79 protein-coding genes and 4 pseudogenes (1 of these 83 running past the window's edge) are annotated in these 99,020 nt (G+C 71.7%); 57 read left to right on the forward strand and 26 right to left on the reverse strand.

Going from position 1 to position 99,020, the window contains the following annotated elements:
* From ACGF2Y_RS22405 to ACGF2Y_RS22440, 8 genes are all read left to right on the forward strand, one after another.
* Positions 1-259: the end of a carbohydrate ABC transporter permease gene (locus tag ACGF2Y_RS22405; protein WP_392950189.1), read on the forward strand. The gene continues 653 nt to the left of window position 1, outside the view; 259 of the gene's 912 nt are visible here — the last part of the coding sequence; its start codon lies off the left edge, out of view; the stop codon is at positions 257-259.
* Positions 256-1,536, forward strand: coding sequence for a Gfo/Idh/MocA family protein (locus ACGF2Y_RS22410; RefSeq protein WP_392950192.1), 1,281 nt, complete (start codon positions 256-258; stop codon positions 1,534-1,536). Before ACGF2Y_RS22405 ends, ACGF2Y_RS22410 begins: the two co-directional genes overlap by 4 nt.
* On the forward strand, positions 1,533-2,396 hold the full coding sequence (locus ACGF2Y_RS22415; RefSeq protein WP_392950193.1) for a PmoA family protein: 864 nt from the start codon (positions 1,533-1,535) through the stop codon (positions 2,394-2,396). The genes ACGF2Y_RS22410 and ACGF2Y_RS22415 overlap by 4 nt, the downstream gene beginning before the upstream one ends.
* Entirely contained in the window at positions 2,393-4,006 is a 1,614-nt protein-coding gene (locus ACGF2Y_RS22420) for a family 43 glycosylhydrolase (RefSeq protein ID WP_392950196.1), read from the forward strand. Before ACGF2Y_RS22415 ends, ACGF2Y_RS22420 begins: the two co-directional genes overlap by 4 nt.
* Positions 4,003-5,337, forward strand: a complete 1,335-nt coding sequence (locus ACGF2Y_RS22425) for an ABC transporter substrate-binding protein (RefSeq protein ID WP_392950198.1) — start codon at positions 4,003-4,005, stop codon at positions 5,335-5,337. Before ACGF2Y_RS22420 ends, ACGF2Y_RS22425 begins: the two co-directional genes overlap by 4 nt.
* A gap of 107 nt (positions 5,338-5,444) precedes the next feature.
* Positions 5,445-6,281, forward strand: coding sequence for a rhamnogalacturonan acetylesterase (locus tag ACGF2Y_RS22430; protein ID WP_392950201.1), 837 nt, complete (start codon positions 5,445-5,447; stop codon positions 6,279-6,281).
* A 133-nt stretch (positions 6,282-6,414) separates the two neighbouring features.
* Complete coding sequence (locus tag ACGF2Y_RS22435; protein ID WP_392950204.1) at positions 6,415-7,755, forward strand: polysaccharide lyase family 1 protein; 1,341 nt, start codon at positions 6,415-6,417, stop codon at positions 7,753-7,755.
* A 176-nt stretch (positions 7,756-7,931) separates the two neighbouring features.
* The gene (locus ACGF2Y_RS22440; protein WP_392950207.1) at positions 7,932-9,035 is read left to right on the forward strand and encodes a pectinesterase family protein; all 1,104 of its coding nucleotides are present in this window, start codon (positions 7,932-7,934) and stop codon (positions 9,033-9,035) included.
* Between the two features lie 129 nt (positions 9,036-9,164).
* Here the strand turns inward: ACGF2Y_RS22440 and ACGF2Y_RS22445 are convergent, their stop codons facing one another.
* The 3 genes from ACGF2Y_RS22445 to ACGF2Y_RS22455 form a co-directional block, all read right to left on the reverse strand.
* On the reverse strand, positions 9,165-10,709 hold the full coding sequence (locus ACGF2Y_RS22445; protein ID WP_392950210.1) for a polysaccharide lyase family 1 protein: 1,545 nt from the start codon (positions 10,707-10,709) through the stop codon (positions 9,165-9,167).
* A gap of 351 nt (positions 10,710-11,060) precedes the next feature.
* On the reverse strand, positions 11,061-12,149 hold the full coding sequence (locus tag ACGF2Y_RS22450; RefSeq protein ID WP_392950213.1) for an NAD(P)H-dependent flavin oxidoreductase: 1,089 nt from the start codon (positions 12,147-12,149) through the stop codon (positions 11,061-11,063).
* Positions 12,146-12,829, reverse strand: a complete 684-nt coding sequence (locus tag ACGF2Y_RS22455) for a flavodoxin family protein (RefSeq protein ID WP_392950216.1) — start codon at positions 12,827-12,829, stop codon at positions 12,146-12,148. The genes ACGF2Y_RS22450 and ACGF2Y_RS22455 overlap by 4 nt, the downstream gene beginning before the upstream one ends.
* A 121-nt stretch (positions 12,830-12,950) precedes the next feature.
* Here ACGF2Y_RS22455 and ACGF2Y_RS22460 point away from each other — a divergent pair, with 121 nt between their 5' ends.
* From ACGF2Y_RS22460 to ACGF2Y_RS22490, 7 genes are all read left to right on the forward strand, one after another.
* Complete coding sequence (locus ACGF2Y_RS22460) at positions 12,951-13,556, forward strand: TetR/AcrR family transcriptional regulator (RefSeq protein ID WP_392950218.1); 606 nt, start codon at positions 12,951-12,953, stop codon at positions 13,554-13,556.
* 458 nt (positions 13,557-14,014) lie between these two features.
* Positions 14,015-14,959, forward strand: a complete 945-nt coding sequence (locus ACGF2Y_RS22465; protein WP_392950221.1) for a TIGR03619 family F420-dependent LLM class oxidoreductase — start codon at positions 14,015-14,017, stop codon at positions 14,957-14,959.
* Between the two features lie 11 nt (positions 14,960-14,970).
* A complete protein-coding gene (locus ACGF2Y_RS22470; protein ID WP_392950223.1) occupies positions 14,971-15,768 on the forward strand; it encodes an SDR family NAD(P)-dependent oxidoreductase in 798 nt (265 codons plus the stop codon).
* A 142-nt stretch (positions 15,769-15,910) separates the two neighbouring features.
* A complete protein-coding gene (locus ACGF2Y_RS22475; protein ID WP_392950226.1) occupies positions 15,911-17,035 on the forward strand; it encodes an LLM class flavin-dependent oxidoreductase in 1,125 nt (374 codons plus the stop codon).
* 206 nt (positions 17,036-17,241) lie between these two features.
* Positions 17,242-18,981, forward strand: a complete 1,740-nt coding sequence (locus tag ACGF2Y_RS22480; RefSeq protein WP_392950229.1) for an amidohydrolase family protein — start codon at positions 17,242-17,244, stop codon at positions 18,979-18,981.
* A complete protein-coding gene (locus ACGF2Y_RS22485; protein ID WP_392950232.1) occupies positions 18,978-20,441 on the forward strand; it encodes an aldehyde dehydrogenase family protein in 1,464 nt (487 codons plus the stop codon). The genes ACGF2Y_RS22480 and ACGF2Y_RS22485 overlap by 4 nt, the downstream gene beginning before the upstream one ends.
* 227 nt (positions 20,442-20,668) lie before the next feature.
* A complete protein-coding gene (locus tag ACGF2Y_RS22490; protein ID WP_392950235.1) occupies positions 20,669-22,255 on the forward strand; it encodes an APC family permease in 1,587 nt (528 codons plus the stop codon).
* 28 nt (positions 22,256-22,283) lie between these two features.
* Here the strand turns inward: ACGF2Y_RS22490 and ACGF2Y_RS22495 are convergent, their stop codons facing one another.
* Positions 22,284-23,012 carry a siderophore-interacting protein gene (locus tag ACGF2Y_RS22495; RefSeq protein ID WP_392950238.1) on the reverse strand — a complete coding sequence of 243 codons (729 nt, stop codon included), beginning with the start codon at positions 23,010-23,012 and terminating at the stop codon, positions 22,284-22,286.
* Between the two features lie 122 nt (positions 23,013-23,134).
* Between ACGF2Y_RS22495 and ACGF2Y_RS22500 the strand changes: the two genes are divergently transcribed.
* On the forward strand, positions 23,135-26,110 hold the full coding sequence (locus ACGF2Y_RS22500) for a GNAT family N-acetyltransferase (protein WP_392950241.1): 2,976 nt from the start codon (positions 23,135-23,137) through the stop codon (positions 26,108-26,110).
* A gap of 69 nt (positions 26,111-26,179) precedes the next feature.
* Here the strand turns inward: ACGF2Y_RS22500 and ACGF2Y_RS22505 are convergent, their stop codons facing one another.
* Positions 26,180-26,680, reverse strand: coding sequence for a tetratricopeptide repeat protein (locus tag ACGF2Y_RS22505; protein WP_392950242.1), 501 nt, complete (start codon positions 26,678-26,680; stop codon positions 26,180-26,182).
* 102 nt (positions 26,681-26,782) lie between these two features.
* Here ACGF2Y_RS22505 and ACGF2Y_RS22510 point away from each other — a divergent pair, with 102 nt between their 5' ends.
* The gene (locus ACGF2Y_RS22510) at positions 26,783-26,917 is read left to right on the forward strand and encodes a hypothetical protein (RefSeq protein WP_392950245.1); all 135 of its coding nucleotides are present in this window, start codon (positions 26,783-26,785) and stop codon (positions 26,915-26,917) included.
* A gap of 10 nt (positions 26,918-26,927) precedes the next feature.
* Here ACGF2Y_RS22510 and ACGF2Y_RS22515 read toward each other — a convergent pair whose 3' ends face one another.
* Together ACGF2Y_RS22515 and ACGF2Y_RS22520 are read right to left on the reverse strand one after the other, a co-directional pair.
* Positions 26,928-27,152: a tautomerase family protein gene (locus ACGF2Y_RS22515; RefSeq protein WP_392950248.1), complete on the reverse strand. Its 225-nt coding sequence runs from the start codon at positions 27,150-27,152 to the stop codon at positions 26,928-26,930.
* Between the two features lies 1 nt (position 27,153).
* Positions 27,154-30,996 (reverse strand): amino acid adenylation domain-containing protein, encoded by a 3,843-nt coding sequence (locus ACGF2Y_RS22520; protein ID WP_392950251.1) that lies wholly within the window; start codon positions 30,994-30,996, stop codon positions 27,154-27,156.
* Positions 30,997-31,302: 306 nt separating this feature from the next.
* Between ACGF2Y_RS22520 and ACGF2Y_RS22525 the strand changes: the two genes are divergently transcribed.
* The 14 genes from ACGF2Y_RS22525 (at position 31,303) to ACGF2Y_RS22590 (ending at position 48,246) form a co-directional block, all read left to right on the forward strand.
* On the forward strand, positions 31,303-31,608 hold the full coding sequence (locus ACGF2Y_RS22525; RefSeq protein WP_392950254.1) for a chorismate mutase family protein: 306 nt from the start codon (positions 31,303-31,305) through the stop codon (positions 31,606-31,608).
* On the forward strand, positions 31,605-33,686 hold the full coding sequence (gene pabB / locus ACGF2Y_RS22530) for an aminodeoxychorismate synthase component I (RefSeq protein WP_392950257.1): 2,082 nt from the start codon (positions 31,605-31,607) through the stop codon (positions 33,684-33,686). Before ACGF2Y_RS22525 ends, pabB begins: the two co-directional genes overlap by 4 nt.
* Positions 33,683-34,558 (forward strand): prephenate dehydrogenase/arogenate dehydrogenase family protein, encoded by an 876-nt coding sequence (locus ACGF2Y_RS22535; protein ID WP_392950259.1) that lies wholly within the window; start codon positions 33,683-33,685, stop codon positions 34,556-34,558. Before pabB ends, ACGF2Y_RS22535 begins: the two co-directional genes overlap by 4 nt.
* A gap of 51 nt (positions 34,559-34,609) precedes the next feature.
* On the forward strand, positions 34,610-36,286 hold the full coding sequence (locus ACGF2Y_RS22540) for an AMP-binding protein (protein WP_392950261.1): 1,677 nt from the start codon (positions 34,610-34,612) through the stop codon (positions 36,284-36,286).
* Complete coding sequence (locus ACGF2Y_RS22545) at positions 36,283-36,903, forward strand: DsbA family protein (protein WP_392950265.1); 621 nt, start codon at positions 36,283-36,285, stop codon at positions 36,901-36,903. Before ACGF2Y_RS22540 ends, ACGF2Y_RS22545 begins: the two co-directional genes overlap by 4 nt.
* A 117-nt stretch (positions 36,904-37,020) precedes the next feature.
* Entirely contained in the window at positions 37,021-39,636 is a 2,616-nt protein-coding gene (locus ACGF2Y_RS22550; protein WP_392950268.1) for an ATP-grasp domain-containing protein, read from the forward strand.
* Positions 39,636-40,877 (forward strand): MFS transporter, encoded by a 1,242-nt coding sequence (locus tag ACGF2Y_RS22555; protein ID WP_392950271.1) that lies wholly within the window; start codon positions 39,636-39,638, stop codon positions 40,875-40,877. The genes ACGF2Y_RS22550 and ACGF2Y_RS22555 overlap by 1 nt, the downstream gene beginning before the upstream one ends.
* A complete protein-coding gene (locus ACGF2Y_RS22560) occupies positions 40,874-42,076 on the forward strand; it encodes an ATP-grasp domain-containing protein (RefSeq protein ID WP_392950274.1) in 1,203 nt (400 codons plus the stop codon). Before ACGF2Y_RS22555 ends, ACGF2Y_RS22560 begins: the two co-directional genes overlap by 4 nt.
* A gap of 14 nt (positions 42,077-42,090) precedes the next feature.
* A complete protein-coding gene (locus tag ACGF2Y_RS22565) occupies positions 42,091-43,044 on the forward strand; it encodes a PLP-dependent cysteine synthase family protein (RefSeq protein WP_392950276.1) in 954 nt (317 codons plus the stop codon).
* A complete protein-coding gene (gene epsC / locus ACGF2Y_RS22570) occupies positions 43,041-43,640 on the forward strand; it encodes a serine O-acetyltransferase EpsC (RefSeq protein WP_392950279.1) in 600 nt (199 codons plus the stop codon). The genes ACGF2Y_RS22565 and epsC overlap by 4 nt, the downstream gene beginning before the upstream one ends.
* A complete protein-coding gene (locus ACGF2Y_RS22575) occupies positions 43,637-44,935 on the forward strand; it encodes an ATP-grasp domain-containing protein (protein ID WP_392950281.1) in 1,299 nt (432 codons plus the stop codon). Before epsC ends, ACGF2Y_RS22575 begins: the two co-directional genes overlap by 4 nt.
* Positions 44,932-46,200 carry an acetyl-CoA carboxylase biotin carboxylase subunit family protein gene (locus tag ACGF2Y_RS22580; RefSeq protein WP_392950283.1) on the forward strand — a complete coding sequence of 423 codons (1,269 nt, stop codon included), beginning with the start codon at positions 44,932-44,934 and terminating at the stop codon, positions 46,198-46,200. The genes ACGF2Y_RS22575 and ACGF2Y_RS22580 overlap by 4 nt, the downstream gene beginning before the upstream one ends.
* Positions 46,201-46,226: 26 nt before the next feature.
* The gene (locus ACGF2Y_RS22585; protein ID WP_392950286.1) at positions 46,227-47,447 is read left to right on the forward strand and encodes an MFS transporter; all 1,221 of its coding nucleotides are present in this window, start codon (positions 46,227-46,229) and stop codon (positions 47,445-47,447) included.
* A gap of 121 nt (positions 47,448-47,568) precedes the next feature.
* Complete coding sequence (locus tag ACGF2Y_RS22590) at positions 47,569-48,246, forward strand: TRM11 family SAM-dependent methyltransferase (RefSeq protein WP_392950289.1); 678 nt, start codon at positions 47,569-47,571, stop codon at positions 48,244-48,246.
* Positions 48,247-48,333: 87 nt separating this feature from the next.
* Here ACGF2Y_RS22590 and ACGF2Y_RS22595 read toward each other — a convergent pair whose 3' ends face one another.
* Positions 48,334-49,470, reverse strand: coding sequence for a histidinol-phosphate transaminase (locus ACGF2Y_RS22595; protein ID WP_392950291.1), 1,137 nt, complete (start codon positions 49,468-49,470; stop codon positions 48,334-48,336).
* An 81-nt stretch (positions 49,471-49,551) separates the two neighbouring features.
* The gene (locus tag ACGF2Y_RS22600; protein WP_392950294.1) at positions 49,552-50,463 is read right to left on the reverse strand and encodes a LuxR family transcriptional regulator; all 912 of its coding nucleotides are present in this window, start codon (positions 50,461-50,463) and stop codon (positions 49,552-49,554) included.
* A 332-nt stretch (positions 50,464-50,795) separates the two neighbouring features.
* Between ACGF2Y_RS22600 and ACGF2Y_RS22605 the strand changes: the two genes are divergently transcribed.
* The 7 genes and pseudogenes from ACGF2Y_RS22605 (at position 50,796) to ACGF2Y_RS22635 (ending at position 58,602) form a co-directional block, all read left to right on the forward strand.
* Positions 50,796-50,936 (forward strand): hypothetical protein, encoded by a 141-nt coding sequence (locus ACGF2Y_RS22605; protein ID WP_392950296.1) that lies wholly within the window; start codon positions 50,796-50,798, stop codon positions 50,934-50,936.
* A 367-nt stretch (positions 50,937-51,303) separates the two neighbouring features.
* Positions 51,304-53,217, forward strand: a pseudogene (locus tag ACGF2Y_RS22610) (FAD/NAD(P)-binding protein); the annotation flags it as partial.
* A gap of 309 nt (positions 53,218-53,526) precedes the next feature.
* Positions 53,527-54,360, forward strand: a pseudogene (locus tag ACGF2Y_RS22615) (lyase family protein); the annotation flags it as partial.
* A 228-nt stretch (positions 54,361-54,588) separates the two neighbouring features.
* Positions 54,589-54,873, forward strand: a complete 285-nt coding sequence (locus ACGF2Y_RS22620) for a hypothetical protein (protein WP_392950405.1) — start codon at positions 54,589-54,591, stop codon at positions 54,871-54,873.
* On the forward strand, positions 54,870-56,147 hold the full coding sequence (locus ACGF2Y_RS22625) for a 3-deoxy-7-phosphoheptulonate synthase (RefSeq protein WP_392950299.1): 1,278 nt from the start codon (positions 54,870-54,872) through the stop codon (positions 56,145-56,147). The genes ACGF2Y_RS22620 and ACGF2Y_RS22625 overlap by 4 nt, the downstream gene beginning before the upstream one ends.
* Positions 56,148-56,150: 3 nt before the next feature.
* Positions 56,151-56,876: an isocitrate lyase/phosphoenolpyruvate mutase family protein gene (locus ACGF2Y_RS22630; RefSeq protein WP_392950302.1), complete on the forward strand. Its 726-nt coding sequence runs from the start codon at positions 56,151-56,153 to the stop codon at positions 56,874-56,876.
* Between the two features lie 241 nt (positions 56,877-57,117).
* Entirely contained in the window at positions 57,118-58,602 is a 1,485-nt protein-coding gene (locus tag ACGF2Y_RS22635) for a peptidoglycan D,D-transpeptidase FtsI family protein (protein ID WP_392950304.1), read from the forward strand.
* A gap of 111 nt (positions 58,603-58,713) precedes the next feature.
* On the opposite strand, the gene ACGF2Y_RS22640 is transcribed toward ACGF2Y_RS22635, so the two are convergent.
* Positions 58,714-59,466, reverse strand: a complete 753-nt coding sequence (locus ACGF2Y_RS22640) for an HAD family hydrolase (RefSeq protein WP_392950408.1) — start codon at positions 59,464-59,466, stop codon at positions 58,714-58,716.
* A gap of 161 nt (positions 59,467-59,627) precedes the next feature.
* Between ACGF2Y_RS22640 and ACGF2Y_RS22645 the strand changes: the two genes are divergently transcribed.
* On the forward strand, positions 59,628-62,222 hold the full coding sequence (locus ACGF2Y_RS22645; protein WP_392950307.1) for a bifunctional FO biosynthesis protein CofGH: 2,595 nt from the start codon (positions 59,628-59,630) through the stop codon (positions 62,220-62,222).
* A gap of 87 nt (positions 62,223-62,309) precedes the next feature.
* Here ACGF2Y_RS22645 and ACGF2Y_RS22650 read toward each other — a convergent pair whose 3' ends face one another.
* Genes ACGF2Y_RS22650 through ACGF2Y_RS22660 form a run of 3 tightly spaced genes read right to left on the reverse strand, consistent with a single transcriptional unit; the run spans position 62,310 to position 65,527 of the window.
* A complete protein-coding gene (locus ACGF2Y_RS22650; protein ID WP_392950310.1) occupies positions 62,310-62,846 on the reverse strand; it encodes a hypothetical protein in 537 nt (178 codons plus the stop codon).
* 8 nt (positions 62,847-62,854) lie between these two features.
* Positions 62,855-65,041, reverse strand: coding sequence for a DUF6571 family protein (locus tag ACGF2Y_RS22655; protein ID WP_392950313.1), 2,187 nt, complete (start codon positions 65,039-65,041; stop codon positions 62,855-62,857).
* A gap of 39 nt (positions 65,042-65,080) precedes the next feature.
* Entirely contained in the window at positions 65,081-65,527 is a 447-nt protein-coding gene (locus ACGF2Y_RS22660) for a hypothetical protein (RefSeq protein WP_392950316.1), read from the reverse strand.
* Positions 65,528-65,771: 244 nt separating this feature from the next.
* Between ACGF2Y_RS22660 and ACGF2Y_RS22665 the strand changes: the two genes are divergently transcribed.
* The 3 genes from ACGF2Y_RS22665 to ACGF2Y_RS22675 all read left to right on the forward strand — a co-directional run bounded on the left by ACGF2Y_RS22665 (position 65,772) and on the right by ACGF2Y_RS22675 (position 70,374).
* Entirely contained in the window at positions 65,772-66,623 is an 852-nt protein-coding gene (locus ACGF2Y_RS22665; RefSeq protein ID WP_392950319.1) for an NPP1 family protein, read from the forward strand.
* A gap of 191 nt (positions 66,624-66,814) precedes the next feature.
* Positions 66,815-68,329 carry an ABC transporter substrate-binding protein gene (locus ACGF2Y_RS22670; protein ID WP_392950322.1) on the forward strand — a complete coding sequence of 505 codons (1,515 nt, stop codon included), beginning with the start codon at positions 66,815-66,817 and terminating at the stop codon, positions 68,327-68,329.
* Positions 68,330-68,472: 143 nt separating this feature from the next.
* Positions 68,473-70,374, forward strand: coding sequence for an ABC transporter permease subunit (locus ACGF2Y_RS22675; protein ID WP_392950410.1), 1,902 nt, complete (start codon positions 68,473-68,475; stop codon positions 70,372-70,374).
* Here the strand turns inward: ACGF2Y_RS22675 and tnpA are convergent.
* Entirely contained in the window at positions 70,337-70,765 is a 429-nt protein-coding gene (gene tnpA / locus ACGF2Y_RS22680; protein WP_392950325.1) for an IS200/IS605 family transposase, read from the reverse strand. The two genes, ACGF2Y_RS22675 and tnpA, sit on opposite strands and share 38 nt — an antisense overlap.
* A 51-nt stretch (positions 70,766-70,816) precedes the next feature.
* On the opposite strand from tnpA, the gene ACGF2Y_RS22685 reads away from it, so the two are divergent.
* A complete protein-coding gene (locus tag ACGF2Y_RS22685) occupies positions 70,817-72,031 on the forward strand; it encodes an RNA-guided endonuclease InsQ/TnpB family protein (RefSeq protein WP_392950413.1) in 1,215 nt (404 codons plus the stop codon).
* A 45-nt stretch (positions 72,032-72,076) separates the two neighbouring features.
* Complete coding sequence (locus ACGF2Y_RS22690) at positions 72,077-73,369, forward strand: MDR family MFS transporter (protein WP_392950328.1); 1,293 nt, start codon at positions 72,077-72,079, stop codon at positions 73,367-73,369.
* A 157-nt stretch (positions 73,370-73,526) separates the two neighbouring features.
* Here the strand turns inward: ACGF2Y_RS22690 and ACGF2Y_RS22695 are convergent, their stop codons facing one another.
* From ACGF2Y_RS22695 to ACGF2Y_RS22705, 3 genes are read right to left on the reverse strand one after another with little or no spacing between them, the layout of a single operon-like run.
* Entirely contained in the window at positions 73,527-73,733 is a 207-nt protein-coding gene (locus ACGF2Y_RS22695) for a DUF397 domain-containing protein (RefSeq protein WP_392950331.1), read from the reverse strand.
* The gene (locus tag ACGF2Y_RS22700; protein ID WP_392950334.1) at positions 73,730-73,936 is read right to left on the reverse strand and encodes a DUF397 domain-containing protein; all 207 of its coding nucleotides are present in this window, start codon (positions 73,934-73,936) and stop codon (positions 73,730-73,732) included. Before ACGF2Y_RS22700 ends, ACGF2Y_RS22695 begins: the two co-directional genes overlap by 4 nt.
* Positions 73,933-74,760, reverse strand: coding sequence for a helix-turn-helix domain-containing protein (locus tag ACGF2Y_RS22705; RefSeq protein ID WP_392950337.1), 828 nt, complete (start codon positions 74,758-74,760; stop codon positions 73,933-73,935). Before ACGF2Y_RS22705 ends, ACGF2Y_RS22700 begins: the two co-directional genes overlap by 4 nt.
* A 147-nt stretch (positions 74,761-74,907) precedes the next feature.
* Between ACGF2Y_RS22705 and ACGF2Y_RS22710 the strand changes: the two genes are divergently transcribed.
* The 8 genes from ACGF2Y_RS22710 to ACGF2Y_RS22745 all read left to right on the forward strand — a co-directional run bounded on the left by ACGF2Y_RS22710 (position 74,908) and on the right by ACGF2Y_RS22745 (position 84,018).
* Complete coding sequence (locus ACGF2Y_RS22710) at positions 74,908-75,204, forward strand: sulfatase (protein ID WP_392950340.1); 297 nt, start codon at positions 74,908-74,910, stop codon at positions 75,202-75,204.
* A gap of 12 nt (positions 75,205-75,216) precedes the next feature.
* A complete protein-coding gene (locus tag ACGF2Y_RS22715; protein WP_392950342.1) occupies positions 75,217-77,619 on the forward strand; it encodes a tetratricopeptide repeat protein in 2,403 nt (800 codons plus the stop codon).
* Between the two features lie 201 nt (positions 77,620-77,820).
* A complete protein-coding gene (locus tag ACGF2Y_RS22720) occupies positions 77,821-79,083 on the forward strand; it encodes a hypothetical protein (RefSeq protein WP_392950345.1) in 1,263 nt (420 codons plus the stop codon).
* 70 nt (positions 79,084-79,153) lie between these two features.
* Positions 79,154-80,419 carry a DUF4145 domain-containing protein gene (locus ACGF2Y_RS22725; RefSeq protein WP_392950347.1) on the forward strand — a complete coding sequence of 422 codons (1,266 nt, stop codon included), beginning with the start codon at positions 79,154-79,156 and terminating at the stop codon, positions 80,417-80,419.
* Between the two features lie 2 nt (positions 80,420-80,421).
* Positions 80,422-81,279 (forward strand): carbohydrate kinase family protein, encoded by an 858-nt coding sequence (locus tag ACGF2Y_RS22730; RefSeq protein ID WP_392950350.1) that lies wholly within the window; start codon positions 80,422-80,424, stop codon positions 81,277-81,279.
* The gene (locus ACGF2Y_RS22735) at positions 81,276-81,902 is read left to right on the forward strand and encodes a hypothetical protein (RefSeq protein ID WP_392950353.1); all 627 of its coding nucleotides are present in this window, start codon (positions 81,276-81,278) and stop codon (positions 81,900-81,902) included. Before ACGF2Y_RS22730 ends, ACGF2Y_RS22735 begins: the two co-directional genes overlap by 4 nt.
* Positions 81,899-82,687 carry an inositol monophosphatase family protein gene (locus ACGF2Y_RS22740; RefSeq protein WP_392950356.1) on the forward strand — a complete coding sequence of 263 codons (789 nt, stop codon included), beginning with the start codon at positions 81,899-81,901 and terminating at the stop codon, positions 82,685-82,687. Before ACGF2Y_RS22735 ends, ACGF2Y_RS22740 begins: the two co-directional genes overlap by 4 nt.
* Before the next feature lie 215 nt (positions 82,688-82,902).
* Entirely contained in the window at positions 82,903-84,018 is a 1,116-nt protein-coding gene (locus ACGF2Y_RS22745) for an ADP-ribosylglycohydrolase family protein (protein ID WP_392950359.1), read from the forward strand.
* A gap of 118 nt (positions 84,019-84,136) precedes the next feature.
* Here the strand turns inward: ACGF2Y_RS22745 and ACGF2Y_RS22750 are convergent, their stop codons facing one another.
* Positions 84,137-84,919: an SDR family oxidoreductase gene (locus tag ACGF2Y_RS22750; RefSeq protein WP_392950416.1), complete on the reverse strand. Its 783-nt coding sequence runs from the start codon at positions 84,917-84,919 to the stop codon at positions 84,137-84,139.
* A 112-nt stretch (positions 84,920-85,031) separates the two neighbouring features.
* On the opposite strand from ACGF2Y_RS22750, the gene ACGF2Y_RS22755 reads away from it, so the two are divergent.
* Positions 85,032-85,973 carry a hypothetical protein gene (locus ACGF2Y_RS22755; RefSeq protein ID WP_392950361.1) on the forward strand — a complete coding sequence of 314 codons (942 nt, stop codon included), beginning with the start codon at positions 85,032-85,034 and terminating at the stop codon, positions 85,971-85,973.
* Positions 85,974-86,114: 141 nt separating this feature from the next.
* Here ACGF2Y_RS22755 and ACGF2Y_RS22760 read toward each other — a convergent pair whose 3' ends face one another.
* The 3 genes from ACGF2Y_RS22760 to ACGF2Y_RS22770 form a co-directional block, all read right to left on the reverse strand.
* On the reverse strand, positions 86,115-86,321 hold the full coding sequence (locus tag ACGF2Y_RS22760) for a DUF397 domain-containing protein (protein ID WP_392950364.1): 207 nt from the start codon (positions 86,319-86,321) through the stop codon (positions 86,115-86,117).
* 231 nt (positions 86,322-86,552) lie between these two features.
* Entirely contained in the window at positions 86,553-87,410 is an 858-nt protein-coding gene (locus ACGF2Y_RS22765) for a helix-turn-helix domain-containing protein (RefSeq protein ID WP_392950367.1), read from the reverse strand.
* 288 nt (positions 87,411-87,698) lie between these two features.
* Positions 87,699-88,418, reverse strand: a complete 720-nt coding sequence (locus tag ACGF2Y_RS22770) for a GPP34 family phosphoprotein (protein WP_392950368.1) — start codon at positions 88,416-88,418, stop codon at positions 87,699-87,701.
* A 192-nt stretch (positions 88,419-88,610) separates the two neighbouring features.
* Between ACGF2Y_RS22770 and ACGF2Y_RS22775 the strand changes: the two genes are divergently transcribed.
* A complete protein-coding gene (locus ACGF2Y_RS22775; protein ID WP_392950371.1) occupies positions 88,611-91,016 on the forward strand; it encodes a serine hydrolase in 2,406 nt (801 codons plus the stop codon).
* A gap of 208 nt (positions 91,017-91,224) precedes the next feature.
* A complete protein-coding gene (locus tag ACGF2Y_RS22780; RefSeq protein ID WP_392950373.1) occupies positions 91,225-93,168 on the forward strand; it encodes an MFS transporter in 1,944 nt (647 codons plus the stop codon).
* Between the two features lie 286 nt (positions 93,169-93,454).
* Here ACGF2Y_RS22780 and ACGF2Y_RS22785 read toward each other — a convergent pair whose 3' ends face one another.
* Positions 93,455-94,351, reverse strand: a complete 897-nt coding sequence (locus ACGF2Y_RS22785; protein WP_392950376.1) for an ATP-grasp domain-containing protein — start codon at positions 94,349-94,351, stop codon at positions 93,455-93,457.
* Between the two features lie 184 nt (positions 94,352-94,535).
* Here ACGF2Y_RS22785 and ACGF2Y_RS22790 point away from each other — a divergent pair, with 184 nt between their 5' ends.
* Positions 94,536-95,414, forward strand: coding sequence for an aminoglycoside phosphotransferase family protein (locus ACGF2Y_RS22790; RefSeq protein WP_392950378.1), 879 nt, complete (start codon positions 94,536-94,538; stop codon positions 95,412-95,414).
* A 132-nt stretch (positions 95,415-95,546) separates the two neighbouring features.
* The gene (locus ACGF2Y_RS22795) at positions 95,547-96,200 is read left to right on the forward strand and encodes a DUF4333 domain-containing protein (RefSeq protein WP_392950381.1); all 654 of its coding nucleotides are present in this window, start codon (positions 95,547-95,549) and stop codon (positions 96,198-96,200) included.
* A gap of 687 nt (positions 96,201-96,887) precedes the next feature.
* Here ACGF2Y_RS22795 and ACGF2Y_RS22800 read toward each other — a convergent pair.
* The 4 genes and pseudogenes from ACGF2Y_RS22800 to ACGF2Y_RS22815 form a co-directional block, all read right to left on the reverse strand.
* Positions 96,888-97,166 (reverse strand): annotated as a pseudogene (locus ACGF2Y_RS22800) (transposase); the annotation flags it as partial.
* Positions 97,167-97,174: 8 nt separating this feature from the next.
* Complete coding sequence (locus tag ACGF2Y_RS22805; protein ID WP_392950384.1) at positions 97,175-98,251, reverse strand: IS110 family transposase; 1,077 nt, start codon at positions 98,249-98,251, stop codon at positions 97,175-97,177.
* Positions 98,252-98,472: 221 nt separating this feature from the next.
* Positions 98,473-98,751 (reverse strand): annotated as a pseudogene (locus tag ACGF2Y_RS22810) (IS630 family transposase); the annotation flags it as partial.
* A gap of 50 nt (positions 98,752-98,801) precedes the next feature.
* A complete protein-coding gene (locus ACGF2Y_RS22815) occupies positions 98,802-98,942 on the reverse strand; it encodes a winged helix-turn-helix domain-containing protein (protein ID WP_392950387.1) in 141 nt (46 codons plus the stop codon).
* Positions 98,943-99,020 lie beyond the last annotated feature (78 nt).

The following is a 99,020-nucleotide window of genomic DNA, read 5'->3' on the forward strand; positions in this document are numbered from 1 at the left end:
GCGCCCCGGCCTGATCGCCGTCGGCTCCTTCGCCTTCGTCCACAGCTGGAACCACTTCCTGTTCGCGCTGATGTTCCTCAGCGAACAGGACAAGCAGACGATCCCGGTCGGCCTCAACACCCTGATCGGCGCGGACAGCGTCGACCTCGGCGCGCTCGCGGCGGGCGGGGTCATCGCCGCGGTGCCCGTCGTGATCGTCTTCGCGTTCATCCAGAAGTGGCTCGTCACGGGCTTCAGCGCGGGGGCGGTGAAGGGATGACCGAGCCGACCGCCTCCGCTGCCGACGCCTTGACCGCCGCCTCCGCCGCCGACGCGCCTCTCCCCGCCACCGCCACCGCCGCCGCCTCGACCGCCCCCGCCGCCCCCGCGCCCCTCCCCGTCGTGCTGGCCGGTGCCCGGGGTCACGGCCGCTGGCACCTGGCCAACCTCCGCCGGCTCCAGGACCAGGGCCGGGTGCGGCTGGCCGGGATCTGCGAGCTGGAGCCGCTGACCGCGGACGAACTGGCGGCCTTCGGCCTCCTGGGCGGCGACACACCCGAACAGTCCGCCGACTTCGGGGCGCTCCTGGACTCCACCGGAGCCCGTGCCGCCGTCGTCTGCACCCCCATCCCGACCCACCCCGGCCTGGCCCTGACCGCCGCGTCCCGGGGCGTCCACCTGCTGCTGGAGAAGCCGCCCGCCGCGAGCTGGGCCGACTACGCGCGGATGGCCGACGGCGTCCGGCGGGCGGGCATCGCCTGTCAGGTGGGCTTCCAGTCGTTCGGCTCGCACGCCGTGCCCGCCATCCAGGACCTGGTCCGCTCCGGGGCGATCGGGAAGCTCACGGGGATCGGCGCCGCCGGGGCCTGGGTCCGCGACGACGCCTACTTCCGCCGGGCTCCCTGGTCCGGCCGGCGCAGGCTCGGCGCCACCGACGTGGTGGACGGCGTGCTCACCAATCCGCTGGCGCACGCCGTGGCCACCGCGCTCGAACTCGCGGACCGGGGCACGGCCGAGGACGTCCTGTCCGTCGAGACCGAGTTGTTCCGGGCCCACGACATCGAGGCGGACGACACCAGCTGCGTCCGCGTCACCACCACCGGCGGCCTGCCCGTCACCGTCGCCGCCACCCTCTGCGCGGCGCGCGCGGGGGAGCCCTATGTGATCGTCCACGGCGACCGGGGCCGGATCACCTTCTGGTACAAGCAGGACCGCGTCCTGCTCCAGCGCGCCGGTCACGGCCCCGAGGAGAACGTCCACGGCCGGACCGACCTCCTGGAGAGCCTGGTCGACCATCTGGAGCACGGTTCGGCGCTCCTGGTGCCGCCGGAGCGCACGGGAGCGTTCATGCGGGTCGTCGAGGCCGTACGGACGGCCCCCGAACCCGTCGCCCTGCCCGCCGACGCCTGGGAGACCCGCTACGACGCCCCCGGCGGGGGTGCGCGGCGTACGGTGCACGGCATCGACGACCTGGTCGCCGCCGGGGCCGAATCCCTCGCCCTCTTCTCGGAACTGGGCGCGCTCTGGGCCCGGAGCAGCGAGGCGGCGACCTCATGAACCGACCCGTCGCGGCCCCGTCCGCCACCCCGCCCGCGCTCCCCGGACTCCTCGACTGCGCCGGACGCACGGTCGCCCACTACGGCTACGGGTCCGCCGCGGACGGCCGGCCCCGCCTGCACCCCGTCACCACGCTCGCCGGCCGCACCGTCACCGAGGAGCGCCCCGCCGACCACCCGCACCACCTGGGCGTCTCCATCGCCGTGCCCGACGTGGCCGGCCGTAACTTCTGGGGCGGGCGTACCTATGTCCGGGGGCAGGGGCCCACCGCGCTCGACAACCACGGCGTCCAGCGCTGCCTCGGCCGGGAGCGGCACGGCCCCGGCGGGTTCACGCAGTCGCTTGCCTGGGAGGCGGACGGCGTCGAGCTGCTGCGGGAGCACCGCACGGTCAACGCCGTCGAACTCTCCGGTACCGCATGGGTGTTGGACCTCTCCTTCGCGCTCACCAACCACTCGGCCGACGGCCTGTCCATCGGCAGCCCCGCGACCAACGGCCGCCCCGGAGCCGGTTACGGCGGTTTCTTCTGGCGTGCCCCCAAGGAGGCCGCACCGCCGGACGTGTTCACCGCCGACCGTGAGGGCGAGGAGGCGGTGCACGGCCGGCCCGCCGACTGGCTCGCCCTCGCCGGGGACGGCTGGACCCTCGTCTTCGCCGGGGCGGACGAGGAGACCCGGCGCGACCCGTGGTTCGTGCGGACAGCCGAGTACCCGGGCGTCGGCTCCTCCCTCGCGGCGGACGTACGGCTGGCCGTGCCCGCCGGAGCCACCGTCGTACGCCGGATCGTCACCGTCGTCGCGGACGGCAGGCCGGACCGGGAGACCGCCGCCGGGTACGTCCGACGGGCGGTGACCGCGTGAACCGGCCCTGGACCGCCGACCTCGGCAACGGCACCTACCGCAACCCGGTGCTGAACGCCGACTGGTCCGACCCGGACGTCGTCCGCGTCGGCGAGGACCACTACCTCACCGCGTCCAGCTTCGGCCGGTCCCCGGGGCTGCCGCTCCTGCACTCCCGCGACCTGGTCAACTGGACGCTCATCGGGCACGCCCTGGACCGCGTCGGACCCGCCGACGACCTCGCCCGGCCCTGCCACGACGCCGGAGTGTGGGCGCCCTCCCTGCGGCACCACGCGGGCCGGTTCTGGATCTTCTGGGGCGACCCCGACCACGGCGTCCAGCAGGTCAACGCCGAGCACATCGAAGGACCCTGGAGCGCCCCGCACCTGCTCAAGCCCGGCCGGGGGCTCATCGACGCGTGCCCCCTGTGGGACGAGGAGACCGGCGAGGCCTACCTCGTCCACGCCTGGGCCAAGTCCCGCTCCGGGATCAAGAACCGCCTCACCGGCCACCGCATGAGCGCCGACGGACGCGCACTCCTCGACGAGGGCCGGACCCTGGTCGACGCCGACCGGATACCCGGCTGGTTCACCCTGGAGGGCCCCAAGCTCCACCGCCACGACGGGTACTTCTGGATCTTCGCCCCGGCCGGCGGGGTGGAGACCGGCTGGCAGGGCGCGTTCCGGTCGCGGGACTTCTCCGGACCGTACGAGGAACGCGTCGTGCTGTCCCAGGGGCGCACCGACGTCAACGGCCCACACCAGGGCGGCTGGGTGCGGACCGCCGCCGGCGAGGACTGGTTCCTGCACTTCCAGGCACGCGGGGCGTACGGGCGGGTCGTCCACCTCCAGCCCATGTGCTGGGACGCGGAGGGCTGGCCCGTCATCGGCGACGCGGGCGAACCCGTCTCCACGCACTCCAAACCGGCCGCCCCCGAACAGCCCGTGACAGCGCCCGCCGTCGACGACGACTTCCCCGGCGGCGCCCACGGCAAGCAGTGGCAGTGGACGGCCGGCCCCCGCCCCGACGCGTGGACCGGGCACTCCGAGCACGCCGCCGACGGACTGCGGCTCACTTGCGTACGTACGACGGACGCGCATGACCTGCGGCTGCTGCCCAACGTTCTGGTCCAGCGACTGCCCGCCGAGGAGTTCACCGTCGAGGTGGACCTCGTGCTGCACAGCGCCGAGCCGGGCGCCAAGGCGGGCCTGGCGGTGCTCGGGGGTGCGTTCTGCTGGATCGGCCTGGAGGCCGGGGAGGACGGGACGCCCCGGCTCGTGCACCGGTACGCCGAGGGCGTCGCGGAAAGCGAACGCGACGCGGCCGGGGCCCGCGCCTCGCCCGACGGCCGGGCCCGGCTGCGCATCGAGGTCACGGCCGGGGCCCGCTGCCGCTTCTCCGCCGACACGGGCGACGGGTTCCGGCCATCGGGGCAGGTCTTCGCCGCCACCCCGTGGCGCTGGGTCGCCGCTCTCCTCGGCCTCTTCGCCACCGCCCCGCCGGCCGGACCGGGCACCGGGACGGGCCCCGCAGGCACCGCGCTGTTCACCGCCTTCCGCGCCACCCACCGACCCCCGCAGCAGCAGTACGCAGCCACCCCGACCGATCCGACAGGAAAGAGCCGACCATGAACACCTCGAAGACCCGGCGGGGGCGTACCGCATCCGCCGTCTCCCTCGTAGCAGCCCTCGCGCTGACGGCCGCCGCGTGCGGCGACGACGGCAGCGGAGCCGGCACGGAAGGAAGCGGCACGGGCGAGATCACCTTCTGGGACAACAACGGCGGGCCGCGCACCGCCATCTGGACCGAGATCATCAAGGACTTCGAGAAGCAGCACCCGGACATCAAGGTGAAGTACGTCCCGATCCCCATCGCCGACGTCCAGTCCAAGTACGACACCGCGATCGCCGGCGGCGGACTGCCCGACGTGGGCGGGGTCGGCACCGCCTACCTCGCCAACATGGTCTCGCAGGAGGCCCTGGAGCCGGTCAACAAGCGGCTGAAGGGCTCCGCCCTGGAGGGAAAGCTCGTCGACTCCATGGTCGAGAGCGTCAGGTCGGCCGCCGGCCGGGGCGAGGACATCTACTCCGTCCCGACCTCCGCGAACAACGGCGTGCTCTGGTACCGCACCGACCTGTTCGAGCAGGCGGGGCTGAACGCCCCCGACACCTGGGCCGACTTCTACACCGCGGCCGAGAAGCTCACCGACGCCGAGAACAACGAGTTCGGCTACACCATCCGCGGCGGCGCCGGCTCCATCGCCCAGGCACTGGACGCCACCTACGGCCAGTCCGGCATCACCGAGTTCTGGGACGGTGACAGGACGACGCTCAACGACCCGAGGAACGTCGTCGCGCTGGAGAAGTACGCGGGCCTCTTCAAGAGGACCACCCCCGCGGCCGACGTCAACAACGACTTCACCAAGATGGTCGCGCAGTGGGACACCGGCACCATCGGCATGCTGAGCCACAACCTCGGCTCCTACCAGGACCACGCGAAGGCCCTGGGCGACGGCAAGTTCGCCGGCATCCCGGCCCCCATCGGGGACAGCGGCACCCGTGTGCAGGTCTCCAACCCCGTCGACGGACTCGGCCTCTTCCGGTCGAGCGACAACAAGACCGCGGCGTGGAAGTTCATCGAGTTCGCCGCCTCCCACGCGTCCAACAGCAAGTGGAACGAGTCGGCGGGCGCCATCCCGGCCAACGCCGAAGCGGCGAAGGACCCGTGGATCAACGAGACCGAGCCGACCGCGCTGGCCGCGAAGGCGCTGACGGACGGCTCCACCAAGGTCGTCGACCTGCCCTACTACCTGCCCGACTGGAACAACATCAGCAAGGCGGACAACGAGCCGGAGTTCCAGAAGCTGCTCCTCGGCAAGATCACGGCCAAGCAGTTCCTGGACACGATGGCCGAGGAGCTGAACGCCGCCAACAAGGAGTGGGCGGAGCTGGGCAACGGCTGAGCCCGAGCCGCCTTTCGAGCTCCCTTCCCCCCTCCCCCCTCCTCCCTTCCCCTCTTCCCTCCTTTCCCCCGTAAGCGAGTACGCCCTTCGAGAGAGGCAGCCCTCCCGTGTCACTCACCCGCAGACAGACGGTCACCGCACTGCTCACCCTTCCTCTTCCCCTCGCCCTCACCGCCACGCCGGCGTCCGCCCACGGCAGCGGACCCGGCAGAGCCCGCCCCCGTACGCTCCACATCGCCGGTGACTCCACGGCCGCCGCGAAATCCGCCGAAGCCGCGCCCGAGACGGGCTGGGGCATGGCGCTCCCCTTCTTCCTCTCCCGCCACTTCCGGGTCGCCAACCACGCGGTGAACGGCCGCAGTTCCAAGAGCTTCATCGACGAGGGCCGCCTCGACGCACTCCTGGGCGGCGTCCGCCCCGGCGATCTGCTCCTCGTCCAGTTCGGGCACAACGACGAGAAGACCGGGGACCCGGACCGCGGCACCGACCCCTACACCACCTACCAGGAACACCTGCGCCAGTACGTGCGGGGAGCCCGCGCACGACAGGCCCGGCCCGTGCTCCTCACCTCCGTCGAGCGGCGCCGGTTCGCCCCCGACGGCACCGCCCGGCCCACCCACGGCGAGTATCCGGCCGCGATGCGCGCCCTGGCGGCCGAGGAGGGCGTCCCGCTGCTCGACCTCCAGGCGCTGTCGCTCGCCCGCTGGCAGCAGCTGGGTCCGGACGGCACCCTGCCGCTCTTCCTGTGGCTGAAGCCGGGGGAGTCGCCCAACCACCCGGACGGCAAGGAGGACAACACGCACTTCAGGCCGCCGGGCGCGGTCGACGTGGCCCGGATGACGGCACGCGCGCTGCTGGACGAAGGCGTACTCGCGGCCCGCGACCTCCGCCGCCTCAAGGACCCGATCCCGGACGAGTGGATCACCTGGGGCCGGCCGGACTGACCGGCGGAGCCCCTCTCGCTTCTCCGCCACCCGGCTCCCTGAGCCACCCCGCTCCCTTCGCCACTCCCTCTTCTCCACCCCCCCCGTCTTCACTCCCTTTCTCCGCTCCTCCGACGACAGAGAAGGTTTCGCCATGCCCGCACGCACGCGTCACACCCGGGCCGTAGCCGTCACCCTGGGCTGCGCCTCGCTGGCCCTCGTGCTGAGCGTTCCCGCCCAGGCAACCCCCCGGCCGGGCCCCCACGGCACGGGCATCGAGCGCGCCGTACTGCCCGCCGGGGACGGCTGGGCCGCCGCCGATGGCTCCACCACGGGAGGTGCGGCCGCCGCACCCGAGCACGTCTACACGGTGACCGACCGGGCCGAACTCATCGCCGCCTTCGAGGAGGCGGGCGACGCGCCGAAGATCGTCAGGGTCGCCGGCACCATCCACGGAAACTCCGACGCCGACGGCACCCCGATCGGCTGCGAGCAGTACGAGACCGACGGATACACCCTGGAGAAGTACCTCGCCGCCTACGACCCGGAGGTCTGGGGCACCGACCGGTCGCCCGAGGGCCCGCTGGAGGACGCCCGCGCGGCCTCCGCGAAGCTCCAGCGGGCCGCCGTCAACGTCCGGGTCCCGTCCAACACCACCCTGGTCGGAGTCGGCGAGAACCCCGGGATCATCGGCGCCAGTCTCCAGGTCCGGGACGTCTCCAACGTCATCGTCCGCAACATCTCCTTCGAGGACACCTACGACTGCTTTCCCCAGTGGGACCCCACGGACGGCGAGGCGGGCGCCTGGAACTCGGAGTACGACAACCTCGTCGTGTACGGCTCCCGGCACGTCTGGGTCGACCACAACACCTTCAGCGACGGCGACCGCCCCGACTCCGAGCAGCCCCACTACTTCGGCCAGGTGTACCAGCAGCACGACGGTCTCTTCGACATCGTGCGCGGCGCCGACCTGGTCACCGTGTCGTGGAACGTCCTCAAGGACCACGACAAGACGATGCTCATCGGCAACAGCGACGGCGCCGGCGCGACCGACCGGGGCAAGCTCCGCGTGACGCTGCACCACAACCTGTTCAAGGACGTCAAGGAGCGCGCGCCCCGCGTCCGCTTCGGCAAGGTCGACTCGTACAACAACCACTTCGTCGCCACGCACGGCGGTTCCTACGGATACACCTACGGCATCGGCGCAGAGTCCCGCCTGGTCGCCGAGCACAACGCGTTCACCCTGGCCGGCGGGGTGGACAGGGCCACTGTCCTGAAGAAGTGGTCCGAGGCCCCGCTCACCGCTGAGAACAACTACGTCAACGGGCGCAGGACCGACCTGATCGCCGTGCACAACGCGGGCGTTCCCGACGAGCAGCTCGCCGAGGGCGCCGGCTGGACCCCCGAACTGCGCACGACGGTCCACCACCCCTGGGCCGTCCCCGTGCTGGTCGGCCTCAAGGCCGGGGCGGGCAAGGCGTCCGGCCGCCGATGACCGGCGCGTACCCCCCGACCCCCGGCCACCCCCGTTCCCGAAGCGGCTCGCGCCCCACCGCGCGTTCCGCCTGCCCGCGTCCCTGAGAAAGAACCGGCCGGAGCGGCACCGCATGCTTTCCACCACCCCGGAGAGCGCCGCTCCGGCCCCCGCCGTCAGCCCGGAGGAGTACCGCCATGCCCACCCGACGCACCGCCCTCTCCCTGATCGCCGGCGCGGGCGCCACGCTCGCCCTCGGCACACCGGCCGCCCACGCCCGGCCCGCGCACCCCCGCCCCTTCGGCCGCTACGGCTCTCCGGCCCGTCGCCGCGACCCCCGCACGCTGTACGTCGACGCGCACGGCCGGGGCGACCACACCGACGTCCAGTCCGCCGTCGACGCGGCCACCGGAACCGGCCGCACCATCGTGATCGCCGCCGGCGTCCACCGGGCCACGCTCGTCGTCGGCGCCGGACACCGCGACCTCACGCTGATCGGCGCGAGCCCCGACGCCCGCGACACGGTCCTGGTGTACGGCAACGCGGCGGGCACGCCCAAGTCCGACGGCTCCGGCACCCTGGGCACCAGCGGCTCGGCCTCCGTCACGGTCAAGGCCGCGGGCTTCACCGCCCGCGACCTGACCTTCGCCAACGACTGGCTGCGCTCCGACAACCCCGAGTACACCGGCACCCAGGCGGTGGCGATCAAGGTCCAGGGCGACCGGTCGGCGTTCCACGGCTGCCGGTTCCTCGGCCACCAGGACACGCTGTACGCCGACTCGCCCTCCCTCGCCGTGTTCGCCCGGCAGTACTACCGCGACTGCTATGTGGAGGGTGACGTGGACTTCGTCTTCGGCCGCGCCTCCGCCGTCTTCGACAGCTGCCACTTCCGCACCCTCACCCGTACCGACCGGGCGTCCGCCCCCTACGGCTTCGTCTTCGCGCCCAGCACCGCCGGGGCCAACCCGCACGGCTACCTGGTCGTGCGCTCCTGTGTGACCAGCACGGCCCCCGACGGCTACTACAAGCTGGCACGCCCCTGGGTGCCGTCCTCCGACCCCACCGCGCACCCGATGCTCACCGTCCGCGAGAGCCTCCTGGGTGCGGGCATCGACGCGCCGGAGCCGTACGGCACCATGTCCTCCGGCTTTCCGTGGCAGGACCAGCGCTTCGCCGAGCACCGCAACACCGGGCCCGGCGCCCGGATCACCGTCCCGGCGAACCGGCCCCAGCTCAGCGCCTTTGAGGCCCGCGCCCACCTCCCGGCCCACTGGCTGGGCGACTGGCGTCCGCGTGGGTGATCCCGGGCGGCACGGGGCGGACAGGGCCCGCACCTCCCTTCGTACGGAGGTGCGGGCCCTGTCCGGATCGCGGGGCGGGTGCCGCTCGTGCGGCGGCCGGGCGAAGCCCGACAGGAGGCAGGAGGAGCGTCAGCTCGCGTAGGTCTCGTACTCGGCGATCCTCGGGGTGCCGGTCGAGCTGACGATCTCGAAGGTGATCTTGCGCAGCGTGGTCCGGGGGAAGGAGATGGTCCCCGCCCCGTCGCCGGAGTTCAGGACGGCCCCGGTGTCGGCGTCCAGGAGCCGCCAGGCCCCGATGGCGCCGGCGGAGCCCGCCGCCTCCCGGATGACGACCGCGGACACGGCGGTGGGGGAGTCCCACTTGATCGAGGCGTGACCGGTCGGACCGGCGGGCGACCAGTAGGTGCTCAGGTCACCGTCGCGCAGGTTGCCGTAGCTCGTCCCGGAGGCCTTGCTCGACCCGTCGGAACCGGCGCCGATGCTGAGGTTGGTCCCGCTCGGCGGCGTGGGGTCGGTCGGGCCGGGCGTCGGATCGGTCGGGCCGGGTGTCGGTTCGGTCGGCGGCTGCGCCGAGCAGTTGCCGTCCGACACCTTCAGCCCCTTGCCCGCGCCCGCTGTCCGGCTCACGACGTCCGGCACGCAGCCGGCCGCGTCGGCGGCGTAGGAGTAGGGGATGCCGACCGTGGTGGTGGACTTCATGTCCGGCCCGGCGGGCTGGTTGTCGCCGCCGGGGCTCGACCAGGTCACGCTGTCCAGCGTGTTGCCGCTGACCTGCCAGTAGCCGGCCGCGTCGGTGTAGAAGGTGCCCAGGACGTCCTTGGAGTCCTCGAAGTAGTTGTTCTCCACCTTGGCGCGGGCGCCGGCGCGGGAGTTGATGCCGGAGCTGTTGAGCCTCACGTAGTGGTTGTTGTACATGTGGGCGATGCCGCCCCGCAGCAGAGGTGCGCGGGAGTCGATGTTCTCGTACAGATTGTGGTGGTACGTGACGAACCCGTTGGAGACGTCGCTCTCGCTGGACCCCACCAGGCCGCCGCGCCCCGAGTCGCGCAGGACGCTGTAGGAGAGGGTCACGTACCGGGTGTCGGCCTTCATGTCGAAGAGGCCGTCGTACCCTTCGGACTCGCCGCCCGACGCCTCCAGTGTCGTGTGATCGACCCAGACGTTGCGGACGCCGGACTCCATGCCGATGGCGTCACCGCCGTTGGAGGTGGGGGAACCCGACTTCTTGACGTTCCGGACGGTCACGTTCTGGATGACGATGTTGCTGGACTCGCGGATGTGGATGCCGATCTGGTCGAAGACGGCGCCACCGCCGACGCCCACGATCGTGACGTTGCTGATCTGCTTCAGCTCGATCACGCCGTCGGCCGTGTTGCAGCTGTCGCCGGACACCTTGCTGGTGTTGCCGTGGTTGATGGTGCCTTCGACCTCGATGACGATCGGAGTGCTGTCGGCGGCGCGGCCGCACAGGGCCGCGTGGATCGCGGTGCCGGTGGTGGCCCGCACGGTCCGTCCGCCGGCGCCGCCGGTGGTTCCGCCGTTCTGGGTGGCGTAGCCGGTGGCGCTGCCGGTCGCCGCCGACGCCTCGGGCGCCGACAGCACCACGCCGGTGGCGGCCGCGAGGGCCAGGGTGGCCACGGCGGCCTGCAGCCGCCGTGCGAGTGGTCGTCTCATGTTCGTCTCCCCATGCGTCTTCGGATGGTGGGTGATGGAGATGGGAGGGCGGGCTGTGCTCGACATGTCAGGTCCATGACATATAGGAGCGCTCCAACGCGCGGTCGCGCGACGGGGGCCGGGGATGGGGCCGTGGGGTAGAAAGCGCTTTCTCGCGTGAAGATAGAAGAGGGCGGGCGGCTCTGGCAAGGTGCGTGCAGTGTCTGGACCCGTTCGGCCACTCGATGCGCCCCTTGAGGCAAGTCCTGCTGCGAGCCGCTTGGTTGAGATGTCGGCGGCGGGATGCGCGCCGGTCGCAGCTGTGGCCCCGGGCCGGTAGGCGCGGGGCCACAGCACATCCGCAGGAGCGGCTCAGTCCGCGACCGGCTGGGGCGGCGTCCCCGTCAGTGCGGCCAGGTACGCCTGGGCCGACAGTGCGGGCCGGGTGAGCGGAGCGGCCTGGCCGGCCCAGAGGGCGGCGAGGTCCGGGCGGCCCTGGGCGGCCGCCGCGACCCGGACCGGCTGCATGAGGAGGCTCTGGAGCGGGTACGCCGGCACCGCCCCCTCGTGCGCGGCCATCTCCCGTACGAACCTGTTCGGGATGCCCCGGGCCGGGCGGCCCGAGTAGAGCCGGGTGAGCACCGTCGAACGTGCCTCGGCGCTGTGCAGCGCCCGCTTGTGGACGGCCGGTGCGCCGGACTCCTCGGTGGCGAGGAACCCCGTACCCACCTGTACGGCGTCGGCCCCCAGCGCCAGCGCGGCGGCCACACCCCTGGCGTCGGCGATGCCGCCCGCCGCGACCACCGGCACCGAAACCGCGTCGGTGACCTGTGGAACCAGCGAGAACGTCCCCACCAGCGACTCCGCCACCGGCCGCAGGAACGCCCCGCGGTGCCCGCCCGCGTCGCTGCCCGAGGCGACGACCACATCGACGCCCGCTCGCTCCAGCGCCACGGCCTCGTCCACTGTGGTCGCCGTACCGATCAGCACGATGCCGCGTCGCCGCGCCTCCTCGATCACGCGTGCGGGCGGTACGCCCATCACGAAGCTGATCACCGGTGGCGCCGCCGCGAGCAGGGCATCGGCCTGGTCGTCGAAGGCGGGGTGTTCCACCGTGCCCACGGCGTCGGAGTGCGACGGTGGCAGAGGGAGACCCAGTTCATCGGCGTACGGGCGCAGCCGCTCGCCGTGAGCCGCCAGCTCGGCCGTTCGGAAGGAGGACCGCTCTCCCTCCTGCGGGACCCAGAGGTTCACTGCGAACGGCCGCTCCGTCGCGGCCCGTAGCTTCCCGACCACCTCTGTGATCGCGGCGGGGGCCATGATGTGCGCCCCGTACGAGCCGAGACCGCCCGCCTCGCTGACCGCCGCCGCCAGCGCTACGGTCGACAGCCCGCCGCCGAACGGCCCCTGGATGACCGGCTGCTGGAGCCCCAGCAGCTCTCCGAGCCGCCCGGCGCTCATGCCGAGGCCAGATGCGAGGCGGCGGGATGTGCGGTGGCCTCCCGGCCGTGGGCGAAATGGAGTGCGGTGCGCGCCACCCGGCTGCCGAGGTGATGGGCCGTACGGAGGTCGGAGTCGCCGGGTGCCTCGTCGGGGCCGAGGTCGGAGGGGGACTGGGCCATGGCGCCGAGGAAACCTCCCAGGCGGTTGAGTTCGTCCGGGGTGCCGGTCGAGGTGTAGGCCCAGCCGGGCAGCAGTCCGAGGGAGATCCAGTGCATGCCGTGCTGCCCGGCCAGGACGGCCATGGAGAGCAGCGCGTTGTCCTTGTTCCCGTTGAGGCCGGCGGAGTTGGTGAAGCCGGCCGCGAGCTTGTCCTGCCAGCCGCGAGCCGCCCAGACCGTACTGCTGGCTTCGGCGAACTGCTGGAAGGCGGCGGAGGTGGCGCCCATGTAGGTCGGTGAGCCGAAGACGATCGCGTCGGCCGCCTCCAGGGCCGCCCAGAGGTCAGGGTCGAGCGTGGTCACGTCCCGTAGATCGGCCGCCGCCCCGGCCACCGAGTCGACGCCCGCCGCGACCGCCGCCGCCTGGCGGGCCGTGTGCCCGTAGCCGCTGTGGAAGGCGATGGCGACGGAGGCGGTGGGCGGCCGGATGTCATCGGGGGCGGCGGTGTCCGTGGACGCGGGCGCGGGGTGTCCGGGCATGAGGTCTCCAAGATCGACGGCGGGCTGGTCCCGCCACCGTGAATGACTCTAGACGACCGGTCAACTAAAAGCATCCGCAGATGCCTGACCCCTTTAGTTGACCGGACGTATACTCGCCACCATGGGACGTACCAGCACCGCGAAGGAACGACTGGTCGGCGCGGCGGAGGAGCTGATGCGCGGCCGTGGCTACGGCAGCCTCGGCGTCGCCGAGATCTGCGCCAGGGCGGATGTCAGGAAGGGCAGCTTCTACCATTTCTTCGCGTCCAAGCAGGCTCTGACGGTGGCAGTGGTCGACGGCTACTGGGAGTCTCAACGCGCCTGCTGGCGTGGGGAGTTGGGCGGAGAAGGTCCCGCTCTGGAGCGGCTGGAGCGGTTGCTGGCCGCTATGACAGGGGTCCAGTGGCGGACGAAGGAGCAGTCGGGGGCCGTCGAGGGCTGCATGCTGGGCAACCTCGCCCTGGAGCTGAGCACCCAGGAACCGGACGTACGGGCCCGGCTGGAGGAGGTCTTCGACGAGCAGATCCGCCTCGTGGAGGGCGCGCTCGCCGACGCGGCGGCCGAGGGGGCCATTCCCGGCGGCCGCGCCACCACGCAGACGGCCCAGGCGGTCATCTCCCAGCTGGAGGGACTGGTCCTCCTCGCCAAGCTCAAGAACGACCCGGCGGTCCTGGACGGGCTGTGGCCGCACACGTTGCTGCTGCTTCAGGCGGCGGCCCCGGCGTAGGGCTCTGAACGCGGGGCCGGCCGGGTCCGGTGCACCGGGCCGGTCTCGGCGTCGGTGTCGAGGCGCGGCTTGATGTCCGCGTGCCGCAGCGGCGGCCGTCTCGGCGTCGGAGAGGATCTCCTTCGCGGCGGTCCTCGCCTCCTCGGAGGCGTCCTCGGGCAGGGCGTCGAGCGCGGTCTGAGCGTCGGCGTCGTCGTACGCCTTCTGTGCCTCTACCGCCGCCTTTTCGAGCTCCTTGACGGCCGGTTTGGCCTGCGTTCTGCGCGGCGGGCTTGGTGTCGGCGAACGCGGGGGTGCCGGAGAGCGTGACGGAAGGCGTCGTCACGGCGACGGCGACGGCCGTTGGCCAATGCCGTGGGAAGCCTTCCCCGCCTCTTGTCTGATGGGTCGTCAGGTACGACGATGGCGGCCGTCACCCGGAGCGGCACCGCCCCGGGCCGGAGGGGAAGGAGGCCGCCGTGCCGATATCGCCCAGCGGGCCGCTGTCGTACGGGATGCAGCTGCCGGTCCAGTCGCAGAGCGCCATCTACGCGGAACCCTGGGAGGCGGCGGCGACCCCCGCCGATCTCGTCCGCGTCGCCCGCGCCGCCGATCACGGCGGCTTCGCCTACATCGCCTGCTGCGACCATGTCGCCATCCCCCGGCGGCTCGCCGAGGGCATGAGCACCGTCTGGTACGACCCCGTCGCCACGCTCTCGTTCCTCGCCGGGGTCACCGGGCGGGTCCTCCTGATGAGCCATGTCGCCGTCATCGGCCTGCGCCACCCGCTCGTCACCGCCAAGCAGTACGCCACCCTCGACCACCTCAGCGGCGGGCGGCTGATCCTCGGGGTCGGGGCCGGGCACGTACGGGAGGAGTTCGAGGCGGTCGGGGCGGACTTCGACGGGCGCGGGGGTGTCCTCGACGAGAGCATCGACGCGCTGCGCGCCGCGCTCGGGCCGGAGGAGTACCCGGAGTTCGCGGGCGAGCGGTTCTCGTTCGGCGGGCTCGGCCAGCTGCCCCGGCCGGCCCAGGAGCGGGTGCCGGTCTGGGTGGGCGGCTCCTCGCCCGCCGCCACGCGCCGGGCCGCCGTGCGCGGGGACGGGTGGCTGCCGCAGGGCGACCCCCGGGAGCGGCTGCCCGAGCGGATCGCCCGGGTGCACGCCCTGCGGGCCCAGGCGGGCGTCGAGGAGCCGATCGTCATCGGCGCGATCACCGAACCGCTGTACGTGGGTGAGCCGGCGTGGCCCGTCGGGCGGCGGACGCTCAGAGGGGAGCCCGAAGCGCTCGCGGAGTCGCTGCGGGAGTACGCGGCGATCGGCGTGCACCAGATCCAGGTGCGCTTCCGCAGCCGGAGTGTGGACGAACTGACCGATCAGATGGCGGCGTTCGGTGCGGACGTGGCCCCTCATCTCGACAGCTAGGGGAAAGCGTCATGGGCAAGCTGGACGGGCGGGTCGTCCTCGTCACCGGGGCGGCGCGCGGGCAGGGCGAGCAGGAGGCGCGGCTCTTCGCGTCCGAGGGCGCGCGGGTCGTCGTCGCCGATGTGCTGGTCGAGCAAGGGGAGGCGCTGGTCGAGGAGTTGGGCGAGGAGTTCGGCGGGGGCACCGCTCGGTTCGTCCGGCTGGACGTCGGGCGCGAGGAGGACTGGGCCGCCGCCGTCGCCGTGGCCAAGGACGCCTTCGGGAAGATCGACGGGCTCGTCAACAACGCGGGCATCCTGCGCTTCAACGAGCTGGTCGACACCCCGCTGGCGGAGTTCCAGCAGGTGGTCCAGGTCAACCTCACGGGCGCGTTCCTCGGGATCCGGGCCGTCGCGCCGGAGATCGGGGCCGCGGGCGGCGGGACGATCGTCAACACGTCCTCGTACACCGGTCTGACCGGCATGCCCCTGGTCGGCGCGTACGCCGCGACCAAGCACGCGGTGCTCGGGCTGACCAAGGTCGCCGCCATGGAGCTGGCGGCGAAGGGGATCCGGGTCAACGCCGTCTGCCCGGGGGCCGTCGACACCGCGATGAGCAACCCGGCCCTGCTGGACGCGGGCGCCGACCCGACGGCGTCGAGCGCCGCCCTGGACGCGTACTACCGCAAGCTCGTGCCGCTGGGGCGGATCGGCCGGCCCGCGGAGGTCGCCGCGCTGGTCCTGTTCCTGACCTCGGAGGACTCCTCGTACATCACCGGGCAGCCGTTCGTCATCGACGGGGGATGGCTGGCCGGGGTCAGCCCCTTCTGAAGTGCTCCGAAGCTCTCTGGAGGCACCTCGCCTGACGTCGCGTCAGGTATTGACGGGCCGCGGTGGCGGTGGAACAGTCGGTCGCATCGCAATCTGACGATGCGTCAGAAAACTCAGGAGAACTTGAGGACGGTGAACCTCCGTGGAATTCGGGCTCTTTGTCCAGGGGTACGTGCCCGCCGCGCGTGCCAAGGTGGACCCCGAGGCAGAGCACAAGGCGCTGATCGAGGAGACCGAGTACGTCATCCAGGCGGACAGGTCCGGCTTCAAGTACGCCTGGGCCTCCGAGCACCACTTCCTGGAGGAGTACTCGCACCTCTCCGCCAACGACGTGTACCTCGGCTATCTGGCACACGCCACCGAGCGCATCCACCTCGGCTCCGGCATCTTCAACCCGCTCGCGCCCGTCAACCACCCGGTGAAGGTCGCCGAGAAGGTCGCGATGCTCGACCATCTCTCCGAGGGACGCTTCGAGTTCGGCACCGGGCGGGGGGCGGGCAGCCACGAGATCCTCGGGTTCATGCCGGGCATCACCGACATGAACCACACGAAGGAGCTGTGGGAGGAGACGATCGCCGAGTTCCCCAAGATGTGGCTCCAGGACGAGTACGCCGGCTTCCAGGGCAAGCACTGGTCGCTCCCGCCGCGCAAGATCCTGCCGAAGCCGTACGGGAAGTCCCACCCGGCCATGTGGTACGCGGCCGGGTCGCCGTCCTCGTACGCCATGGCGGGCCGGAAGGGGCTCGGCGTGCTGGGCTTCAGCGTGCAGAAGGTCTCCGACATGGAGTGGGTCGTCGAGTCCTACAAGAACGCGGTCAAGGACGCGGATCCGGTGGGGGCGTTCGTCAATGACAACGTGATGGTGACGTCCACCGCGATCTGTGCCGAGACGCACGCCAAGGCCGTGGAGATCGCGGTGGGCGGCGGGCTGCACTACCTCCAGTCGCTGCTGTTCCGCTACCACGACACGTTTCCGCGGCCGGAGGGGATTCCGGAGTGGCCGCAACTGCTGCCGGAGTACACGGAGGAGATCGTCGAACTGCTCATCGCGGAGGAGCTGATGATCTGCGGCGACCCGGACGAGGTGCTGAAGCAGTGCCGGCGGTGGGACCGGGCGGGGGCGGACCAGCTGAGCTTCGGGCTGCCGATCGGGATCAGTCCCGAGGACACGATGAACACGATCCGGCTGATCGGGGAGCACGTGATTCCGCAGATCGACACGGATCCCGTGCACAGGACCTCGCGGTTCCGGGCCGCCACGGGCTGAGGCTCCCGGGGCTCTGCCCCGGACCCCGCTCCTCAATCGCCGGAGGGGCTGAAAACGCTCCTCAAGCCCCCCGCCGGCAAGCCGGGCGGCGTCTTCCCGGACCGTCGCCCTGTGAGCCGGGGTACGTACCGCGGCCCGAGCGTGCGTACCCCGGCTGTCCCACCGCAGCCCCGGCCGGAGAAGGACCCACGGAGAAGGGAACCGTCATGCTCGACCACCTCATCCGCCGCGCGACCGTCGTGGACGGCACCGGCGGCCCCGCCCGTACCGCCGACGTCGGCATCCGCGACGGCAGGATCGCCGTCATCGCCGAGCCGGGGACGGTCACCGAAGAGGCCGTCACCGGTGAGGACGCCGACGGGCTCGTCCTCGCCCCCGGGTTCGTCGACCCGCACACCCACTACGACGCCCAGCTCTTCTGGGACCCCTACGCCACCCCCTCCATGAACCACGGCGTCACCACCGTCGCCGGCGGCAACTGCGGGTTCACCCTCGCGCCCCTGAACCCCGACCGGCCCGAGGACGCCGACTACACCCGGCGGATGATGTCGCGGGTCGAAGGCATGGCGCTCGCAGCCCTGGAGGAGGGCGTCGACTGGACCTGGTCGACCTTCCGCGAGTACCTCGACGCCCTCGAAGGACGCATCGCCGTCAACGCCGGGTTCATGGTCGGGCACTGCGCCCTGCGCCGGCACGTCATGGGCGCGGACGCGGTCGGCGGGCAGCCCACCCCCGCGCAGCTGGACGCCATGCTCGCGCTCCTCCACGACGCGATGGACGCCGGGGCCTGGGGGCTCTCCACCACCCAGTCCGCCACCCACTCCGACGGCGACGGCGAGCCCGTCGCCTCCCGGCACGCCCGGCCCGAGGAGTTGCTCGCCCTCTCCCGCGCGGTCGGGGAGCACGAGGGGACCCAGCTGGAGGCGATCGTCGCCGGGTGCCTGGACCAGTTCTCGGACGAGGAGATCGACCTCTTCGTCGACATGACGGCCGCCGCCGGGCGCCCGCTCAACTGGAACGTCCTCACCATCGACGCCGCCGTCCCCGAACGCGTACCGCGCCAGCTGATCCCCAGCGAACGGGCCCGCCGCGCGGGCGGCCGGATCGTCGCGCTGACCATGCCGATCCTCACGCCGATGAACATGTCGCTCGGCACGTTCTGCGCCCTCAACCTCATCCCCGGCTGGGGCGAGATCCTGGCCCTCCCCGTGCCCGAGCGGATCGAACGCCTCCGGGACCCCGCCATCCGCGCCGAGCTGCTGCGCCGCGCCGACAGCAAGGAGGCCGGGGTCTTCCGGCGGCTCGCGAACTTCGGCCGGTACGTCATCGGGGACACCTACAGCGCCGCCAACGAGGGGCTCGGCGGACGCGTCGTCGACGACATCGCGGCCGAGCGCGGCCAGGACCCCTTCCACTGCCTGGTCGAGATCTGCGCCGCCGACGACCTGCGTACGGTGCTGTGGCCGATGCCCACCGACAACGACCCGGACTCCTGGGCGCTGCGGCAGCGGACCTGGCAGCACGAGGACGTCCTGCTCGGCGGCTCCGACGCGGGCGCGCACCTGGACCGGATGTGCGGGGCCCCGTACACCACCCGCTTCCTCGGCGACTGTCTGCGCGGGCGCAGGCTCGTCCCGCTGACCGCCGCCGTCAAGATGCTCACCGACGACCCCGCCCGGCTCTTCGGGCTGCGCGAACGCGGCCGGATCGAGGAGGGCTTCCACGCCGACCTCGTCCTCTTCGACCCCGGGCGCATCGACGCCGGACCCGCCACGCTCGTCCACGACCTGCCCGGGGACAGCCCGCGCCTGGACTCCAAGGCCATCGGGATCGTCTCCGTACGCGTCAACGGCGTCGAGACCCTGCGCGACGACAAGGTGACGGGGGCGGTGCCGGGGACGGTGCTGCGCTCGGGCCGCGACACCCGGACGGTGAGTACGGCGTGAACCGCGAACCGCAGCGGCTGTTCATCGGCGGTGGGTGGGCCGAGCCCGCCGACGGCCACTACGAAGTGATCGACCCGGCCACCGAGGAGGTCGTCGGCCTCGCCCCCGAGGCGAGCCGCGCCCAGGTGTACGAGGCAGCCGCGGCCGCCAAGGACGCCTTCGGCCCCTGGTCGCGGACCCGCCCCGAGGAGCGCGCCGCGATCCTGGACCGGGCGGCGGACCTCGTCCAGCGCGACTTCCCCGCCCACGCCGAGATCGCCCGCGCGGAGAGCGGAGCCACCACCGCCACCGCCCGGGGGATGCAGGTCGCGGTGGGCGTCGCGCGCTTCCGGCGGTACGCGAAGGGGGCCCTGGAGCCCGTCGAGGAGGCCGTCGCCCCGCAGATCAACGAGGCCGGGCCGATGGGGCGGGCCGGGGTCTTCGGGGCGCTGGCCGTCCGCCAGCCGGTCGGCGTGGTCACCTGCATCACCTCGTACAACAACCCCTGGGCCAACCCGGCGGGCAAGATCGCGCCCGCGCTCGCGATGGGCAACACGGTCGTGGTGAAGCCCGCCCCGCAGGACCCGCTCTCCGTCTACCGGATGGCCGCAGCGCTCGCGGAGGCGGGCGTTCCGCCGGGTGTCGTGAACGTCGTGACCGGCTCGGGCGCGGAGGCGGGGGAGGCCGCCGTCGACTCCCCGGACGTCGACATGGTCAGCTTCACCGGCTCCACCGCCGTCGGGCAGCGCATCGCGGAGGTGTGCGGGCGCGGCATGAAACGGCAGCTGATGGAGCTGGGCGGAAAAGGGGCCGCGCTCGTCCTCGAAGACGCTGATCTCAGCTCCGCGGTCGCGGGGATCGGCACGACGTTCTCGTTCTACAGCGGACAGATCTGTACGGCTCCGACCCGCGTCCTGGTCCACCGGTCCCGCCAGGACGAGCTGATCGCCGCGCTGGCCGCGTACGCGAACCGCCTCACCGTCGGGGACCCCGCCGACCGGGCCACCGTGGTCGGCCCGGTCATCTCCGCCGCCCACCGCGACCGCGTCGAGGCGTACGTCGAGCTGGGCCGGAAGGAGGGGGCGCGGGTCGTCACGGGCGGCGTCCGGCCCGGCCGTCCGGACCGGGGCTTCTACGTGGCCCCCACCCTCCTCGCCGACTGCACCCAGGACATGCGGGTCGTCCGCGAGGAGATCTTCGGGCCGGTCGTCGTGGTCGTCCCCTTCGACGACGAGGAGGAGGCCGTCGCGCTGGCCAACGACAGCGACTACGGCCTCATCGACTACGTGTGGTCCGGCGATGTGGCCCGCGCCTTCCGCCTCGCCCGGCAACTGCGCGCGGGCGGGGTGGGTGTCAACACGGTCGGGCGGAACATGGAGGCCCCGTTCGGCGGGTTCAAGAAGAGCGGGGTGGGCCGGGACGTGGGCTCGTACGCGCTGCACGCCTACAGCGAGACGCAGGCGATCGTCTGGCCGGGCTGAGGTCACGTCCACCCGGCGCGGGAAAATTTTGAACCGTCACAAAACGGACAGTGCTGCGATTACCGTACGTCGCCCCGTTCGGCTGGGTGGCATGCATTTCAAGGCTCTTCATCAACATGACCTTGAATTGATGATGAATTCAGGGGGAGTTGGTCGATGCATCCAAGGGCGAGACGTTGGAGTCTCGCGCTCCGGATGTGGATATCGCAGCGCATAGCGTCCTTCTCATGACTCAGCTGGACGCGCGGCCACAGGCCGGAGACACGGTACGGGGCGGCACCCCGGCCGACGGCGGTGACGGCCGTGGTGGCGTACGGGGCAAGGGGCTCGGCGGGAACTCCGTCGGCCTCATGGGCAGTGCCGTCATCGGCGTCTCCACCGTCGCCCCCGTCTACTGCCTGACCTCCACCCTCGGCTCCACCGCCGGAGAGGTCGGCGTGCAGATGCCCGCCGTCTTCCTGGCCGGGTTCCTGCCGATGCTGCTGGTGGCCTTCGCCTACCGCGAGCTGAACCGGGCGATGCCGGACTGTGGCACCTCCTTCACCTGGACGGTGAAGGCGTTCGGCCCGCGCGTCGGCTGGATGTGCGGCTGGGGCCTGGTCATCGCGACGATCATCGTCCTGTCCAACCTGGCGGGCGTCGCCACCTCGTTCTTCTGGCTGCTGGCGGGTGAGGTCACGGGCAGCCCCTCGGTCGCCGCCCTGGACGACAACAAGCTGATACACATCGGCACCTGCCTCGTCCTCGTCGCCGTCGCCACCGCCATCAGCTACCGGGGGATGACCGCCACCAAGGGCATCCAGTACACCCTGGTCGGGCTGCAACTCGCCGTGCTCGCGCTGTTCGTGGCGATGGCCCTGAGCAAGTCGGGCAGCGGCGGCGCGGACTTCGCCACCTCGCTCGACTTCTCCTGGTCCTGGCTGAACCCGTTCGCCGTCCAGTCCTTCGCGGCCTTCACGGCCGGTCTCTCCCTCTCCATCTTCATGTTCTGGGGCTGGGACGCCTGCCTGACCGCCAACGAGGAGACCACCGGCAGCGAGAAGACCCCCGGCCGCGCCGCGCTCGTCGCCATGATCGTCCTGGTCGGCGCCTACCTGGCCACCGCTGTCGCCGCCCAGATGGCCGTCGGCTCCGGCACCACCGGGCTCGGCCTCGCCAACCCGGAGACCGGCGAGAACGTCTTCGCCGCCCTCGCCGGACCGGTCATGGGCTCCGGGCTCGGCGTGCTGCTCTTCGTCGCCGTCCTCGCCTCGGCCGCCGCCAGCCTCCAGACCACGTTCATCCCGGTGGCCCGCACGGTCCTCGCGATGTCGACGTACGAGGCGATGCCCGCCTCGTACGCGAAGGTCCACCCCCGCTTCAGGACGCCCGGTCGGGCGACGGTCGTGGCGGGCATCGGGACCGGCGTCTTCTACACCGTGATGACGCTGGTCAGCGAGCATGTGCTGATCGACACCATCTACGCGCTCGGCCTCATGATCTGCTTCTACTACGCGCTGACCGCCTTCGCCTGCGCCTGGTACTTCCGTGCCGAACTGACCCGCTCCGGCCGCGACCTGGTCTTCAAGGGCCTCTTCCCGGTCGTCGGCGGCATCCTGCTCGCCGCCGTCTTCGCCAAGACCCTCTACGACATGTGGGACCCGGCGTACGGATCCGGCTCCTCGGTCCTCGGCGTCGGCTCGGTCTTCGTCATCGGGGTGGGGCTGCTGCTTCTGGGCGTGGTGCTGATGGCCGCGATGGAGCGCCGCAGCCCGGCGTTCTTCCGGGGCGAGGTCCTGACGAAGGAGACCCCGGCCCTCGTGGTCGAGGACTGAGGTCTCCGGTACGGCGGTCCTTCACCGGCTACGGGCGCCAGTAACCCAGCGCGTTCACCCGGTCCTTGGGCAGGCCCAGCTCCTTGCGGAGGTACGCCGACAGGGTCCGGGTGGTCGACGTGTCGCAGGCGACCCAGACGTACGCGTCCGAATGGTCCGCGCCCAGCAGCTCCGGCAGGGCCGCCTTCACCTCGGAGACCAGATGAGCGCCCGCCTCGCGGCGCTCCACGTGGTGCAGGGTGTGGTGGGCCTCGTCGAGCCGGAACGGCAGTTTCCGGTCGTCCTCGTGGGACGTCTCGAACCAGATGGTCGCCGGGGTCTCCGGGATCGCCTCCAGCAGGGAGTTGATCGCCGGGAGCGCGGCCGCGTCACCGATCAGGAAGAGCCGTGAGGGTGCCGGGTCGGGCAGGGTGAAACCGGTGCCCTGAAGCGTCGCGTCGATCGTGTCGCCGGCCTTCGCCTCCCGCGCCCAGGTGCACGCGGCCCCTTCGTGCAGGGCGAATTCCAGACTGAAGGTGCCGGCCTCCGGGTCCGGGTCGACCAGGGTGTAGCCGCGCTGATGCGGCTTGCCGTTGTTCTCGAACCACAGCCGCACCCACATCGTCGGGTGGGCCCCGCCGGTCGCGGCGAGCAGCCCGCCATCGGTCATGTGCACCCGACGGAAGCGGTCGGTCACCTGTTCCGCGCCGGTCACCGTGAACGTGAAGTCACGCCCCCGGAACAGTTTGAGAACGACGCCTTCCCAGCCATGCCCCACGGTATCTCCTGCCTCGCCCGGTGCCCCGGCCCACTGCCCAAAGGATCGATTTGGTTAGGCTAACCTAAATTTCAAGGACAGGGGAGTGGCCGAAAAGCACCGGAAGTGGGGATGGGCCAGCGATGACCGCCGATGTCGACCGTGAGACTCGGGACGAGAGGCCTGACGAGGGGCATGCAGGAGGCGCGGACGGTAGTCCGGCACCGGCGCAGGAGCAGGCACCGGACCCGGATCCGGCATCGGACCCGGCATCGGACCCGGCACCGGACCCGGTACAAGGCCCCGCGTCGGGTGACGGCTTCGAGCTGTTCCGGGACGGCTGGGGGATTCCCCACCTGCGGGCCGCCGACGCCCTCACGCTGGCGCGCGCCCAGGGTCACACCACCGCCCTCGACCGGGCCTGGCAACTGGAGACCGAGCGGCACCGGGTGCTCGGCACCTCCGCGTCCCACCTCGGTGCGGAAGCCGTCGACTGGGACCGGTTCGTCCGGCGGGCCCGGATCGCCGACACCGCCCGCCGCTGCTTCGACCGCCTCGCGCCGGAGACCGCCGACTGGGTGCGCGCGTACGTCGAAGGCGTCAACGAGGGCCTCCCCGAAGGGGCCGCCCACGCGCCGGAGTTCGCCTCGGTGGGCCTCGCCCCCGGCCGCTGGGAGCCCTGGACCCCGCTCGGCGTCTGGCTCACCACGCACATCCTGTTCGCGGGGTTCCCGACCAAACTCTGGCGCGAAGAGGTCGCCCGCCGGCTCGGCGAGGACCGGATGACCCTCTTCGCGACCGACGGCCCCGGCACCTCGGGCAGCAACGGCTGGCTGCTCACCGGCGTCCGTACGGCCGGCGGCGCCCCGCTCCTCGCGGGCGACCCGCACCGCTTCATCGAGGATCCCGGCGTCTACCAGCAGATCCGGCTGGCCTGCCCCGAGTACGACGTCGTCGGCCTCGCGGTCCCCGGCGTCCCCGGCATCGCCCACTTCGGGCACACCGGCGGCGTCGCCTGGGCGATCACCAACGCCATGGCCGACTACCAGGACCTGTACCGGGAACAGGTGCGCCGCACCCCGGACGGCGGGGTGGAGGCGCTCGGCCCGGACGGCTGGTACCGGGCCCATGCCCACACCGAGACGATCGAGGTGGCGGGCGCGGCCCCGGAGACGGTCGAGGTGATCGAGACCGACCGGGGGCCGGTGATCATCGGTGGGGCGGCCGGAGCGGAGGAGGGCGCCGAGGCCGCCTCCGACGCCCCCGTCATCAGCCTGCGCCACCCGGCCCGCGTCACCGGCGAGCTCGGGTTCGAGGCGCTGCCCGCGCTGCTCCGGGCCCGTACGGTCGCCGACCTCGACACCGTCCTCGACCGCTGGGTCGAGCCCGTCAACGTGGTCCTGGCCGCCGACACCGCCGGGGGCACGCTGCACCGGGTCGCCGGACACGTCCCGGTGCGCCCGTACGTCAACCGGCTGCGGGTCGTCCCGGCCGAGGACCCCGCGTACGCCTGGCGCGAGGACGAGGCGGCCCCCCTGCCCCGTACCGAGGTGGACGGCCCCGGCGGGATCGCCGTGATGGCCAACGAGCGTGGCCTCGCCGCTCCGCTCGGCGTGGAGTTCGCACCCCCGCACCGGGCCCACCGGATACGGGAGCTGCTCGGCGCCCGCACGGACTGGTCGCCCGACGCCATGGCCGGCGTCCACACCGACACCCGCCTCGCCTCGTCCCGCCCGCTGCTGTCCCTGCTGGCCCGGTCCCCCGGCCTGGGGCCCGCCGCGGGACGCCTCCGGGACCGGCTGCTGCGCTGGGACCGCCACATGGACGCGGACAGCACCGACGCGACCCTCTACGCCCGCCTCCGCGCCGACGTCGTCCACCGGCTGGCCGGCCACCCCGCGCTGAAGGGCGTCACAGGGGCGGACGACCCGTGGCGCTCGGCCGCCTACCCGGCACTCTTCCGCCCCTGGCTCGCCGCCGTCCCCCGCATCGGCTACGCCCTGGAGAGCCTGCTCACCGTCGGACTCCTGCCGTACGAGGACCGGTTGGCGCTGGTCGCGGCCTCGGCCGAAGCCGTCGCCGCAGGGGCCGATGAGACCCCGCCGGGCCCGTGGGGCGAGCTGCACCGGCTGTCCCCCTGGCAGGCCCTGCCGGACCTCGCGCCGGACGAGGACGCGATCCGGCCGGGGCTCGCGGGCGACCACGACTGCGTGCTGTCCACCTCCAGCGTCCCCGGGGTCACCGACCTGTTCGCCCGGGGCCCGGCCGCCCGGTACGTCTGGGACCTGGCCCGCCGCGAGGACAGCCGGTGGGTGGTCCCGTTCGGCGCGTCCGGAGTCCCCGGATCCGCCCACCACCGCGACCAGACGCCCCTGTGGGCCCAGGGGGCGCTGGCCCAGGTCGTCACCGACTGGAATCTGCTGCACCGCACGACCCGCCACCCGGAGGAGAACCCCGCCATGCCCACCGCCGAACCCGCCGTATCCGCCACCGCGCCTGCCGCGCCGGCCGCCGAGCCCAACCTGTCCGCCGCCGAGCCGGCCGCCGAATCCGCGCCGGCCCTCCGCGCCGCCGTCCACGAGCAGAAGATCGAGGGCTTCGGGACGGTGCGGCTGGTGCCCGTCGACCCCGCGGCCGACCTGGACCTGCTGCACGGCTGGGTCACCGAGGAGCGGGCCCGCTTCTGGGGCATGAGCGGCCACACCCGTGAACAGGTCCTGGAGATCTACGAGTTCGTCGACTCGCTCCCCACCCACCACGCCTACCTCGCCCTGCGCGACGGCGTCCCGGCCGCGCTCTTCCAGACGTACGAGCCGGACGCCGACCCGGTCGGCGAGTGCTACGACGTACAGCCCGGCGACTTCGGCATCCACCTGCTGATCGCGCCCGCCGACGGGGCGGTGAAGGGGTACACGGACGCCCTCCTCACCGCGTTCGTCGGCCATGTCTTCAGCGACCCGGCCCACCTGCGGGTCGTCGTCGAGCCCGACGCCCGCAACGAGAAGGCCCTCGCCCGGATGGTCCGGGTCGGCTTCGAGCTGGGCCCGGAGATCGTGAAGCCGGAGAAGACGGCCCGGCTCGCGTTCCTGACGAGGGCGGCCGCGCTCGCACTCGTGTGACGGCGCACCGCCCGGGAGGCGGGCGGACGGCCCTGCGGGGGAGGGGCCGCCCCGCCGGGTGCGCAGGCGTCACGGCTGCGGGCCCGGCCCGTCCGGGTGCAGTGCGCCGCCCGGCCGGAACAGCCGCTTGGCCACCGCGTGGCCGCCCTCCGCCGCCATCCGGAACCACGGCTCCGCCTCCGCCAGCCCCTCGCGCTGCTCGACCAGGCGGCCCAGCTCCCACATCGACTCCACGTCGCCGGCCTTCACCGCCTGCCGCAGCAGCCGCTCGGCCGTGTCGGGGCGCCCCTGGGCCCGCGCGGTCAGAGCGAGCGCCCGCAGCCCCCGCACGGCCCGCGCGTCCCCGGCGGCGGCCGCCGCCGCGAGCCGCCGGGGATCGGCGGGGCGGCGGGAACGGTTCCGGAACAGCAGAAGGATCCCGAGCACCCACATGATCCAGCTCAGGCTGATCAGCGTGCCGTTGCCGGTGATGACCCCGGTCAGACTCAGTGCGCCGCCCGCGGGCAGCAGGAAGTGCCCCAGCCCCAGCCCCGAGCCCAGCCCCGAGCCCGGTCCTGATCCCGGTCCCATCGCGGTTCCTCTCCGTCCGGATTCCGTTACGCGTGCATCGTCCCTGGTGTCGCTCCGTGACCGTGTCACCGGAGCGCGGGTCGCACGGGAGAGTACCGGCCTGTGGCGACGGTCTCGGATTTCGTTGTCGCGCGGCATACCTTCGAACCCACCGGCTACGAGGGCGGGTTCGGCTCCGTACAGGCGGGCGAGGCGGAGGTCCCGCGGACGCTGGACGCGTACGCCGCGTACCTCTGACGCCTTCCGGTCAGTAGGCGGGTGTCTTGATCAAGGCGTCCCGGCCGTCCGTGATCTCGGGGCGGTAGACCTGTTCGTCCCAGAGCTCGGGGGCGACGGGGTGCAGAGCGATGGAGACGACGCCTTCGTCGCAGCCGAAGGCTTCCTGGACCGCCGCCGTCAGCGCCTCGGCCAGCCGGGCCCGCTGGTCGGGTGCGAGGGACTTCGGGAAGTGCTTGATGGACAGGTGCGGCATATCAGTTCCTTGTCTGTCGGGTGGTCTCGCGCAGGACGGCCTTGGCGAGTTCGTCGACGCCCGGGTCCCGGAGCACCTCGTAGTGGTCCGCTTCCAGGCGGACCACCACGGGGGCGGTGGACACCTGGGCGGGAGCGCGTTCGATGAAGGAGGGGGCGTCGCCACGGGCCGTGAAGACCGTCACGGGCGCTCGCAGGGGGCGTCGGCCGGGACCGGTGACGTCGTCCGGGAGGCCGTGGGTGAGGCACACCACCGCGATCACCCGGCGGATCAGTCCCGGGTCGAGCTGTGGAAACCGGCGGATCACGAACTCCGTGAAACTCCGCGCGTCGTGGGTGGCCCGCAGGCAGGCGTCCAGGAGCGGGCCGCCGGTGGTGCCGGCGAAGACGGAGAGGAGGAGGGTGACGAAGTCCGGGCGGGTGAAGTCGGCGGCCCGGGGCCGGGTGTTCCCGCCGGGGAGGCGCGGCGACCCCGGCGCCAGCAGGAACAGCTGTTCCACCCGGGCGCCCGACCGCTCCAGCTGCCGGGCCGCCTCGAAGGCGACACGGGCGCCGAAGGAGTAACCCCACAGCGTGTAGGGGCCGTTGGGCTGGACCCGGCGCAGTTCCTCGATGTCGGCGCGGGCCATCTCCTCGATGCCGGGGTACGGCGTCTCGCCGCTGTTGATCCCGTGGGACTGGACGCCGTGGAACGGGCGGTCCCCGGCGGTCCGGTCCGCCAGCAGGCGAAGGTTCATCGGGTAGCCGCCCAGCCCCGGCCAGCAGAAGACCGGCGGTGCGGAGCCTTCGCTGCTCAGCGGGATCAGCCGGGACGAGACGGTGACGCCGGTGGCGTCGAGGCGTTCGGCCAGCTGTTCCACCGTCGGGGCTTCGAAGATCACCTGGAGCGGGAGGGAGCGGCCGAACGCGCGGTTGATCCGGTGCACCAGGGTGACCGCGATGAGGGAGTTGCCCCCGCAGGCGAAGAAGTCGTCCCGGACGGAGACGACATCGCGTTTCATCGCCGCCTTCCACAGGTCGCAGATCCTTGATTCGGTCTTCGTGCGCGGGGGGACGACCCGGCGGCTGCCCGTGCTCGCGGTCCGGTCGACGTGCGCTTCCAGGGCCTTGTGGTCGATCTTTCCGTTGGCGGTGTGCGGCAGCCGGTCCATGACCAGGATCCTGTTGGGCAGCATGAACTCGGGCAGGAGGCCCGCCAGGTCCTCCTTGACCAGCTCCGCCGGACCCTTCATATGGACGGTGTCCTCGTTCATGCCCTCGTGGGCGAGCTGTTCGTCGCTCACCGCGCCGCCCACGAAGAAGTACGAGGGTCCGGCCGGCCGTCCGGCGGTGCGGAGGATGTCGGTCATCCGCCGGGCCGCCGGGAGGTCGTTGCCGGTACGTGAGCTGTAACCGGACGACATGAAGCCGAGGTTGCCCGTGTTCAGCATCAGGTGCTGGAGCCTTCGGCCCAGGTCCAGGTAGCTGCGGTGCTCCTGGCCGGTCCGGCTGATGACCGTGATGCCGAACCCGGCCCGCTCGTACACCGCCTGGTTGATGGCGATGACATGGCGTTTGAGGACCAGTTCGTCACTGACCCGCTCCAGCCGTCCGTCCACGTACAGGTACTGACCGGCGGGGAGGTCGGCCCCGCCGCCCGGGTGGAACTGGACGTAGATGTCGGCCGCGTCCTCACGGGGCCCGGGTTCCGCGTTCCGGGGGGCCAGGGCGAAGCTGCCCAGGTAGTAGTCGTCGGGCGCGCACTTCAGCTGTTCCCGCAGGCCGGGATCGTGGGCCGCGGGGACGGCGGCGAGGCCGTGGGCGGGCAGGAGTTCGTCGAACAGGCCGACCATGTGGCCGGCTTCGATCTCCAGGACCTCGCGGATGTTGTTCCGGTAGACGGGCTCGATCGCCCGTCTGCGGCCGATGAAGTGCAGGCGGATGCCGGGCGGTGCCCCGGCCTCGGCCGCCCGGACCGGATACAGCTCGTGGTGGACGGGGTGGTAGTAGTAGGACCCCGGGGGAAGGCCGTCGATTCCCACGGCCTCCAGGTGGAGCTGTGCCGCGTAGAGCGATCCGGGTGATGCGTAGGCGTACTTCGGCAGCAGCCGCTCGTGGCTGTGGAACTGGCCGAAGTCGCGGAGCAGCCGGCCGAGTTCGTCGAGTGTGATCTCTTCGGGGGCGCGCGGTGCGGCGCCTTCCACGCGGCGTCCCAGGGCCGCCAGCAGGTCCTTCGAGCCGACGCGTCCGCCGTCGTAGAAGCGGTACGTCTTCCGGGCGAAGGCGCGGCGGCGCTGCTGCGGTGTGGCCGTGGCGCCGGGGAGGGCGATGGCCGCCCCGGCCGCCTCCGTGAGGTCCCGGACCCCGGGGCTCGACAGCTGGGCCCTGACCTGGACCTTGGACTCCTTGGACAGGTGATGCGCGTCGTGGTTGCCCTGGTCCATCAACGCCGCTTCGCGGGGGCTGAGTTCGATGCAGGCGACGAGGTTCTGGAATCCGGTGTGCGGGTCGTCGCGGACCAGGACCGCCGCGTTCTTCACCCAGTCGTGGGCCTCGATGGCCAGGCGTATCTCGTCCAGCTCGATGCGGAAGCCGCGCAGCTTGACCTGGTTGTCCGCCCGTCCCGCGAACTGCAGGGTGCCGTCCGGGTTCCCGTACGCCAGGTCGCCCGTGCGGTAGAGCCGGTCGTGGGGGGCGGGGTCCCCGAAGGGGCTGGTCACGAAGCGGTCCGCCGTGAGCTCCGGGCGGTGCAGGTAACCGCGGGCCAGCTGGATGCCGCTGATGTACAGCTCGCCCGTCTCACCGGGCTTCACGGGCCGGCGGTGGGCGTCCAGGACGTGGTGTCGCAGCCCGGCCACGGGGGTGCCGATGGGAACGGACAGCGGGCCGTCACCGAGGGCCGCCGGATCGACGGTGTGGGCCGAGGTGTTGATGGTGCACTCGGTCGGTCCGTAGATATTGACGACGGTACAGTCCGGCAGGATTTCCGTGCACTGCCGTGCGAGACTGCGGGAAAGGGCTTCGCCGCCGCTGAACACATGCGTCAGCGATCCGCACCGGTGCAGTTCGTCGGTGTCGACGAGTGCTTGCAGCAATGTGGGGACGCACTGGACCGTGGTGATCTGTTCGCGGATCACGGTCTGGACGAGCAGATGCGGATCGCGGTGGATTCCCGGTGCTCCGAAGATGACCGTGCTGCCGCAGGAAGGGGCCAGGATCTCCCACTGTGCCGCGTCGAAACTCATCGGGGTCTTCTGGAGCACGACGCTCGTGGAGTCGAGGTGGTAGGTGTGCTGGAGCCATTTCATCTGGTGCGCGATGCTGCGGTGCTCGATCATCACGCCCTTGGGTTTTCCGGTGGATCCCGAGGTGTAGATGATGTAGGCGAGGTTCTGCGGATCAGGATTCTCAAGAGGAGCGTTCTGTGTTGCGCCGGAGTTGGCCTTACGGTATTCCGCCGCATCCTCCGGTGTCGTGATCACCACATGAGGGGGAGCTATATCCTCAAGGCGGCTCCGCAGTGATTCCTGACAGAAGACGACCCTGACTCCGGCGTCCTCCAGCATGTACCGGAGGCGTTCATCCGGATAATCGGGCGACAGCGGAAGATAGGCGGATCCGGCGAAGAGCACACCCCAGATGCCTATCGCGAGATCGAGTGACGGATCGACCAGGACACCCACACGGTCGTCCGTCTCCGTCCCGAGATGCCTGAGATGGTGGGCCAGATCAACGCTGTCGGCGACCATTTCGCGGTAAGTCAGGCTGTCGTCCCCGTGCCGGACGGCGATGTCGTCCGGCCGCTTCCTCGCCTGTTCGATCAGCAGGTCCGTCAGGCATCTCTCCACGATAATCGGGCCTTCCATCGTGTTTCCCCCCATGGCCATGCGTCTGCCCGCTGCCGTAATGCTGGAGAGTATGCGATCAGGAATCTGCATTTGGCAACAGGGGTAGCTGTTTGATGGATCGGGCACCTGGTCCTGTGCTTGCGACCGCCCCGGCATTCGATCGCCGGCCCTCGATATCTGCGCCGGTATGCACCGTTTTGTCGCTGTATCTCGACCCCTGAATTATGTGCAGTGCGGTGACCCGAGCCATGAAAGTCATGGCGGAGCGGCGGGCTGTCCGGGCAAAATCGAGGGGAGCGGAATATCCGGGGAGAGGGTCCAAAAATGCTGGAAAGACATCCGGCGTCAGAAGCGACGATCGAAGACCTTCGGGCACAGCTCGACGCGATCGACGAGCGCCTCCTTCAGGAACTACGTGCCCGTATTGAACTGTGCGTGGAGATCGGCCACTTCAAGCGAGAGCACCATGTCCCGATGATGCAGCCGCATCGCATCGGCATCGTCCAGGAGCGCGCAGCCCGGTTCGGCGATCAGCACGGGATCAGTCAGGAATTCCTCCGGCGGCTGTACGAGCTGATCATCGAGGAGACCTGTCGTGTCGAGGATCTCGTCATGGGGGACCCCGCATGAGAACCCTGCTGATCGACAACTACGACTCCTTCACCTACAACCTCTACCAGCTTCTCGGCGAGGTGAACGGCCGCCCGCCGGTGGTCGTCCGCAACGGGGCCGACTGGTCGGACCTCCGCTTCGAGGAATTCGACGCGGTCGTCATCTCGCCCGGCCCCGGCCGGCCCGACCGGGAACGTGACTTCGGGATCAGCGCCCGAGCCATCCTGGACAGCGGGCTGCCGGTGCTCGGCGTCTGCCTCGGCCACCAGGGCATCACCCACCTCTTCGGGGGCCGGGTCGGGCTCGCCCCCGAGCCGGTCCACGGCAGGGTCTCCCAGGCGTTCCACACGGGTGAGGGCATCTTCGCGGGCCTGCCCTCCCCGTACGAGGTGGTGCGCTACCACTCGCTGGCCGCCACCGAGGTCCCCGACGAACTGGAAGTCACCGCCCGCACGGAGGAGGGCGTCGTCATGGGGGTGCGGCACCGCTCCCGCCCCATCTGGGGCGTGCAGTTCCACCCCGAGTCCATCAGCAGCCAGTACGGCCGCGAACTGCTCGCCAACTTCCGGGACCTGGCCCTCGCCCACGGCCGGACCCGGGAGCGGAGGACCGCCTACACCGTGCACGTACGCAAGGTCTCCGTACGGCCCGACACGGAGGCCGCCTACCGGGAGCTGTTCGCCGCCGCCGACCACAGCTTCTGGCTGGACAGCTCGAACGTCATCGAGGGCCTGTCCCGGTTCTCCTTCCTCGGCGACGGATCCGGCCCGCTGGCCGAGTACCTCACCTACCGGACCAGCGACGGCGTCGTCACGGTCACCGCCCCCGGCCGGGCCGGCCGGAGCGAGGAGATCGTCGAGCAGAGCTTCTTCGACTACCTCGACGCACAGCTGAGGGCGCGTGAGGTGCCGGTCCCCGAAGGCCTGCCCTTCGAGTTCAACCTCGGCTATGTCGGCTACCTCGGTTACGAGATGAAGGCCGAGACCGGCTGCGGTGCCGTGCACAAGTCCGAGACCCCCGACGCCGCCTTCCTGTTCGCGGACCGGATGCTGGTCGTCGACCACGTCGAGGGCGACAGCTACCTCCTCGCGCTCTCCCTGGGCGACGACACCGAGGCCCAGCGGTGGATGACGGAGACCGAGGCCCGGCTGCTGCGCCTGCCGCCGGCCGAGGAGCCCGAGCCGCTGCCGTTCGCCGGCGTGGGCATGACCGATCCCGCCGCCGAGGGAACCGTCGTGCCGCGCCACGGCAAGGACGCCTACCTGGAGCGGATCGCCGAGAGCCTGGAGGAGATCCGGCAGGGCGAGACGTACGAGGTGTGCCTGACCAACTCGGTCACGCTCAAGGCCCGGATCGACCCGCTGCGCACCTACTCCCGGCTGCGCCGCATCAGCCCCGTCCCCTACGCGGCGCTGCTCGACTACCCGGGGGTGGCGGTCCTCAGCGCCTCGCCCGAGCGGTTCCTCACCGTGGGCACGGACGGGGTCGCCGAATCCAAGCCGATCAAAGGCACCCGGCCGCGGGGCGCGACGCCCGCCGAGGACGAGGCGCTGCGCCAGGACCTCCTCGGCCACGAGAAGGACCGCGCCGAGAACCTGATGATCGTGGACCTGATCCGCAACGACCTCAACACGGTCTGCGAGGTCGGCTCGGTGCATGTGCCGCGGCTCTTCCACGTCGAGACCTACGCGCCCGTGCACCAGTTGGTGTCCACGATCCGCGGCACCCTGCGGCCCGAGGAGTCGGCGGTCTCCTGCGTCCGCGCGGCGTTCCCCGGCGGGTCCATGACCGGTGCCCCCAAGCTGCGTACGACGGAGATCATCGACCGGCTCGAAGAGGGGCCGCGCGGGGTCTACTCCGGGTCGATCGGCTGGTTCTCGCTCAGCGGCGCGACGGACCTGAACATCGTCATCCGCACCCTGGTCGCCACCGAGGACCAGCTCAGCTTCGGCGTCGGCGGCGCGATCATCGCCCTGTCGGACCCCGAGGAGGAGTTCGAGGAGACGGTCGTGAAGTCCCGGGCGGTGGTGACGGCGGTCCTCGCGACGGCGCTGACCTCCGCGACGCCCCCGGACGGGCGGGGAGGCGACCGGTGATCCGGCGTGCTGTCGTCGTCGGCGGGGCGGGCGCGGTCGGCGCCCTGTTCACCGAACGGCTCCTGGAGAGCGGGGTGGCGGTCACCGTCGTGGACCGTGCCGCCGCCACCCCGTCCGACGAGCGGGTCCGCCGGATCCACGGGGATGTGACGGACATCGGCCCGGGGCTCGCCGCCGAGCTGGAGCGGGCCGACGCCGTCGTGCTCGCCCTGCCGGACGCGGTGGCCCTGGCGGCGGTCCCCGGGCTGGCCGGCGCGTTGCGCCCCGGCACCCTGCTCGTGGACACCCTGTCGGTCAAACAGCCCATCGCCGAAGCCGTCCGCACCCACGCGCCGGGGGTCCAGGCCGTGAGCGTGAACCCCATGTTCGCGCCCTCCCTCGGCTTCCCGGGGCGGCCCGTGGCGGCCGTCACGGTCAACGACGGCCCGCGCGTGGCGGAGTTCCTGCTCCTCGTCGAGGACTGGGGCTCCTCGGTCGTACGGGTCGGCGCGGCCGAGCACGACCGGCTGGTCGGCGCCGCACAGGTGCTGCCCCACGCCGCCGTCCTCGGCTTCGGGCTGGCCCTCGCGGGACTCGGCGTCCCCGCCGCCGGGCTGCGCGAGATCGCCCCGCCGCCGATGAACACCCTGCTGGCCGTGCTCGCCCGGATCGCCTCCGGAACCCCGGAGGTCTACTGGGACGTGCAGGCCGCCAATCCCGAGGCGCCGGCGGCGCGCAAGGCGCTCGCCGAAGGCCTCCACCGGCTCGCCGCGGTGGTCGAGGCGGACTCCGAGGCCGGGTTCGCCGAGGTCCTCACCGAACTGCGCGACTACCTGGGCGACGACCTCGCCCACCACCGGGACACCTGCGCCCGGCTCTTCACCCATATCTGAGCCGGCCCAGCCCCGGCTTCATCACCCATGCGTGCTTTGGAAGGTGTACACGTGACCAGTTTTGCCCCCAGCGTCCTGACCCCGCAGCAGCGGACGGATCTCGCCGCCGACGCCACCGTGGGCGGCGGCAACCTGCTGCGCTCCGCGACAGCCGTCAACCCGCGGCCCGACGAGCGGTTCATCCACTCCTCCCGCCCCATCGCGACGGCCACCGGTGAGCTCTGCCAGGACTTCAGCCTGCGGGAGTTCGACGCCCTCGCCCAGGCGTGGTCGGCCTGGTACCTGGCGCAGGGAGTGCAGACCCGCGACCGGGTGGCGGTCTGGTTCGAGGACTCGATCGCCTACTCCCTGCACTTCCACGCGCTCGCCCAGATCGGCGCCGTCGCGGTGCTGATCAACTCCAACGCCCCGCGGGCGATCGCCACGTCGCTGATCGAGCAGACCACCCCGGTCGGCCTCTACGCCGACCGGGCACGGCTGGACGTCCTGGGCGACACCGGTGAACTGCCGCTGCGCTGGGTGCAGTCGCTGGAGGAGCTGCCCGCCCCGCCCGCCGCCACGCTGGAGGAGTCCTCGTACTGGAACCACCACGACGAGGACCCGGTCGTCATCCTGCACTCCTCCGGCACCACCGGCCGCCCGAAGCCGACGCTGCACACCCACCAGTCGATCGTGGCCGGACCGAAGTTCCGCCTGGTCGACCACACGGAGCAGCCCGGCGCCCTGATGATGACCGCCCTGCCGCAGTCCCACCTGGGCTGCGTCGCGTACACCGTGTACGCCGTCCTCGGCGGCACCCCGATCGTCGCCCTGAGCGACAGCAGCGGCACCGCACTGGCCGCCGCCGTCGAGAAGTACCGGCCCACCGCGGTGATGTCCTTCGCGCACGGTTACGCCGAGCTCGCCAACCTCGACCTGCCCGTCGGCTCGCTCGACTCGGTCCAGGTGTGGACCTCCATCGGCGACGCCGTCCACCAGTCGCACATCACCAAGGTCCTCGCGCTGCGCAGCCCGGAGCTGAAGCCCTCCGCGTTCTTCGACCGGCTGGGCACCACCGAGCTGGGCTGGGGCGTGCTGCTCAAGGTCCGCACGCTGGAGACCGAGCGCAACGACCGCTGCGCGGGCAAGCCCGTCGGCGTGGCCGAGGTCGCCATCCTGCGCAAGGACGGCAGCCTCGCCGACGACAACGAGGTCGGCTTCCTCGCCGCGAAGGGCCCGGCCATCACCCCCGGGTACTGGGCGGACTCCGACACCACCTACCGCTACAAGCTGGCCGGCTACTGGCTGCCGGGCGACATGGCCTACCGGGACTCCGCGGGCGACCACTACCTGGTCGACCGGGCCGCCGACGCCATCGTGACCGAAGCGGGCACCGGCTACACGGTGTTCATGGAGGAGGTCATCCTCAACGAGGTGCCCGAGGTCGGCGACGTCGCCGTGATCGCCGGCCGCCGCGGCGAGAAGGTCCTGCCGGTCGCCGTGGTCACCGTCGCACAGGGCTCGGGCGAACCCGCGAAGCTGCTGCTGCGGGCCAACGAGGCGCTGCACGCGGCCGGTCACCCGAAGCTCGCCGTCCTGGAGATCGCCCGTACCGAGGCGGACTTCCCGGTCGGCGTCACCGGCAAGGTCCTCAAGCGCGAACTGCGCGAGAAGTACGCGGACCTCGCCTCCTACGTCCAGCAGGCCGACAGCGCGTACCTGGAGGCCACGGCGGAGGCCGGCGCGTGAGCACCGGCACCACCGCTCCCGCCCGGGTCGACTTCTACTTCGACCCGGCCTGCCCGTTCGCCTGGATCACCTCGCGGTGGATCCTGGAAGTCCAGCAGCACCGCGAACTGGACCTGCGCTTCCGGCTGATGAGCCTGTACGTGCTCAACGAGAACCGTGAGCTGCCGGAGTGGTACCGCACGCTGGTGGACAACTCGCTCGCGTTGAACCGCATCTGCACCGCAGCCGCGGAGCAGCACGGCGAGAAGGTCCTGGGCGGCCTCTACACCGCCCTCGGGACCAGGATCCACCCCGGGGGGAACAAGGACTACCGGGCCGTCGCCGCCGAGGCGCTCGACGAGGTGGGCCTGCCGGCCGAACTGCTGGGCGCGGCCGACTCGGAGCAGTACGACGAGGAGCTGCGACGCAGCCACCACGAGGGCATGGACCCGGTCGGCGAGGACGTGGGCACGCCCACGATCCACATCGACGGGGTGGCCTTCTTCGGGCCCGTACTCAACTCGATCCCCCGGGGTGAGGAGGCCGCGCGCATCTTCGACGGTGCGCGGGCCCTCGCGAGCTATCCGGACTTCTTCGAGCTGAAGAGAACCCGGACAGGGAAGCTCAACTTCGGCTGAGCCCCCGCGACCCGGTGGCCGCCTTCCGACTGCTCGCACGGTCGGAGAGCGGCCACCGGGCCTCACCGCACGGCTGGACGGCCGGATCAGCGAACCGACGAGGAAACCAAGGACGACATGAACACAACGCCTTCAGCCGCGGTGACGGCCTCCTCCCCGGAACGACCGGACGCGTTCCTGCTCACCGGCTCGTTCCTCGTGGTGTGCCGCGCGCCCCGGTACCTGTCGGAGCTGTCCCGCCGAGGCCTGAAAATCCTGCTGATCACGCCGTCCGCCTGGCGCGAGGAAGCCCTTCGGGCGATGAAGGACCCGGCCCATCCCGCCTTCGCCATCGACGACATCGCCTTCGTCGACGGCGATGTCGCCCGGGAGAACTCCTACCTGCCCGGTGCCGTCTCGGCGGGCCGTCACTGGCGTGCGGCGTACACCATCGTCGGGGCCTACGCGGTGGGCGAGACCCAGGTCGAGCCGACCGGGCTGCTGGCCGACGCGCTCGGCCTGCCGAGCCCGGGGCTGCGCGCCACCCGTGCCTGCCGGAGCAAGTACCTCCAGCGCTGGTACCTGCCGGAGTTCAGCCCTTCCTGGCTGGTCGTCGCGGGCGGGGACAGCGACGGCGTCGACGCGCGGACCGTGCCGTACCCGGCCGTCGTCAAGCCCGCGGGCCGCCACTCCAGCTCGGGCGTGGTGACCGTCGGGGGCCCCGACGAGCTGCGGTCCGCGCTCGCCGCCTACCCGCCGTACGAGACCGTGCTGATCGAGGAGAAGATCGTCGGCCAGGAGTACTCGGTGGAGAGCCTGGTCCAGGACGGCTCCGTCGTCTTCGCCTCCGCCACCCGCAAGGACACCACGGACTCCCACGCGCACACCTTCGTCGAGCTGGCCCACACCGTGCCCAGCGACCGCCCCGAGGCCGACGCGGTGCTCCTGGACGCGAACGCGCGGATGCTGGAGCTCCTGGGGTTCCGGGACGGCATCGCGCACGCCGAGTGGCGCATCGACTCCGCCGGGCGCGCCCACCTCATGGAGGTCGCCGCCCGTACGCCGGGGGACGGACTGTGCGTCCTGTACGAACTGGTCACCGGCGCCCCGCTGGAACCCGAGATCCTCAAGACCGCCCTCGGCGAGCCCGCCGCCTATCCGGCCCCGCGCCGGGTGGCCCGTCAGGTGTATCCGGAGCACGTCCCCGGTGTCCTGAAGGACGTCGTGCTGGACGGCTTCGCCGTCGAGCCCGCCTGGGTCGGCGACGGCGGACTGTGGCCGCGTATCGAGCCGGGCGCGCACGACGACCCGCCCACGCTGCGGGCCGTGTTCGTCCACAAGGACCGCGGCGCCCGGCTCGGCCCGCTGCGCAGCTCCGAGGACCGGGCGGTCTCGTTCTTCATCGACGCGCCGACCGCCGAGGAGCTCGACGCGCTGGAGGAGCGGGTGCGCGGGGCGCTGACCATCGAGACCGTCCCCACGGCGCCGGACACCGTCACCCATGTCCTGGTCGGCTACAGCCCGGTGATGCTCGCCAAGCTCGACGGGCGGCTGCCCGCGGACTCGGTGCTGGTCCTGGAGGAGCCGGCGGTCATCGCGGCCCGGGACCTCGCGGACCTCGCCGACCGGCATGCCTGCGTCGGCGCGCTGCTGGCCGCGCCCAGCCAGGACGAGTCGCGCCCCGACCGGATCGTCGCCCACGTGCCCCGGCCGCCACGGGTGAAGGCCGTCGTCCCCGTCGTGGAGTACGCGGTGGTGGCCGCCGCCGCGCTGGCCGAGGCGTGGGGGCTGCCCGGAGCCGGTCCCAAGGCCGCCGGGGTCCTGCGGGACAAGGGCCTGCTGCGGGCCGCCCTGACCGGCGCCCCGATCGCCCAGCCCGCCTGGCAGGTCGCCCGGAGCGCCTCGGACGTCGCCGCGTTCCGGGCCGCCCAGGGCGGGCGGTGTGTGCTGAAGCCGGCCAACCGGCAGGCCGGTCTGGGCGTCCAGCTGCTCGGCCCGGACGACGACGTGAACGCCGCCTGGTCGCACAGCGTCACCGCCGACGAGCCGACGCTGCGCGCCCCCAAGGAGCCGGGCACCGACCGCTTCCTGGTGGAGCGGCTGCTGTCCGGACCGGAGGTGAGCGTCGAGGCCGTGGTGCACGAGGGCGTCGTCGGCTTCACCAACATCACCGCCAAGACCGTCCAGGATTCCCGCTACCCCGTCGAGACGGGCCACACCGTGCCCGCCGACCTGCCCGAGGAGACCGCCAACGCGCTGCGCGGGGCGCTCGTCACGCTGGCCGGCGCCGTGGACTTCCGCTCCGGGGTGCTGCACTCGGAATGGATAGTGCAGGACGGCCGGCCGCATCTGGTCGAGTGCGCCGGCCGGCTCCCGGGCGGCGGCATCACCGTGCTGATCGACCTCGTCCACGGCACCGACATCCTGGACGACCTGCTGTACGTCCTGGAGGGCAGGGGCCAGGTGGAGGCGGTGCCCGCACGGCAGGGCGCGGCCGTACGGTTCCTCACCGCGGCCCCCGGACAGGTCCGGGAGATCACCGGCGTGGCGGAGGCCCGAGCCGCCGACGGGGTGCACGCCGTCCACCTCGCGGTCGCCCCCGGTGCGACCGTCCTGCCCACCGTCAGCTCCTGGGAGCGGGCCGGGTTCGTCATCGCCACCGGTGCGGACGGCGCGGCGGCCGGACGGAACGCGGAGCGGGCCGCCGCGCTGATCGCCGTCACCACGGAACCGGGGACGGGGGAGTCCCGGTGATGCGGGTGACCTGGCGGGACTATGTGCCCGCGACGCCGGAGGGCCGCTCCTTCACCGTCATCTCCATGATCAACGCGATCGGGAGCGGGCTGTTCCTCGCCGCCTCCGCGGTGTTCTTCGTCCGCTCGGTGGGCCTGACGCCCGTCGAGGTGGGCACCGGACTGGCCATCGCCGGCATCGTCGGCTTCCTGACGACGGTGCCGATCGGTACGGCGGCCGACCGGTTCGGCGCCCGGCGCACCCTGATCGTTCTCCAGCTCTGGCGGGCCGGCGGATTCGCCGCGCTGTGCCTGGTGCACGGTCCGGTCGGCTTCACGGTCGTCTCGTGCTGCCTGGCCGCGGCGGAGGCCGCGACCCAGCCGATGACGCAGGCCGTGGCCTCCGCGACGGTGGCCGGCAGCGACCGCACGCGCACCATGGCGATCATCCGTACGGTGCGCAACGTCGGCTTCTCCGTGGGCGCGCTGCTCGCGGCGCCGCTGCTGGCGGCCGACAGCATCTGGGCCTACCGGAGCATCGTCCTCACCACGGCCGTCGTCTTCGTCGCCTCCGCGCTGATGCTCACCCGGCTGCGCGTCGGCGGTGCCGACGCGGTCCAGCGCAAGGTCGGTCCGCTGGCGGCGCTCAAGGACTTCCGGGACTGGCGGTATCTGCTGCTGACCGGGCTGAACGGCGTGCTCAACCTGCATGTGACGATCCTGGCGGTGGGCATCCCGCTCTGGGCCATCGGCTCGACCTCGATGCCGGCGGGACTGCTGCCCGCCCTGATCCTGATCAACACCCTGATGTCGATCGCGCTCCAGGTCCCCATCGCGCGGGCGGCCGAGACCGTGGGCGGCGCGGCCCGCGCGCTGCGTCTGGGCGGCCTCGCGATGGTCCTGTGCTGCGTCGCGCTCGCGGCCGCCGAGGGGCCGGCCTCCGCGTGGGCGGCGGCCGGGGTCCTGGTCGTGGCCTGCCTGCTGCTGACGTTCGGCGAGATGTGGCAGGCCACGGGCGGCTGGGAGCTCTCCTACGCCTACGCCCCCGAGGACCGCAAGGGCGTCTACCTCTCGGTCTTCAGCCTGGGCGGCACCGGCCAGCGCATCGTCGGCCCCGCGCTCGTCACCTCCGTGGTGATCGCGGCGGGCCCGGCGGGCTGGCTGGGCCTCGCGGTCGTGTTCGGCCTGGCCGCCGTTCTGGTCACTCCCGTGACCCGCGCGCTGCGGGCCACCCCCCTGGTGGAAGAAGGACTCAGCTCATGAACGACCCCAGGGAGCTGCTGCTCGTCGGCATCGGCACGATGGGCCGCCCCTACCTCGAAGCGGCGGCCGGGCTCGGACTGCGGGTGAGCGCCGTGGAGTCGGCCGCCGCCTGGGAGAGCCGGCCGACCGGTCTCGCCGAGCGCTTCCACCGCGTCGAGGGCGGCCAGGACGAATCCTGGGCCAGGGGTGTGTCCGAGGCCGTCGCCGAGCGGCGGCCGGACGGTCTGGTGGCCTTCGCCGAGCCCCATGTGATCTCGGCGGCGCTCGCCCAGGACCGCCTGGGTCTGCGCGGCCCCTCCCTCCACGCGGCGGTGATCTCCCGCAACAAGGCGTTGCAGCGGGCGACGTTCGGCGCGTACGGAGTGCCGCAGCCGGAGTATCTCCAGGTCCCCTCCGTCGACCGGGCCCGCGCGTGGATGCGTGAACGGCTGCCCGTCGTCGTGAAGCCGCTGACGCTGGCCGGCAGCGAGGGCGTCGAGCTGGTCCGTACCGAGGCGGCGGTCGAGGATGTCATCGCGCGCCGCTCCGGCGCGGGCGCGGTGCTCGTCGAAGAGGCCGTCGAGGGACCGGAGTACAGCTGGGAGGCGCTGGTCCGGGACGGCGAGGTGCTCTTCGAGAACGTCACCGCGAAGGAGACCACCGCCCCGCCGTACTTCGTGGAGCTGTGCCACCGCGTCGGCCATGTCTTCGAGCCGGAGCTCGCGGACCGGGTCGCCTCCCTCACCAGGTCCGTGCTCGACGCGATCGGGATGCGCACGGGCCTGGTCCACCTGGAGTTCAAGGTGGGTGCGCGCGGCCCGGTGCTGATCGAGATCGCGGTGCGCACGCCCGGCGACTACCTGCCGGACGCGATCGGTCTGGCGTACGGCTTCGACCTGTACGAGGCCGTACTCCGGCTGTCCCTGGGGATGCCCCTGGACGGAGTGCTGAACAGCCGCCCGGCGTCCTGGTCCGCCACCGTCTTCCCGACGGCCCCGCCCGGCACGATCACGGAGATCACCGGGGTCCCGGAGGTGCTCGGACACCCGGACGTCGTACGGGTCCGGCTGCGCAAGGGGGTCGGCGACACCGTGCTGCCGCTGACCTCCTCGTCCCAGCGGATGGGCCACGTCCTGATCAACGCCTCCTCGCCGGAAGAGCGCGAGAAGGCCCTGTCGCATGTGCGTGACGCCCTGCTGATCCATGTCGCGCAGAACTGATTTCGGAGGAAAACGTGGCGAACTCATCGGCCGTCGGCGTCGCCCGGTCGGCGGCGGACCTCATCGGTGACACCCCGCTCCTGAAGCTGCGCCTCGACGGACTGCCCGCCGACACCGACGTACTGGCGAAGCTGGAGGCGGCCAACCCGCTCTCCAGCATCAAGGACCGGGTCGCGCTGTTCATGATGCGGGCCGCCGAGGAATCCGGTGCGCTGCGGCCCGGCGCGACCGTCATCGAGTCGACGTCGGGCAACACGGGGATCGCGCTCGCCTCGCTGGCCGCCGCACGCGGCTACCCGTGCCGGATCGTGCTGCCCGACAACGCCTCCACCGAGCGTGTCCTGACCCTGCGGATGCTGGGCGCCGAGGTCGAGTTCACCGACCACGCCCTCGGCTTCGCCGGGTGTGTGGAGCGTGCGGCGCAGCTGCACGCGGGGACACCGGGGTCCTGGTACGCACGGCAGCACGAGAACCCCGACAACGTGCGGGCCCACTACGAGTCCACCGGACCCGAGATCTGGCGGGACACCGGCGGCCGTGTCGACCACCTGGTGTGCACCGTGGGCACCGGCGGCACCCTCACCGGCATCGCCCGCTTCCTGCGCGAGCGCAATCCGGACCTCAAGGTCGTCGCCGTCGAGCCGGAGGGCTCGGCGCTGCTGTCGGGAGGCCCGCCGGGCCCGCACCGCATCCCCGGCCTCAACGGCGGCTTCATCAGCCCGGTCACCGACACCAGCCTCATCGACGAGGTCATCATGGTCTCCGACAAGGACGCCGCTGCCGCCACCCGTGCCATCGCCGCCACCAGCGGTCTCCTCGTCGGCGTCTCCTCGGGCGCGGCGGCGTACGGCTGCGCCGAACTGGCCCGCCGCCACGACCTGTCGGGCGCCACCGTCGTGACGGTCTTCCCCGACACCGGTGAGCGGTACCTCAGTTGGTGGCCGACCGAGGCCGAGCCGGCCGGATGAGCAGCGCGCGAGGACTGCGCCGCCGGGCGCGCGAGACGCTGGACGTCGTCGTCGCCCGTGATCCCTCGATCCGCTCCCGGAGCGAGGCGCTGCTGCATCCCACCCCGATGGCGCTCGTCGGGCACCGTACGGGCAACTACCTCTACCGGCACCGCCATTACCGTTCCGCGCGGCTGGTCTGCCTGGTGACCAGGGTGCTCACCGGCGGTATCGAGATCCACCCGGGCGCGCAGATCGGACGCCGCTTCTTCATCGATCACGGCTGTGGCGTGGTGATCGGGGAGACGGCCGTCATCGGCGACGACGTATCACTGTTCCACCAGGTCACGCTCGGCTCCACCGGCTGGTGGCAGGACCGCGAGCGGGACCCGGCGGGCACCGGCAGGCGTCATCCCCGGCTCGGCAACGGCGTGACGGTGGGCGCCGGGGCCACGCTGCTGGGGCCGATCACCATCGGCGACGACGCCCTGATCGGCGCGCTGTCGCTGGTTCTGGACGACGTGCCCAAAGGCGCACGCGTACGGGTCTCGGGAGCCCGGACCGCCACCGCCACCCACCCCCCTGCACCCCTTCCCGAGAATGGAACGGACCGATGAACCCCGAACGGACCCTGTTGCTCGTCGGCGCCACCGACGAGACCGTCACCAAGGCCAAGGCGCTCGGCCTGCACGTCCTGCTGCTCCAGCACCCCACCAAGATCACCCCGGAGCAGGAGCGGCTGGCCGATCTCGTGCGGATCGTGGACTACACGCGCTGGGACCTGGTGGAGCCCGTCGCCCGCGAACTGCACGAGGCGCCCGGCTTCGCCGCCGCGCTCTCCCTCACCGAGCCGGGCCTCGAAGGGGCCGCTTCGGTCAACGACCTGTTCGGCCTCGGCGGCACCGGACACGAAGTCGCCCTGAGATTCCGCGACAAGGGAGTGATGCGCCGTCACTTCGCCGCCCTGGAACCCGATGCGGTCCGCTCGGCGCCGCTGCGCGACCACGAGGACCTGGCCCTGTTCGGCGGCCGCCACGGCTACCCGTTCATCGTCAAGCCGACCGACGCCACCGCGAGCATCGGGGTGCGCCGGGTCGAGGGTCCCGCGGACATCGACCGGGTGTGGGACGAGGTGCGCAAGCTCTCCGGCACCCGGACCGACCGGGTCACGACGCTCTTCGTCCTGAAGGACTTCCTCATGGAGGAGTACCTGGACGGACCCGAGTACAGCGTGGAGTCCTTCAGTTTCGCGGGCCGCCATGTCGTCGTGGCGATCACCGAGAAGTTCACCGACCCCGCCCACTGCGCCGAACTGGGCCACGCGGTGCCCGCCCGGCTGCGTGAGGACACGCAGGAGACGGTACGGGAGAGCGTGAGCCGCTTCCTCGACCTGATCGGCTACCGGGACGGCGTCTCCCACACCGAGATACGGATCGGCGAGAAGGGCCCCCGGGTGATCGAGAGCCACAACCGGATCGCGGGCGACGCCATTCCGGACCTCGTCAGCAGCGCGTACGGCATCGACCTGACGACCCTCGCCCTCGGGTGGCCGTTCGGGCTGGCCGACGAACTGCCCGACCGGCCGGTGGCGCGGGCCGGGGCCAGTGTGCGGGTCCTGGTGGGGGAGCCCGGACGGGTGGAGTCGGTCGACGGCGTGGCGGAGGCGCTGCGCCAGGACGGGGTGATCGACGTACGGATCAGTGCCCGGCCCGGTGACACCGTCCGTCCCGTCCGGGACAACTGGGACCGGCTCGGCCTGGTGGCGGTGGCGGGCCCCGACACGGCCGCGGCCGTACGGCGGGGGGCGGAGGTCATCTCCGACACGATCAGGGTGCGGGTGCTGGGCGATGACGGCCGGCCGGGCCTGGCCGAGGTGGCGCGGGTGACGGAGCGGACGGTGGAGTCGGCATGAGCGTCCTCATTCTGCACCGCAACCCGTTCGGGCCGTTCCCCTACCGGGACTGGCTCGCCGGCCGCACCGGCGACGTGGTCGTCCTGGCGGCCCGCGACAAGATCGAGCTGTCCGGCGAGGACGTGCCGGAGGGCGACCTCGGCTACACCCACCTGGAGATATTCGACGACTTCGACGACGCGGCCGTCATGACCCGGGCGCTGGCACTGGCCGGGAAGTACGGCACCACCCACGTCGTCGCCCTGCACGAGGCGGATGTGGTGCGCGCCGCCGAACTCCGCGAACGCCTCGGCCTGGAGGGGGCCTGGACCGCGGACGTCCGGCCGTTCCGGGACAAGGCCCTGATGAAGGAGCGCGCGCTGCGGGCCGGCCTGGAGGTCGCCCCGCACATCGTGGCGCGCACCGCGGGGGACGTCCATGACTTCGCCGGCCGGCACGGGTTCCCGCTGGTGTTCAAGGAGCGGGCCGGGTTCAACTCCGTAGGACTGCGCATTCTCGGGGACGAGGACGAACTCGCGGGCTGCGTCCGGGAGGAGTTCTCGGGGCCGCCGCGCGAGGACGTGCTGCTGGAGGCGTTCGTCCCGGGCCGGATGTGCCACATCGACGGGCTGGTGGTCGGCGGCCGGGTCGTGGCGGCCTGGCCCTCGCAGTACCAGTACGACCTGTCCTCGTTCGCGGCCGATCCCGGACCGCGCGTCGACGTGACGCTCGACACCGACGACCCGCTCACCCCCCGGCTGCTGGCGCTGACGGACACGGTCCTGGCGGCGTTGAAGCCGCAGGACTCCCGGCTGCGCGACCACGCGTTCCACGCGGAGGTCTTCCACACCCCGGACGGGCGGCTCGTCCTGTGCGAGATCGCCTGCCGGTCCGGCGGCGCGAAGATCCGGGAGGTGTTCCTGACGCTGTTCGGCATCCACCTCGCCGAGTACGTGACCCGCGCGGAAGCGGGCCTGCCGCTTCCCGGGTACGAGGACGGCGCGGGCGACGGGCCGCCGCTGCGGCCGCGGTGCATGTCCGGCCAGGTGCTCACGATGAAGCGGCCCGGCCTCGTGCGCTCGCTGCCCGCGGTGCCCGAGGACTCCTGGGTGGAGGGCTTCTGGCTCTTCGCCGAGCCGGGACAGGTGATCGCCCCCGCCTCGGGGTCGGCGGACTTCCTGACCGCGGCGGTGGTCTCGGCGCCCACCCGGGTCGAGTGCGAGCGCAGACTGCGTGAACTCGGCGCCCGCGTGCAGGCCGGGACGGACATCGTGGGTGCCCCGTGAGGAAGCCTTCGAGTCACGTCAGGTACATGGTCGGGATGGTGGTCGACGCCACCGGCAGCGGCATGTACCTCCCGCTGTCGCTGCTGTACTTCCACCACGTCACCGGGCTGCCGATCACCCAGGTCGGCGTCATCATGACCTCCGCCGCGGTGGTCGCCCTGGTGAGCAACCCGGCCGCCGGGATGCTCATCGACCGGTTCGGCGCCCGTACCGTCGTCATCGGCGGGTACGTGGTGCGCGCCGCCGGGTTCTGCGTCTACCCGTTCGTGGACAACGCGACGGTCATGTTCGCGGCGGTTCTGCTGGTCGGGCTGGGGGACATGTCCTTCCCGCCGGCCATCCAGTCCTTCGTGGCCGAGATCGCCCACGGCACCGACCGGGACAAGCTGCTCGCCGCACAGCGCAGCCTGCGCAACGCCGGCATGGGCGTGGGCGGACTCCTCGCGGGTGCGGCGCTGGCGCTGCGCAGCGACTCCGCGTACTACCTGATCGTCCTCTCCGTGGCCGTCGGCTATCTGGTGGCCGCCGCGCTCATCCGGACGATCCCCACCGACCGGGCGGCCCCGCCGGCTGGTGCCCGGATCACCCGCAAGGGCGGCTACCGGCTGGTGGCGCGCAACCGCCCGTTCATGGCCCTGTCCCTGCTGAACGTGCCGACCGCCTTCGGGTACATGGTGCTTTCGGTGAGCCTCCCGGTCTACCTCACCCAGGAACTGGGCGCGTCGAAGTCCCTGGTGGGCGTTCTGTACGCGGTGAACACGGTGGGCATCGCGCTCCTGCAGATCCCGGTCACCCGGAGACTGGGCGGGTACCGCAGGACCCGGGCCGTGGCGCTGGGCGGGGCGGTCTTCGCCGTCTCCTTCGCCGCCTTCGCGGTGCTCGGCGCCTTCCCCACCGGGACCGCCGTGATCGTCGGCGTCTTCGCCGCCACCATGGTCTTCACCGCGGGGGAACTGCTCCACGGAGCCACCGCGTCGGCCCTGGTGGCGCACACGGCACCGGAGGCGACCCGCGGTCGTCATCTGGCGGTCTACCAACTCTCCTGGGCGGTCCCGATCGCCCTCGCCCCGGCGGTCCTGACCGCCCTGATGGCCGTGTCCGCGATCGGCATGTGGCTGCTCCTGGCGGCCGGTGTTGCCGTGTCCGCGCTGGGCGTGCTCCGCCTGGAACGGCACCTGCCGGAGGCTGCGGTGGATCCGCGGCCGAAGGCCGAGCCGACCGGGGAACGGTCCCCGGTGGAGTCCTGAACCGCAGGGTTCACCGGCGGGCCGGTCCTCGACGGGCGGCCCCCGCAGATGTGTTCACCTCGAAGGCCGCCCGGTGGGCAACCGGTGGCGGCGATAGGCACGGAAAGGTTGCGTGAGCCCGATGGGAGTTTCCAGTTGGCTGGTCCTGGGGGACGAGGACCCGGAGTACGCCCTGGCCGATGCGGCCGGGCAGAGCGGTCTGGTCAGCCAGTTGCGCCCGCTGATCGCCGAGCTGAGCGCCCCCGGCGACCTGGTCTTCGACCCGTTCGCCGGATGGGGGACGACGCTGGTGGCGTGCGCGGCCGAGGGCCGGCGGGGGGTCGGGCTGGAGATCAACGAGTCCCGCGCCGAGGAGGCCCGCCGGCGGGTCGAGTCCTTCCCCGGGCAGCGGATGCTCTGCGGGGACGCCCGCAAGCCGCCGCTGGACAGCGGCTCGGTGGACCTGGTGCTGTGTGATCTCCCCTACTTCGGCACCGACTTGGACGTCGAGGCCGCCGGGACGGGCCAGATGTACGCCCTGCGCGACTACGACGACTACCTGAGCGCACTCGACGAGACCTTCGCCGCCATCGCCGAGGTGATGCGGCCGGGTGCGTACGCGGTGATCGCCGTCCAGAACCGCCGGGTGGCGGGCACCTTCGTGCCGCTGGCCTGGGACGCCTCGCGGGTGCTGGGCCGTCATCTGACGCTCGGTGACGAGCGCGTCCACCTCTACGAGCGGAAGGTGGGCGGCGACGATCCGATGCTGTCGAACCGGTCGCACGAGTACCTGCTGATGGCCGTGAAGCCCACTCCGTAGCAACGGACCGGCCCCGGCCCCGGCCGAGGGGCCGGGGCCGCTGTCCGAGGTGCCCGAGGTGACCGAGGTTCCGCCAGGAGTGGTGTGTCAGGCCCGGGAGCCGGCGAAGCGGGCGGCGACGTCCAGCACGATGTCGTTGGCCTCGGGCTCGCCGATGGTGACCCGGGCCCCCTCGCCGGGGAAGGCCCGGACCCCCACCCCCGCCGCCGCGCAGGCTTCTGCGAAGTCCTCGGTGTCCGCGCCCAGCGGCAGCCACACGAAGTTGGCCTGCGAAGGCGGGACGGAGAGCCCGGCCGCGCGCAGCCCGTCCTGCACGCGGTCGCGCTCCTTGACCAGCTCCTCCACCCTCTCCAGAAGTTCCGCCTCGGCGGCGAGCGAGGCCACGGCCGCGCTCTGCGCCAGGGCGCTGACGCCGAAGGGAACGGACGACTTCCGGATGCGGGCCGCGACCGGCTCGTGGCAGACCGCGAAACCGACCCGCAGGCCGGCCAGGCCGTACGCCTTGGAGAAGGTGCGCAGCACGATCAGCCGGGGGCGGTCCCGGTAGAGCGAGATGCCGTCCGGGGCGGCCTGCGCGTCACGGACGAACTCCTGGTAGGCCTCGTCCAGGACGACGAGCACATGCTCGGGGAGCCGGTCCAGGAAGTGCTCCAGCTCCGCGCGGTCGACGACGGTGCTCGTGGGGTTGTTGGGGTTGCAGACGATCACCAGCCGGGTCCGGTCGGACACCGCGCGGGCCATCGCGTCCAGGTCGTGCCGGTGTCCCGACCGGAGCGGCACCTGCACGGCGGTGCCCCCGTACAGCTGCGTGAGGTGCGGGTACGCCTCGAACGAGGGCCAGGCGTACACGACTTCACCGCCCGCCTCGCCCAGGACGGAGTGCAGGAGGTGGGCGGTGACCCCCACCGAACCGGCACCGACGGCGAGGTGGGCGGCGGGTACCGAGAGGCGCTCGGACAGCGCGCCGGTCAGCTCGGTGACGAAGCGGTCGGGGTAGCGGTTGATCCGGCCGCTCTCCTTCCGGACCAGTTCCCGGACCGAGGGCAGGGGCGGAAAGGGGTTCTCATTGGCCGACAGGGAAAAGGGCAGCACGCGACACCTTCCGACACCGAAGGGCGCGGAACCGGAATCCGGTTCCGCGCGCTTCGGTGTATGCGTGGGTATGAGGAATGCGCGCCTGCATCCGAGGAGTTGACATCTCGGGGGCGTCGCTGCGGCAATCATACGAGTCGTCTGTGCGGCCCGCAAGATTCTCCCGTCAAAGCGCCGCGGCTTCGTGCGGGCGGCGGGCCCCGGTGGCGCCGGTCAGAGAGGAGGGCTGGTCGCGACGGGTGTTCCGGTTATCTCGGCACGTGCCATCAGGTAGCCGAGCTGGAGTCTGTGCTGTGCGGAGTAGGAGTCCTTGAGCCGTGCGATATGGGACTGCAGTGTCCGCAGGCTGAGCCCCAGGCGGCGGGCGATCTCCCGGTCGGAGCGCCCCTCTATGAGCAATTTGCATATGGCCTCCCGCATATCGGGAATTACTTCCGTGGCGGCGTCGGCGGCCCGGACCGGAAGGAAGGGGTAGGGCTCGGCCCGGTCCCAGGCCCGCTCGAACATATCGGTCAGGAACCTCACGACGGCGGGCTCCGTGACGACCACCACCACGGTGCGGTCGGCGCTGGCGGGGATGAAGGCCGTGCGCTGGTCGACGACGATCAGGCGGTCGAAGAACTCCGCGAGCGTCCTGACCTGCCCGCCGTATCCGGCGACCGTCCGCACGTACTCCTTGGTCGGCTCGTCGAACCGGGTGCTGTGCTGGTAGAGAGTGCGCATGGACACCCCCCCGTCGATCTGCCTGCGTACGCCGTCCAGTGCCTTGTCCAGGACGGCACTGGGGCGCGGCCCGTCCGGCTGAGCCGTGAGGATCTCCTTCCTCGCCCCGTCCACGACACCCTGGATCGCCGCGCCGATCTCCGGCAGTCCGCGGACGTAGGTGAACCCGGGATCGGCGTGCGCCCCGGGCGGCGGGAGCTGCCAGGCCGGCGGGGGGCCGGACAGGGCCGTGGACGTGAGAGCGCGGGAGAGTTCGGTGAGTGTCTCGGCGAGACGCAGCATCGTTTTCCCATGGCTGGATGTCAACGCGGCGCCGGACTCGTCGCCGGATGCGCGGACGAGGTGCCCCGCAGCCTCGGAGACGACGTCCGGCAGTCCTCTTGTGGTGCCCTTTGGTCCCATTTGAATCCCCCGTTTCATGGCATTGCACTGACCCGAAGTATCCGTGATCCCGCCTCGACACTCCAGGGGTGTCAGGCTTGATGCGGGGATCGTACGACTGCGGCAGCCTGGCTGGAAAGAGACATTCTCGGATGTAGTCCCTCGCTGCGCCCGCTTCGTCGCCGGTCGCCATCAAGCGGCATCAAGCGGTATCCAGTGTTCCGTTTCGGCAATTCACGCAGCGTTCACTCTCCGCCCGCGCCGACTATGGCGCGGTCGGCTGAGCGGAATGAAGAGCAAACCTATGTCCCGGGGGGGATTTCATGTTGGTTCGGTCGATATCTGTGCGATGGGTGCACGGAGCACTCATTGCGGCAATCACCTTGGCCGTCGGCGGCTTCATCGTCGTGGCGGCCGATGCCGGTGGTATCGAAGGGAAAGCGGTTCACGCGTCAGCCACCGGCGACATCGGGTGGAACGTGATCCAGCCCTGAGGGCGGTCCCGCGCTTCCTTGCGGGCGCGCGACGAACGCTACGGCGCCTCGCAGGGGTGCCGGAACGTTCGCGTACCTCCCCGTAAGGGCTTTCCCGTCGTCCCCGGCGGGCGCGCGACGACAGCTACGGCACCTCGCAGGGGTGCCGGAACGTTCGCGCGCATTCCCTGGGTGAGCGTCCCTCCGCTTGCGACGCACCGCGTCCGACGCCAGGGGCTGTCCCGCTGATCCGAGGAACAGCGGGCAGCGGGAGAGCCCTTGGCGGGTGCCGTCCTGGAGGGTGCCGTCCCTGGCGGGTGCCGCGCATCCGCCCGCGCCGTTCGGGTCCTGTCCGTACATCCGTCCCACGTCACGCGGAGATCGATACGTGAACACCAGAGCTGTGGAACTCTCCATCGTCGGGGCCGGGCCCCGCGGTGTGTCCGTACTGGAGCGGCTGTGCGCCCAGGAGCGGAAGTCACCGTCATGCGAACGGCTGACCGTCCATGTCGTCGACCCCGAGGCGCCCGGCGCCGGAGCGGTCTGGCGTACCGGGCAGTCCCGGCACCTGCTGATGAACACCGTCGCCTCCCAGGTCACCGTCTTCACCGACGCCAGCGTGACCATGGCGGGCCCGATCGAGGAGGGGCCGAGTCTCTACGAGTGGGCCCAGCGCCTGCTGTCCGGGAGCGAGGTGCTGTCCGGCGGACCGGACGGCACCGCCCTGGCCGAGGCCCGCGCCCTGGGCCCCGACACGTATCCGACCCGCGCCTTCTACGGCCGCTACCTGGAATGGGTCTTCCAGCACCTGGTCGCCACCGCACCCGCCCATGTCACCGTCCGGGTGCACACCTCGCGCGCCGTCGCCCTCCACGGGGAGCCGGACGCCCGGGGCGCGCAGGAGGTTCTGCTCGCCGACGGCACCCGGCTGACCGGGCTGGACGCGGTGGTGCTCGCCCAGGGCCATGTGGCCGCCCTGCCGACCCGCGCCGAGGCCGAACTGGCCCGCTTCGCGGCCGGCCACGCGCTGACCTACCTGCCCCCCGCCAACCCGGCGGACGTCGACCTCGGCGCCATCCGGCCCGGCCGGCCCGTCGTGATGCGGGGGATGGGGCTCAACTTCTTCGACTACATGGCCCTGTTCACGCTCGGCCGCGGCGGCTCCTTCGTCCGCGACGGGGACCGGCTGGTGTACCGGCCGTCCGGTGAGGAGCCGCTGCTGTACGCCGGTTCCCGGCGCGGCATCCCGTACCACGCCCGCGGCGAGAACGAGAAGGGCGCGCACGGCCGGTACTTCCCGCGGCTGCTGACCGCCGAGCGGGTGCTCGCGCTGCGCGGGCGGGCCCGCGACGGCGACCGGGTGTACTTCGGCGCCGACCTGTGGCCGCTGATCTCCAAGGAAGTGGCGAGCGTCTACTACGCGGCGCTCCTCACCGCACGCGGTGAGGACGGGGCCGCCTTCGCCGACCGCTACCTGTTCGCCGAGCCCGGCCCCGAGGAGGAGCGGCTCCTGTCCGGCGCCGGCATCGACCCTGCCGACCGGTGGTCCTGGGAGCGGGTGGAACGGCCGTACGCCACCCGGACGTTCACGGACCACGCCGACTACCGCGACTGGCTCCTGGACTACCTGCGCGCCGACGTGGCCCACGCCCGCCTCGGCAATGTCTCCGGGCCGGTCAAGGCCGCGCTCGACGTGCTGCGGGACCTCCGCAACGAGATCCGGCTCGCCGTGGACCACGGCGGCCTCGAAGGCAACTCGCACCGCGACGAACTCCTGGGCTGGTACACGCCGCTCAACGCGTACCTGTCGATCGGCCCGCCCGCCTCCCGCATCGAGGAGCTGATCGCGCTCATCGAGGCCGGCATCGTCGTGCCGACCGGGCCCGGGATGCGTGTCGAGACCGTGGAGGACGAGGACGGGGCGGCATTCACCGTCGTGCCCTCGGAGTTCCCCGGGACCGTCCTGCGGGCCACGGCGCTCATCGAGGCCCGGCTGCCCGAGCCCGACCTGGCCCGCACCGCGGACCCGCTCCTGCGCGGCCTGCTCGACACCGGGCAGGCGGCCCCGTACCGCATAGCCGGTGAGTGCGGCACCCACTACACGACCGGCGGGCTCGCGGTGACCGAGCGGCCCTACCGACTGCTGGACGCCGAGGGCCGCCCGCATCCCCGGCGTTTCGCCTACGGGGTGCCCACCGAGTCCGTGCACTGGGTCACCGCCGCCGGAATCCGGCCGGGCGTCGGCTCGGTGACGCTGGAGGACTCCGACGCCATCGCTGCGGCCGTCCTTGCGCTGCCGCCCGTACGCGAGGGCCATGGAGAGGCGGAGGCCGGGTCTCAGGCCCAGGCCCAGGCTCGGTCTCAGGCCCAACCCCAGCCCCAGGCTCAGCCCCAGGCCGAGGCCCGGTCTCAGGGACAGGCCCAGCCCCAGCCCCCGATCCAACCCCAGCCCCAACCTCCGCCCCAGCCCCGGGAAGCGGCCGCGGAGGCCGCGGCGCCGGTCGACTCCGGCCTGCTCTCGCCCGTCCGGGCCGGCACCCCCGTCGAAGCCGCGACCAGCGACCGGGCCTGGCTCCAGGCCATGCTCGACGCCGAGGCGGCGCTCGCCCGCGCCCAGGCCGGGCTCGGCACCCTGCCGGCCGCCGCCGCCACCGCGATCACCGCCGCCGCGCGGGCCGACCGGCTCGACATCCGCGCCCTCGCCGTCGCCTCCCGTGAGTCGGCCAACCCCGTCGTGGCCCTGGTCGCCGCCCTCACCGAGGTGGTCGCGGCCACGGACCCCGAGGCCGCCGAGTACGTCCACCGCGGCTCCACCAGCCAGGACATCTTCGACACCGGTGCGATGCTGGTGGCCTCCCGGGCCCTGAAGGGCATCATCGCCGACCTGCACCGCACGGCCGACGCCTGCGCGCTGCTCGCGGCGGAGCACCGGGACACGGCGCAGGCCGGGCGCACCCTCGCCCTGCACGCCGTACCCACCACGTTCGGACTCAAGGCCGCCGGCTGGCGACACCTCGTCCTCGACTCCGCGGCCCGGCTGACCCGGGTCCGGGACGGCCTGCCGGTCTCCTTGGGCGGCGCGGCCGGCACGCTCGCGGGCTACCTGGAGTACGCCACGATCGGCGGCGGACCTGCGGCGGCCGACGGCACGGCCCCCGACGGCACGGCCCCAGAAGACACCGCGTCCGCAACCACCGCGCCCGACAGCGTGACCCGCGGCGCCTACGCCGACCGGCTCACCGCCGCCTACGCCCGGGAGACCGGCCTCACCGCCCCCGTACTGCCCTGGCACTCCCTGCGCACCCCCCTCGCCGACCTCGGTGCCGCACTCGCGCACACCGCGGCGGCGCTCGGCAAGATCGCCCTCGACGTGCAGGTACTCGCCCGTACCGAGATCGCCGAGGTCACCGAGCCGGGCCCGGCCGGGCGGGGTGCCTCGTCCGCGATGCCGCACAAGCGCAACCCCGTCCTGACCACCCTGATCCGGTCCGCCGCACTCCAGGTGCCGGCGCTGGCCACGGTGCTGACCCAGAGTCTGACCACCGAGGACGAACGTTCCGCCGGGGCGTGGCACGCCGAATGGCTTCCGCTGCGCGAGTGCCTGCGGCTGACCGGAGGAGCGGCCCATACCGCGGTCGAGCTGTCGGAGGGCCTTCAGGTCAGTCCGGAGCGGATGCGGACCAACCTTGGCCTCACCGGCAGCCGGATCGTCTCCGAGCGGATCGCCGCCGTCCTCGCTCCGACGCTGGGCAAGGCGGCCGCCAAGCAACTGCTGACCCGGGCCTCCGCCCGCGCCGACCGGGACGGACTCGCCCTCGGCGCCGTGCTGGCACAACTCCCCGAGCTGGACGGCGTCTTCGGTGCGGACGACCTGGCAGACCTGCTCGACCCCGCCCGGTACACCGGTGTGGCGGGTCCACTCGTCGACCGATCGCTGCGTAGAGGCAGGACCGCGTGACCGAGATCATCAGCACCGCCGTACCCGGACCCGCCGCACCCGAACCCGGTGAGGCCGAACCCGCCGGACCCGGACCCGTACCCGGTGAGGCCGGGGTCACCCCACGGCCGCGGCCGGCCGCGCAGCAGCCCGACTGGCCCGACCGGGCCGTGCTGCGTGCCGTCACCGAGGAACTCGCCGCCCTGCCCGGCCTGGTGCTCGCCGAGGAGTGCGACCGGCTGACAGACCGGCTTGCCGCCGTGGCACGCGGCGAGGCCGTGCTGCTCCAGGGCGGCGACTGCGCCGAGACGTTCGACGGGGTGACCGAGGAGCACGTACGCGGCACCTTCGGCACGCTGGCCGAGATGCGGGACCTGATCGCCGAGGGCGCGCGGCTGCCCGTGGTGCGACTGGGCCGGATCGCGGGCCAGTACGCCAAACCCCGCTCCAGCCCGCAGGAGACCCGGAGCGGGGAGACCCTGCCCGCCTACCGGGGCGACCTGGTCAACGGTCTGGCCTTCACTCCCCGGTCCCGCACCCCGGACGCCCGGCGCCTGCACCTCGGGTACCGTGTCTCGGCGACCACGCTCAATCTGCTGCGCGCCCTCGCGGCGCGCCAGGACGGCGAGTTCTGGACCAGCCACGAGGCGCTGGTGCTGGAGTACGAGAGGGCGCTGACCCGGGCGACCCCGTCGGGCGTCTACAACCTTTCCGCCCATCTGGTGTGGGTCGGCGAGCGCACCCGCCAACTGGACGGCGCACACCTCGATTTCGTCGCGGGCATCCGTAATCCGGTGGCGGTGAAGCTCGGCCCCACCACCACCGCCGACGAGGCGCTGACGATCGTCGACCAGCTCGATCCGGACCGCACGCCGGGCCGGCTGACGTTCATCTCCCGCATGGGCGCGGACGCCGTACGCGACCGGCTCCCCGAACTGGTCTCCAAGGTGGAGGCGGCGGGCGCCCAGGTGGTATGGATGTGCGACCCGATGCACGGCAACACCTTCGTCATGCCGAGCGGCTACAAGACGCGGGACCTCGACCGGATCGTGGACGAGGTCCGGGGCTTCTTCGAGGTGCATGCCGGACTCGGTACCCATCCGGGAGGGCTCCACGTGGAGATGACGGGCGAGCCCGTCACCGAGTGCTTGGGCGGTACGCGGCCGGTCACCCCGGAAGATGTCCCCAGCCGCTACGAGACCGCGTGCGATCCACGGCTGAACCGGAGCCAGTCCCTGGACCTGGCGCGGGTCGTGGCGGGACTGCACGCGAACCAACCACCCAGCAGGAGGTAACCCATGGACGCCTTGAAGGCCGCCCGATCGTTCCTGGCCATGCACGACCGAACGGACCTCGACGATCCGCTGGTCATCCCCAACGTGTGGGACGCGGGCAGCGCGCGCGCCTGCGCGGGGGCGGGGTTCCCCGCCCTCGCGACGTCCAGCGCCGCGGTCGCCGCTTCGCTGGGGTACGAGGACGGGGGCGACACCCCGCCCGACGAGATGTTCGCCGCGATCGCACGTATCGCGCGGTCGGTCGACGTCCCGGTGACCGCGGACATCGAGAACGGCTACGGACTGGCCCCGCAGGAGATCGTCGAGCGGCTGCTGGAAGCGGGAGCCGTCGGCTGCAACCTGGAGGACTCCGACCCGCTGACCGGTGAGGTCAAGGACGCGCAGGAACACGCGAACTGGCTCGCCGAGATCAGTGTGGCCGCGGGCGACCGGATCGTTCTCAACGCCCGCATCGACACGTTCCTGTACGGGGACAAGTCCGTGGAGTCAGCGGTTCGCCGGGCCCGTCTCTACATCGAGGCCGGTGCCGATGTGATCTTCCCGATCCTGGCTCCGGCGGAGATCCTGCCCGACATCGTGGTCTGCGTCCCCCGGCCGGTGAACGCTCTCTGGCTGCCGGGCGGGCCGCCCCCGAAGGAGCTCGGCACGCTGGGGGCGGCCCGCGTCACCTTCGGCGGCGCCCTGTACCATCGCGCCGTGGACGCGGCGCTGGACATGATCGAACGGTGACACCGGACGTGGTCGGACGGTGACCGCGTGAACACGGCAGGACGGTGACCGGGGCGGCACGCGGCAACGCGGCCGCCCGCTGAGAGCGGCCCCGAGGCGGGTATGCCCCGGGCCCGTGGAACCGGGCCGGTGCAACCGGGCACGCCCACAGGGCATCCTTACTCACCGGGGATCGCATACGCGGGCCCGGTCGGCAGGCGCCTCGCCGCGCGGACCGGAGCCCGCCCGGGTGGGGAGTGGAATGAACAGGCCGTTGCGGCACATAGCCATCTTCTGCGGGCTGCTGGTGCTGGCCCTGCTGCTGCGGGCGAACTGGCTCCAGCACGTCGACCGCCAGGAGCTGGCCCAGCACGAGAACAACGCCCGGGTGCGGTTCGAACGGTTCTCCACCCCGCGAGGCGACATCATCGTCGGCGGCAAGGCGATCACCGGGTCGAAGGAGACCGAGAGCCGGGACTACGCGTTCCGCCGGACCTACAAGGACGGTCCGATGTACGCGCCCGTCACCGGGTACGCCTCTCAGTCCCGGGGCACCTCGCTGCTGGAGCGGACCTACGACAGCGTGCTCAGCGGCCAGGACGACCGCTTCGCCTTCCGGCACGCCAAGGACGTCCTGATGGGGCAGCCCCGGCGCGGCGGCGATGTGATCACCACGATCGACGCCAAGGCGCAGAAGGCGGCCTACAAGGGTCTGACGGACCTGGGCGCCCGGGGCGCGGTGGTCGCCCTGGACCCGCGGACCGGCAAGGTGCTGTCGCTGGTCTCCACACCCTCGTACAACCCCGAGGTCTTCGCCGGCATCACGTTCAAGGAGAGCGACCGCTTCACGGCGCTGGAGAAGAAGAAGGGCAAGCCGCTGGCCAACCGCCCGCTGCGCGAGACGTACCCGCCCGGCTCCACCTTCAAGATCCTCACGGCCGCTGCGGCGCTGGAGCACGGCGTGGTCACCGACGTGGACGCCCGTACGGACGCGGTCTCGCCCTACCCGCTGCCGCTCTCCACCAACAAGATCGGCAGCGAGGCGGGTGACGCGGTCTGCGACAAGGCGTCGATGAAGACCGCCATGCAGTACTCCTGCAACAACGTCTTCCTGGACGCCGCGTCCGAGCTCGGTGAGGACCGGATGCGGGAGACGGCGGAGAAGTTCGGCTTCAACGAGGACGTGTACGCGGAGGAGTTCGGCGACATGCTCGCCACGAGGAGCCTCTACCCGCCGAAGCTCGACAAGCCCGGCACGGCCCTCACCGGCATGGGTCAGGGCAGCCTCACCAGCACCCCGATGCAGATGGCGATGGTCACGGCGGCCCTCGCCAACGACGGCAAGCTGATGCAGCCCTACATCGTCGACGAACTGCGCGGCCCGGACCTCTCCACGCTGGAGAAGAACGAGCCGATGGAGATGAGCCAGGCCGTCTCGCCCGGGACGGCGAAGAAGGTCCAGGAGATGATGGAGCACACCGCGAAGGAGGGCAGCGCCCAGCGCGCCCTGATCGACGGTGTCACGGTCGGCGGCAAGACGGGCACCGCCCAGCGCGGCGTGGACGTCCGCGACGAGGTCCCGTACGGCTGGTTCGTGAGCTACGGCAAGAAGGACGACGGCCGCTCGGTCGCCGTCGCCGTGTTCATCGACCCGACGGACATGGACATCTCCCGCTCCGACATCTCAGGCGGCCGGCTGGGCGCCCCGATCGCGAAGAGCGTGATGCAGGCGGTGCTGGGGAACTAGGGTCCGTCCGGCGGTCCGGCCGCGCCGACCCGGCCCGTCAGGCGTTCGAGGGCGGAACCCCCGCCCAGGTGGACGCTCCCGCCCTCGAACGCTGGGCAGGTCCGGTCGCGCTCACCGCACCGACCTCAGTGCACCCCGCCGCACCACCTTCGGCCCCTCGTCCGGCGGTGCGTCCGATACGTCCGACGCAGCCACCCCCACCGGCCGGCCCGGCCCGGCGGGGCCCGTCAGTCCCGTGAGTCCCGCCAGATCCGTCAGCGCGTCGATACGGAAGTCCGCCCTCTCCACCACGTCCGGGTGCTCCGCCCACCAGTGCCCGTACGGCCCCCGCCGCAGATGCGCCGTCCGCATCCCCGCCGCCGCGGCCGGGAACAGGTCGTCGGCCGGGTGGTCGCCGACGTACAGCGTCGCCTCCGGGGCCGCGTCCGCCACCTCGGCCACCCGCGCGAAGAACTCCGGGTCCGGCTTCCGTACGCCCCACTCGTCCGAGGTGACCACCAGGTCGGCGGGCAGGTCCAGCGCCCGCAGCAGCTCCCCGGCCCGGACCGTGCCGTTGCCCGCCACCACGACCCGGATGCCCGCGGCCCGCAGTTCGCCCAGCGCGGGCCGGACGTCCTGGTAGAGGTCGGACTCGTCGAGGTGCTCTCCGCGTCCGGCGGCGGCCCGCGCGCGGTAGGCCTCCTCGATGTCCATGTCGGGCCGCAGGATCCGCAGCGCGTCCGTGGCCTCGCGGCCCTGGGCGACGGCCGCGCCCACCAGCGCGCCGAGCGTGTGCGGCGGTACGCCGAGCCAGTTGGCCCAGGACGCCCAGCGCCGGTCGTCGCGTACGAGGGTTTCGCCGATGCCGAGGACGATCGTTTCCATCACCGTGCCGACATTAGGCGTGAGGACATCGTCGGCGGGGTCTCATCCGGGTGAGTCGGCCCGCACGAGTGACCACGGAGTGACCACGGCCACGTCGCAGCGGGCGAATTCCGGCCCCAGGCCCTGGTCCGGCGCACGAACCCCGCTCGTATGCTCGGTTCATGACCGATCCCGATCCCGATCCTCAGACCGGACGCCCCACCTCCAACGCCATGCGGCGCGCGCTCAGACGTGCCCGTGACGGTGTCGCCCTCGACGTCACCGAGGCCGCCGTCCTGCTCCGGGCGCGCGGCGACGACCTGAAGGATCTGGCCGCGTCCGCCGCCCGCGTCCGGGACGCGGGCCTGGCGGCGGCGGGCCGGCCGGGCGTGATCACGTACTCGCGCAAGGTCTTCATCCCCCTCACCCGCCTCTGCCGTGACAAGTGCCACTACTGCACCTTCGTCACCGTCCCCGGCAAGCTCCGCCGGGCAGGCCACGGGATGTTCCTCTCGCCCGACGAGGTGCTGGCCATCGCACGCGAGGGCGCGGCGATGGGTTGCAAGGAAGCGCTGTTCACGCTCGGGGACCGTCCCGAGGACCGCTGGCCCGAGGCGCGGGAGTGGCTGGAGGCGGAGGGGTACGACGACACCCTCGCGTACGTACGGGCCATGGCGATCCGGGTGCTGGAGGAGACGGGCCTGCTGCCCCACCTCAACCCGGGCGTGCTGACCTGGACCGACCTCCAGCGCCTCAAGCCGGTCGCCCCCTCGATGGGGATGATGCTGGAGACGACGGCGACCCGCCTGTGGTCCGAGCCGGGCGGCCCGCACCACGGCTCCCCGGACAAGGAACCGGCGGTGCGGCTGCGCGTCCTGGAGGACGCGGGGCGTTCCAACGTGCCGTTCACCACCGGCATCCTGATCGGGATCGGCGAGTCGTACGAGGAGCGCGCCGACTCCCTCTTCGAGCTGCGCAAGACGGCCCGCGCCTACCACGGCATCCAGGAAGTCATCGTGCAGAACTTCCGCGCCAAGCCGGACACGGCGATGCGCGGGATGCCCGACGCGGAGCTGGAGGAACTGGCCGCGGCCATCGCGGTGGCCCGGCACATCCTCGGCCCGTCCGCGCGCATCCAGGCCCCGCCGAATCTGGTGGACGCCGAGTACGCGCTCCTCATCGGCGCGGGCATCGACGACTGGGGCGGGGTCTCACCCCTCACGCCCGACCACGTGAACCCCGAGCGCCCCTGGCCCCACATCGACGAACTGGCGGAGCGAACAGCCGAGTCGGGCTTCACGCTCCGCGAACGCCTCACCATCTACCCCGAGTTCATCCAGCGCGGCGAGCCGTGGCTGGACCCCCGCCTCCTCCCGCACGTCCGGGCCCTGGCCGACCCGGAGACGGGCCTCGCCCGCGAGGACGCGATCCCCGCCGGTCTGCCCTGGCAGGAGCCGGACGAGGGCTTCACCTCCACCGGCCGCACCGACCTGCACGCCACCATCGACACCGAGGGCCGCACCGGCGACCGCCGCGACGACTTCGACGAGGTGTACGGGGACTGGGAGGCGCTCCGCGAGGCGGCGGCCCCCGGCATGGTCCCGTCCCGCATCGACGCCGACGTACGCCAGGCGCTGAGCCAGGCCGCCGACGACCCGACGAAGCTCACCGACGACCAGGCCCTCGCCCTGCTCCACGCGGACGGCCCGGCGCTGGACGAGCTGTGCCGGATCGCGGACGCGCTGCGCCGGGACGTGGTCGGCGACGACGTCACGTACATCGTCACGCGGAACATCAACTTCACCAACGTCTGCTACACCGGCTGCCGCTTCTGCGCCTTCGCCCAGCGCCGTACGGACGCCGACGCGTACACCCTTTCCCTGGACCAGGTCGCGGACCGGGCGGCGCAGGCGTGGGACGTCGGCGCGGTCGAGGTCTGCATGCAGGGCGGCATCCACCCGGACCTGCCCGGCACGGCGTACTTCGACATCGCGCGGGCGGTGAAGGAGCGGGTCCCCGGTATGCACGTCCACGCCTTCTCGCCCATGGAGGTCGTCAACGGCGCGACCCGCACGGGCCTGTCGATCCGCGACTGGCTGACCGCCGCCAAGGAGGCCGGGCTCGACTCGATCCCCGGTACGGCGGCGGAGATCCTGGACGACGAGGTCCGCTGGGTCCTCACCAAGGGCAAACTGCCCACGGCCACCTGGCTGGAGGTCATCAGGACGGCGCACGAGGTGGGCCTGCGCTCGTCCTCGACGATGATGTACGGGCACGTCGACCAGCCCCGCCACTGGCTCGGCCACTTCCGTACGCTCTCCCGACTCCAGCAGGAGACCGGCGGGTTGACGGAGTTCGTGACCCTCCCCTTCATCCACACCAACGCCCCGGTCTACCTGGCCGGCATCGCCCGCCCCGGCCCGACGGACCGCGACAACAGGGCCGTCACCGCCATGGCGAGGCTCCTGCTCCACCCGCACATCACCAACATCCAGACGAGCTGGGTGAAGCTGGGCACCGAGGGCGCGGCGGAAATGCTCCGCTCGGGCGCGAACGACCTGGGCGGCACGCTGATGGAGGAGACCATCTCCCGGATGGCGGGATCGAGTTACGGCTCGTACCGCTCCATCCAGGACCTGGAGGCCATCGCCGAACTCGCCGGCCGCCCGTCCCGCCCACGCACGACGCTGTACGGGGAGGTCCCGGCCGAGCGGGTCGCGGCGGCCACGGCCTCGGACGGACACCTGCCGGAACTGCTGCCGGTGCTGCCCAGCTGAGGGCGGGGGAGGGGCGGGGGGTGGGACGGGGGTCGGCCACCGGGCCGCCCCGCACCGCTCCTGCGCCCCCGCCCAGCCCCTGGGGCGCTACGGGCGGCAGCCCTCCGCCTCCATGGCGACCGGAAGTTGGGAGCGCAGGAACTCTTCGAGTACGCGGCGGCGTTCCGCAGTGTCCTTCGGGTTCTCCACGCCGTCGATGACCAGCACGTACTGACTCTTCTCTCCCTTGTACGTGCACGCCTGGACCGCCATCGCCGCGTGGTCCGCGATGGTGGCACCGTCGCCGACGTCGGCGGGCTTCGGGTTACCCAAACGCCGCATGGTCCGTTCGTTGACTTCCAACGGCTTGATGAACGACTCGACTACATCCCCCCGCAGTCCCACCACTTCCTGCCCGTCGATCTCGAACTCGCAGCGAGGTTGCCTGGGTTCGGAGAAGGTGTCCTTGGTTCTCAGCTCTTCGCCCCTGGGCAGCAGCTGGCCGATCAGGTCGGGGTCGACCTTCGTGCCGCAGGCTTCGGACACCTTGAACGCGTCGGGCCCGCCGCCGCAGCCGGCGGCCCCGGCGAGTAGCGCGGTGAGCAGTACAGCGTGGCATGCCGATCGCGAGAGGATCTTTCTCATCGACTTCGTCATCCTTCGCCTGCCAGCCCGCTGGCGCGGTCGTTGCCGTCGTACGCGGCACTGCCGATCTCTCTGGTGAGGGTGTAACGGGAGTTGGAATGGCCGGGGTTCGCCTTTTCCCACTCGTCGGCCAGCGCCTGCAACTGCTGCTCCCTCCCCTTGAAGACCTCTCGGTTGTCCTGAACCTGGATGGCGTCGATCCGCCCCTGCTCCTGCGTCTGCCACTGGTAGGCCGCCGCGTCGATACCCCGCTGAGCGATGTCACCCACCCCCGGAACGAAGTTCGCGATGCTGCCGAACCCGTGGTACAGCCACTTCGCGTCCCACGAGGGATCGTCCTTGTCGGTCACCAGGGCCTGGTAGCGAGCCTGTTCCAGGAACCCGACGGTGGCACCCGCCCGCTGCAGGGTCTCCTTGGGGTCCTTCGGATTGTCCTCGTGGATGTCCCTGACGATTTCCCGGTTCAGGCCCTCGTTGAGCATGCCGTAGGCGTTCTGGTCGCGGGAAACCTGCTTGGACACCTCCAGCAGCTGGTCCCTGTCCAGCAGCTTCGGATCCTCGGGGTCGTCGGCCAGCGCGCTGGCGGAGTGGTGAACCGTGTCGCCGTGGTTCGTCAGCACGATCGCCATGTCGTCCCGCATCTCGGCGGGGAAGTCGTCGCCCCGCGCGGCGAGGTGCTTCAGCGAGCTGTCGAGCACCTGCCGGTGCTGTCCGGTGTGCTCGACCGGCCGGGCGGAGCTGTCGTCCGGGTCGACTCCGGTCGCAGCCGCGACGAGGGCGTCGCCGGTCGCCTCGTAGATCGCCTTCGGGCCCTTGTAGTCATCGACCGACCTGCCGACCCCCATGGAGTCGGGCACGACGTCGTTCATGGGTTGGCGGTCCTTCAGCAAGTACTGAGCGTTGTCCTCGGGGTCGGTTGCGCTGAAGAAGTCCGTGGCCGCCTCGGGATTGTGGGCCAGCGCCTTCATGAACCCGGTCATCGGGTCCGTACCCGCGTCGTTGGTCTCCCCGTAGTGGAGCTGGTCGATCTTCGCGTACGACGGGAGCTTGTCCCAGGGCAGCACATCCTCCCGGCGCTTTCCGCCGGGACCCGGGTCCTTGACGTCTCCGGTGTTCTCCTTCTCGTACGTGACGAGCGCGTTGCCGTAGTCGTTGAGGAAATCGCCCTCGTACTTCCCGTGGCGCATGAGGTTGCTCATGGCCTGGAAGCCGTGGACGCGGGTCTGGCTCCCGCCCTGGCCGCTGCCGACGTTCTCGCCGCCGAGCGCGACCACCCGGTCCTTCCAGGACTCCATGCCCTCGCTGTTGGAGTGCGAGGCGGTGGCCAGCGTGGTGCCCAGCTGCTTCTCCAGTGTGCCCAGCAGCCGCATGCGCTCCTCGCGGGCCTCCCGCGTGCCCGTGCCGCCACCCTCCCGGTTCTCCCAGCCGTCCAGGTCCACAGCTCCGGCGAAGAACTTCAGCGTCCCTTCCGGCCCCAGACCGAGGGCCACGCGCTCGGCGAAGACGGGGTCGTTCGGGTGGGCCTTCATCAGCGCGTTGAAGCGCTCCAGCTGCTCGTTGGTGAGCTGGCTGGGGTCCTTCTTGCCCAGGGCGATGAGCTCGTCGGAGTCCTCGATGCTCTTCTGCGCCGAGTCGAAGCTGTTGAATCCGTTCGACTCAAACCCGTGTTTGTCCTTCGTGTGGAAACGCAGTGCCGTGGCCGCCGTGCTGTCGGTCTCGTCGGCCGCCGTCAGGATGGTGCCGATCTCCTTGGCCACCGCGTCGATCTCCGCCTGGGTCGGCGGTTCGATCTTCGCGCTGCCGGCCGCCTGCGGTGAGGGGACGGCGGCGATGACCATGCCCTTGTCATTCACGTAGATGTTCTTCTTGGCCGCCCGGCTTACCGCGTCTGCCAAGTCGCCCTTGTGTTTCGTCAGCTTTGTGTGCGCGCCGCTCAGGATCGTGTGCACGCTCCGGGCGACGGTGACGACGTCGTCGAACTCCCGCGCCGTGACCGTGACGAAGTCCTTGGTCACGGTCGCGTTCTGGCCCTTCCAGTCGGCCGCCTTGGCCTTGCTGCCCAGGTCCGCCGCGCTGACCTGGCCGTTGCCGCCGTCGGCGACCTTGACCAGCTTGTCGACCATCGCCTGCCAGTCCGCGACCGCTGCCTGGAGCTTTCCCAGCCGCAGGTCGCTGAGTTCCTGGAAGGTGACCATGATGTGTGCCCCCGTCGTCCCCGTCGCCCTACGTGCTGGCTACTTGTAGTAGTCGTTGATGCGTGACACGGACAGCTCGTCCCCGCCGACTGCGCGCATGTCCGTCGCGATCTTGACCGTGTCCTTCGCGTGCTCGGCGCGGGTGTAGTCGAGGTGGTTGGAGATGTGCGCGCACGCCTCCTTGAGCGTTCCCGCTTTCGTGTTCCAGGCGTCATGGAGTTCAGTGAGCGCCGAGCCCATGTCCAGCCCGTCGTTGAACAGCTGGACGGATGCGTCGAAGGTGTTCTGCCGGGCGTGGTCGGACGCGGTGGAGAAGTGCTGCCGCAGGTCGTAGGCCAGGTTTCCCAGCGCGCCGAGCACGTTGTCGTGCACGACCAGATCTCCGTCGCCGCTTCCGCTGCCGCTTTCGGGGGCGACCTGGTTCAGGCGCATGGCCGCGTCCTGCTGAGCTCGCGCCTTCGCCTGCTCCCATTCGTCCCAAGCCATAGGTCGTCCTCCGTGAAGTCGTGGGTCGTACGGTCGAACGCCGGTACTTCTCTCGCCATAGGGCTGCCTGCTCCCCCACGCTATCTTCGCTTCTTGATCGTTTGCTGAGGGGTCGGCGATTGCAGGCCGAGGGGCAGGCGGGAGACGCTTCTCCGTTTCTTTATGTCATGACCCGGGCAACTCTTGCGGTGGTCGACCCCGTCGCCGCGTGCTGATGTGCCACATGAGTCAGGAGCGAGAAACCATGCGAACTCCGCCGATATCGCCGTCACCCCCCGTGAAACGCACTGCCACCCGCACCGCCACCCGCAAGGGCGCGGCCCGTACCACCGCCACCCGCACCGCCACCGTTCTCGCCGCCGCGGGCATCCTCGTGCTGGGCACCGCCTCCGCCGCCCACGCCGGCCCGCCGCAGAACCTCCCCCAGAACGCGGGCGGTTACGAGCAGGCGTTCTCGCCCGCCTTCGACTACGACGGGGACGGCTGCTACGCCACCCCCGCCATCGGCCCGGACGGCAGCCTCGCGACCGGCCTGAAGACGAGCGGCGCGGTCAACGGCAGCTGCCGGGACCGATGGGACCTGGACAACTCGCAGACGTACGCCCGGTCGAAGTGCAACAACGGCTGGTGCGGCATCGTCTACGCCAGCTACTTCGAGAAGGACCAGGCCGTCCACGGCAGCGGGCTCGGCGGCCACCGCCACGACTTCGAGCATGTGATCTCCTGGGTCAACCAGGGCTCCAACCAGGTCGATCACGTCTCGACGACGCAGCACAGCACCGTCAGGACCTACCCGCGCTCGCAGGTGCGGTTCGACGGCTCGCACCCCAAGGCCGTCTACCACAAGGAGGGCCTGGGCACGCACTTCTTCCGCCTCGCCAACGGCAACGACGAACCGCCCGAGAACCACTACGGCAACTGGCGCTACCCCCCGGTCGTCGACTGGAACGGCTTCCCCAGCACGGAGTTGCGCGACAAGCTCATGAACGCCGACTTCGGGTCCGCGACCATCAAGGTCACCGACAAGCACGACCGCTTCCGCAACCTCCTCAACAACGCCAAGCCCGCGGGGATCCCCTTCGACCCCTGGGCCTGATGCCCCTCCCGTCTCGATCAGAGGTCCGGCTGCCGTCCGGTCCGGCGCGACGCCGGACAGCTCGCGGACGGCGGTACGGGCAGGCCGGGCGGTCGCAGGCCCCCGTCGCACCGATGGAAATGATAATCATCTACCCTGTTGTTGAAAGGTAAACCTTGCCTTACTGAGCTCGAAGGATCAGAGCGAGAACCATGAGATCACCCCGCCGTCGGCTGATAGCCGGCCTGCTGCTCACCCCACTGCTCTCCGGTTGCTTCGCCTCCTCCGGCGACGGCGACGGCGCCTCCGCCTCGGGATCCTCCGGTTCCGGCGGAGGCGCGCGGCTGCGCGTGGCGATGGCCTTCGTGCCGACGCAGAACTTCTCCCCCTACGGACAGGACGCCTTCCACCTCTCCCGGCTCGGTGTCGCGGAAGGGCTGACCCGGCTGGACCTCGACGGCTCCGTGGCCCCGGCGCTGGCCACATCGTGGAAGAGCGGGAACAAGGGCCGCAGTTGGGTGTTCACGCTGCGCGAGGCCACGTTCCAGGACGGCGGCGACGTCACTCCGAAGGCCGTCGCCGACGCCCTCACCCACGCGACCGAGGCCGAACCGCTGCCCGCCGCGCTCTCCGGTGTGGAGCTGACCGCCGAGGCGGCCGGGGGCAACCAGGTCCGGGTCAGCACCGAAGCGGCCGACCCGGTGCTGCCGCAGCGGCTGTCCAACCCCAGCCTCGCGGTGCTCTCCCCGAAGGCGTACGCCAAGCAGGGCACCGTGAACCCGGTCGGCACCGGCACCGGCCCCTTCGAGCTCACGAAGATCACCGGTGACACCGAGGCCACCCTCGACCGCTTCGACGGTTACTGGGGAGGGCGCGCCGAGGCGTCCGGCATCGACGCGAAGTTCGTCGCCGACGGCGCCGCCCGCTCCAACGCCCTGCGCACCGGCGCGGCGGACCTCATCCAGGCCGTACCCGTCGCGCAGATCGCCTCCCTGGACAAGGGCACCGTCCACGAGACGAACACCGCCCGCAACATCAGTCTCTACCTCAACACCGGGTCCGGCGCCTTCGCCGACGCCGGCCTGCGGGCCGCGGCGCGCGAGGCGGTCGACGTGTCCGTGCTCGCCAAGGACGTGTACGAGGGATACGCCGAGCCCGCCCAGGGCATCTACGGCCCCGCCCTGAGCTGGGCGGCGGGCAAGCGGATCGAGCCGGCCGGGCGGGCGGAGGCCACCGACCCCGACGGCGAGAGCATCACCATCGCCACCCACGTCAGGTGGCCCGAACTGGCCGAGTCCGCCCAGGTGCTGCAACAGCAGCTCCAGGACGCCGGGTTCAAGGTGAAGCTGGTGGTACGCGACTACGCGCGGCTCGAAAGCGACCTGCTGGCCGGCACGTTCGACGCCGTCCTGAACTCCCGCAACGTGATGCTCGACACCGGCGACCCGGTCACCGTCCTCGACAGCGACTACACCTGCGAGGGCACGTACAACCTGTCGCAGCTGTGCGACAAGGCCGTGGACGAGGCCGTCGCCGAGGCGCAGGCCGTGACCGACCCCGCCGCGCGGCAGGACGCCGCGATGCGGGCGGAGGCGGCGGTCCTGGCCACGGACGCGGAGATCCCGGTCGTGCACCTGAAGCATGCCCTCGGCATCGCCGCCTCGGTCAAGGGCGCCGTACTCGACCCCTACGAGCGTGCCCTCGTCGGAACGGCCACCCGGCGTTGAGCCGTACATCCGGCCCCCGCGCCAGGAGTACCGCCGCCCCGCGCGCCCTCGCGCGGGGCGGTGGTCTCGCGCGGGCCGGTGTCCTCGCGCGGGCCGGTTTCCTCGGGCAGGGCGGCGGTCCCACGCTGCTGTGGCGCGCCCTGCTGGCATCCGCCCTGCTGTGCGGGATCGGTCTGCTGCCGTGGCTGTCGCGCACCGACCCCGCGCTGACCGTGCTCAAGGCCCGCTCGACGGAGCGCGACCCCACCCCCGCGGCGCTGGCGGCCATACGGGGCGAACTCGGCCTGGACCAAGGACCGTTCCGGCTGCTCGGGCAGTGGCTGGCCGGGCTGGCGCGCGGTGACGCGGGCCAGTCGTGGGTCTCGGGCGCCCAGGTGCTGCCGTCCGTCCTACAGGCTCTCGGGGTCTCCCTGCTGCTGATGGCCGGGGCGCTCGCCGTGGCCCTGATCACGGCCGCCGCCGTGTGCGCCCGCACCATGTGGCTGGGGCCGCGGCGCCGCCTGGGCGGGCGCGGTCCCGGTGGCAGCGTCACGGCGGTACTGGCCTCGCTGCCGGAGTTCCTCCTGGCCGCCGTGCTGGCCTCGGTGATCGGCGTGCAGTTCCGCTGGCTGCCCGCGCTGGGCTGGTACGGGCCGCAGTGGACGATCCTGCCCTCCCTCGCCCTGGGCCTGCCCGCCGGCGCTCTTCTCGGGCGGATGCTGTACGACCTGCTGCCCGCCGCGTTCGGCGAGCCGTGGGTGCCGGCCGCCGCCGCCCGCGGCATCCCGCCGAGGTCCGTGGCACGGCAGGCGCTGCGGCGCTGCGTTCCGGGACTGCTGCCCAACCTCGGGCTGTTCGTGGTCGGCCTGACCGGCGGGGCCGTCGCCGTCGAGCAGATCTTCGACATCCCCGGCATCGGCCGCCTCACCCTGCACGCGGCACTGGCCCAGGACCTGCCCGTCCTGCAGACCGGCACACTCGCCCTGGTCCTGCTCGCGGCCGTCGCCGGCGTCCTGGCCCGGCTCGGAGCCCCACTGCTGATCGGGCCCGCCCTGCGCGACGGCGCCCTGCACTCCCTGCACCGGCCCACCGCGCACGCCCCGCGGACCCTGCCCCTGCTGTACGGGGCGCTGCTCCTGGCGGTCATCGGGCTCGGCCTGCCGCGTGACCCGCTCCTCCTGGAGACCGGCTCCCGCCTCCAAGCCCCGTCGTGGGGCCACCCGTTCGGCACGGACGCCCTCGGCCGGGACATGCTGGCCCGGATCGCGCACGGTGCGCTGAACACCCTCGGCGTCGCCCTCGCCATCAGCGCCGTCGCCCTGGTGGCCGGCGTCCTGCTGGGCCTGCTGCCGAAGCTGTCCGGGCCGCTGGTCGACACCGTCAACGCCCTGCCGCCCGTCCTGGCCGCCCTCCTCGTCACCGGGATCGCGGGCAGCGGCCCGTGGACGCCCGCGCTCGCGGTGGCCGCCGTCGCCTGGTCCCCGCTGGCCACCCACACCGCCGCCCTGCTCCGACAGGAAAGAGCCGCCACCCACCTGACCGCCACGCGGGCACTCGGCGCGGGCCGCTGGTACCTGCTGCGGCGCACCCTCCTCCCGGCCGTCCTGCCGCCCGTCACCCGCCACGCCCTGCTCCGGCTGCCCGCCATCGCCCTGAGCCTGGCCGCGCTCGGCTTCCTCGGCCTGGGCTCCCAGCCGCCCTCCCCCGAGTGGGGCCTGCTGCTGGCCGAGAACCAGCCGTACGTGGAGCGCGCCCCCTGGGCCGTCCTCGCCCCCGCCGCCGTACTCGCCCTGCTCGGCGCGCTCGCCGTCACCGCTGCGGACGGGGTGCGGCTGCCCCGGCTACGGCCCCGGCGTCCACCGGGCACGCGGCCCGGCCCGCCCGCCCCGGGGGTTCCGCCGGCCGCCCGACCGCCTCGCCCGGACACCGCCCCACCCCCGTATCGCCTCGCCCATCCCTCTCTTCGGAGGGAATCCCCTCCTTCAGGTGGGGAGGGAATCCGATCTCAGGGCTGCTCTGACCCGCAGGCTACGACGGGCGTTTTTGCTGCTCGATGTACTGCTTGACGATCTCCAGCGGTGCTCCGCCGCAGGACCCGGCGAAGTAGGAGCCGGACCAGAACCGGCCGTGCATCGTGGCACGGTTCACGGGGCCGGTGAACTCGGCGCGCAAGTACCGCGAGCTGACGCCCTTGAGGGAGTTGACCAGGTTCGAGAGGGCGACCTTCGGCGGGTAGTGCACGAGCAGGTGTACGTGGTCGCCCTCGCCGTTGAACTCGATCAGGTCCGCGCCGAAGTCCGTGCAGACGTTCCGCATGATCTCTTCGCAGCGTGTCAGCATCTCGTCGTTGAAGACCTCGCGCCGGTACGTGGTCACGAAAACCAAATGGGCGTGAAGGTTGTAGACCACGTGACGGCCCCGGCGGATATTGGCATTTGGTTCCCAGCGTGGTGACATACACCAAGCGTAGTATGTTCGACGAACCGACGCCGGAAGGGGGTGGGCCGGATGATCCGTGCGTACAAGTTCCTCATGAGGCCCACCGTGGGCCAGCAGGCCGCTTTGGGCGAGATGCTGCGCGATCACTGCGGCCTCTACAACGGAGCCCTGCAAGAACGGCGCGACGCCTACCAGCACGTGTCGAAGACGAGCATCAAGTACGGGCAGCAGTCCGCACAGCTCAGGGAGATCCGGGCGTTCGACCCCGAGCGGCATGGTCGATGGTCGTTCAGCTCGCAGCAGGCGACGTTGCGCCGCCTGGACAAGGCGTTCGCCGCGTTCTTCCGCCGCATCAAGTCCGGTGACACCCCCGGATGCCCGCGCTTCCGTGGGGTGAACTGGTTCGACACCGTCGAATTCCCCAAGGACGGCGACGGCTGCCGCTGGGATGCCACCCCGCACGACCCCGTCACCCGCGTCCGTCTTCAGGGTGTCGGGCACGTCAAGATCAACCAGCACCGCCCCGTGGTCGGCAAGGTCAAGACCGTGTCCGTCAAGCGCGAGGGCCGTAAGTGGTTCGTCGTGCTGACCGCCGAGCAGGCACAGCCCGATCCGCTGCCGGCGACCGGCAGCATGGTCGGCATCGACGTGGGCATCGCCTCGTTCCTCACTACTTCCAACGGCGGGCACGTCGAAAACCCGCGTCATGCCCGCAAGGCCGCCGCGAAGCTCGAAGTGGCGCAGCAGGCCCTTTCCCGGTTCGGTCGTGTCCGCCGGGACAAGCGCACCGGCAACCACCGACGCGCCGTCGAACGCGTCGCCACGCTGCACCGCAAGGTCCGCCGTCAGCGGCTCGACCACGCGCACAAAACCGCGCTTGGTTTGGTCCGTGAGCACGACTTCATCGCGCACGAAGACCTTAAGATCCGCAACATGGTCAAGGCCCCCGCGCCGAAGCCCGACCCTGAGACGCCGGGCACGTTCCTGCCCAACGGGGCAGCGGCGAAGTCCGGGCTGAACCGCTCAATAGCTGACGCCGGTTGGGGGGTGTTCCTGACGATCCTGCACGCCAAGGCTGAAAGCGCCGGACGGGAAGTGATCGCCGTGGACCCCCGCAACACCTCCCGCACCTGCCCCGAATGCGGGCACACCGCCAAGGAGAACCGGCCCACACAGGAAAGGTTCCACTGCATCGCGTGCGACCACCATGCGCACGCCGACGAAGTCGGAGCAACCAACGTTCTACGGGCCGGGCTGGTCCGTCGCAACGCCAACCAGGCATAGCGAGAAGCCACCTCCTTTAGGGGGTGGAGGAGTCACAGAGGTCCCATGACACACCTGCTTGCCCGCATCCGTTTCCGCCGCCCGGCCGCCAAGTCCCCGCGCCGGCGGACCTGGAAGCATCTGTCCCCGCTCCTGCGGCTGCTGATCCTGACCCAACTCGCCTTCAACATAGGCTTCTACGCCGTCCTGCCCTTCCTCGCCGAACACCTCGGCACCGCGATCGGCATGGCCGGATGGATGGTCGGCTTCGTCCTCGGCCTGCGAACCTTCAGCCAGCAGGGCCTGTTCGTCGTCGGCGGCTGGCTCGTCGACCGCTACGGCGTGCGGCCGCTCGTCCTCGCCGGCTGCGTGCTGCGCATCGCCGGGTTCGCGTGGCTGGGGTACGCGGAGCAGACCTGGGCGGTGATCGGGGCGGTGCTGCTGATCGGCTTCGCCGCCGCGCTGTTCTCCCCGGCGGTGGAGTCGGAGGTGGCCCGGCAGGCGGTGGTGTGGGAGGAGGACGGCCACGGCCCCCGGACCCGGGTGCTGGCCCTGCTCTCGGCGGCGGGCCAGGCCGGGGCGTTCGTCGGCCCGCTGCTCGGCGCCCTGCTCCTCGCCGTGGACTTCCGTACGGCCTGCCTGGCCGGGGCCGCCGTCTTCGTCCTGGTCCTGGCCGGGCACGCCAGGCTGATGCCGCAGCACATCCCCGGCCGGGTCCCTGCCCGAGGGCGGGGCGGGGTGCGCGCGCTGCTGACCAACCGCCGCTTTCTCGCCCTGTGCTGCGCTTACGGAAGCTACCTGCTCGCCTACAACCAGCTCTACCTCGCCCTGCCGGACGAGGTGCAGCGCGTGACGGGCTCCCAGTCGGCGCTGTCCTGGCTGTTCGCCCTCTCCTCCCTGCTGGTCGTCTGCGTCCAGCTCCCGGTCACGCGCTGGGCGGGCGACCGGCTCGACCTGCGCCGCTCCATGTCCGCCGGGCTGCTGCTCATCGCGGCCGGCTTCGCGGTCGTGGCAGCCGCGCGCCCCGCGAACGTGACGGGCACCGCCGGACTGCTGCCCGCCGCGGTGTTCGTCGTCCTGCTCACCCTCGGCCAGATGCTCATCGTCCCGGCCGCCCGCGCCTGGGTGCCCGACCTCGCTGAGGACGGTCGCCTCGGCCTCTACGTCGGCGCACTGTCCTCCGTCTCCGGCCTGATCGTCCTCATCGGCAGCTCCGCCACCGGCTCCCTGCTCGACCTGGGCCTCCCGCCCGCCGTCCCGTGGCTCGTCCTCGCCGCCCTGCCGCTCCTCGCGATCACCCTCGTGCCACCCCGCCCGGAAGCGGCAGAACGGACCGGCGGCCGACCGGAAACCGACTGACCGAGCCGCCTCCCGAGCCGCTGCGGGCGGGCCCGGCTCCGGAGTCGCCCGCGAGGGCGGGGTGGGCTTCTCCCGGGGGCGGTCGAGCAGGCGCGCGGGCCCGTACCCCCGCCCGGTGAGGACGGGGGCACGGGCCCTGCGGTGTACGGCGGTGGGGTCAGTGCTCGGCCGCGAACTCCACGAAGGCGGCCCAGGCGGGGGCGGCGATGAGGAGTGCGGGGCCGGTGGGGGTTTTGCTGTCGCGTACGGGGACGAGGCCGGGGTAGCCGTCGGCCACCTCGATGCAGTTGTTCAAGCCCCCGTCGCTGTAGCTGGACTTGCGCCAGGTCGCGGTGGAGAGGTCGGGGGCGGTGGGTGCGGTCACAGGTTCCCCTTCCGTACGTCGTCGATGAAGGCCGCCCAGGCGGGGGCGGTGACGAGGAGCGCGGGGCCGGTGGGGGTCTTGCTGTCACGTACGGGGATCAGGCCGGGGTAGCCGTCCGCCACCTCGATGCAGTTGTTGGGGCCCCCATCGCTGTAGCTGGACTTGCGCCAGGTCGCGGTGGAGAGGTCGGGCGTGCGCTTCATGATCCTCTGAACTCCTTCAGGACGCCCCTGACGAACGCGATGGACTCGGGCGGGGGCAGCGACCGATCCCGTGCCCGATCGTAGGACAGCCGGGCGCGTGTGACATCGGCTGAATCTTCCAGCAACTCGCCACACCGGTTGCCCTCCGTATAGGCAACGGCGCTTCCGTCCTCCTGCCACAGGAGCGTAAGCGCACCGTCCATCAGATGGTGGGCCCCAGCCGAGAACGGCAGCACCTGAAGCGTGACCATCGGCAGCTCCGCGATCTCGATCAGATGCTCCAACTGGGCTTCCCACACCTTCGGGTCACCCACCGGACGCCGCAGCCCGGACTCGTCCATGATGATCCGAATGGTGGGGGCCGGGCTGCGGTGGATCAACTGCTGACGGCCCAGGCGCGCTATGACCTGCTCCTCTACCGATTCCGCCTCGCTCGCCGTTTCCTGGGCGCCGGACAGCAGCGCACGCGCTACATCCTCGGTCTGGAGCAGCCCTGGGATACCCGGCGAGAACAGGTGGATGATGCAGGCCGTGAGCTCCAGCCTCATGAACTCCTTGTACTTGTCCTTGAAGACTCCCCACCGTGCCACCTTCCACAGCTCCACCAACAGCCCGCCCGTGTCGTAGAACCGGTCCAGGTCCTCCATCACCGCCGGCTTGGAGAGCCGTTTCCCCGCCTCCAGGCGTGACAGGTAGCTCTTGTCGTAGCGCGTCTTCTCGGCGAGCTGGCCGAGCGACAGCCCCGCCTTCTGCCGTAAGTACCGCAGGGCGCTCCCCAGCGCCGCGCGCCCCGACTCCGCTTCCGCTTCCGCGACTTCGGTCATCCCTGACTCCCCGAGCCCTCGCCGTTGTCCTGTTCGCAGGCAATCGCGTGCCTCTGTCGAGCGTAGAGCGCCAGCCGTGACGATGGGGCCACGAACAGTGATCGCCACCCGTCAGAGGCACCTCCTCGCGCTAAGGAACGAAACGACATGACTGACACCTCGCAGCTCCGCCTCCTCCCGTGGAGGTCCGCCGAAGGCAAGCCCTGCTACCTGAGCACCGGTAATCCCAACAGCAGGCTCTCCCGGCTCGCCGACGAGATGGAGGAGGAACAGATCGAGTGCGGGAACGTCGTACTCGAAGGAGCGCACGAAGTGCTGGCGGACCAGGCGGCCGGCGAGGTCGCCGTACGGTTCGCGCTGACGCAGGCCGTCCTTTCCCTGCGGGAGGTGCTGGTCGTCGCGCACAGTCGGGGGCGGCGGCTCCCGGACGGCCGGGACCGCTGACAGACTTGGCCCATGCATCCGCCGAGCCCCCGCCGCCTCTCCCTCCAGCAGATCGTCGAAGGGCAGCGCCGCGCCGCCTTCGTCGGGCGCGAGTCCGAACTCGGCCTGTTCCGCGCCAACTTCACGCTGCCGCCGGAGGACCCCCGGCACCGGTTCGTCTTCCATGTGCGGGGCAACGCCGGGGTCGGCAAGACCTCGCTCGTACGGGAATGGCGGGAGGCGGCAGGGGAGTTCGGGGCGCTGACCGCGTCGGTCGACGAGAGCGCCGACTCCGTGCCGGACGTACTCGCCGCCATCGCCGCGCAGTTCGCCGGGCAGGGACACCCGCTCAAGGCGCTGGACCGGCTGCTCGCCACCTACCGGCGCGCGCGCCACGACGCGGCCGGCCGACTGGCGGCGGACAGCGGGGCGCCGGCCGGGGACCCTTCGGCCGGGGCACTCGCCGCCGCGCAGGCCGGGCTGATCGCGGCCGGGGCGATACCGGTCGTCGGGGCGCTGACCGGGGGCATCGACCCGGCGGTGGTGGCGCGGGGCGCGGGCGGACTGCGGGCGGTGTTCGGGGGGCGGGCCCGGCAGCAGGAGGAGGCCCTGCTGCTGGCGGAACCGGTACGGGTCCTCACCCCGGTGTTCGTCGCCGAGCTGGACCGGGTCGCGGACGCCGTGCCCTGGATCGCCCTGTTCCTGGACACCTTTGAGCGCACCGCGCCCCAGCTGGACCGGTGGCTGGCGGACCTGCTGACCCCCGGGCGGTACGGCGACCTGCCCGCCAACCTCGTCCTGACCCTGGCCGGCCAGCGGCGTCTGGACCCCGTGCACTGGGGCGACCGGAGCCGTCTGGTCGCGGACGTACCGCTGGGGCCGTTCACGGAGGCCGAGTCGCGCCAACTCCTGCACGGGCGCGGGGTGGTGACGGAGTCCGTCGTACGGGAGGTGCTGCGGCTCTCCGGCGGGCTGCCCGTCCTGGTCTCCACGCTCGCCGCCAACCCCGGGGCGGCCGGTGAGGCGAACGCCACCGCCGTCGAACGGTTCCTGGCCGGGGAGAGCGACCCGGCCCGCCGGGCGGCCGCGCTGGCCTGCGCGCTGCCCCGCCGGTTCGACGAGGACCTCGTCGCGGTCGCCGTGGCCGCACCGCGGAACGGGCCGTACGCCGTGCCCGATCTCTACGACTGGTTGCACGAGCTGCCGTTCGTCGCCGAGCGACACTCCGGCCACTCCCGCTACCACGCCGTCGTGCGGGCCCCGATGCTCCGCCTCCAGCGCACCGGATCGCCGCAGCGCTGGAAGGCCGCGCACGACCGGCTGGCCGACGCCTTCGCCGTCCGGCGGGACGCGGCGGCCGAGGGCCTCGACCCGGAACGCCTCTGGGCCGAACAGCCCTGGCGCCGGGCGGCCCTGGACGTGCTGTACCACCGGCTCTGCGCCCGCCCCCGTACCGCGCTGCCCGAGGCCCTGCGGGCCGGGATCGAGCTGTGCGGGCAGGCGCCGTCCCGCGCCCGCTACTGGGCCCGGACCCTCGCAGAGGCGGGCGAGGACGCCGACAACGCCGTACTGCGCGACTGGGGCCGGGACCTGCTGGCCGCCATAACGGACCACGGCCCCCGCCCCACCGCCGCCCTCGGGCTCCTGCTGACCCGGGCCGAGCTGGCCGACACGGACCGGGCCGCCGCCCTCGTGGTGCGCGCCTGGGACCGCTTCCGCGCCGGGGAGCTCGACGCCGCGCTGTCCGACCACGCACGGGCGATAGCCGTGGACCCGCGCAGCGAACGCGCCCACCAGGGCCGGGCGGTGATCCTGCGGTCGCTCGGCCGCTACGAGGAGGCCCTCGCCGATCTGGACCGGGCCGAGAAGATCGCGCCCGCCTGGGCCTGGGCGGTACGCGAGCGGGGGGAGACCTACCGGCGGATGGGCCGCGTGGAGGAGGCCCTGACCGTCCTGGACCGGGCACACGCCCTGGACCCGTCCGACGCGGTGCCCCTCGGCAGCCGGGGCCTGGTCCGCCATGTGCTGGGCCGGCACGAGGAGGCGCTCGACGACTTCGACCGGGCGATCGCACTGTGGCCGGAATACGCCTGGGCGCTGGTCCGGCGGGCCCGGGTCCGCACCGCCCTGGGCGACCCGGTGGGCGCCCTCGCCGACCTGGACCGGGCCGAGGAGCTGTCGCCCGGCCGGGCCGGGACCGAGGGGGAGCGGGGCGAGGTGTACCGGGCGACGGGCCGGCCCGAACAGGCCGTCGCCTGCTACGACCGGGCCCTTGCCATGGACCCCGGCTACACCTGGGCACACGGCAGCAGGGCCCTCGCGCAGGAGGCGCTCGGCCGTATCCCGGAGGCGCTGGCGGACCTCGACCGGGCGCTGGAGCTGGACCCCGACTACGCGTGGGCGCGGGCGCAGCGGGAGCGGCTGGGGGAGGCGTGACGGCGAGGCCGCGACGAAGGGACGCGACGAGGGGACGCGACGAGGGGAGGTGGCGATGCCGAAGCGGCCACGAAAACCCTTGCCGCCGGTGGAGCGGAACCCGGTATCCTTTCCCTGCTTTGTACAGCGAGCACTGAAGACGGGGGCGTCGGTGCGCGAACATCGTAGGCACGGAGGCCGCACTTACCGGGCAGGGCACGGATGACCGCCGACCTGGGTTCCGGCGTCGGCTTACGGCAGTCGGTCAGCCTCATCATTCCGGTCCGGCTCCACGGCGACCCCGATGTGTGGGCCGAGGGCCCCATTCCCTTCGAGGCCGGCGGCCACCGCACGGATGTGGCATCGCGCCAGACGTATTTCACCCCGGCTGCGGGGCGCGCGCTGTACGGCTCGCCACAACGGCCGCGCCGCTGGCACCTGTTCGTCGACGTCGTCCACGGTCCCCTCCATCTGCACGGCCTGGAGATCCTGCGCACCCCGACGGAGCCGCATCCGCACCACGCCCAGGCCGTCCTGCACTTCAGCATCCCCTCGGCGGGGTTGCTGGATGTACTCCGGGCGCTGGGAGGGCGGGCGGGCGCCGGGCCCACCCCGCTGGACGGCCCGCTCGCTCCCGACGTCCTTCTCGCAGGTGTCGCCTCGCCGATGGACATGGGCGCCGCCACACACCCGTACACCGTTGCCTTCCTGACCCCAGGCCCCGCCGAGACCGCCGCTGTGCGCTCCGACGGTGTGCTTCCGGAGACGGCCGACCGCTGGCTCTGGGCGCTGGCCTCCCGCTCCAACGAGATGGATTTCCCCACCGCCCCGGAGCAGCTCCCCGGCCAGCGTGATCGTGCCGTGCGGATCTCGGCCGACTGGAGCGCTCTCGTCCTGCGCCACGGTGCGGCGTTCCTCGGCCATCGTCCCGACGAGGGCGACGGAGACTTCTACGATTTCGCAGCCCTGCATGTCCGTTCCGTCTACCTGGACGCCCTTCTTCTCGGTATCGCGCAGCGCGACCACATCGACGAGCTGACCGACGGGCTCTCCGGGGTCTTCGACGGCCCCGGGCTCGCCCGGCGCGTCACCGAACTCGAACGGGACATCGCCGGGTTCCGGAGTACCTACTGGCGTCAACACCTCACTGCCCACGGCCCGGCCAACGAGTTGTTGCTCGCCTATCACGAGCAGTACCGGCTGCCCGCCCGGTTCGAGGAGATCCTCGCGGAGGCCGCCGACTACTCCCGGATCGTCCAGACGCAGGACGGGCAACAGATCGCCGGCGCCCTCGGTGTGCTGACGATTCTCGGCCTGCCGCTCGGCACCGCCCTGAGCATCCTGCAGGTGCTCGGTGACGACGACCCCCTCCACCTTCTTCTTGCTCTGGCCGTCGCCTTCGTCGCCACGGCGGCCGCCTTCACCACTCGGTACGGACGCCTCGTCCTCGCCTCGCTGCGCGGGAGCCGCACCTCCGACGAGTGAGAACAACCGATGTGCGCAAAAGCCCAGTTGTTAGCATCAGGTACAAACTGCCGAACAGGACACGGTCGACGTGACGGTCAACGAGGGCGAGTCTCTCCGGCTCTACAAGAAGGCCCTGCGCTATGCCGAATCGGACCCAGAGGTGTTCCTCAGCACGGCACGGCGGGCGGCGGAGGCGATTCTTCTGGACCTTGCGATGAGAGAAGCCGTCGGATCCAAGCCGACGCTCGAATCCCTGCTCACGGTCCTCACGGCCAGAGGGGTCGTACCGCCCAAGATGGTGCTGGCCATCCGCACGATCCAGAACTACGGCAACTTCGGCAGCCACGCCCTCGACGGCTCGGGTGACGAGATCTCCGCCGAGGACGTGCAGCCCTGTCTCAACGCCCTGACGCAGCTGGCGGCCTGGTACGGACGGACCAGTTCGTCGTTCGCCGAGAGCGAGGGGCGTGAGGCGCTGGCCGCCGTGCAGAACACGGCCGGGACGAGCCGCCTGGCCGACTCCACCCTGATCGTAGTGAAGGCGCTGATTCTGGGCTGTGGCTTCGACGAGGTGCTCGCCCGACGCAGCCACCGCCTGGTGTGCGTACAGCTTCCGTGGTCGGACCAGCTGGTCAGCGAGGTCGCGGAGGGGCGACTGGACCTGGCGATCTACAACGAGCAACGGCTCCTGAGCATGATCGAGGAGGATGAGGAGCTGGCGCACCGGGTGGCCTCCGTGGGCCGCCTCGGCCACTCGATGGGGGGCCGGAACTTCTATCTTCTCGCGGCGCGTGGCGGACGCTGGGGTGGCGCGACGGCCGAGGAATTCCTTGCCGACCCGGCAGGCGCGGAGATCGCCGTACCGAGGTACAGCGACATGTTCGCCAATGTCCTCACCGCCTTCGCCACGGACGAGGCCGGGTTACGGGAGAGGGGGGTACGGATTCTCGACGTGCCGCATCACCTCGGTCTCGAACTCTTTCATCTGAACCGGGACGTCCTGGCCGTCGGCGGACAGAACCTTCGGATGCACGCCCGGGATGAGGACGACTACTTCGAGCTGCTGAACTCCGACATGCTTCCGGCCCCGGCCCAGGCACGGTTACGGTCGGCGGCTGCCAACGTGCTCGTCGCGAACCGCGCCTGGCTGTCCTCGATCGGTTTCCGGCCGAACGATCTCTTCCGTGAACTGATGCGCCGTTTCCACGACATGGGTGCCGACGTGGATCGCTTCGAGACCACCGTCGATGAGCTGATCGCACACGCCTCGTTCCCTCTCCAGAGCACCCGGAGCAGCCGGGAGCGGCTGGTGCGCCACGTCCTGTTCGAGAGCTACCGCCTGGGGGACCCGTGACCGTGACCGGCGAGAAACGCGTCCTGGTACTGGGCGGGACCAATTTCGACATCATCGTGCAGGCGGAGAACTTCCCCCAGGAGCACGAGAAGGTCCGGGGCGAGGCATGTGCGGCGCGTCCCGGTGGGTCGGCGGCGAACACGGCCCTGGGGCTGGCCCGTCAGGGCTGCGAGGTCAGGCTCGTGTCAGCGGTGGGGGATGACGCGCTGGGGCGCCTGTGCCTGGACGATCTGCGGGACGGAGGTGTGGACACGGCACTGATGCGAGTGGACACCTCCTTGCGGACAAGTATGGCCATCGTGATCTCGTCCGGGACCGGCAAACGGATGATGACGTTCGCCGGCGCCGACCGCGATCAGGCGTTCCGGGCAGTGACGGAGTCGGACGTGGTGGCCGTGGACCATGTCCACGTCGTCGGAGTGCCCACGCCCGAGCTCGGCCGCGTCGTGGGTCTCGCACGCCGGACCGGCCGTACCGTCTCGGTCGAGTGGAACGGTCGGGACATGAGCGAGCTGGCCAAGGGACCGGGGCTGAACTTGATGAACGCCGACGAGGCGGGCCGGCTTCCCCGCGCCCGGCCGGAGGACGCCGCAGGTACCGCCCTGCGCTACGCGGAGCGGCTGTCGGGAGAGGTGATTCTGACGCAGGGCGCCGAGGGCGCCCTCTGGGCCGCACCGTCCGGTGCGCTGGTGCGCGAACCGACGACAGCCGTGGAGCCCGTGGACCGTACCGGGGGCGGTGACGCTTTCAACGCCGGGGTCATCGCCGGCTGGCTGTTCGGCGAGCCGCCGTCCACGTGCATGCGCCGAGGGCTTGACGCCGCGTTGCACGTGATCACGAAGATAGGAGCTCATCCATGACCAGGTGGCTTGGTGTCGCCCTGCTTCCGCGCGCGGACCACACGCGCGCCGCCATCCGGCTGCAACAGAGTCTGGGAGGTGAGCGCCCCCTGCAACCGCCACTGAGCGAGAACGGAAACCTGCCCCATCTGACCGTTTTTCAGGGGCCTTTCGAGGACAATCTGGCACCCGAGCGGGAACTGGTGAGGATCGGAGCGTCCGTGAGCCTGCCCGGACAGCTGTCGCTCGCGTCCGTCGGCATCGTGTACCAGCCGACCGGCTGGCTGTTCATGTCCGTCGAACGGCCCGCGCTGCTGGAGAAGCTCCAGGAAGTCGTCCTCGACGGCCTCGCCCCCCGTCTCGACCGGCAGGCGTTCGATACCTCGAAGGACACCTCCAGGTTCACGGAGTCCGAACGTGTCAGCTTCGCCCGGTACGGCTACCGCTACACCGGCGACGCCTACGCACCCCACATCACGCTCGGGCGCACCGATGAAGCCACCGCTCTCGAACTCGTACGGACCGCTCCCGAACGCACCCGCGTACCCGACGAGTGGGCCTTCGACCGGCTCAGCTTCTACGTGATGGGGGAGCACGGCGCCCACGCGGAGAAGTTGGCCGAGCGACCGGTCTCCGCCGTATGAGTCCCCGGCACTTGCCGTACGACGGGCCCGCCCTGCACCGCTTCGCCCGGGATGCCGTGGACGCCGGGGCGGAGTGGCTGGCCGGGGAGGGGGCGGGGCGGCTCTGGACGCACAGGCGGTTCAAGCCTTCGGGGGAGGAAGTCACCGATGCCGACATCGAGGTGGAGCGGCGGATGACGCGTATTCTCGTGGATCGCACGCCGGAGATCCCCGTCGTCGGAGAGGAATCGGCGGGCGCGGGCCCAGTACCCGATACGTGCTGGCTGCTGGACCCCATCGACGGCACGATGAACTTCACCCGTGGAGCCCCCGGGTACGCCGTCTCGCTCGCCTGCGTGGTGGACGGGATGCCGGTGCTCGGTGTGGTGCACGCACCCGCTCTCGGCCGGCGCTGGAGTACGGGAGCCGGGGGAGCGAAGGCTGCGGGCGTGCAGGGCAGCCGCAGTCTCTCCGGGGCGGTGGTCGGCCTGACGGGAACGGGCTCCGGCCGTCCACGCTCCGCCCGGCTCATCGGCCGGCTGTACGACGTGGCCCACCGGATCAGGCTGCAAGGTGCGATGAGCCTGGATCTGGTGGGGGTGGCGGAGGGCTGGCTGGACGCCTGCGTCTGCCTCGACCCGGGCCCCTGGGACGTGGCGGCGGGCGTCGCCCTGGTGCGGGAGCGCGGCGGGACGGTGCTGGGAGCGGGCGGGGGTGCCTTCACCACGCAGTCCCCGATCCTGGCTGCGGGCGCCGGCCCGGTCGCCCGGGAGCTCATCGCGCTCTGGGAGTCGCTCGACAGCTGACGGCCCCTTCAGGGGCTGCGGGACAGGCGAGGGTGCCACGTACTCACCCGGTCAAAAACGACCTGCGGGACGTCCGTCGACATACCCGTACGTACCCAGGTCGCCCCCTCTGCGGCCCGTTCCCGTTCGATTACAGTGCTTGCGCGGTCGCCCGCAGTGGGCCCGCGCGGACGCACGCGGCGCCGGGCGCGGGCCGGGACGGGGAGGGGGACGGGGTGAGCACAGGGACCACGGCGGTCTGGGGCCGGGCCGAACAGCAGGACTTCCGCAGCCGGGTCCGCGGGGCCCTGCTCGGCGGGGCAGTCGGGGACGCGCTCGGGGCCGGGGTCAGCGGGCTGGTGCTGGAGGAGATCCGCGCCGCCCATGGGGCCGAAGGGGTCACCGACTACGTCCCCGCGCACGGCAGACGCGGCGCCGTCACCGCCCTCACCCAGCTCACCCTGTTCACCGTCGACGGGCTGATCCGTGCCCAGGTCCGCCGCGACACCGGGGCCTGGCACCCGCCCACCGATGTGCACCGGGCCCATCTGCGCTGGGCCGCCACCCAGCACGACTGGGGGCCCGACGAACGGCGCGAGGACAACGGCTGGCTGGCCGCCGAGGAGTGGCTCTACGCCCGCCGCGCCCCCGCCCGGGAATGCCTGAGCGGATTCGGCGACACCGTCATGGGCACCCTGGACCGGCCGAAGAACCCCACCGCCCGGGACGCGGGCGCGCTCACCCGGTCCGCGCCGTTCGGGCTCCTGGTGGGCTGGGAACCGGGGCTCGTGCTTCAACTGGCCGTCGAGTGCGCGGCCCACTCCCACGGCCACCCCGCAGCCCAGCTGGCCGCCGGAGCCTTCGCCGTACTCGTGCACGGGCTCGCGCGCGGCGAGAGCCTGGACGGTTCCGTGCGGAACGTGCTGGCCCTGCTCGCCGAACGCCCCGGCCACGAGCCGGTGACCGAGGCCCTGCGGCAGGCCCTCGGCTCCGTGCGGCAGGGCATCCCGGGCCCGGCCCTGATCGAGGCGCTGGGCGCGGGCGACGCCGCCGAGGAGGTCCTCGCCGTCGCCGTGTACTGCGCGCTGGTCAGCGAGGACGTCCGGCACGGGCTGCGGCTCGCGGTGAACCACAGTGGTCCCTCCCGCGCCACCGGGTCGGTCTGCGGGGCGCTGCTCGGGGCGCTGCACGGAGAGACCGCGCTGCCGCCGGCCTGGCTCGCGGAGCTGGAGGGGCGGGCCACGCTCCTCGAACTGGCCGACGACTTCGCGATGGAGATGACCCAGGGCCCCGCCCTGCACAGTCCGACGGCCGTCGCCCCGGGCTGGCTGGCCCGCTACCCACGGGGCTGAGGGGCTGGGGGCTGGAGGGCTGGGGTCGGGCCTCTGTCCTGGGGTGCGCGTGCGTCAGGTGGGCGGCATGTCGGCGCGTCAGCACATTGGCGTCTCAGCACGCCGGCATGTCGGCACGTCAGCGCATCAGTTCGCCCGCGTTGACCAGCAGCGACTGACCGGTGATCGCCCTGGCCCGGTCGGAGGCCAGGAAGACGACGGCCTCCGCCACATCCCCGTCCGTGGCCAGCTCCGGCAATGCCATCCGCTCGGTGAGCCGGGCCAGCACCTCGGACTCCGGTACGCCTTCGGAGCGCGCGGCGAACTGGACGTACGCCCGCACCGGCGGGCCCCACATCCAGCCCGGCAGCACCGCGTTGACCCGGATCCGGTCCGGGCCCAGCTCCCGGGCGAGCGAGTACATCGCCGAGGTGAGCGCCCCCTTGGACGCCGCGTACGCTGCCTGCCGCATCTGGGAGGGGGCGGCCACCGCGGACTGCGTGCCGATCACCACCACCGAGCCGCCCCGCGCCTTGAGCGCGGGCAGACAGGCCCGGGTCATCCGCAGCGTCCCCAGGAGGTTCACGTCGATGACCGACTGCCACGTGGCGAAGTCGGCGTCCCGGAGCCCGCCGAAGTAGCTGTCCCAGGCGGCGACATGGACCACCGAGTCGATCCCCCCGAACCGCTCGACCGCCAGCGCGGCCAGCGCCTCGCACTGCGTCTCGTCCGTGATGTCGGTCGGCAGATGGGCCGTGTGCCGGCCTTCCGGGTCGATCTCCGCCGCCGACCTGGCCAGGTTCGCCGCCGTACGCGCTCCGAGCACCGCGCGCCCGCCGTCCCGGACGACGGTCTCCGCGACCCGGTGCCCGAGCCCCGGCCCGACGCCCGACACGATGACGGTCTTCCCCGCGAGCAACATCGGCGCCTCCCGGCCCTGGCGGTCCATCTGACGGACCGTCAGAGTAGAGGGGGCCGGGACCTGATGGAAGAGGTCAAGAGGTCAAGAGGGAAGAGGAAGGCGGGCAGACGCGATGACCGATGACGCCGGGACGGCGCGCGGTGGGGCGGGAAGCGGCAGGGGAGACGGTGGGGTGGGAAGCGGCAGGGGAGACGGTGGGGCGGGAAGCGGCAGGAGAGATGGTGGGGAGGGAAGCGAGCGGTACGCGGAGCTGGCGGGGGCCGGGCCGTACGGGGTGCGCCCGGGGCACGCCCTGATCACCATGGTCGAACCGCATCCGGGCCATGAGTACGCGTACAACCGCTGGTATGAGGACGACCACTACTACGCGGGCGCGACGGCGATGCCGTGGATGTTCGCCGGGCGGCGCTGGGTGGCCACCAAAGACCTCCAGGAGCTGCGGTATCCGGAGAAGTCGGCGGTGGCCCGGCCGGTCGGCGCGGGATGCTACCTGTCGACGTACTGGGTGACCGAGGGGCGCTACGACGACCACATGAAGTGGACCGTCGCCATCAACAAGCGGCTGAACCGGGACGGCCGGGTCTATCAGGACCGGACCCATGTCTTCACGGCCTTCCAGGACCACGAGGCCACTGCCTACCGCGACGGAGCCGCCGGACCCCGGGACTTCCATGCCCTCGACCACCCGTACGCGGGCCTCGTCCTCCAGGTCGTCGACGCCGAGGGGCCCGGACAGCGGGCGGAGCTGCTCGAATGGCTGCGTTCACGCCATCTCCCGAAGCGGCTGAAGGGGTCGCCCGCGGCCATGGTCACGGTGTTCCGGCCGACGCCCCTGCCCGGCGACCGGATGACGTACGTGAAGCAGGTCGAGGGGATCGGTACCCGGCTGACCCTGCTGTGGTTCCTCCAGGAGGACCCGCGGACCTGCTGGGAGGAGCACTTCACCGGTCTGGACGGGGCGGTCGCGGAGACCGGTCTCGGGCGGGTCGAGCTGGTCGCCCCGTTCGTGCCGACCGTGCCGGGGACGGACCGGTACGTCGACCTGCTGCGGTGAGCGGATCATGCCGAGCCCCCTCGGCCAGGACGGCGAACCGGTCGAGAGGGCTCCATCAGGTGATGCGGTGATGCGGTGATGCGGTGACGCGGTACGGCTGTGAGGCGGTACGGCTGTGACGCGGTGACCGGTGGTGCGTGATCAGGCGTCTACCGTGCCCGTGGCGACATCGCGCACGAACGCGTTCCACGCGCCGGGGACGAAGGTCAGTGAGGGGCCCTCGGGGGCCTTCGAGTCACGTACGGCGATGGACCGCGCGACCGGGGACTTGACCTCGACGCACGCGCCGTTGCCCCCGGAGTACGACGACTTCGTCCACTTGTCCGTAGCACCCTGAAGAATTGCCATGTTCACTCCGGTTCAGAGAGTTGGGTGAGTCGCACCAACCTGATTCCGATTGGCGTGATCGACGCTACTCGCCAAGCCCCGTCCATGAGATGGCCGTTCACTCGACCGGATGATCTTTCCCTGGTATGCCTTCCGTGGAGAGTGGGCGGCGGTGTAAAATCCCGCCGCCCGCTCCCGCCCGCTCCCGCCCGTCGCTCCCCATCACTCCCGGATTGGCTCGTATACGACGTGTCAGCTCGTGTACGACTTGGCGATCCTGCTGATGAACTCCCTGGTCTGCTCCACGTTCAGCGCCTGTGCCCGCAGGTGCTCGTACATCACGCTGTAGCGCTGCACGTCGTTCGCCTTCTCCAGGTAGAGATCGCTCGTGACGCCCTCGATGTAGACGACGCTGGAGTCCGCGGCGTCCGGGAACTCCAGGATCGCGTACTGGCCGTTGATGCCCGGGTGCGCGCCCATGTCGAACGGCAGCACCTGCACGGTGACGTGCGGCAGGTGCGACTGCTCGACGAGGTGTTCCAGCTGGTCGATCATCACCTGCTTGTCGCCGACCCGCCGGCGCAGCGCCGACTCGTCGATCACGGCCCACAGCCGCAGCGGATTCTCCGGCGCGTTGACCCGGTCCTGCCGCCGCGAACGTACGTTGACCCGCTTCTCGATGTCCGACGGAGGGGCCTCGGGGAGCGCGCCGCTGATCAGGGCCTCGGCGTACGCCCGGGTCTGGAGCAGGCCCGGGACCATCTGGGGCTCGTACACCCGCAGTGACTCCGCGTCGGTCTCCAGGCCGATGTAGACGCTGTACGGGATGTCGCCGAAGGCGTGCCACCAGCCCTGCTGGCGGGAGTCCTTCGCCATCTGCATGAGCGAGTCGACGATGCGATGGTCCTCGACCTCGTACACCCCGCAGAGGTCGCGCACATCGCGCTGGCTGATGGAGCGGCGGCCGTTTTCCAGGCGGCTGATCTTCGACTGCGAGACCAGCAGCCGCTCCGCCACCTCTTCGGCCGTCATGCCTTTGAGTTCGCGCAGGCGGCGCAATTCCTGGCCCAACCTGCGTCGCCTGACAGTGGGATTGACGTTGGACGGCACGGAAACGGCACCTCCGGCTATGTAGCTGTGCGTATCTACTGCTCAGCAGATTGCCACCCCTTGCCCCGGCCGCGCTGGGAAACGGCCACACGCGGACCGTGGGGGGCGTACGCACCGGTGCGCGGGACGGCGCACAAGCGCACGGGGCCGCCGGTGATGGTGACTACCGGCTGCCCCGTGCGTGGTGCGGCTCCCGGACCGGGTCCTGTGATGACTGACGGCGGTACGGCGGTGTGCTGTTGTTTCGGTGTTCGGTGTTCGGTATCCGGTGTTTCCAGGTCCGGGCGGTCAGCTCGCGGCGGTGTGCGCCATGCTGCCGCGACGGGCCTGTGCTTGCGGCTGCAACGGAACGCCCGCTGCCTGTTGCGTACGGCGTGGCTGGACGGCTACACCGTTCTGGACGTCCAGCACGGCGTGCGCCACGAGACCGCCTATCGGGTCGTGCCTGATCAGGTCCCGGAGCCGGGAGCGCGATGAGCGCCCCTCGTTCCCGGGGTACAGGTGCTTGCCGAGTCCGACCGCGTGGGCCAGTGCGGCGAGCGCCGCGGTCCGCGGGTCCGGCGGTACGCCGGTGCGGATCGCGCTGTCCAGCCGGTTTCTGATGTCCCGGCTGATCGCCGTCTCCGTCGCTTGGTAGCGAGTCGTCGGCAGCACTCCGCACATCTGGCCCGCCACGGCATGAACCATGCCGCACCGCTCCAGATGAGCGAGATAGATCTGGCGCAGCCCCAGACGGGGCCCGCCGATCCAGTGGACCGCCCGGACCGGGCTGCCGCGACGGCGCAGCAGTTCCAGTGCGGAGTCCAGAGTCGGATCTCCTGTCGGCCGTGGCATCACCACGGCGATACGATCCCCGTCAGGGGCTATCCGTCCTGCCAGAGCCAGCTCCACTAGCTGTGCCCCGGCCAGGCCGAGGTCGAGCGACTGCGGCTGCGCTGTGGTACCCGTGGTCGGGTCCAGAGCGAGCAACAGAAGCTCCTCCGGGATTGTTCTGCGGCTCCTGCCCATCCATGCCTCCCCGCGTGGATGTCTGACAGGGTGACCCCTCTCACATTCATCTGTCGAGAGCGCCTGACTGCTTTGTAAGGGAACCAGTAGGTATGTCGTTCTCGTCTAGCAGCTCGGCCAGGGGTTCACACAGGACACTGGTAGATGGTTCGGACAGCGCGGGTGTGCCCCGCAGCGCATGAGGAGGCATCGGTGGCGGGCGAGTCCCCCGACAAAACGGAGCAGCAGAAGTCGTCGGGGACGGCTGCGGAGGAACGCGACCCGCGCTTCGCCGTGTTCCGTGACCCCGGCGCGAGCGCGGACGCGGGTGCGGACTCGGGCGCCACGTCCGATACGGCGACCGCTGTGTTCCGTCCCCGGCTTCCGGAGGACGCCGCCCGGCGCGAGCCCGGGGCGGAGCCGCAGGGCGCGTCCGAGACCGTGTCCGAGCCGGAGGGCGCGGCTGTGGCGGCCTCCACGGCCTCTGGGGAGGCCGCCACGCCTCCGGAGGGCGCGGGAGCCGCCGAGAGCCGTACGAGCCCGGGTGCGGACGCGGAGGCCTCCGGCGCGGAGACGCCGGCGGCGGGGTCGGCGGGCAAGGCCGGGACGGAGGCCGAGACCGAGGCCGAGACCGAGGCCGGGGACGGCCGGCTGCGTGCCGCGGTGGCCGCCTGGGTCGATGCCGAGGCCGAGGACAAGCCGGCGGGGGCCGCGGGCAACGCGGACTCCGATGCGGAGCCCGGGACCGACGGCAAGGACGAGCCCTCCGCGACGGCGGAACCGAAGTCCGAGCCCGAGGCGGACGACAAGCCGAAGCCCGAGCCGAAGCCCGGGGCGGACGACAGGCCGAAGCCCGAGGCGGACGCCGGTGATGCCTCTGACCTGCGAGGAATCGATCAGCCCACCGCCATCTTCAAGGCGGTCAGGCCGGCCGAGCGGGTTGACCAGGCGACGACCGCACTGAAGCTCCCGCCGCGCGAGAACGAGAGCAAGCCCGAGAACGAGAGCAAGCCCGGGGACAAGAACAGGCCCGAGGACAAGAACAAGCCCGGAGACAAGGGCGAGAGCGAGGGCAAGCCCGAGAGCGGGGCCGAGCGCACGAGCACGTTCGTGCCGCTGCGCTCCGACGACGTACGGTCCGCCCCCGCGTCCGCGTCCGCCCCCGCGCCCCGCAGGCCGGAGCCCGAGGCCGAGGCCGAGGCCGATGCGGGACCCGAGGCCGGCCCCGAGGCGCCCGTGCGCACCCCGGAGACCGCCTCTCCCGCCTCTCCCGCGCCCGCCGCCCCCTCCTGGGCGGCGGCCGAGCGGACCCGGCAGCAGCCGCTGCCGCCGAGGCCGCCGCTCGACCTGCTCGCCGAGCTGACGAACACCCCGCCGCCCCCGGAGACCTCGGTCCGGACCGCCGTCCGACGGGTCAAGATCTGGACCCCGCTGGTGCTCCTCCTGCTGATCGTCTTTGCGATCGTGCAGATGATGCGCCCGCTGCCGGAGCCCTCGCTGAAGCTCACGGCGAAGCCGGCGTACACCTTCGAGGGCGGGGCGACGAAGCTGGCCTGGCCGGGCCAGGGTCAGTCCGCCGTGATGGTGGACGGTGTCGGGTCGCTCGGTTCCGAGGGCGCGCAGAAGCCGGCCCCGATCGCCAGTGTCGCGAAGGTCATGACCGCCTACGTGATCCTTCAGGAGCACCCGCTCAAGGGTGACGAGGAGGGCGAGAAGATCGTCGTCGACCAGCAGGCGGAGGACGAGTCCAAGCGTCCCGACGAGTCGACGGCCCCGCTGACCGAGGGGCAGGAGCTCACCCAGCGGCAGGCGCTCCAGCTGCTGATGATCCCCTCGGGGAACAACGTGGCGCGGATGCTCGCCCGCTGGGACGCCGGTTCCGAGGACGCGTTCCTCGACAAGATGAACGACGCGGCGAAGAAGCTCGGGATGGCCGGGTCGACGTACACGGACCCGAGCGGGCTGAAGGAGACCACCGTCTCCACGGCCACCGACCAGCTGAAACTGGCGCAGGCGGTCATGCGCAACGAGGTCTTCCGGGAGATCGTGGACATGCCCGAGATCGAGATCGAGGGCATCGACGGCAAGATCTACAACAACAACAACATTCTGCTTCAGCCGGGCGTGAGCGGCATCAAGACCGGCTCCTCCACCCCGGCGGGCGGCAACCTGCTCTGGTCCGCGAACACCAAGGTCGACGGCAAGATGCTGTGGATCTACGGAGCGGTCATGGGCCAGCAGGCCGGTACCGGCCGGGTCTACGACAGCCTGGAGCTGTCCCTCCAGAACAGCCTGAAGCTGATCAAGGATGCGCAGAAGGCCGTCACTTCGGCGACGGTGGTGAAGAAGGGCGATGTCGTCGGGTACGTGGACAACGGATTCGGCGGGCAGACCCCGGTGGTCGCCACCAAGAACCTCAAGGCGGTCGGCTGGTCCGGCCTGGAGGTCGAGCTCAAGGTCACGGACAACGGCAAGGGCATCGAGCACGCCGCGAAGGCCGGGAGCGAGGTCGGCGTGGTGACCGTGGGCACCGGCACCGGAAAGGTCACGGCGCCGGTGGTGCTGCAGAGCGACCTGACCGAGCCGGCCTTCGGCGACAAGCTGACCAGGATCGGCTGAGACACCCGGTGGGAGGGGTGGGCGGCGGCGCCCGCCCCTCCCCGTTCATGACAGGGATACGTGTCCGTTTATGACAGGGATACGTGTCTGAGGTACGTGTTAGCGTCCCCGGACAACTCAAGGATGCCGGGACGCGTCCATGACCATGAAGATGCTGGGACGCGTCCATGAAGAGGTACGGGGCCGGCGGAGGACGGGGAGAGCCGTAGTGACCACCGCGGAGCCGAAGCCCGGCCGCGAGACGGGCGAGACCACGGGGGCAGGGGGCGACACCCTGCACGTTCGCGTGCCGTCCCCCCGAGTCCCGGACTCTCCTGAACCTGCTGATTCCCTTGATCCCGCCGGGTCGCCCGGGTCGCCCGGCTCACCTGGGTCGCTCGGATCGCCTGGGCCCCCAGAGCTCGCCGAGGGACCCGCCCACGAGCCGCCGCCCACCGCGGCCCGACGGCTGCTGCGGCACCCCGTCACCATCGCGACGGCGGTCGCCGCCGTCCTCCATCTCCTCTGGTTCTTCTTCTTCGCCAACACCGGCGGCGACATCGCCGCGCAGGACGCCTGGGCCGAGTTCGTGGGCCGGCACCCCGGGACCGCGTACAACCTGGCCTGGTACGGGGGCATGCACCCCGTCTCGTACAGCGTGGTGTCGCCCTACCTGATGTCGCTGCTCGGCGTCCGTACGACGATGATGATCGTCGGCACGCTCTCCTGCGCGCTGACCGCGCTGATCCTCGTGCGGGTCCCGGCCGTCCGCAATCCGCTGGCCTGTTCGCTCGCCGCGGTCTTCGCGTTCCTGTGCAACGCGCTGTCGGGCCGGGTGACCTTCGGGCTCGGCATGATGTTCGCCGTCGGCGCGGTGGCCGCGGTGTTCTGCTGGCCCTACCGGTGGCGGTACAAGCGGTGGGCCAAGGCCGCCGTCGCCGCGCCGCTCGCCGCGCTCGCGACCGCGTCCAGCCCGGTCGCCGGACTCTTCCTGGGCGTCGTCGCGGCGGCGCTGTTCCTCCACAAACGACGCCCCGGGGCGTACGCGATCGGGCTCGCCCCGGTGGCCGTGGTGGGGCTGTCCGCCTGGCTGTTCCCGTTCTCGGGTACGCAGCCGATGTCGCTCGGGACGCTGTCGCTGCCGTTCCTCTTCGCGGTCCTCGTGTACGCCCTCGTACCGCGCGACTGGAGCACGGTCCGCACCGCCGCCGCCGTCTACGGGTTCGGAGCGCTGCTCACGTACGTCATCGACTCGCAGATCGGGTCGAACATCACCCGCATGGCGATGCTGTTCGCCGGGGTGGCGCTCCTCGCCGCCCTGCCGTACGCGGTGCCGCGCAGCCGCCGCTGGTACGCCCTGGTCCTGGCTTTCGCCGGGCTCAACTTCTGGATCGGCTTCAAGAGCGTCGACGACCTCGTCCGGACCGCCCCCGCCGCGTCCTGGAACCGCGAACTGGCCCCGCTCCTGCACCAGCTCCAGCAGGTGGAGGCGGAGCGCGGCCGGGTCGAGGTCGTGCCCGCGAGCAGCCACCGCGAGGCCTCGGCGCTCGCCCCGTACGTCAACCTGGCCCGCGGCTGGAACCGCCAGGCGGACATGAAGCGCAACCCGCTCTTCTACGACGACACGCTGGACCCGGTGAACTACCGGGAGTGGCTGGACCGCTGGGCCGTGCACTACGTGGTGCTGCCCAAGGGCCGGCCGGACGGCACGGGAGCGGTCCAGGAGGCGGCACTGATCGAGCAGGGGCAGCCGTACCTGCGCGAGATCTGGGGCGACGCGAACTGGAAGCTCTTCCGGGTCCTGGACCCGGTGCCCCTGGCCGACCCGCCGGCGACGGTGGAGCGGGCGGGCGCGGGGGATCTGACGATCACCGTGAAGTCGGCGGGCCGGGTGCTGATCCGGATCCCGTACTCGCGCTGGCTCGCCCTCGTCGACGAGGAGGGCAAGAGCGTGGAGCGTCCGCAGGAGACCGAGGAGTCCAAGGAGCGGTCGCAGGAGGACGAGACCGCGCCGAAGACCTATCTCAACACCCACGGCTGCCTGAACAAGGTCGAGGAGGGCCCGTACGGCGACGAGTGGACCGAGCTGCTCGCGCCGCGACCGGGCGTGTACCGGCTGGCGGCCCCGTACCAGTTCCAGCCGGGCACGCCCTGCCCGGAAGAGCTGAGCTGAGCTGAACCGGGCGGGGCGGGGCGAGCTGGACTGGGCGGGGCTGGGCTGAGCCGGGCTCATGTGGGCCGGGCTGAGCCGGGCCGGGCGGTCGCTCTCTCCAGGCGGGACATCGGGGGAGCGGGGCCCCGGTGCGCGGCTAGCCGGTCGAGGGGGATGTCCTCTCCGTGCAGCTCATCGACCGGGGCCGGGACCTCGGCCGGGCTGGGGCTGGGAGCGGGGCCGGGACCGGGGTGACGCGCGGCGGCCCGGATGAGCCGGATGAGAGTGCCCTCCCACTGAGGAGCCCTCACCGTACGAACCCGCGGTCGTGCGGCGACAGGTCCGTGGCGGGTCCGGCGGCGCGGAGGACCGTGTCCAGGGCCCGGTCCGGATCGGCCGCGTAACACCCGCTCGCCCAGGCCGCGTTGGCTTCGATCACGGCCCAACGGCCCTCGTCGTCCCGGCCGACGTCGACGACGATCGCGGAGGGCAGGGTCTCCCCGGCGGTCGCGAGGACCTCCCGCCCGAAGGCGAGCGCGTCGCCGTCCGGCGGCCCGAGCCGGAGCCGGCCGGCCTCGGCGTACTGCCCGGCCGTGTGGACGGCTCCGTCGAGCAGATGGAGGCGGTACTCGACGGCGAACGTCATCACGTCGCTCACCAGCACCAAGGTCGCCGGGTCCACGGCGTCCGGTCCGGGCAGCCGGGACCCGTCCGCGTACACGAGCGCCGAAATGCTCTTGTCGTTGGGCGACTTGACGAAGGCGGGGCGCCGCAGCCGGTACGCCTCGCCGATGGGCATCGCCCGGATCTCGCGCCGGGTGAGCGCCTGCGGGAGCCGCGCGAGCCAGTCGACGGGCGCCTCCAGGAGGGCGATCCCGAGCGCGGGGGCCACCACGTCGGCGAAGGAGGGCCCGGCGTGCAGATGTACGGCATGCCCTTCACTCCCGGTACTCCCGGTGCTCCCAGTACTTTCTGTGCTCCCGGTGCTTCCTGTGCTCCGCGTGCCCCCGGTCCACCCCGCCCGCTCCGGCCTTCCCGCCCACTCCGGGCTCGCCGTCCACCCCGGCCGTCCCAGCCCTTCCGGTACGGCGGAGGCCGTCGCCTCGATGATCCGCAGCCCGCGACGCAGCGCGGTGGTACGTAACGTCCGGGCGGAGGCGGTCAGCCGGGGCGGGAGGAGGAGGATGCGCGGCGGGCAGGTCATGGCCGCAGATACTTCCGTACGGGTGCGCCGCACCCCCACCGATTTTTCCGGCACGGCACGGAGGGGCGCGGAGGGGCGGGCCGGGGCGAGGGGCTGATGGGGAGGCGGGGTGAGGGGGCGACGGCGGAGGCGGGCAGGGGGAGATGCGTTGTGCGAGCCAGGGGCCGTTTGGTTCGATCGCCGCATGATCATTGAACCGTCGCTCGTATCCGGCCTGGTCGCCGCCCAGTTCCCGCACTGGGCGGACCTGCCCGTGGCGGCGGTCGACGCGAGCGGGACCGCGAACGCGATCTACCGCCTGGGCGCGGACAAGGCCGTACGCCTGCCCCGTACCGAGGGCAGTGCGGCGGATGTGGCGACGGAGCACCGCTGGCTGCCGCTGCTGGCTCCGCGGCTGCCCGTCCCCGTACCGGTGCCGCTCGCGCAGGGCGTTCCCGGCGCCGGATTTCCCCGGCCGTGGTCGGTCTGCACCTGGCTGGACGGTACGAACCCGGGCCCCGGCGACGGCTCTTCGTCCTCCGGCCTGCTCGCGGCGGACCTGGCGGAGTTCGTGCTGGCGCTGCGCCGGATCGACCCGGTGGACGCCCCGCCCGCCTACCGCAGTGAACCGCTGGCCTCCCGCGACACGGCGACCCGCGAGGCGCTCGCGACCCTGGACGGGGTCCTGGACACGGTGAGCGCCACCGCCGTCTGGAACGAGGCGTCGACGGCCCCGCCCTTCACGGACCGGCCCGTCTGGGCGCACGGAGACCTCCAGCCGGGCAACGTCCTGGTCGCGGACGGCCGCCTCACCGCGGTCATCGACTTCGGCTGCACCGGCCTGGCCGAGCCCGCCGTCGACCTGATCGCGGCCTGGTACCTGCTGACGGCCGGGGCCAGGGAGACGTTCCGTACGGCGGTCGCTGCCGACGACGCCACCTGGACGCGGGGGCGGGGCTGGGCGCTGTCCATCGCCCTGATGGAGCTCGCGCACTACCGGGACGCGAATCCGGTGATGGCGCGGATCGCGGCGCACGTGATCGACGAGATCCTCACGGAGGGGCCGAGGAAGGCCCGGGGGTGAGCGGAGGGCCGGCTTCCGGGGCAGCGGACAGGCCCCGGCGGGGCGCGTCGTATGGCCGGAACGCGTGGCCGGAACCGACTGATACGTTGACGCGTCCAGATATTTGACATGCACATAATCTCGGGGGAAACGATGCAGAAGTCAGCGCGGAGCCGGATCGTGGCGCGAGCGGCAGCGGGAGTGTTGTCGGTGCTGGTCGTCGCAGGCTGCTCGGTGAGCGTGGGCAGTCCCGGGGCGGTGAGCAAGGACGAGGTCGCTAAGCAGGCGTCTGCGGCCCTGAGCAAGAAGATCGGCCGGGAGATCGACGACGTCACCTGCGAGGACGACCTCAAGGCCGAGGCCGGCGAGACCGTTCGCTGCGAGCTGACCATGGGCGGCCGGAAGCAGGGTATGACGGCCACGGTGACGTCGGTCGAGGACGACAAGGCCAAGATGGACTTCAAGGTCGACGACGCTCCCGGCGCGGGCGACTCCGCAGCGCCGGAGCCCAGCGAGCCCACGGAGCCCGCTCAGCCCTCCGGCACGCCGAGTGCCGGTGGCGGTGGGGCGCAGACGGTGGACAAGGCGGAGGTCGCCCGCCAGGGCAAGGCCGCCCTGACGGCGCAGACGGGCCAGGCCCCCGACGCCTTCTCCTGCCCCCAGGACCTCCCGGCCCGGGTGAACGCCGTTGTCCGCTGCCAACTGGCCGCGGACGGCAAGCGGTACGGCGTGACGGTCACCGCGACGTCGGTCCTCAACGGCACTGTCAGGATGAACTTCAAGGTCGACAGCACCCCGAACGGCTGACCTGGGGGAAGGCCCGTGGCGGTCTCGACGCGCACGACGCCTTCGATCCCTGACGGCCCGACCGCGTACTACCCCAGCCGGACATCGCGCTCACAGCCTTGTCGCGCGAGCTGCTGACGGACATCGCCCGCCGCATCCCCGCCGCGCGCACGCAAACGGCCCCGGACGAGAAGTCCAGCCCGTGGCGTCTGTCAGCGCAGCACCTGGACAGGACAGCACGTCCAGATCGTCGGCGTCATCGAAGATGAGCAGCCACGGGCGCTCCAGGGCCATCAGGTGGCGCCAGACAAGGTCGGCTGCGGGCCGTCCACCTCTCTCCCACGCATGGGCGACGTGTTCGGTTGAAGCCCCGGCAAGAAGGGCCACTTGGCGCATCCCGTCAGCCACAGCCGCTGCGGATCCAGCCTGGATCCAGAAGACTTCGGCACTGGCTTCTTTGGCCTGGTCAGCTGCAGTCAGGGCAACCGTCGTCTTGCCGACTCCGCCCATTCCGGACAGGGCTTGGACGCGTGGGAGGCTCGCCGCGTCGGCTTCAGCCAGAGCCGAGAGAGTGCCGTCCCGGCCCAGCACGGCATCCGGAAGCCTGCCGTAGGGAGCCTCCACCGACCCCCGCGTGAGGAGTTCCTGGCGGCTAGGGGTGGGAGTCGGGCTGTTACTGAGGTTGAACTCGGGATGTCGTGCTGCTGATCAGGCAGGTCGGATGGTCAGGCCGGTCTCGGTGAGGCAGCCGTCTATGAGGTGGCTGCGGTACTGGATGTGCCGCAGGCCGCGCCGGACGGTCTGAACGAGGTGCTCGGGGGTGCTGAAAGCGACGTTCGAGAGCCACCCGCGCCGTAGGAGTGACCAGATGCCTTCGACGGGGTTGAGGTCGGGTGCGTAGGGCGGCAGGTAGTAGATGGTCAGCCAGTCCCGGGTTTCGGCGAACTCTCTCAGTCCGGCGGCTTTGTGGACGTTGAGGATGCCCCTATGTTGCGTCAAGCGGCAGAAGACGAGGCAGCAAGGGCCGACGGCGGCTGGATCTGACGGTAGATCTCGCGAGCGACGTAGCGTTTGAGGCAGCGGATGATCTCGCGTTTCGACATGCCCTGTTTCGTGCGTCGTTCGAGGTAGTGACGGGTGCGGGCATCTCGGCGGATGCGGGTCACGACGATGCGGTAGAGGGCGGCGTTGGCCTGGCGGTTGCCCCCGCGGTTGAGCCTCCGGCGCTGGGTCTTTCCGGAAGACTGCTCGACAGGGCTGACGCCGCACAGAGCGGCGAATGATGCCTCGCTGGCCAGCCGTTCCGGGTTGTCGCCGGCGGCGATCAGCAGGGCAGCGGCACTGTCGGGCCCGACGCCGATGATGTCCAGGAGCTGCGGATGGCAGCGACGGACGGCCTTGCTAACCCGGCGGGCGAGCTCCTTCACCTCGGCGGTCAGCTGTTGGATGCGCCGGGCCAGCAACCGGAGCGTGAAGACGGCAGCATCGCTGGCGTCGGGAAGGTCGGCGCACCTGGCGATCAGGGCCGTGTTGCTGAGCTTGGACAGTGCCTCGCGCAGCGCGGGATCGACACCGAGCAGCACGGCCTTGAGCTGGTTCTTCGCCTGTGTGCGGGCCTTGACGGCCGACTCCTTCGCCAGTCGCAGTACGCGCATGTCGGCCGCCGGGCCCTCGCCGGTCTTGGGCGTGACGTCAGCGCGTCCGGACAGGACCGCGCGGGCGGCGGCCTCCGCATCGACGGCGTCGGTCTTGCCGCGCTTGCGGCGCAGGGCGCGGTCGGGCTGATTGACCTCGACGACCTGGACGTTCTCCCGGCTCAGGAAGCGTGCCAGGGCCGCTCCGTAGGATCCGGTGCACTCCACACCGGCTCGGCGCAGGACGCCGAATGCGCGTGCCCAGGCCAGGAGTTGGCGGTATCCGGCGGCGGTGGTCGGGAACTGCTGGTGGGCCAGGAGCGTCCCGAGGGGGGTGACCACGGCGGCGACATGTACGTCCTTGTGGGTGTCCACCCCCAGGATCACGTCCTCGGCCAGCGGTTCTTCTCGCTGTGCGGGCAGAGTCGGCTGGGGCATGCTGGCGATGGTCACGCGGCTCCTCGATCGGCACGGGGCTGTGGCCGACGTCGGGCCGGTGGGCGGTCAGAACTGTGACGGTGCCTTGTGCGGCAAGGCCCCTATCGGGACACGCCCGCCGGTCCGGCGGCAGCAAGCACCGCCTGGGACCACAGGCCGACAGATCCTCAACAAGGCAGCCTGGCCAGTTGTCCCACGGGTCAGACCCTGGCCCCAGACGGTGCCCCATGAGTCTCACAGTTGTCCCAGACGAGCACGATGGGGCCGTCGAGCTGCTGGTGGGCGGCGATCAGCAGGTCCCGGTAGTCGCGCCAGGAGAAGCTCTTGCGGCCGTCCCGGCTGCTGTCGTCGCGGCGGGGCCGGTAGATCAGCCTCGATCGGTAGCCGGGTTTGTAGCAGGTGAGCGCGGCTATGGAGATCCGTCTGCGGGAACGGCCCCGGACCCGGACCACCGGGGTGCGGCCGCGTGGCGCCCATGTTTTTGCGTGCGGCGGCGTCATGGAGAAGCCGGCTTCGTCCTCAAAGACGAGCCAGGCTCCACGGGCCGCCGCTAACCTTCCGCGCGGGGCCACACCTCCTTGACCCACCCCGCGACCGCATCATCGTCCCGCTCCATGGCACGACGGGCCGGGACCTGGCAGGACCAGCCGTTACGCACCAACTGAGCTTGCTCCGCTTTGACGGACACCATTGGTGTGGTGGTCAGGCTGCGAGTACGGTCTCGTACTCGGCGGGGCTGAGGTAGCCGAGGCTGCTGTGCAGTCGATGC

Origin of the sequence: Streptomyces sp. NPDC048142, assembly GCF_043202835.1 — a bacterium.
In the GTDB taxonomy this organism is placed as follows: Bacteria; Actinomycetota; Actinomycetes; order Streptomycetales; family Streptomycetaceae; genus Streptomyces.

Bases quoted from the DNA above. Each gene is read 5' to 3' on its own strand.
- ACGF2Y_RS22410 (WP_392950192.1), top strand. From the start codon at position 256: ATGACCGAGCCGACCGCCTCCGCTGCCGACGCCTTGACCGCCGCCTCC.
- ACGF2Y_RS22415 (WP_392950193.1), top strand. From the start codon at position 1,533: ATGAACCGACCCGTCGCGGCCCCGTCCGCCACCCCGCCCGCGCTCCCC.
- ACGF2Y_RS22425 (WP_392950198.1), top strand. From the start codon at position 4,003: ATGAACACCTCGAAGACCCGGCGGGGGCGTACCGCATCCGCCGTCTCC.
- ACGF2Y_RS22435 (WP_392950204.1), top strand. From the start codon at position 6,415: ATGCCCGCACGCACGCGTCACACCCGGGCCGTAGCCGTCACCCTGGGC.
- ACGF2Y_RS22440 (WP_392950207.1), top strand. From the start codon at position 7,932: ATGCCCACCCGACGCACCGCCCTCTCCCTGATCGCCGGCGCGGGCGCC.
- ACGF2Y_RS22445 (WP_392950210.1), bottom strand. From the start codon at position 10,709: ATGAGACGACCACTCGCACGGCGGCTGCAGGCCGCCGTGGCCACCCTG.
- ACGF2Y_RS22450 (WP_392950213.1), bottom strand. From the start codon at position 12,149: ATGAGCGCCGGGCGGCTCGGAGAGCTGCTGGGGCTCCAGCAGCCGGTC.
- ACGF2Y_RS22455 (WP_392950216.1), bottom strand. From the start codon at position 12,829: ATGCCCGGACACCCCGCGCCCGCGTCCACGGACACCGCCGCCCCCGAT.
- ACGF2Y_RS22460 (WP_392950218.1), top strand. From the start codon at position 12,951: ATGGGACGTACCAGCACCGCGAAGGAACGACTGGTCGGCGCGGCGGAG.
- ACGF2Y_RS22470 (WP_392950223.1), top strand. From the start codon at position 14,971: ATGGGCAAGCTGGACGGGCGGGTCGTCCTCGTCACCGGGGCGGCGCGC.
- ACGF2Y_RS22480 (WP_392950229.1), top strand. From the start codon at position 17,242: ATGCTCGACCACCTCATCCGCCGCGCGACCGTCGTGGACGGCACCGGC.
- ACGF2Y_RS22490 (WP_392950235.1), top strand. From the start codon at position 20,669: ATGACTCAGCTGGACGCGCGGCCACAGGCCGGAGACACGGTACGGGGC.
- ACGF2Y_RS22500 (WP_392950241.1), top strand. From the start codon at position 23,135: ATGACCGCCGATGTCGACCGTGAGACTCGGGACGAGAGGCCTGACGAG.
- ACGF2Y_RS22505 (WP_392950242.1), bottom strand. From the start codon at position 26,680: ATGGGACCGGGATCAGGACCGGGCTCGGGGCTGGGCTCGGGGCTGGGG.
- ACGF2Y_RS22515 (WP_392950248.1), bottom strand. From the start codon at position 27,152: ATGCCGCACCTGTCCATCAAGCACTTCCCGAAGTCCCTCGCACCCGAC.
- ACGF2Y_RS22520 (WP_392950251.1), bottom strand. From the start codon at position 30,996: ATGGAAGGCCCGATTATCGTGGAGAGATGCCTGACGGACCTGCTGATC.
- ACGF2Y_RS22525 (WP_392950254.1), top strand. From the start codon at position 31,303: ATGCTGGAAAGACATCCGGCGTCAGAAGCGACGATCGAAGACCTTCGG.
- pabB (WP_392950257.1), top strand. From the start codon at position 31,605: ATGAGAACCCTGCTGATCGACAACTACGACTCCTTCACCTACAACCTC.
- ACGF2Y_RS22550 (WP_392950268.1), top strand. From the start codon at position 37,021: ATGAACACAACGCCTTCAGCCGCGGTGACGGCCTCCTCCCCGGAACGA.
- ACGF2Y_RS22555 (WP_392950271.1), top strand. From the start codon at position 39,636: ATGCGGGTGACCTGGCGGGACTATGTGCCCGCGACGCCGGAGGGCCGC.
- ACGF2Y_RS22560 (WP_392950274.1), top strand. From the start codon at position 40,874: ATGAACGACCCCAGGGAGCTGCTGCTCGTCGGCATCGGCACGATGGGC.
- epsC (WP_392950279.1), top strand. From the start codon at position 43,041: ATGAGCAGCGCGCGAGGACTGCGCCGCCGGGCGCGCGAGACGCTGGAC.
- ACGF2Y_RS22575 (WP_392950281.1), top strand. From the start codon at position 43,637: ATGAACCCCGAACGGACCCTGTTGCTCGTCGGCGCCACCGACGAGACC.
- ACGF2Y_RS22580 (WP_392950283.1), top strand. From the start codon at position 44,932: ATGAGCGTCCTCATTCTGCACCGCAACCCGTTCGGGCCGTTCCCCTAC.
- ACGF2Y_RS22585 (WP_392950286.1), top strand. From the start codon at position 46,227: ATGGTCGGGATGGTGGTCGACGCCACCGGCAGCGGCATGTACCTCCCG.
- ACGF2Y_RS22590 (WP_392950289.1), top strand. From the start codon at position 47,569: ATGGGAGTTTCCAGTTGGCTGGTCCTGGGGGACGAGGACCCGGAGTAC.
- ACGF2Y_RS22595 (WP_392950291.1), bottom strand. From the start codon at position 49,470: ATGATTGCCGCAGCGACGCCCCCGAGATGTCAACTCCTCGGATGCAGG.
- ACGF2Y_RS22600 (WP_392950294.1), bottom strand. From the start codon at position 50,463: ATGGGACCAAAGGGCACCACAAGAGGACTGCCGGACGTCGTCTCCGAG.
- ACGF2Y_RS22620 (WP_392950405.1), top strand. From the start codon at position 54,589: ATGCGGACCAACCTTGGCCTCACCGGCAGCCGGATCGTCTCCGAGCGG.
- ACGF2Y_RS22630 (WP_392950302.1), top strand. From the start codon at position 56,151: ATGGACGCCTTGAAGGCCGCCCGATCGTTCCTGGCCATGCACGACCGA.
- ACGF2Y_RS22635 (WP_392950304.1), top strand. From the start codon at position 57,118: ATGAACAGGCCGTTGCGGCACATAGCCATCTTCTGCGGGCTGCTGGTG.
- ACGF2Y_RS22640 (WP_392950408.1), bottom strand. From the start codon at position 59,466: ATGGAAACGATCGTCCTCGGCATCGGCGAAACCCTCGTACGCGACGAC.
- ACGF2Y_RS22645 (WP_392950307.1), top strand. From the start codon at position 59,628: ATGACCGATCCCGATCCCGATCCTCAGACCGGACGCCCCACCTCCAAC.
- ACGF2Y_RS22650 (WP_392950310.1), bottom strand. From the start codon at position 62,846: ATGAGAAAGATCCTCTCGCGATCGGCATGCCACGCTGTACTGCTCACC.
- ACGF2Y_RS22655 (WP_392950313.1), bottom strand. From the start codon at position 65,041: ATGGTCACCTTCCAGGAACTCAGCGACCTGCGGCTGGGAAAGCTCCAG.
- ACGF2Y_RS22660 (WP_392950316.1), bottom strand. From the start codon at position 65,527: ATGGCTTGGGACGAATGGGAGCAGGCGAAGGCGCGAGCTCAGCAGGAC.
- ACGF2Y_RS22665 (WP_392950319.1), top strand. From the start codon at position 65,772: ATGCGAACTCCGCCGATATCGCCGTCACCCCCCGTGAAACGCACTGCC.
- ACGF2Y_RS22670 (WP_392950322.1), top strand. From the start codon at position 66,815: ATGAGATCACCCCGCCGTCGGCTGATAGCCGGCCTGCTGCTCACCCCA.
- tnpA (WP_392950325.1), bottom strand. From the start codon at position 70,765: ATGTCACCACGCTGGGAACCAAATGCCAATATCCGCCGGGGCCGTCAC.
- ACGF2Y_RS22685 (WP_392950413.1), top strand. From the start codon at position 70,817: ATGATCCGTGCGTACAAGTTCCTCATGAGGCCCACCGTGGGCCAGCAG.
- ACGF2Y_RS22690 (WP_392950328.1), top strand. From the start codon at position 72,077: ATGACACACCTGCTTGCCCGCATCCGTTTCCGCCGCCCGGCCGCCAAG.
- ACGF2Y_RS22700 (WP_392950334.1), bottom strand. From the start codon at position 73,936: ATGAAGCGCACGCCCGACCTCTCCACCGCGACCTGGCGCAAGTCCAGC.
- ACGF2Y_RS22705 (WP_392950337.1), bottom strand. From the start codon at position 74,760: ATGACCGAAGTCGCGGAAGCGGAAGCGGAGTCGGGGCGCGCGGCGCTG.
- ACGF2Y_RS22710 (WP_392950340.1), top strand. From the start codon at position 74,908: ATGACTGACACCTCGCAGCTCCGCCTCCTCCCGTGGAGGTCCGCCGAA.
- ACGF2Y_RS22715 (WP_392950342.1), top strand. From the start codon at position 75,217: ATGCATCCGCCGAGCCCCCGCCGCCTCTCCCTCCAGCAGATCGTCGAA.
- ACGF2Y_RS22720 (WP_392950345.1), top strand. From the start codon at position 77,821: ATGACCGCCGACCTGGGTTCCGGCGTCGGCTTACGGCAGTCGGTCAGC.
- ACGF2Y_RS22735 (WP_392950353.1), top strand. From the start codon at position 81,276: ATGACCAGGTGGCTTGGTGTCGCCCTGCTTCCGCGCGCGGACCACACG.
- ACGF2Y_RS22740 (WP_392950356.1), top strand. From the start codon at position 81,899: ATGAGTCCCCGGCACTTGCCGTACGACGGGCCCGCCCTGCACCGCTTC.
- ACGF2Y_RS22750 (WP_392950416.1), bottom strand. From the start codon at position 84,919: ATGTTGCTCGCGGGGAAGACCGTCATCGTGTCGGGCGTCGGGCCGGGG.
- ACGF2Y_RS22755 (WP_392950361.1), top strand. From the start codon at position 85,032: ATGACCGATGACGCCGGGACGGCGCGCGGTGGGGCGGGAAGCGGCAGG.
- ACGF2Y_RS22760 (WP_392950364.1), bottom strand. From the start codon at position 86,321: ATGGCAATTCTTCAGGGTGCTACGGACAAGTGGACGAAGTCGTCGTAC.
- ACGF2Y_RS22770 (WP_392950368.1), bottom strand. From the start codon at position 88,418: ATGGGCAGGAGCCGCAGAACAATCCCGGAGGAGCTTCTGTTGCTCGCT.
- ACGF2Y_RS22785 (WP_392950376.1), bottom strand. From the start codon at position 94,351: ATGACCTGCCCGCCGCGCATCCTCCTCCTCCCGCCCCGGCTGACCGCC.
- ACGF2Y_RS22790 (WP_392950378.1), top strand. From the start codon at position 94,536: ATGATCATTGAACCGTCGCTCGTATCCGGCCTGGTCGCCGCCCAGTTC.
- ACGF2Y_RS22795 (WP_392950381.1), top strand. From the start codon at position 95,547: ATGCAGAAGTCAGCGCGGAGCCGGATCGTGGCGCGAGCGGCAGCGGGA.
- ACGF2Y_RS22805 (WP_392950384.1), bottom strand. From the start codon at position 98,251: ATGCCCCAGCCGACTCTGCCCGCACAGCGAGAAGAACCGCTGGCCGAG.
- ACGF2Y_RS22815 (WP_392950387.1), bottom strand. From the start codon at position 98,942: ATGGTGTCCGTCAAAGCGGAGCAAGCTCAGTTGGTGCGTAACGGCTGG.